Consider the following 115,343-nt stretch of genomic DNA (forward strand, 5'->3'; position numbering starts at 1 on the left):
CCCCATTGCTTTTGATACTTCCACCACCATAAACCATTAAAATTTTAGCATCTGCTGGTATTTCTTTGCTTAGGTTAGCAATTTGTCCTTTACCAAAAAGTATTTTGGTAGGATTTTTAAACTCAAAATTTAACATCTCTTATCAATTTATTACGCTCTTCTCTAACAAAAGTAGTTCCTCATAAGTTCTATTTTATCTTTAAAATGTAATGTTCCCTAATTTAAAGCATTATCAATCTCTTTAAGTATTTTTGCGCACTATGGTAGATATCATTCTAAAAAAGGCAAAAGAAAAAGCTGTTTTACAAAGACATCCTTGGGTGTTTTCTGGCGCATTGGCACAGGTTAAAGGTAAACCACAAAATGGCGATGTGGTTAAGGTTTTAGATGCTGATGCTGATTTTTTAGCTTATGGATATTATAACGACCAGTCTAGAGTAGCTGTAAGATTATTAGATTGGGATGAAAACGCTATCATAAATGAGCAGTGGTGGAAAGCCAAAATTGAAGCCGCAATAAAAGCTCGTGAACATCTACAAAATAATGATACCACCACATGTAGGTTAATTTTTAGTGAAGCTGATTATTTGCCTGGTTTAATTGTAGATAGGTTTGGAGATTATCTGGCTTTACAAATTCTTACCAGTGGCATAGAGAAAGTAAAAGAAACCATCGTCCATACTTTATCAACTTTATTAAATATTAAAGGTATTATTGATAAAAGTGACGCTTCTGCCCGGGCGCATGATGGCTTACAAACCCAACATGGTACTTTACTTTGGGGCCAGCTGCCACCAGAATTTGTAGAAGTTAAGGAGAATGGCGTTAAATACCTGATCAATATTTTAGAGGGACAAAAATCTGGTTTTTACTGTGATCAAAGAGATAATAGAAAAATAGTAGCTTCTTATGCCGCAGGTAAAAATGTTTTAGATTGTTTTAGCTATAGCGGAGGTTTTACTTTAAATGCTTTGCTAAATCAGGCTGCTGCTGTTACTGCTGTAGATAGCTCTGCTTTGGCTGTAGAAACTTTAAAAAAGAATATCCAACTTAACCAGTTTGATGAAGGTAAAGTTATTGCTGTACAGTCTGATGTAAATAAATACTTAAGGATATTGAAAGAGAAGGGACAAACTTTTGATGTTGTTGTACTAGACCCGCCCAAATACGCACCTTCTCGTTCTTCTTTAGACAGGGCCGCTAGGGCATACAAAGATCTTAACCGTTTAGGCATGCAAGTTCTTAAAAAAGGCGGTTTACTGGCTACTTTTAGTTGTTCTGGAGCTATGGATATAGAAACTTTTAAGCAAGTAATTGCTTGGGCCGCACTAGATGCCGGTAAAGAAGTTCAAATTATCTATCAGTTTTGCCAACCAGAAGATCATCCCGTAAGGATTTCTTTTAGCGAAGGCGAATATCTAAAAGGCTTATTTTGCAGAATTTATTAAAACTTTTCTGCTCCAGATAAGTTAATGCTAGCAAGTATTAGATAAAATGGAGCAGGATAACACTTCACAAAGCAAGGAAAAATCTCTTTATTATACGGGTGAAGCCAAATTTTCTCCGGTACCTTTAACGGTTAGCTCTCCGGTAATTAAACCTATTGATAAAAATAAGTTAAGGGCAAATGCGGTAGAGTCTATGCATATGCAGGCCAATCAGCAAATTACTATGTTGCGTAAGCAGGCAGAATTGATTATGGAGCAGGTTAAGGATATTGAGGAACGCCTAAAAATATCAGAATTGATTTACACTGCCGAGATGAAGTTCAAGCCCGTTATTGGGCAATTATATCATCTTTATCAAAAAGAGGATCATACCTTTTTGGTGAGTATGATAGCGCCAGCGGAGTGGGGCAGATCTAAAACCTTCAAAAAGTTTGTTTCTACAGTTAAGCTTTTAGCAGACCATACTTGGGAAGTTTTGGATAAATCATCTCTTAATTTTGATGACTTTGAAGAAGCCATGCCATTAAATCAGGATGTTTAAACTGATAGTTTAAATCTTTCACCAATTTATCTGGGTTAATGATTTTAAACTTCCCTTTCTCTTCTATAAAATCAGCTTCGGTGTTGTTATAGATAGCTGATGCTAAGCTGTAAAACTCTTTTTTGTTGGATGACTTGGAGCTGCAGCATGGATAGTTTTCCCCCAATAATCTTGCTTGATAACTTCTTCAATAATACCAATACAATCATCTAAATGGATAAGGTTAACAGGTATTAAACCATCTGGTATTTGAGTTTTACCACCAAAAAATCTTCCTGGATGACGGTTTGGTCCAATTAAACCAGACATTCTTATTACCGTAGTTTGGATATTTGGGTTATTTCTGAATACTTCTTCTGCTAGAAATAAGCGTTGTGCCGATGCATTTGCGCTGATGAAACTGTCCTCAAATACGACATCATTATTTTCTTCATAAACAGAAGTAGAGGAAACAAAAATTAATTTTTGGATCTTACTTTTGTTGATGTAGCTATTCAATCGAGCTAATTTATGTGGATAATCATCCGCATTGATATGATTTCTACCCGGCGGAACGTTAATGATTAATATCTCATTATCTAAAAATTCCATCAACTCAGCTTCATTAGACAAGTCGTCTAATTGTATCAAAAATGATACAATTGATTGTCTGCTAATTTCTTCAAGTTTATCTTGCTTAGTAGTAGAACCTTTTACCAATTTACCTGAACCGACAAGGGCTTTACCCAAAGGCATTCCCAGCCATCCGCAACCTAAAATACTTATCATCAAATTAATTTTTTATTTTTGGCATTCGCTTTGACAAACATCATTGTAAATATCAATATAAATAATATGAAAACTTCAAGATTAAAAATATCTGTTTTAGGATTAGCTTTTGCCATTGGCGCAACTACTATTTTACCTGGATGTGATTCTTTAACTAGCACACAAAAAGGGGCTGGTATTGGTGCTGCTGCTGGTGGTACTATTGGCGCTTTAATTGGCAACAAAGCTGGAAATACAGCTGTTGGAGCTATTATTGGTGGTGCTTTAGGTGGTACTGCGGGTGCTTTTATTGGTAGAAAAATGGATAGACAAGCAAAAGAATTAGAGCAATCTATACCAGGTGCTGAGGTTATCCCAGCAGGTGAAGGTATCATTGTTAAATTTGATTCTGGTTTATTGTTTGAATTTGGAAAATCAACCTTATCTACAGCTGCTAGACAAAACATAGATAACTTAGCGGCTTCTTTAAACAAATATCCTGATACTGATATCATGATTATTGGTCATACAGACGGTATTGGTTCTGATGCGGTTAATGATAGACTATCTTTAGAAAGAGCAAACGCAGTTAGATCTTATGCAGTTTCTAAAGGTGTAGATACTGGCCGTTTAAAATCTAGCGGTAAAGGTAAAAATGAGCCTATTGCTTCTAATGAAACTGAAGAAGGAAGAACACAAAACAGACGTGTTGAAATTGTAATTGTTGCTAACGAAGCCATGAAAGCAGAAGCTAAAGCAACTACCAACAACTAATAAATTTTAAGTGATGATACAGAAAGCATCTGCCTAAAAGCAGGTGCTTTTTTTATGCCATTACAGTAAGCATTTTTAATACCGGAAGCGCTAAATGACGCTCGCCATGGATTTGATAAAATTGGCCTGCCTCTTCTGCGTGAATGCCTTTGGAGAATAAAAGCCATGCAATTTGTTGGTCTATATAAATAAGTGCATCCGCTTGTTTATGCGCTTCATCAAAAACCCAAAATCTTTTATCTTTTTTAATGGTCCAGCGTTTGCCCGCAGGCCCTACAATTTCTACTGCTACACTTTTACCAATTTCTGCGTTAATTTTTTGATAGGTATAAGGCAGGGCTTCCATAATAATTTCTAAGTAGGGGCTATAAAATTTTGGTTCTAGAAGCTCCTGATTATTAAAAGCAAAACGTATTTGTTGTTGGTGAAGCCATCTTTCAGAATATTCTCTGGCAATATCAAACCAATTTTCTGAATGTGATTTTCCGGCCCATGTAACCGGAAAAAGAGCCATATCAAAAGGGTCTAAAGTCTCAAAATAAGCTATTAAATCATCTTGATATTTGCTTATCAGCTCTATTAAAATATTTGGGCTCAATCTTTTTGATGCAGCCACCCATTCCTTATTGATGTTATTAATATGGGCTAATAACTCTTCGTAAGTAGAAAATTCTTGTTGTAAATGTTGGTATTCATCTCTCCCTAAAGACAGCCTTCTTATGCTAGTATCTAACAAATGTGCTGCGATGTCTTTTACCGTCCAATCCTTACATACTGTAGCTCTTTGCCAATCTTTTTCATTCAATTGTTTAAGAAAATCTATTAAAGCTTGGTTTAAAGGCTGAAATAAGGGCAAGAAATCAATCATACCCCGAAAGATAATAAATACTGTAATTATGCCATAAAAAATGGCTGCCTTTTTTAAAAAAAGACAGCCATTTTATAAAATTATAAGGTATTTATCTACTCGGTCTTCCAGATCTTGAACTGTTTTCTGAGCTACCTCTACTACTACTTCCTCTCTCACTACTTCCGCCTGATGGTCTTTTACCAGAAGAGCTTGGCGCAGATGGCCTTTCTACTCTTTGAGGAGCAGACGGAGCTCTTTCTGAGCCAGAAGATCTTCTGCTATTATCTCCTGAAGGGTAACTTCTGCTCTCTGTTGGTGTAGAAGATGGTCTTTCTCTTTCTACGCGTTCTGGCCTGTTGTTATCATCAGGTCTAGATGGTGCTGAGTTTCCTGTTTCTGGTCTATCAGAAGAGCTAGGTCTTTCTACACGCTCTGGTCTGCTATTATCATTAGGTCTAGACGGCATATTATTTATATCCGGTCTTTCAGGAGCATTGTTTCTTTCTACACGCTCTGGTCTGCTGTTGTTAGAACTAGACCCCCTACCTTCTGCATTTCTGTTTATCTCTTCTCTACCAGTAGCTCCACTGCTACGTTCTGGTCTAGCATTGTTCTCAGTTCTATCCAAAACCCGGTTATCATTAGAAGAAGATGGTCTTGTACCAGTTTCTGTTCTTGATGGTCTAGAAGAGTTATTAGCTATTGCTCTTGGCGCTGCATCTCCTCTTGCTTCTACCTGCGGACGGTAAACATTCACCGTACCTCTTTCTATCCTAGCAGAACTTGGTCTGTTTGTATCGTTAACTTTATATACCGTAACATTTTGTCTGGTAGCTCTTCTCACATCTTCAACCCTAGGGCCGCTGTTATACCTAACGTTTCTGTTCACTACATAAACATTATTGATAACGGTTGTATTTCTAATAATTACTACATTTCTTCTTGGCTCCCAATACCTTTGATATGATGGGTAATAGATACATCTTTGAGGGATAAAAACCCAATAGTGATCTGGATAATACCTTCTTCCTATATTGATATTAACAGATATTCTTGGTCCTAAAGGTGCCCATCCATAATAACCGCCACCGGTTCTCCATTCTACCCATGCTGGTCCCCATTCTGTATCGGGTAACCAAATCCATCCATCATAGCTATCGTAAAACCAACGTCCATAATGGAAAGGAGCCCAGCCCCATTCAAAATCTGAAACCCAGGTATTGCCATATTCTGTCATTACCCATCGTCCATTGGTATAATAAGGTCTAAAATCTCTTCCAACATTTGGTCGCCAAACGTAGCCGTATTCTTGGTTATTTACCCAATCTCCATGATAAGAAAGCTCATCATAAAAGGTTTGTAAACTAACACTTCTACCTTGCGCTTGGCTAGTGTTAGCACTTAGGATTAGGAATAAGATACTTATCCCCAAAACTGATAAAGATTTTTTTAATCTGTTCATGGTACATTTTCCTTTCCATTTTTTAAGGAATTATTTATAAAACGTTATCAAGAAAGCTTTTCATACAAGCATTGCTATAATTTGACAAGCTTCAGATATTTACAAATAATTGGTTGTTTTAACGGTTACTAAACAACCGTTTATAATAGTAAGACGCATAAGAAATAAAAAGGTGTCAATAAAAATTAGATTTTTTTATTTGCGTATTTCCTTTGTTAAAATCACGTACTTTGCGGTATGACAAAAGGCACATTATATCTTATCCCGGTTGTTATGGCAGAAAATGCTGTTGCAAAGTCTTTAACTCCTTTTTTGGTTGATACCATAAATACTATAGATGAATACATTGTAGAAAACGAGAAAACAGCCAGAAGGTGTTTAAAAGAAGCGGGCTTGAAAACGCCACAGAGTGATTTAATTATTCATGATTACGGAAAACATAGTCGTGGGGGCAGCTTAAAACCTTATTTCAAGGGTTTAGAGCAGGGTAAAAATGTAGGTTTAATGAGTGAAGCTGGTTGCCCGGGTATTGCAGACCCCGGTGCAGAAATTATAGCCGAAGCGCATAAAAGGAATATAAATGTTGTACCCTTGGTAGGGCCAAGCTCTTTATTATTAGCCTTAATGGCATCGGGCTTTAACGGACAAAGCTTTGCTTTCCAAGGATATTTACCTATTGATAAAATGGCCAGAGCTAAAAAGATTAAGGATTTGGAAGGCTTTGCAGAGCGTTTTAAACAAACACAGCTTTTTATTGAAACGCCTTTTAGAAATAACCCCATGTTAGAAGAGATTTTGAGAACATGTAGGCCAGATACTTTGTTATGCATAGCAAGTAATTTAACTGCTGAGGATGAGTTTGTAAAGACTAAATCTGTTGGCGATTGGCGGAAAGAGGCACCTGATTTGCATAAAAAGCCTACCATATTCTTATTATACAGAACAAAATAATGTTTAAACCCGATACAGATGTAAGCATTTACGGCATCAATATACCTGCTTTGTTTTTGGCTGTTGCCTTGAGCTATAATGGCGTATCGGTTTTTATCTGGGCAGAGCAAGAAAAGCCAGATGATTTTCCGGAGGAGTTAATTTTTGACCATTATATGGGTCATTTTTTAAAGCAATTTGGTTATCAGGTAAAAGATAATGCTGATATGATTACTGTTTCTGGCTTTTTAGAACAGAGCTTAAAGTTATTGGCAGGTAGGGTTTGTCCAGTAGTTTGGAAATCATCAGAGAAGAAAATAGGAGAGGATTTTACATCAACATTAACCCTTCAAAAAATATCCAAAATTAATCCTTTAGTGTATAAAGCAGAGGCTTTACTTTTAAATAATAACCTTGATTTAAGCTTTAGAAATATCTTATTGTTAGGCTGGCGAATGAGTGGTTTGATAAATGGTACCCTAAATCAAAAGGTACTTTTAACAGCTGAATTAGAAAAAACATTATTGCAAGAACAATGGGAGCAAAAGGTATTTAAACAATCGGCTTTTAAAAGGTTGTTGGCTAAAATTCATCAGCCTAAGGCAAAAGTTTATCAATTAATTGATGCTAAAATAAACCTCCATTTAAGTCAGGACAGAAGTTTAGAAGCTGGGGAGCTTTTGCCTGATTTTAACTTTTATGATGAAAAAGCTCAGGTAGATATCCAATTACATCAATGGACAAATTACAAGCATTTTTCGGTTATCCTTTTTGGTTATTTATCTCAGCCAAATTTATTTACCGTTTCTCGGTGGGTGCAGTTAAACTATCCGGTAAAACTTTATTATTTACCACCTAGTGAGAGAAACGAGCCCCTATTTGAATTTATGGGCGTAAAACCTGATACAAAACGGACCTTTATTGTAAGACCAGATTTGTATTTGGGCCTTATTCATGATACCATTGATGTTGAGGTGATAGATAATTACCTTAAAAACGTTTTAGAGATGAAAGTTAACCATGAAAAAAGAGATGCTTCTGATGCTTCAATTTTATAATAAAAAGGACAGTATCCTACACATTATGTAAGTCTGTTCTTACGTTTATCCTACGTTCATCTTACGTTAAGCTTATAATATTTGATGAATGATGGTAAACAGGTTATTAGTTCTTACGCTCCATTTATGTTTTTCCAACATTTCTCTTTATCACTAGCAAACATAGCCTCTATAACCTTCATATTGTTTACAGCATCTTCTAAAGGTGTAGGTACATTTGTATTGTCTAAAATAGCTTTAGAAAAAGCATCAAACTGTAAAGTATATTGGTTGGTGATATCAAAGAAAACGTCTTTTTGCTCATCGGCCTTAAAAAGGCTTATTTTAGCTGGTTCTAAAGGTTTGGCATTAAAAGGTATTTCTATTTCTATACGACCTAAATCTCCAATAATATTTACCCTTTGGTAAGGTACCAATTGGGTAGAACAGGTGAAGCTTGATACGCCATTGGCAAACTGCATCATTCCTGATGATATGATGTCGGTTTTCATTACCGGGTCATAATCAATATTAGAAGCCACGTTTAAAGGCTCTGCATCAAATAAAAATCGCGAAAGCGAAATGCAATAGCAACCAATATCCATCAAACCGCCACCCCCAATTTCTGCTTGATTGCGAATGTTCTGCGGGTCTACATTATAATAAGAGAAAAAAGATTGGATAACTTTCAAATCGCCTATCCACTTTTGGTTTACCAGCTCTTTTGCATGTATCCATTGCGGGTGAAACCTATACATAAAGCCTTCCATGACTTTTAGATGAGGATATTTTTTAGCAGCTTCTAAAAGAATTTGGGCTTCTTTACTCGATAATCCGATGGGTTTTTCACACAAAACATGTTTGCCTGCTTCTAAGCATTTTATGCTCCATTCTACATGCAAATGGTTGGGTAATGGGATGTAAATGGCATCTATATCAGCATCATTTAACAGTTCTTCATAAGTGCCATAAGCTTTTTCAATACCTAAAAGTGTGGCTGCTTTTTGTGCCTGAACTAAATTTCTAGAACAAATAGCATCAACCTGAGTGAAGTTACAGTCTTTAAGAGCAGGTAAAACCCTATCGGTAGTAATTTTTGCAGTGCTTAAAATGCCCCATCTAACTTTTTGTGTCATTTTGTTTTTCTTTAGGTTTATCCATGTATAGTTTCGCTTTTTCCGTAGCTTTTGATGATGACGCCCTCATAATCTAACCATTCTTGCCAACGTTTTTCTACATCAATACCCTTACCGTATTTTCTGGCTAAGCCGATGAAAAGCGTATAATGTGTAGCCTCAGAAATCATCAATTCATGGTAAAAAGCAGCTAGTTCATTATCTGCAACATGTTCTGATAGTACTTTGAAACGCTCGCAACTTCTGGCTTCTATCATCGCGGCAAGCAAAAGACGGTCAACCATATTTTCTGTTCTTTGGTTTTCGCCTCCGCCCTTTTTCAAGAATTTCAAGAGCTCGTTAACGTAATTGTCTTTACGCTCTTTGCCAAAAGTATAACCTCTTTTAATGATGATTTCATGCACACGCTTAAAATGGTCCATTTCTTCTTTCACCAATTCCGCCATTTCTTGTACCAATTCTGGCACATTGGGGTTTTGGATAATGAGGGTAATGGCATTGGTAGCTGCCTTTTGTTCGCAGTAGGCGTGGTCTGTTAAAATTTCTTCGATATTACTTTCTACCACATTTTTTACCCAAAATGGGTCTGTTGGTAATTGTAATTTAAACATGGTTTTATCGCTCATAACAGAAAATTAAGCTATTTATACAAACTTTTACTCTCTATAAACTCTAATACTTCTTCTGGTAAGAAATACTGTACATTTTTATTTTCTTTAATGGCTTTTCTGATAAAAGTAGAGGAGATTTCCATCAGCGGAGTTTGGGTAGTGGTTACTGATGGATGATGGCTAAGTTCTTCATCAACATAACCCGGTCTTGGATAAACATAAATATGATAATCTCTTAAAATAAGCTCATAATTTTTCCATTTCTTGAGGCTTTTCAGATTATCTGCACCCATAATCAACACAAAATCATGTTCTGGGTAAATATCTTTTAAGTGCGTGAGCGTATCTATGGTATAAGATGGCTGCGGTAGTTTAAGTTCTATATCGCTTACGCTGATATTCTCGCTCTTCTCGGTAGCTATTTTAGCCATTTCTAGCCTATCATAAACCTGAATAAGGTCTTTTTTATCCTTTAAAGGATTATGAGGAGAAACTACTAGCCAAACTTTATCTAAAGGGGTATGGTTGGCCATATAATTGGCAATAACCAAATGCCCGGTATGGATAGGGTTATAAGAGCCAAAAAATAAACCAATTTTCATTGTTTTAATTTAACTGTTTAAAAAGTTAGCAATTAACTCTTCTGCTTCTTTACAAGCAGTCTCTAAGTCGTTATTTTTTAGAATAACATCAAATTTAGAAGCGTAGTCAAGCTCTTTTTCTGCTTTTTTTATACGTTCTGCAAGTTTTTCTTCAGAGTCTGTACCTCTTCCAGTTAACCTTTCTATTAAAACATCTAAAGATGGTGGCTGCACAAAAATAGCCAAAGCATCTTGCTCAAATTTCTTTTTTAACCTTAAGCCGCCTTCAACATCAATATCAAAAATAACATGTTTATCCTCATCCCAAATTCTTTGTATTTCACTTTTTAAAGTGCCATAAAAAGTTCCGGTATATACCTCCTCAAACTCTACAAACTCATGCTTAGCCACACGGTGTAAAATTCTTCATTACTGATGAAATAATAATCTCTGTTATTTACCTCATCGCCTCTTAATTGTCTGGTAGTTGCCGATATAGAAAAGGAAATTTTATCGGGAAATTTATTCAGTAAATGATGAACGATAGTGGTTTTACCTGCTCCAGACGGTGCCGAAAATATAATGAGTTTGCCTTGTTTCATTCTTTAAAGTTGAAAGTTGAAAGTCGAAAGTTGAAGGTCTAAACTTTAAACCTTGAACTTTTTACCTTAAACTTTATAATACGTTTAACAGTTGTTCTTTAATTTTCTCTAATTCTTCTTTCATGCTCACCACGTTTCTTTGGATATTAGCATCATTAGCTTTAGAGCCCATGGTATTAATTTCTCTGCCTATTTCTTGCGAGATAAAACCTAACTTTTTACCATTAGCATCTTTATCTTTTAAAGTTTTGATAAAATAATCGCAGTGGCTTCTTAGTCTTACTTTTTCTTCTGTGATGTCAAACTTATCTATATAATAGATAATTTCTTGCTCTAACCTGTTGTTATCAATGTTTTCTTTGCCAACAGCATCTGCTAAATAAGTGTTTAATCTTTCTTTAAAAACGGGTACGCGGTTAGGTTCATCTACCTCAACTTTTTGTAAAAGCGTTAAAATATTTTCGATACGTAAAATCAAATCTTTTTCTAAAACTTCACCTTCGTCTGCTCTAAATTTTTTAAAATTCTCTAAAGCAGTCTGAAAAGTGGCTAAAACCTGGTTCCATTCTTCTTCAGAAACAGCATTCTCATCATATTTTACCACTTCGGGTAAGTTGATAGCCAAGCTTAACAAGTTGTTGGTATTTTCACCTAGTTCTAAAGCGGTATTTTTAAGCTCTTGATAATAATATTTCAATAAATCTTGGTTGATGGTGGCTGCTTTAGCACCAGCATTATTACTTTCTATATTGATAGAAAGCATTACTTTACCTCTTTCTATTTGCTTATTGCACTCGTTTCTTAGGAAAAATTCTTTTTCAGAATAGGCTTTTGGTAATTTCAGGTTAAGCTCTAAAAACTTACTATTAAGAGACTTAATTTCTACGGTGTATTTTCCGCTGTCCAGATCTTTGGTTGCCGATCCGTAACCAGTCATTGATTTTAACATTTGCAAAGATAAAAATTAATCTATTAAATGGATGGTGCTTTTCTATATCCTACAAATGTTAAAAAAGCTAAAACATAGGGCGCTTAAGGAAGTTAATCTTAAATTTAAGGTCTATGAGGTATCTGCTGTTTTTCTACTTATGCTTTGCGTTGCTGCCTTGGTCTTACGGGCAAGAGCAGTTTATCCTTAAAGGTGTTGTTTTTAGCGATTTAAACAAGCAAAGATTACCTTATGTGAATATCATCAATCAAAGGACACAAGCGAGTTTAAAAAGTGATGAATGGGGCGTTTTCTCTATTCCAGCACAAATAGGCGATACGATTTTGATTCAGAAAGAAGGTTTTCAGGAGTTTAGTAAAAACATCAGCGCTAAGCAAAATTTGGTAGTGTATTTAAAAGGCGTTATCAAGTTAGAAGAAGTGGTGGTAACGCAGCCTTCAAAAAAAGCCGACCAAAAAGAGGTTTTAGACGATTTTAGAAGTAAAGGTGTTTATTTTAATGGTAGTCCGCCTTTGTTGTTTTCTATTTTTCATCCTTTAACAGCTATACACGAGCTTTTAAGTAAAGATGCTAATAATGCACAAAGGTTTGTACAATACATCAGCAGAGAAAATGCCGAAAGTGCTGTAGATAGGAAGTTTAATAAATGGCTGATTATGAAACATATTCCTATAAAGGATGAGGATGTAGCAGAGTTTATGTTCTTATACAGACCTAAACCCAGCCAAGTAACCTATTGGAATGATTATGATGTGATTAAGTATATTAAGGATTCTTACGAGAAGTTTAAGAAAAGAGAATCTAGATGAAGAGCTTATTATTCTATTTATAGGATTGTACTTGATTAATGTTTCTTAATAGTTGTTTAAATTTTATATTAAAATCATTTCATTGTAGCAGTTAACCCATAAGATTCGTAATTAATTTAGTTAGGAACTTACTATCAATGAAAATTTTTGCCCAATGCTTTTATTTAAGAAAAAGCTGTTTATAAGTTGATGCTACTAAAATTTTTACTTTATGAAAAACTCAAGACTCCTTTTATTTTCTTTAATTGTAGCTACTTTAACTTTTTCTGGATGTGATAAACAAGAGACAGATTGTGGCTTTCTTAGTTTTGAAACTGTCGATTTCAGAAATTATCCTTCTTTAGGAATTGTTAATGGTGATGAGGAGGATAAGTATCTAGTTATTAACTCTAAAGCTGAATTTGATGAAAAAGTGTTTATTTCAGAAGAAGATAAAGAGCGATTTCATTTAGATTATAATAAGTACACGCTTCTTCTTGGAAAAAAAAGAATTGGAGGGATACCAGGAGGTTTAATCAGCCAGACATGGCAAAAAGAATGCGGAAGTACTAACTACATTTATAAAGTTGATATAAAGAATGGAGGTTATACTGCATTAGGTAATTTTTATTTTGGTATTATCGTAGATAAGGTTAGCGCCGATGAGGTTATGTTTGATGTTAATTTAAGCGAATAATATCTAATTAGATTTAATGCTAAATTATTTTAAATACTATAAGCATTAACTTGATTCCGAAACTATTATTAACTGTATTTTTTTTCTGATAATCAACGTATTATCTTTAAAACATAATTTTGACTAAATTCAACTAATATCTAACTAATAATATCCTACAATATGAAAAATTACATTATAATCTTACTATCTATAATATTAATAAGCTGTAAAGAAACAAATAGCTCTTTTATAGAAAGTGATAATTTTAACGCATGTGGAGTTTCTTCATTTAGTCAACTTAATTGGGCTCAGGATCTTGTAGCAGGTAAAGGGGCATGTAGTCAAATTTATTCAGGGGCTAAACTTACGATGTATGATTACATGGGGGTGAAAGTTTTTTATTTTGAAAATTTAGCATCATCCACAGGTAGTTGTAATAGGATCTTGTATAATTGTTCGGGTATGATTTTAATATCAGCTAATTCTGAGCAAAGCATTTGGACGGATTTTGAAAACAACAAAACTAACGGTAAATTAATATGGAGTATATAAGAATCTGAATAATTATCAAATCAATCAAACATCATGAACTTAAAATTTAAAATTATTATAATTATGGTAGCCATAAACATAATTGGAGCTAAATGTAAAAAGGAAGATTATAATGAACGATGTACTAGTTGTGAAAAACCATTATTTGTGCAAACATTTAAAAATATAAATGGTGAAATTAGAAAAGTTGTTAATCTTGAATATAGATACAATAATAATCAGTTTTATATTCTGGTTGATGCTGAAATATCGCTTCCTCAAATTTATACTAATATTAATCAAAAGTATGTGAAACTATTTTCTTGCTCTGCCTCAAATTATACTGATGTAGATATAGGAAAGACAGTTCAAATTTCAGGAAATCTCTTTAATTGTACCACTGCCAATCATGGTGCGCCTACTAACAATCTACATACTTTTTTAATTTATAATAATTGAGATTATGAAAAAAATTCTCTTTATAGCTGTAATTTTAATCTCAATAAAACTGAACTCTAAAGCTCAAACAACTAATATTGTAGGAGGAACTATTATAGATATTAGTAATGTTCCTTGGCAAGTATCTTTAAAAAATATTTCAGCTGGAAATCAACATTTTTGCGGAGGTTCAATTTTAAGTAATACTTGGATACTCACGGCTGCTCATTGTGTGGTAGGTATTAATGCCAATAATTTAAAAGTTCATGCAGGCTCTTCTAATCAGACTAACTTATTGGAAGGTCAATATATTCAAGCAAGTGAAATAAAGATACATCCTAACTATAATCCACTTACCAATGATAATGATATTGCGCTTATTAGATTATCCTCACCTCTTTCTTTCAACGAAAATGTCAATTTAATTGAATATGCAAATGATTGTAATTTACCGGATAATTATCTTGACCCCGGTAATATAGCTTCTTTAAGTGGATGGGGGCTACAACAGGTAATCCGCCTTATGTTGTAACGTCTATGCTGAAAAGTGTTCAAATGCCTATAATATCTAATATTGATGCTAATAATTTGAATGGAAGTAGTATTAATGTTACCTCTAATATGTTAGCATTTTATCAGTCTGGTTCTGGTGCTGCTCCTGGGGATAGTGGCGGTCCTGCAATTATAAATGTTAATAATAAGCCTATTTTAATAGGTGCTTCTAGCTGGGGTTTATTACCTAAAGATCAGAAACCTACTATATATACAAGAATTAAAAATTATGCAAATTGGATTAATCTTAATACAGGTGTTAACTTTTCTCATTATTCAGTTTCAGGCCCTTCCCAATTCTGCACCACTACCACCTACCAAATCCCAAACTTACCTAGTGGTGCAACCGTAACATGGAATGCTACAGGTAGCATTAGCATTTCTGGTTCTAACACAGCAAACCCTGTAAATATGAGCAAATCTATAGACGGCACAGGAGCATTAACAGCAACGGTAAATACGGCATGTGGAAGTTTTAATTTGTCTAAAATGATTAACGTAGGAGCACCCACTTTAGGAATGCCTAGTTTTACAAATTTAGATAATCAAAACCCTTATTGGTGTTCAAATAATTCGGGTAATTCTTTTACTATAGAATCTAATGATCTTAGTTCTACATATGAAGCAAGGTTATTAGCATATCCATCTTTAAATGTATATGCTACCAATAGTAATGCTTATCCTGGATTTGATGTTTTTGGTTATGTTCCACCTGGTTATTATGTTTTTCAATTAAGAGCCACAAATGCTTGTGGTACATCAGCTTGGGTAGAAACAGAGGTAGAATCTGTTTATTGTACAAGCGATTGGGAAAGCAATAATTTAAATGTTTATCCAAACCCTGCTAAAGAAACCCTTACCATAACTTATGAAAATACAGAAGGAATGCAAGCTTTTGAACTATCAAAAACAGCATCAGAAGAAAAACACCTACTTCTTTTTGATGATAAGGGTAAGGAAGTTAAAAAGGATATGATGAAGGCAGGAGATACTAAATTGGAATGGGATATTAAAAACCTTCCAAGCGGTCGTTATTTTCTACATATAAAAGAAGACAAGGAAGTTATCAAAAAGCAAATCATCATCAAACATTAAGAGATTGTTATATCCAAACAGGAGGCTGCCTCAAATCACCACTTTGTGTCAGGCTGAGCGGATTCGAAGCCTTTTCTTATCCTTCGACTCCGCTCAGGATGACATTTCCTTCGACTCACTGTCTACCGGACAGACAAGCGCTTAATGTGACAAATATGATTTTTGAGATAGTTTGCTGTTTTACTTAAATGTTTTATAAATACCTTCTTAACTATTCACTTTAATATCACCCAAATGTTCTACATCTTTTAAATCATAAGGTGTTTCTTGGTACACAAAATAGTTTAACCAATTATTGAAAAGCAAATTGGCATGGCTGGTCCAGCATACTAAAGGTGGGTTTTTAGGGTTGTTAGCCACATAATAATTTTCTGGCATGGCTATATCCAAACCTTTTTTAGCATCTCTTTTATATTCTTCATGCAAGGTTAAAGGCGCATATTCAGAATGTCCGGTAAGGTAAAACTCGCGTCCACCTCTGGAAGAAATAATGGCAACACCAGCATCTGCAGATTCTGATAAAATAGAAACCCCTTCTTTATTGGCAATATCCTCTTTTCGCATGGTGGTATGGCGACTGTGAGGGATAAAAAACTCATCGTCAAAACCTCTAAACAAAGGGTTGGTTTTTTCTGTTGCGCTATGTTTATAAACGCCAAATAGCTTTTTATCTAATGCAATTTTCTCTACACCATAAAAATGGTAAAGTGCTGCTTGCGATGCCCAACAGATATATAAAGTTGAGGTTACATGTTTTCTGGCCCAATCAAATATGGTGGTAATTTCTTTCCAATAGGTTACTTCTTCAAATTTAAGCATCTCTACTGGCGCACCTGTAATGATCATCCCATCATAAAAGTTTTCCTTGATATCGGTAAAAACTTTATAAAACAGTTCAAGATGTTGTTCTGATGTATTTTTAGATTTATGCGAATCTAGCCTTAAGAAAGTTACTTCTACTTGTAAGGCATTGTTAGAAAGTAACCTAACAAAATCTGTCTCAGCAGTAATTTTTATAGGCATTAAGTTAAGAATGAGTACACGCATAGGACGGATATCCTGTGTATTGGCTCTTAAATCATTAATCACAAATATATTTTCCTTTTTTAGGATTTCTATTGCTGGCAGATTATTTGGAATCTTTACGGGCATATACTATTTAGCTTTTCTGCTTATTGAGCGGCAAAAATAACAAGATTAAACAGGAACTTAAAAATTAAAACAGTTTATGACATCAAAGAGAGATGAAATTACAACAAGCTTAGATAGCTAGTAGCTCGCAAGTTTTTTCAGCAGCTAATTTTTCGGCACTTTTCTTATTAAAATCTATACCAGTAGCCATAGGTTCATTATCAATAAGCACCTGTATAGAGAAAAGCTTTGCATTGTCTCCCTCCTGGTTGGGGACAAGTTCAAACACAATATCCTTAGAGTGTCTTTGGCACCACTCTATTAATTTACTTTTAAAATTAGTTTCGGTTTGTTCTAAGGTGTGTATGTCAATATGAGGCTTGATAATCCTTTGGATAAGGAAATCTTTGGTGAAATTATAACCTTTATCTAAATAAACAGCTCCAATTAAAGCTTCAAAAGCATCGCCCAATAAAGAACTTTGTTTTGAGGTAATGTTTACGGTAGTAGGGTCAAATTCTATCAGCTCGTTAAAGCCTAATTTTTTACCCAATTGGTTTAAATTTACTCTGCTTACAATTTTAGAGCGCATTTCTGTAAGAAAGCCTTCTTCTTTGTAAGGGTACATTTTAAAAAGCACTTCGGCAACTACAGCCCCTAAAATGGCATCGCCTAAAAATTCTAACCTTTCATTACTGTTTTTTCCACCACGTTTGATACCTAAAGCAATAGATCTGTGCCTGAAAGCCATCTTGTATAAAGAAAGGTTTCCGGGCACAAATCCTAATAAATTCTTTAGCGCCTTAACGTATTTACGGTCAGGAGAAAGATGTAATTTATAGATTCTTGATAAGGGCATTTATTTAAGCGCTGTACGTATTCATGAATTTATAGATTTACAGAAACGCAACAGTTTTAAATAATTAATCCTCGTACTTTTTAAAGATTACCGATGCGTTATGTCCACCAAAGCCAAAAGTATTACTTAATGCAGCTCTTACTTCTCTTTTCTGAGCTTTATTAAAGGTAAAGTTTAACTTAGGATCAAAAGCAGGATCATCTGTAAAATGGTTGATTGTTGGAGGTATTATGCCATGCTTAATAGCTAAAATAGAAGCTATAGACTCCACCGCCCCGGCAGCACCTAATAAGTGGCCAGTCATAGATTTTGTTGAACTAATATTCAGCTTATAAGCATCTTCACCAAAAAGACTTCCAATAGCTTTTGTTTCGCTAATATCACCTAGTGGGGTTGATGTTCCGTGAACATTAATATAATCAATATCTGCGGTGGTTAAGCCAGCATCGTCTAATGCACCTTGCATTACCAATTTTGCGCCAAGCCCTTCAGGGTGTGGTGCAGTAATGTGGTTTGCATCGGCACTCATGCCGCCGCCAACTATTTCAGCATAAATTTTGGCACCTCTTGCTTTTGCATGTTCTAAACTTTCTAAAATGATAGTTCCAGAACCTTCACCAGCAACAAAACCTTCTCTGTCTAAGTCAAACGGACGAGAGGCAGTTTGTGGATCGTCATTTCTGGTAGAAAGTGCATGCATGGCATTAAATCCGCCTATACCAGCTTCATTAATGATAGCTTCTGAACCTCCAGAAACAATAATATCTGCTTTATTTAACCTGATGTAGTTAAAAGCATCTATTAATGCATTGGTAGAAGAAGCACATGCAGAAACGCATGCAAAATTAGGACCTCTTAAGCCGTATTTGATAGAGATATGCCCTGCGGCGATATCAATAATCATTTTAGGGATAAAAAAGGATTTAATCTTGGTGTTCCGTCGCCTTTTGCAAAATCAGTAATTTCATCTAAAAAAGTTTTTAAACCGCCAATACCAGCACCCCAGATTACTCCGATTCTATTGGTATTTAGGTTTTCAAAATCTAATCCAGCGTCTTTTACAGCTTCTTCAGTAGAAACTAATGCATACTGCACAAACGGATCTAATTTGCGGGCTTCCTTCTTGTCGAGATAATTTTCAGCGACAAAATTCTTCAGCTCACAAGCAAATTTTGTCTTGAACTTCTCTGTGTCAAAACGAGTAATAGGAGCGGCACCGCTTACTCCGTTGATTAAACCGTTCCAATATTCTTCAACGGTATTACCAATCGGGGTAAGCGCACCTAGTCCTGTTACAACAACTCTCTTTAGCTCCATCTATTAGGTTAAGAGTTAAATTACTTTACATTTTTTTCCAAGTAAGCGATAGCCTGACCAACTGTACTGATGGTTTCAGCCTGATCGTCTGGGATAGCCACGTTGAACTCTTTTTCAAACTCCATGATTAATTCAACAGTGTCTAACGAGTCAGCACCAAGATCGTTTGTGAAAGATGCCTCCGGTGTTACCTCATTCTCGTCAACACCTAATTTTTCAACGATGATTGCTTTTACTCTTGAAGCGATATCAGACATAATACTCTATTTTAATGGTTAATTAATTCTGTGCAAAGAAAAATAAATTCTATTAAATATCAAACCTTTTTGTTTTTCCTCTAATTTTGACAAAAAGCAAGCCGATTTATTTAAGGTTTCCTCGGCTAAATTAAACTTTATTATATTGAATAAGAAATTTTTAAAGCTAGAACTTGATTTTGATTTTATCTTAATCTCAATAACGTCTCCGCTTAAGGACTATAGACTATGCTATCACATCAATAAAAACTTACAATTTGAGTTCGAGAAAATAGAAGATTTAGAGATAACTTATGCCGGGGCTGATACAAAGTATTATTCTCGTTACCTGTATCATGTGGATGAGTTTGCACCAGCATATTACCTTATTGCTAATAAAGGTTTAGGGGGATATTTGGTGCCAGAACTTAAAGAAACCGATTATTTTGTATTGATTAAAGAGTTTATTGATGAGGAAGATTTGAGTTTTTTTCTTGAAGGATTAAAGAAAATAGAAGATATTCAGGTGGCGGTAGAAGTGAATCCTAGGAAGCTAAAATCTAAGGAAAATCTTATTTTTTAACAGATGGATTTGAGTTCGTGTAAAAAATACACTACTTTTGAATTAGAATCTTTTTGTAGATTCATAAAATAATTAGACCAAAGACTCAGAATAAAATATATGAAACTATCATGATTTTGCCGATTATTTCTAGGGATATCATCTAAATCATGAGCGCTTCATCACTAATAAAAATTAAAAAAAGCAAATGAAAATTGTTCAAAAAAGGACCAAAATCGTAGCCACTTTAGGCCCGGCTACTTCAAATAAAGACGTTTTATTATCCTTAATAAAAGCCGGAGTTGATGTTTGTAGATTAAACTTCTCTCATGGTAAAGCAGAAGATCACCAAAAAGTGATTGATATCATCAGAGAAATCAATCAAAAATACAAAACCAATGTTGGTATCTTGGCAGATTTACAAGGTCCAAAAATTAGAATTGGCTTAGTAAAAGATGGCGGTATCAACCTGATTAACGGTACACAAATAAAAATTACTACTAACGAGTGTATTGGTGATGATAATCAAATTTACATCACTTATGAAACCTTCCCTCAGGATGTAAAAGCAGGAGAAATTATCTTATTAGATGATGGTAAACTGCAAATGCGTGTGGTAGAAACTAATAGAAAAGATACTGTTATTTGTGAAGTATTACACGGTGGTATATTAACCAGCAGAAAAGGTGTAAACCTTCCAAACACTAAAGTTTCTATCCCTTCTTTAACAGAAGAGGATTTGGTAAACCTTGATTTTGCTTTAGCAAATGATGTAGAGTGGATAGGTTTATCTTTCGTAAGAAAAGCAGAAGATATTATAGATTTAAAGCGTATCATTAGCAGAAGTGGTAAAACTTCTAGGGTTATTGCTAAAATAGAAAAGCCAGAAGCTATTGATAACATAGACGCTATTATTGAGGTTACAGATGGTGTAATGGTTGCCCGTGGAGATTTGGGTGTTGAAATGCCAATGGAGGAAGTTCCGGTTTTACAGAAAATGATTGCTCAGAAATGTAATAAAGCATCAAAACCTGTAATTGTAGCTACGCAGATGTTAGAGAGTATGATTACTACTCCGCGTCCTACCAGAGCTGAAGTGAATGATGTTGCAAACTCTGTGTTAGACGGTGCAGATGCAGTGATGTTGAGCGGTGAGACTTCTGTAGGTGAGTTTCCATTAATCGTTATTGAGACGATGAGCAAAATCATCAACCATGTTGAAAATACTTCTTATCCGTATTACAAAAACAAAGAATTAGACGAGAGCTGTCCAACTTATATGGCTGATGCGGTTTGTAGTTCTGCCGTATTTTTAGCAGATAAAACCAATGCAGAAGGTATTGTTGCGATGACATCTTCTGGATATACAGCTTTCCAAATCTGTAGTCACAGACCAAAAGCAGGTACTTATATTTTTACATCAAACCGTAATTTGTTAAATACCCTAAGTTTACTTTGGGGAGTAAGAGGTTTTTACTACGATAAGTTTGATAGTACAGACACCACCATTAGCGAGGTTAACAAAATCTTAAAAGCAGAGAAGTTAATTGAGTCTGGCGATATCATCATCAACACAGCGTCTATCCCGATTGAGAAAAAAGGAAAAACGAATATGATTAAAGTGAATGTTATTGATTAATAAATTAGCGTTTATATAAAGAGAAACCCAGCCGAAAAGCTGGGTTTTTTGTTTAAAATATTATGATTATTTTTAAACAGAAGCTAAAATAAGCTTCTAAAAGTGTATCTGATTTTAGAAATTGGAGTTATTTTTTTAATGAAAAAAAATAATTTTATAATTGTTTACTTTAAAAAGAAAAACATCATACTGCTGCTACTATTGTTAAACTAGATCCTTTTTAATAAAAATCTATCGTTTTATTAAGATAAAGATGATGAACTGTTATTTTCCAAAACTTAAAAAGCATATACTTTATGAAAAATCTAATTGCCTATTTCGCTGTGTTTTACACAATAATTTTGTCTAGTTGTGAGAAGTCTGATAACCTTAAAGACAATTGCTACCAAGCAAAAGTACTTAATAAATCTACTGGTTGCGGTGGGGTTATCCAAGTTATGAAAGGGAGTCCCAGTTTACCAAATTCTAAATGGATTGGGGACGAAGGTATAAAATATCAAAATTCTTATGCAGTCAGGAGTTTACCAAGTGATTATACTGTAGGCAAAATAATCTATTTGAAGGTTAACGATGTAATAAAAACACCTGACGACCAAATTTTACCAACAATTTGTGGTCCTTTGCCTGAATATTCACTAGATATAGATCTAGTTGATGCTAACTGCGTAATTATAGAAGATTCTGAGGCGCTTTGAAATAAATTATACTACTTTATCATCAACACAGCGTCTATCCCGATTGAGAAAAAAGGAAAAACGAATATGATTAAAGTGAATGTTATTGATTAATAACCGATAAAATAGAAAGAGGCTATTTCAAAAATTATATTTGAGATAGCCTCTTTTTTTATGTTAGTACGTTGTGATAGTTTTATCAAAATTTAAGCTAAAATCTTTTTTTTCTTCTGACTTAAGTTTAGACTAAGAAATTGCACTTGGTCTGATTTGAAATTCTTTGAAAAAGGCTCTTGAAAAGGATTGCGGGGTGTTATACCCATATTTCAAAGCGGCTTCAGTTATACTTATTCTATTTTCTTTGATATCATTAAATGCTCTTTGTAAAACTTGTTTACGATAAAATTTTATGATAGATACGTTAAATAGACTTTGAAAACCTGATGTAAGTTTAAATCTATTTATCCCATACTTTTTGCATAAGTTTTCTACAGAAATATCTTCTAAATCATAAGTGCTTAAATCGCTTTTAATTCCTTGAAGCTTCTTTATATCATCTGCAGAGAAGTATATTTCAGAATTATTTATACAAGAGATAGACTGGAAATAGTAAGCCATTAATTCGTAGGCTTTACACTCCAAATAAACTCTTCTAAAATTTTTAATAAGCCTACAATTTAAAATTTGTTTGATAATAAGGTTTACTTCATTGGTAATATCAAACAATTCGCCAGGTTGTTTACCAGAAAAGAATGCTTTTAAACAAGCTTCTTTTTCTTTTTTTTGAGTTTTATCAAAGAATTTATCTAAACATATATTAAAGGCTTCTTGATCGAATATTAGCGAAGCTACTTCAAAACGCTTTGATTTTTTATACTCTACTACGGATAGTTTACCATCTTCTTGAATAGCATAAATAAAAGATTGATTTTTTTTAAGGTTTACTTCTAAATTACCCTGTAGATGATGAGTTGAGTCTCCAGAAAGCATTAAACTGATTAAAATTTTATCCTGAAAATACTGACTGTATCTCATTTGATAAGTTTCTTCAGGTTTTCCAGCATAATAGGCTAATAAAACTCCAGAAGTTAATGGAATTAATGCAGTATGACTTTCGCCTAAAACAGGAGCCTTAAATTTGAGCATATCATCCTCACAATTTAATCTGGTTACCTCATCAAAAGGGTAATCTTTTAATTCTTCTATGAGTATTGGCGTTTCCATATTTAATTAAAATTTCCGGAAGGTTTTTGTTTTAAATATATAGGAAAATTTCAAAAAAATGCGTTTTGGATAAATCAAAATGCGTTTTGGGTAAACATTTCGACTGTGTGCGCTATAATTTTGAGCAAATCAAATTCAACTAAATATGAAAAAAATATTTACGCTATTTATCGTTTGCCTATCTTTTACCAAAATATCTGCACAAACCATTAGGTATGTAAAATCCGTTGCTTCTGGTACTGCCGATGGTAGCAGCTGGGTAAACGCCTCTTCAGATTTGCAAGCCATGATAGACCTCTCTATTGAAAATGATGAGATTTGGGTTGCTTCTGGTACATACCTACCAAGTAGTCTTATAGCGATAAGAGATGCTTCTGACTTTTCAAATCCAGCATCTAATGATAGAGATAAGACTTTTTTGATTAAAAAAAATATCAAACTTTATGGGGGATTTGCTGGTACAGAAACCGCCCTTTCTCAAAGAAATATTAGTAATAACGAAACCATACTGAGTGGAAATTTGGGTGATAACACAAGTGCTACAGATAATTCTTATCATGTGTTGTCTATAGTTACCCCAGTTGGGCAGAGTTTAAATAATTCTTTAGTTGTTGATGGATTTACCATCACAGGAGGTAATGCAAATTCAGGACTTGTTTATAATAATATTTATCCTAGATATTGGGGAGGCGCTTTATTTATTGCGGCTGATGATTTAAACCTTAATAATACACCTACCATAAACAATTGTAAATTTATAGATAATTTTTCAACAGCAGGAGGAGGAGCAATTGCAGTATTGGCCTTTAATCTCGGATCAGAATCAATAGAAATACAAAATTGTAGTTTTATAAATAATAGGTGTAATTACCAAGGCGGAGCACTTTTTTTCTATTATGATGGGGTAAATACTGGTGAATATAAGGCGAATATTTATAATAGCTATTTCGAAGGAAATTCAGTAAATAATTTTTTTCAAGGAGGTACAAATGGGGCAACTGGCGGAGCAATTTGTGGGTATAAATTGGGCGAATTAATTATTAACCGATGTATATTCAAAGATAATAGTACAACTGCTGGCTTTGCATCTACTGGTAATGGAAGTGCTGTAGGGTTATTGTTAGGAGCTAAATCTACCATCATTAATTCTTTGTTTTACGATAATGATAGAGCCGCTGTTTACAATAAAGAATCAGATTTGAACATTATTAACTCAACCTTATATAACACTAACGGGACATTAATTGAGGTTAACTCTGCTAAAAGTATCGCCCTAAATAATAGTATTATTTGGACAGATAATCCTATTCAAAATGCGATTACTAATGTGAATACAGCTCCTTTATCCTCAACTTTGAATAATAGTATTTTAAACAGTACCCATCAGCTGGCTTTTACAACAGCTCCTGTTAATTTAATCAATACAGCTCCACAATTTTTAAATATCAATACCAAAGATTTTAAGGTTGAACCAAACAGTAGCGCAGTTAATGCTGGTAATAATAGCTTGTATAATTTGGTGGCATTTGGTAATATAGATTTATTAGGAAATAACCGGGTTGATAATCAAATTGATATTGGGGCTTATGAGTCACAAGGGACATTGCCTGTTACCTTAGTAAATTTTACACTCAAAAAAGAGTTGAATAGTGTTTTATTGGCTTGGCAAACAGTATCTGAGATTGATGCTAAAACGTATATAATTTCACGTTCTAATGACGGGATAGCGTTTAAGGAATTAGTTAAAATCAATGCTAAAAATTTTCAACAAAATAATTACGTGTATGAAGATGATAAACCAAGTAACGGGATAAATTATTATCGATTAGAGCAGATAGATTTAAATGGCGAAATAAACCTTTTAGGGATAAAGTCTATAAGTTTTGAGTTGTTAACAACTGAAGTAAAAGTTTATCCAAACCCAACTACTAACGAGGTAATATTAAATTTTAATCAAGGAGATTATCAGGTTTTAAGACTTATTAGTAAAAGCGGGCAAATATTAGAAACCATAGCTGTATCGCCTATACAAAATGAAATGCGAGTTTCTTTGACCAAGTACGCTAGTGGAATATATTACCTAAGTTTACAAGGAAAGGGAGAGAATTTTTTTAGTAAAGTGCTAAAAGAGTAGCTTTTATAAGTGAACGTTATTGATTAATAAATTAGCGTTTATATAAAGAAAAACCCAGCCGAAAAGCTGGGTTTTTTTGTTTAAATATGACGTGAATCATGTATAAAGTACACTAAACGTTTTTCGTAATCATTTTTTGCGAATTTGCTAGAAAAAAAGAAAAATTTTAGTTTTCCACACTTGTAAACCTCTTGTTATCAGTGTTTTTCTTAGAAAAATATATCACAGGCAAAATTTATAAATCTGGCTGTGGAAAACTCAGAACTGATTATTTATAAGTAGAAATTAAATTTGATAAAAAACTCCTGTAGTTTTTTTAGCAAATAATCAGAATTAGAAAAATTAAAATATCAGTTATGGGAAAATCATCATCAAACAAGGCGGCTACGCCTACCGGAAAAGGGTTGAAATTTGATCGTTACTTTACAGTCGAAGGAAAAGATGTATATGATCTTTTTACGTATGATAAAAGGTCATCGGTAATCAGAAATCCTTCTGGAGACGCAGTTTTTGAAATGAATGATGTTGAAGTACCAAATACTTGGTCTCAAGTAGCAACTGATATCTTAGCTCAAAAATATTTTAGAAAAGCAGGTGTACCACAAGCAGATGGTTCTTTAGGATCAGAAAAAAGCATTAAGCAAGTGGCACATCGTATGGCAAATTGCTGGAAAGTTTGGGGAGAGCGTTATGGTTATTTCGCTTCTGCTAAAGATGCGCAAATATTTTATGATGAAATTGTTTACACCATTGTTGGGCAATTAGCTGCACCAAACTCGCCACAATGGTTTAATACCGGTTTACACAGTTCTTATGGTATTACAGGTGGTCCTCAAGGTCACTATTATGTAGATCCAAAAACAGAAAAATTAGAAAAATCAACCTCAGCTTATGAGCGCCCACAACCACATGCTTGTTTTATCTTATCTGTAGAAGATGATTTGGTAAACGAAGGTGGTATTATGGATTTATGGGTTCGTGAGGCTCGTATTTTCAAATACGGTTCTGGGGTAGGCACAAACTTTTCCAGAATTAGAGGCGAGAACGAAAAATTATCTGGTGGAGGTTACTCTTCTGGTTTAATGTCTTTCTTAAAAATAGGTGACAGAGCAGCTGGTGCTATAAAATCTGGTGGTACTACCAGAAGAGCGGCTAAAATGGTTTGTTTAGACCTAGACCATCCGGAAATTGAAGGCTTTGTTAACTGGAAAGTAGAAGAAGAGAAAAAAGTTGCTGCTTTAATAGCTGCGGGTTATTCTTCAGATTACGAAGGAGAGGCCTACAGAACCGTAGCAGGACAAAACTCTAACAACTCGGTACGTATTCCTAACGAGTTCTTTAGGACGCTTGAAAACGGCACTGGTTGGAATTTAACTGCTCGTTCTGATGGCAGGGTTATGAAAACCATTGATGCTAAGAAGTTATGGGATGATATCGCTTTTGCAGCTTGGGCTTGTGCAGACCCTGGTGTACAGTATGATACAACCATTAACGAATGGCATACTTGCCCTGCTGGTGGTCGTATCAATGCTTCTAACCCATGTTCAGAATACATGTTCTTAGATAATACTGCTTGTAACTTAGCATCTATCAACTTACGTCATTTCTTTGATTTAAAAACGTTAGTTTTTGATGTAAAAGGTTTTGAACATGCTTGCCGTATTTGGACAACAGTATTAGAAATTTCTGTATTGATGGCTCAGTTCCCTTCTAAAGAGGTAGCTCAATTATCATACGATTACAGAACTTTAGGATTGGGATATGCCAATTTAGGTTCTATGTTAATGGTTGCTGGTATCCCTTACGATAGCGATAAAGCAAGAGCATTGGGTGGTGCTATCACAGCAATTATGACGGGTACTGCTTATGCAACATCTGCAGAGATGGCCAAAGAGTTAGGTACTTTTAGCAGATATAAAGAAAATAAAGATAGCATGTTAAGAGTAATGCGTAACCACCGTTATGCAGCTTATAATGCTACAGATGCTTACGAAGGCTTAGAAATTGCGCCTCCAGGAATTGATCAAAAAGTATGTCCTGATTATTTATTATCAGCAGCTTGCAATGCTTGGGATAAAGCAGTAGAAATGGGCGAAAAATACGGTTACCGTAACGCACAAACTACGGTAATTGCACCAACCGGAACTATTGGTTTGGTTATGGATTGCGATACTACTGGTATTGAGCCTGATTTTGCATTAGTGAAATTCAAGAAATTATCTGGTGGTGGTTATTTCAAAATCATCAATCAGGCTGTTCCTGCGGCTTTAAGAAACTTAAAATATAGCGAAGCAGAAATTGAAGCTATTGTAAATTATGCTAAAGGTGCCGCTAGTATTAAAGGTGCGCCACATGTTAACCCTGATTCTTTAAAAGCAAAAGGATTTACAGAGAACGATTTAGAGAAATTAGATAAAGCTATCATCTCTGCTTTTGAAATTAGCTTTGCATTTAACGTTTGGACTTTAGGTGAGGATTGTTTACAACGCCTTGGCTTTAAAGCTGAGCAATATAATGCTCCTGATTTTAATGTGTTAAGATCTTTAGGCTTTAGCCGTCAACAAATTGCAGAGGCTAACGAATACATTTGCGGAACCATGACTATTGAAGGTGCGCCTTTCTTAAAAGAAGAGCATTACCCAGTGTTTGATTGCGCAAATAAAAATGGTGCTAAAGGCGTAAGATATATCCATGCACATGGTCATATTAAAATGATGGCTGCTGCACAACCTTTCTTATCTGGAGCAATTTCTAAGACAATCAATTTACCAAACGAAGCACAGGTAGACGAGATTAAAGATTGCTATGAGTTATCATGGGCATTAGGCTTAAAAGCAAATGCGCTTTACCGTGATGGTTGTAAACTATCTCAGCCGCTATCTACAAAATCTGATGCAAAAGATGATGATAAATTAGAGACTGTAGAAGAAGTTCTAGGCAAAGCCGCAGAATTAAAATTAAGCGATTTAACTCCAGAACAAGTATTAGAAGCAGCAAATGCCATCTTACAACGTTCTGAGGATACGAGCTTTATGAGACAATTGTCTAGAGTTGTACAGAAGAAAGTAATGCCTTCTAAGAGAAGAGGTTTTACCCAAAAAGCTAGTATAGATGGCCAAACCGTTTTCGTACGTACAGGCGAATATACTGATGGTACTTTAGGAGAAATCTTTGTGGATATGCACAAAGAGGGTGCAACTTTCCGTTCTTTGATGAACTGTTTTGCTATAGCCGTGTCAGTAGGTTTACAATACGGAGTACCTTTAGAAGAGTATGTAGAGAAATTCACTTTCACAAGATTTGAGCCTGCAGGTATGGTGAGTGGTCATGAGAACATTAAATCTGCAACATCAATTATTGATTACATGTTCAGAATGTTAGGTTATGAATATTTAAACCGTACAGATTTAGTTCATGTGATAACAGAGCAAAAAGCTGTAACAGGAAACCCACAATTAGAAGATACAGATGTAAATACTGATGCTACAAATGTTTATACGCCAGCACCAGTTCAAGAAACTTTTGCTTCAACAGCTAAGAAAGGTTTATCATTAGATATTTCTATGGGTGCACAATCTGATGCTCCTGCTTGCAGCAGCTGCGGACATACTACCATTAGATCTGGTACTTGCTACAAATGCTTAAATTGCGGAACTTCTATGGGATGTTCTTAGTTTAGAAATAAAATAAAATTTAAAAGCCCTGCAAATCATCATTTGTAGGGCTTTTTTATGTTTTAATAGGCTATTTAAGTTTTTAACTTGCACCAAAGGCCTAAAACCACCAGGCCTAAGAAAATCATAGCCAGTAGGATTCCGGTAAAACTCCCTTTTCTTTCTACTTCTTTTTCTAATGTTTTAGTTGTGCTTTTCTTTAACAATTCTTGTTCTTGCTGTTGGGCTTTAACCGTACTGCTTTGCTGTTGATGGCTTTGTTTTACTAAACTGTCTTTGCTGCTGCTTTTATAAACTTTTACTTTGATATAGCCCGGTTGCTGCTGCAAGCCACTATCTGGATGCCAATAAAAGAGTTCGTCCATTTCTAAGACCATACCTTCTTTCACTTGCTGGAGTGTGGCGTTTATCGTACTGCTTTTACTTTGCAGGCTATCTTTTAAAAATGTAGCCTGTTTGGTTTTTTCCAATGCGGTGATGAGCTGCTGATACCTGGACTTTTGACTCGAACAGGCTGTTAACAACAGTACCATCATAAAGGTGCTTAGCTGCTTCATCTTGTTTCCCTCCTTGCTGTCACCCAATCTGCCACTGCATATAAAGTACGTTTAAGCCTGCGCTTACGGTACACCCCATCACCTTCTCTGCTTCCGGCTTCATTGGTATTCCCTTCAACGGTGATGATGATACTCTCGCCCCAAGCATCTATAAAACCGCAATGGGCAATGCGTTTTTTGGAGGCGTACCAAATGCCAAAAACATCTCCTGCCTGTGGCTGTATCTCTTCTTGCTGCCAGCTATTTTTCCAGATGATACGCTCTTGAGGTAATAAAGCAGGGCTCCATGCGCTACGTGGATTGCTGATACCTGCTTTGCCCAAACACCAGCTTACAAAGGCGGCACACCAAGGATCACCTTTTTTATTACCGGTATAATGCAGATAGGTTTCTACCCGGTGGCCATCATTCCTATTACGCTGTTCACGTACTCCTACTTCCTGGTTATAAAGTGATTGGAGTAAGATCCGCCTCTCTTTTTCTGAATCCTTTTTTGGTAGTGACCCCTTTGCCGAAAGCTCAGTTAATGGGCTTTGCAGACCTAAAATATTGCTAGCAGGCAGCCGATAGCTGCTAATAATAGCAAGGCAAAAGATGCCCAGTACAATACGAATTGTTGCCATAAGCTTAATTGTTTAAAGTGTGGAACCATGTGTTGAAACGGAGGCAAGCCCAGTCTGTTCCAACTGCTATTGAGTAGTCGCCAGTTGAGCAGAAGGAGCAAGATAAATACTAAAAGTGCTATCAGGTGGAGATTCCGATGAAGTTGACCACCCTATTCCGATTTAACTTGACCAGTCATTCCGTTAGAAACTGACCAGTGTATTCCGCTGGAAACTGACCAGGTAAGGACGTTGAAAGATGCTGTAAGATCAAGCCTATTTTTGGGGGATTAACATCTCAGAAATGGCAAATACGACAATCAGCATGAATAAGATAAGACAAATCCTCAGGATGTCCCATCAGGGGCGCAGCATCATGTCCATTACGGTACAGAGCGGTTGTTCCCGTAATACGGTAAGGAAATACATTTCTGCCTTCAATCAGGGAGGCTTTAGCTTTGATGAGGTAAACGCCCTTAATGACAAAGAACTGGAAGACCTTTTTGGAAAGAGCAGGGAGCAGCCCCCTAGTTCTCGTATGCAAGCCCTTCAACGATGTTTCCCTGCTATGGACAAAGAACTCAAGCGTACAGGGGTAAACCGGCAAATGTTATGGGAGGCTTACCTGAAAGAATTCCCCCAAGGCTACCGTTACAGCCAGTTCTGTCTCTATTATAAGCAATGGAAGTCTCGTGTGAACCCGGTAATGCATATGGACCATAAGGCAGGCGATATGCTGTATGTTGATTTTGCCGGCCAGAAGCTGAGTTATGTAAATGAGGAAACCGGCGAAGTGATCCTAGTAGAGGTATTCGTCGCTATCCTTGGCGCCAGCCAGCTCACTTATGTAGAGGCGGTAGCAACCCAGCAGAAAGAGGACTTCATCATGGCCTGTGACCATGCCTTCCATTATATCGGAGGGGTGCCGGGAGCTATTGTGCCGGACAACCTGAAAGCGGCAGTGACCAAGAGCAGCCGTTATGAACCTCTGCTGAACGAGGCCTTTTCAGATTTTGCCGACCATTATGGCACCACAATATTGCCTGCCAGAGCCTATAAACCCCGCGATAAGGCTTTGGTAGAAGGAGCCGTCAAGATCATCTATTCCCGTGTCTATGCTCCTTTGAGGAAGATGGTTTTCCACTCCATCGAATCCTTGAATGCCGCAATAAAGATAAGCCTGGAAGAACATAACAACCAATTATTGAAAGGTCGTAACTACAGCCGGCGCCTACAGTTTGAAGAGATAGAACGGGGAGCCCTTTCTACCCTCCCTCTGATTCCCTACGAACTCAAAAAACAATGTTACGCTACGGTAATGAAGAACGGCCACGTCTGCCTAGGCATAGACAAACATTATTATAGTGTGCCATACCGCTTTATCGGGAAGAAGATAAAGCTGTTATATTCCAGATCCACAGTAGAGGCTTTCTTCCATTACGAGCGTATAGCGATACATAAACGTATCAAAAGCCCGTACAATTATAGCACCGACAAGGACCACATGGCCACCTCGCACAGGTTTGTGGCAGAATGGACACCGGAGAAGTTTCTGGGCTGGGCCTCCTCCATCCATGAGGATGTAAGGCTATATATCCTAAAAATACTGGAACGTAAACAACATCCCGAACAAGCTTATAAATCCTGTGTAGGAATACTCAGCTTTTCCAGAAAAGTAGGGAACGAGCGGCTTCAGATGGCCTGCAGAAGGGCGTTGGGCTATGGAATATACAACTATAAGACCATACAATCTATACTAGAAAACAAGATGGACAGCTATCAGGATAATCTTTTTGCGGATGAACTGCCCATGCCCAGCCATGAAAATATTAGGGGAGAAGATTATTATCAATAAACAAATAATATATGAACACCAACACTTTAGAAAAAATGAGGTCGATGAAATTCTTCGGCATGTTCCACGCTTTCAAAAGCAGCCTGGAGAGCGGGCAGACTGATGGTTATACTGGCGATGAGTTATTGGCCCACCTATTGGAAGCCGAATGGGATTACCGGCAGAACAGACGTATAGAACGACAGTTATTGTATGCCCGCTTCCGCTATAAAGCAACCATAGAGGAGATAAAGCACTATATAGAGCGAAATATCGACAGGAACCAGCTGATGCGCCTTGCCGAATGTAGCTTTATCGACCGCAATGAAAACCTGCTGATTACCGGAAGCACCGGTATCGGAAAGAGCTATGTGGCCTCAGCCATTGGACACCAGGCCTGCTTTTCAGGCTATAGAGTACTTTATGCAAGCACTCCTAAATTATTCGCTAAATTGAAGATGGCCAAGGCTGATGGATCCTATAGTAAGGAAATCCTTAAAATAGAAAGGCAACAGTTACTGATACTCGATGACTTTGGTATCCAGCCCTTTGATGCCCAAAACCGGGCAGCACTGATGGAAATCATTGAGGACAGGCATGGGAAATCCTCTATGATCATCACTTCCCAGCTTCCTGTCGGCAAATGGCATGAACTTATCGGTGAGAAAACCATTGCCGATGCAATCCTGGATCGTATCGTACATGATGCGCATAGAATGGAGCTACAGGGGGAATCGATGAGAAAAAAAGAAATCAGGAACCACTAAAAAATCACTCATAAATCTTTAAAATAATTATTACTTTTATCGAAGATCATAAGGCATCTTTCAACCCTCTTCGCCAGCTTAATCACTGGTCAGTTTGCCACGGAATTACATGGTCATTTTCATCGGAATATACAATGATCAGGTTATTCTAAGATGAGAATAGTTAGCATAGCTAAAACCACTTAAGAGTTTGATTTATTAAAAAGTGACCAAATTTTTCGTAGAGGACGTGGGGACAGTCTTGAACCCACGATACGCCAGAGAGGGAAGTATTTTTACGGAAAAGCAGATTTTCTTTGTTTTTATGTAACAAAAAGCTTTATTTCGCGTTTAAATAATTAAGAGTATACTTCGTTCTACCTCATCGGGTACGGACGATACAAATTTCAGAGGGCTAAGTGTTGGACGCACTTAGCTCTTTATTTTATATCGTTACCTCTTATTTTTGTTATCTTTTCATTCTATTTTTTTATTAATTAAACAAATTTACTAAAATTATTAGCTTTAATAAAAGCTAGTTTTCAACATCCTAACTTTTATGTAACTCTTTTAATTCTTCAAAATAATTGTACAATGCATTTATTGTAAAGTGGGGGTTTCGCTTGTAAGCAGGAAATCCCTCATGCTGCTGTTTATTTAAAATTGTCGCCCTTTCCAAGGCTAATTCTAACCTATTTTTTAATTCTTTAAAAGCATTAGTTTTGGTCTTATGATAATTGGGCATGAACTTTTTTAGATACTTTAGCGCCTCTTCTGCATTTATGAAAGCTTTCCCACAGTTTTCGAAATGCAGGATAAACCAGTGTTCGATACACATTGCGCTATAAGCGTAATGGAAACCTTGCTTTTCTATCATTTCAAAAGCTTCTTTTAACTGAGGTTTATTGTCGTGATCAAAAAAAGCCATACATCGTCATATGAATTTCGGTCTTTCTTTGCAGCAGCAGACTTTTTGATAGCTTCTAAAACAAGACTTTTGGGATCTTGTTGTTTAGCCTGACTTACATTAATTGATACAGAACGTTGCAATGCTCTTGGCAATTCCATTTGCATAGAACGGGCATAGAGATATTCGGTTATCCCTTCGCATAATATCAATATCTGCTTATTAGCCTTCAACTTCCTCCTCCTGCTGCATAGCGATTAAGAAATCAACATCATTAATAATTGGAGTAGCACCAAATCTGCCTGAAACATACCATTTATCCAATGGTGTGTTTAAACGAACACCCTCTAAATCTGAACATCTGAATAAAATACTTTCCCCTCTTTCATTTTTTTCGGTAAACCAAACCTGGTCACGTCTAAAAATATCATTGCTTAACTGTGTAATATCATGTGTGGCGAAAATAAGTTGTGCATTGTTTTTATTTAATTCCGGATGATGAAAAAGCTGGATTAAAAAGCGGGTAATGTTTGGATGCAGGTTTTTTTCTAATTCATCTACCACGAGCACACGTCCATACTCTAATGAATCTATAATTAACCCGGCCAAGGCAAAGAGATTTTTTGTACCTGTAGATTCCTGCTTAACTTCAAAAGTGTATTCGCCTACATGCTCTCCATTTTCAAATAATGGATGGGAAGTTTTAATATCATATTTGAAACGCTCCTGTATTCTTCCTTTTACCTCATCGGGAATAGCATTAGGAAATCTGAATTTATTCCAATCTGTTTCCTCTATCGTTACACCCTGAATACCCGTATCCAAAGCACAAATTAAAGCATTGAATCGTTTTGTGAATAATCCATTTTTATCTTCGGCCAGACGCTTTGCGTAGAAATTTTTCAAGTCGTCTTCCATTTCAATATCAAACACCGGATAAGCGTCTAACTGTTCTGCAAAAAATAAATAAGCCTGCATCAAAGCTTCCACATTATTTTCTGCTGCTTTAGATAAAAACAATTGGTTAGGCAACAATAGTTTTTCTATAGTCTTTTTTGCACCCTTATAATAATCCCCGAATTTTATTTCCTTATTTTGTTCTCTATAAAATAACAATGCTTTGGAATTACCTTTATAGAAATATAGCTCTTCCTGTACTATATTTAAGGTATCGTATACAACTTTATAATCATACTTTACTTTTTCCATTAAAAATGAAACCTCTAAAACAACCGGGGCATTTTGACAAGACCTATCTAATAGAAAAGGATCATATAAAAAAATTGATTTCCCTGGTTTAAAGTCAGCAGAATTTAGCACTAAAAACTCCAAAGCTCTTATAGCATTTAAAAAGCCAGACTTACCAGAAGCATTTGCGCCGTATAAAACTGCAGAATTTAAAAGCTTAAATTTAGCATGGTAGTTATTTACAAGGCCTTTAGCAGCTGTTTTGGCTAAATCTATAACTGCTCTTTCCTTGATAGACCTAAAATTAGTAACAGCAAAACTTATAAGCATATATTAAATATTTATAAGGCAAATATAAAAATAAAACAGATATAAGTTAATTTTTTGAATAAAATTTACAAAAAAAATGTTTTTATCATTTTTGTATTATGGCTATGCAGGTTAATAAATGTCTTATTATGGCATAAAAACAATGATCAATCCAAGCAGGCAAAGGCTTCTTGTGTCTAATAAAGCAGAAACTTTGATATTTAGCATGAAATGAAAGAATTTACAAGGCACAAGTATCCACATAGGCTTAGGCTACGTACTTGCGCCATTTTGGCAACTTTTTTTTTCAAGAAAAAAGTGCCTAGGGCTGGCCGCCTATGAGGCCGGAAAGCTTTGAGCGCCATAGCCTATTAGTTCATAACATCTTTGATGATTATAATTATCCGCCTCATGAGCCGGCGGGGCTCGTTCCTTTTGCGGAACCAAAATGAAGCTTTAGCGAATTCATGAATACCTTTAAAAATCAATAAAAACTAATGAATAAAGTCCTGGTCAATCCCGCAGGAGCCTTTACCGCAAAGGCTTTCCCGCAATTCAAAAACAATGATCGCTTTATTGAAGTCAAAAGTAGAAAGTAAAAAGTAAAAAGAACCTAAAATTGGATAGTTTACACTTATTGTATATTCCGATGAAAATGACCATGTAATTCCGTGGCAAACTGACCAGTGATTAAGCTGGCGAAGAGGGTTGAAAGATGCCTTATGATCTTCGATAAAAGTAATAATTATTTTAAAGATTTATGAGTGATTTTTTAGTGGTTCCTGATTTCTTTTTTTTCTCATCGATTCCCCCTGTAGCTCCATTCTATGCGCATCATGTACGATACGATCCAGGATTGCATCGGCAATGGTTTTCTCACCGATAAGTTCATGCCATTTGCCGACAGGAAGCTGGGAAGTGATGATCATAGAGGATTTCCCATGCCTGTCCTCAATGATTTCCATCAGTGCTGCCCGGTTTTGGGCATCAAAGGGCTGGATACCAAAGTCATCGAGTATCAGTAACTGTTGCCTTTCTATTTTAAGGATTTCCTTACTATAGGATCCATCAGCCTTGGCCATCTTCAATTTAGCGAATAATTTAGGAGTGCTTGCATAAAGTACTCTATAGCCTGAAAAGCAGGCCTGGTGTCCAATGGCTGAGGCCACATAGCTCTTTCCGATACCGGTGCTTCCGGTAATCAGCAGGTTTTCATTGCGGTCGATAAAGCTACATTCGGCAAGGCGCATCAGCTGGTTCCTGTCGATATTTCGCTCTATATAGTGCTTTATCTCCTCTATGGTTGCTTTATAGCGGAAGCGGGCATACAATAACTGTCGTTCTATACGTCTGTTCTGCCGGTAATCCCATTCGGCTTCCAATAGGTGGGCCAATAACTCATCGCCAGTATAACCATCAGTCTGCCCGCTCTCCAGGCTGCTTTTGAAAGCGTGGAACATGCCGAAGAATTTCATCGACCTCATTTTTTCTAAAGTGTTGGTGTTCATATATTATTTGTTTATTGATAATAATCTTCTCCCCTAATATTTTCATGGCTGGGCATGGGCAGTTCATCCGCAAAAAGATTATCCTGATAGCTGTCCATCTTGTTTTCTAGTATAGATTGTATGGTCTTATAGTTGTATATTCCATAGCCCAACGCCCTTCTGCAGGCCATCTGAAGCCGCTCGTTCCCTACTTTTCTGGAAAAGCTGAGTATTCCTACACAGGATTTATAAGCTTGTTCGGGATGTTGTTTACGTTCCAGTATTTTTAGGATATATAGCCTTACATCCTCATGGATGGAGGAGGCCCAGCCCAGAAACTTCTCCGGTGTCCATTCTGCCACAAACCTGTGCGAGGTGGCCATGTGGTCCTTGTCGGTGCTATAATTGTACGGGCTTTTGATACGTTTATGTATCGCTATACGCTCGTAATGGAAGAAAGCCTCTACTGTGGATCTGGAATATAACAGCTTTATCTTCTTCCCGATAAAGCGGTATGGCACACTATAATAATGTTTGTCTATGCCTAGGCAGACGTGGCCGTTCTTCATTACCGTAGCGTAACATTGTTTTTTGAGTTCGTAGGGAATCAGAGGGAGGGTAGAAAGGGCTCCCCGTTCTATCTCTTCAAACTGTAGGCGCCGGCTGTAGTTACGACCTTTCAATAATTGGTTGTTATGTTCTTCCAGGCTTATCTTTATTGCGGCATTCAAGGATTCGATGGAGTGGAAAACCATCTTCCTCAAAGGAGCATAGACACGGGAATAGATGATCTTGACGGCTCCTTCTACCAAAGCCTTATCGCGGGGTTTATAGGCTCTGGCAGGCAATATTGTGGTGCCATAATGGTCGGCAAAATCTGAAAAGGCCTCGTTCAGCAGAGGTTCATAACGGCTGCTCTTGGTCACTGCCGCTTTCAGGTTGTCCGGCACAATAGCTCCCGGCACCCCTCCGATATAATGGAAGGCATGGTCACAGGCCATGATGAAGTCCTCTTTCTGCTGGGTTGCTACCGCCTCTACATAAGTGAGCTGGCTGGCGCCAAGGATAGCGACGAATACCTCTACTAGGATCACTTCGCCGGTTTCCTCATTTACATAACTCAGCTTCTGGCCGGCAAAATCAACATACAGCATATCGCCTGCCTTATGGTCCATATGCATTACCGGGTTCACACGAGACTTCCATTGCTTATAATAGAGACAGAACTGGCTGTAACGGTAGCCTTGGGGGAATTCTTTCAGGTAAGCCTCCCATAACATTTGCCGGTTTACCCCTGTACGCTTGAGTTCTTTGTCCATAGCAGGGAAACATCGTTGAAGGGCTTGCATACGAGAACTAGGGGGCTGCTCCCTGCTCTTTCCAAAAAGGTCTTCCAGTTCTTTGTCATTAAGGGCGTTTACCTCATCAAAGCTAAAGCCTCCCTGATTGAAGGCAGAAATGTATTTCCTTACCGTATTACGGGAACAACCGCTCTGTACCGTAATGGACATGATGCTGCGCCCCTGATGGGACATCCTGAGGATTTGTCTTATCTTATTCATGCTGATTGTCGTATTTGCCATTTCTGAGATGTTAATCCCCCAAAAATAGGCTTGATCTTACAGCATCTTTCAACGTCCTTACCTGGTCAGTTTCCAGCGGAATACACTGGTCAGTTTCTAACGGAATGACTGGTCAAGTTAAATCGGAATAGGGTGGTCAACTTCATCGGAATCTCCAGCTGGTATGACTATGGCGATTATGTGTTGAATATCAGTCCGCTTTCCAGTGGCGGGGGTAGTATGTCAGGAGCTAGTTTATCGAATGCGATAGATTTAGGTAGCTACGGAATGGGCGGAGGCTATAATTCAAATGCACAGGATAATAGCCTATCTTGTTTTGGAGATGATTACGGTCAGCCGAATAATGATATTTATTATAAGTTTACTTTGAGTGGGACCTCTAGAGTAAGACTAGACCATTGCGGCAGCTATTTTGATACCTATATGTATTTATTAAATAGCAGTGGACAGGCGATCAGCAGTAGCGATGATGGAGGACTTTGTAATTTCATGGAGGCAAATATAGAGATCACCTTAGGAGCGGGGACTTACTATATAGTTTCCGAAGGCTCGGGTTATCATACAGGTTATATTACGACGAATATAGAGGTAGATCCGCTATCGATAGTTTATCCTAGCGGCCCGCATGTCATACAGGCAGGAGTATCGATGAGTCCTATAGTCCCTACGATAACAGGAGGTCTTCCGGTGTTTAATACCCAAAGTACGAGTACGTATGCAGGAACAGGGTATTATGGTAATTACAATGGACAATCAAACGTATCCAGTTTCTATTATCCCTGCTATACGACATTCGATGCATCCGGTAATATGTACGTAGCAGACTTTTATAACCACAAAGTTAGGAAGATAAGCGCATCAGGAGTAGTAAGTACGCTAGCAGGAAGTGGAATAGCAGGTTATCAGGATGGAGCAGGGTCAACAGCGAGATTTGTATACCCTAGTGGAGTAGCCGTAGATGCCTCGGGGAATGTATATGTTACCGACCGAGACAACCACCGGATTCGTAAGATCACACCATCAGGAGTAGTAAGTACCTTGGCGGGTAGCGGCTCGATAGGGTCAGCCAATGGAACAGGAACAGCAGCGAGCTTTAATACCCCAACAGGATTAACCATAGACCAATCAGGAAACCTATACGTATCCGATTATAGTAATCATAGAATCCGTAAGATCACACCATCAGGCGTTGTAAGTACCTATGCAGGAACGGGGAGCATGGGCTTTAGTAACGGATCAGCCTTAAGTGCAACATTCAGACGACCACATGGCTTGACGATGGATAGCCAAGGCAACCTGTATGTAGCCGACCGAGATAACTATGCGATAAGGAAGATCAGCAATACAGGAGTAGTAAGTACAATAGCAGGAGATGGAACAAGTGGCTATGCTAATGGTATAGGTACAGCTGCCCGCTTTGGCTGGCCTAATGCCGTAGCAATAGACGGTAGTGGTAATTTGTATGTAGCTGATCAGAGCAACCATATGATAAGGAAGATTACTCCGGCAGGTGAGGTAAGTACTTATGGAGGTAGCCAAACCCCGGGTTATTTGAATGGAACTAACCCAGATGTAAGGTTTAATAATCCTTACGGGGTAAGTACAGATAGTAAGGGAAATGTATATGTAGCAGACTACTTCAACCATGTGATACGAAAGATGTCATCAAGTCCATTTACAGTAACGCCAGAATTACCAGCAGGCTTAAGTATCAATGCATCAACAGGAGCTATCAGTGGGACACCGACAGCTATTTCAGCAGCGACGCAGTATACGATTAGTGGTTATGGCACAGCACCCTCCACTTTTACTTTATCAGTTGGAGCAGGCGGAGGTATTTCCCCAAGTCAAGATCAGAACTATATCTTAACGTTGACACCAAGAATAGCAGGTTATACCACAGCAGCAGCAACATATGCCGGAACGTCTGATGCAAACCAAGTGATGGCAGAAGTACAATACTTTGATGGTTTAGGTAGACCGATGCAGACCGTACAGGTTAAGGGCAGTGCCAATGCAGACAAAGACATCGTGGTACCAATAGCTTATGACCAATATGGTAGAGAGAATAAGAAATACCTTCCTTATGCCAGTACAAGCAATAATGGAAGTTATAAAACCAATCCACTTACTAGCCAGCAGAGCTATTACCAGAGCCCACCGGCCGGGGTAGTACAAACCCCAAACCCTTATGCAGAAACGATATTTGAAGCCTCGCCACTGAATAGGGTGCTGGAACAAGGAGCACCGGGAGCAGCTTGGCAGCCTGTAGCAAATAGCCAAGCAGGCCATACCCAGAAGATGGTATATAGCAGCAATGCAGCAAATGAGGTAAGACTATACAACGCAGAAGCCGTAACTACAGTAGGAGAGACGTATAAAAGAACCCTAACAGGCACAGGCTATTATGGCGCCAACCAGTTGTATAAGACGATAAGCAAGGATGAGAACTGGAGTCCAAGCCAAAGCTTTCCACAGGCAGGAACGGTAGAAGAGTATAAGGATAAGGAAGGCAGGGTAGTGTTGAAAAGAACATTCAATGAGAAGAACAATAGTCTGGAAACATTAAGCACTTACTATGTATATGACGATTTAGGTAACTTAAGTTTCGTATTACCTCCGGGAGCAGAACCAGATGCAACGAGTGTACCTAGCCAGACGACGCTGGATAATTACTGTTACCAGTACAGGTATGATGGTAGAAGGAGATTGGTAGAGAAAAGAATCCCGGGAAAAGGCTGGGAGTATATGGTGTATAATAAACTAGATCAGCTGGTGGCAAGGCAGGATGCTAATTTATTAAATGGATATTTAGTAATTTATAATATGAATAGCTCTGCCGCAAACGGATGGATATTTTATAAGTATGATGGTTTAGGAAGAGAAATTTTAACTGGCTTTTACATACCTATAAGCAATATAAATAGAGCTACACTTCAAGTTCAGGTAGATGGACAAAGTGTTTTATGGGAGACTAAAAATAGTAGTATAGCACAAACAGGTTATAGTAATAATGCTTTTCCTCAAAATAGTATTTCTTCATATTTAACTATGAGTTATTATGATGATTACAATCTGCCAGGTGGAAACCCGAGGCCATATGGAGGAGGAAGTACTATGACCAAGGGTTTACTAACAGCTACTAAAGCCAGTTGTGAATCAGGAATGTTATGGACGGTACAATACTATGATGATAAAGGACAAGTGATTAAGACCTATCGTGATTATTTGTATGGAACTTTAGGAGGAAGTAATTATGTAGAGACAGATTATACGTATAGTTTTACGGGAGAGCAAACCTCAAAAACAGAGAAATATCATAAGGTAAATGAAAGTCAAGAGCTAGTCACAATAGCAACAGCCTATACTTATGATCATGTAGGTAGGAGTAAAGAAATTAAGAAGAAAATAAGTAGCCCTAAAGATAGTTATACGGGCAGCCAAATAGTACTTTCAAAAAATAATTATAATGAGCTTGGCCAGCTAAGAACTAAAGGAATGCATTCAGAAGATCAAGGGCAAAACTTTATCCACAATACCCAGTACAGTTATAACGAAAGAGGCTGGCTAAAGCAAATCAGTTCACCCACTTTTACAGAGACCTTGGCCTATCAAGATGATATACAGAGTGTAGCAACGGCTAATTATAACGGAAACATCTCTGAGATCAGGATGAGTAGCGAAAAGACAGGAGCCAATACCAACTATTTTGCCTATGATAAGTTGAATAGACTGAATAATTCTTGGAATACGTTACTACCCACAATGAATGAGACGAATATCTCTTATGATAAAGGAGGGAATATTCTTCATTTGGAAAGAGGAAACAATACCAATATGAATTATGACTACACAGGTAATTTTTTAAATAGGATAACAGGAACACAAAAAGGCATTTCCATAGATAAATATTATTACGAAGATTATAATGGTAATACTCATTATTTTGAAGATAATTACGGTGCTGATCCTAAATCTGTCTATTATGACCATAACAATCTTCCTGTTTATATGACGGGTTCATCGGAAGCGTATCACCTTTATGACGCAAATGGAGTAAAACTATATAGTTATATATTTGGGTTATATTCAGAAGACTATACCGTATATGCAGGCTCTATAGTCTTTAAAAATTATGAGAATAATATCAGCTTTTTAAGTACGGAAGAGGGAAGGGCTGTAAGGAATCTAGATGGAAGTTACCGTTATGAATACTTTATAAAGGATCATTTAGGTAACACGCGTCAATCTATTGATAAATATAACAATACTGCCAGAGTAATACAGGAGGATAATTATTGTGCTTTCGGTTTATCAGTAAATAAATATAATTTTTCATCGGATAATAAATACCTTTATAATGGTAAAGAGAAAGTCTTTATGGAGGATTTGCAGGATAATTCTTATAATAATTTGGAATGGTATGATTACGGGGCAAGGTTCTATGATCCGGTGATTGGGAGGTGGAATGTGGTAGATCCTTTGTCGGAACAAGCTCCGAATTGGACACCATATCGATACGGGTTTAATAACCCAATCAGATATACTGATCCGACGGGAATGTTTGAACGAGAAGATATTGAAGTTGAAAAGCAAAAAAATGGAACATACAAAGTTGTTGGAGGAGAGGCTAATAATGATAGGAATATTTATGTAACAGAAAATGGCAAACGTACCGGAGAAGTCATTGGCGAAATGCTTACGGAATATTCTTTCCACCACGAAGATGGTAGTGCCGTAATTGGTGCAAATATTAATCTCAATGATAAATCCGGACAAAACTTTATGGATAATGAAATCAAGAATATAGGATTGGTTGATTATATATCAAATGCCCAAGGCAAAGAGCCTCTTGATTTTAAACATCGAGGAATGCCAAAAGGTGCGACTCCAGAAGAGCAGGGACATCATCATTATCGAGGGATGTCTTTTAACGGTAAAGTAGCATCAGCAAGGGATATAGGAAACTATGCAGCAGGTTATGTTTCAGGTAAACACGGTTTTGACTGGGGATCTTCCCGATTTACATTTGATGCTTTGCAAACCAAACAAGAAAAAGGAACTTGGAATACGATTCTTTATTATCCGTTTAATAGAGTTAGAGAAGGACAGCCAACTCAACAAGCAGAACGATCTGGTCATAACACAGGTTATTCTATTTTTAAACAACGACAATTTGAAAGACAATGGCAAAAAGCAACAACGCCATTACCAATAGGACTAAAATGGTAAAGAAATAAAGAAATGTTAGCAACAATCGTATTAGTGCTTATTGTTTTATTAATTATAAGTACCTTTCTATTCAGGGAAAAACATGTTACTTATAAGTATAAAACAGTGGGTAAGACGAAAAAAATATTATTAATAACAGCATTATGTGTTTTTATTTTTGTGATTATAAGTACATTGATGTCAGATGGGATAAGATCTTTTTACTGTCTTTCAGATGATAAATGTGTAACTGTTTGGAAAAGGGAGAATGGAGAGGTTCTGCTAATGTCAGGTAAATATAAAAGCAAAGAAATCCCTTTGGATAATTATATTAAAATAACCAATATGAATTATAGTTCTATAGTAGTTTTGTTTGTAGGTGATAAGTTGCTTGTTGATGTTGAAAATAATGCAATGGCATTACAAAAGTCTTCTAATGGTCTAATAGCATTATACAGAAATAACAAAGCTTTAAACGATAGTCTGTACACTAACTTTGATGGTAAGTATAAACGGTATAAGGAAAAGATTAATTATATTAATATAAATATTGAAGAAAATTACGCTACTGATAAAAATGACAAGAAACTCAACTAACAAAAATAGTGTTTAATAACAAAAATCCTCCTAATATGGTGCAATGAGGGTGAAGGAAAGAGGGTAAATGCTTCTTGTACTTAATAGCCCCTATCGAAGAATACGTATAATGAAATAGGTCAGTTAAAAGATAAAGAAGTACACAGTACAAATGGCAGCGCCCCACTGGTTTAAGTCTTAGCGTTTTGGGCAAAAGGTGTGGAATGACTTAAATCTTATAAACAGAAACAAAACTAAAGTACCAATATAGTGCAATTAGGGTTTAAAAACGGTTAAAAGCTTCTTATACCTAATAGCATATCAAAGAATACCCTCACTGGCGCAAGTCTTAGCGAGTAGGTAAAGCGAGAGAGCCTGACTTGTACCTCATGATTAAAGCACTAAATTTTGTAATGAGTTCAAAATATAAGTTTAACAATCCAGAGGGGATATATTTTGTTTCTTTTGCCGTTATAGGGTGGATAGATGTGTTTAGTAGACAGATTTATAGGGATTTATTTTTAGAGAGTTTAGTTTATTGCAGGAAAGAAAAGAATTTAAATATACACGCATGGGTAATCATGAGTAATCATGTTCATTTAATAATCAGTTGTAAGGCTGGATTTATTCTCTCGGATATAATGAGAGATTTAAAGAAATATACAGCATATAAAATACTGAAGGAAATTAAGGAAAGTACAACAGAAAGCAGAAAAGAGTGGATGCTGTTTTTATTTGCAAAAGCTGGCAAAGAGAATAGTAACCATACAAATTATCAGTTTTGGCGGCAAGATAATCATCCCATAGCATTAGATTTTCATAGCAATATGTTTGAACAAAGATTGGATTATATACATAACAATCCAGTAGAGGCAGGCATAGTAGAGCATGCAGCGGATTATGTTTACAGTAGTGCAAAGGATTATCAAGAAGGTAAAGGTTTAATAGAAATAGATGTATTACAGTGATGAAAGCACAAGTCAGGCTTTTGCTCTGTCTAGCCCGCTAAGACTTGCGCTAGGGCGGTATGATAATTTGGCAAGCCAGGCACAAGTATCTGATGCATATAGCTTGGGCTGTAAACTTGCGCCAAACTGGGTCGAAATGTTCTCTGAATACTCAAAAAAGGCTTCGACTCCGCTCAGCCTGACACAAAGTGATGATTTGTGACAGCCTATTTTTTGTTGGATGATTATAGCAATTTTATTCTACAACTTTAATCAGCATTCCTTTTTCAACTTTATCAGTTAATTCCATACCGTTTAAAATAGCATGTTCTTCCAGCCTGTTTGCAGCTACTTTAAAAGCTTTAAGAGCTTGTTGTAAATTAACGTTTTGTGATACCGTTTTGATACGAATGCGTTCTGCTTGCTTGTTCAATTTATCGGGATGTGATAAAGGTTTAAAACCTGTCATCGTATGTATAAAAGCACTTTTATAATTGTTAAAATTGGCAGCAGACGCAATACCGGTGATCACATAAATTTGGTTTTGATACTGGAAAAAATAGCTCAGTATCTGAATTTCTTCCTGGTTTTCTTGCTGTTGTTTGCCAGATACAGTTATAGCGGGTAAACTATTTATAGTGGTTTCAGAAGTTGTTACCACATTCAGTTGATTTTTATCAATAAAATTATCTGCAGCAGTTTGCAATACTTTCTCTTCTGCCAGTTGCATGCTTAATAAAGCACCACCATCTTCTGGAGCCATTTGTACCATTTGAGGCGTATTTTGTACATTCCACTTTGCAGGTGTTGGAAATTGAAACTTTAAAACAGGGTGGTAAAAAATATTACCCTCTTGAAAACCTTGTCGTGGATCTGGTCCATAAATTAGACCATCAATTTTTTTGAGGTAACTGTTACGGTTAATTTTAAATTGATTGGTGGCCAATTTTTCTTTCCATGCTTCGGCTAGTTCACCTACCACTACATATCTATCTCCCGGATTTGGGTGAGTAGATAAAAAATCGGGTAACATTTGATTTTCTTTGGACGATTTTCTTTCTAAAGTCTTAAAAAAAGAGGCCATTTCTTTGGCATCATAGCCAATTTTTGAGGCGTATTCTACACCTAACTCGTCTGATTCACGTTCAGCATCTCTTCCAAATTTTAAAAAAAGTAAATCTAAACCTTGTGATGCTTCATGACCAAATTTGGCTAAATCTGGAGCTATAATCATCCCGGCTAATAAGCCAAGCTGACCCAATATAGCGTTACGTTGTTGTTCTACCGAGTGGCGGGCGGCAATATGTCCTATCTCATGACCTAAAACTCCGGCAAATTCGGCTTCATTGTTAAAATGAGCCATGATACCTCTGGTAAAATAAACATAGCCACCAGGTACAGCAAAAGCATTAATGATATCAGAATCAACAATTTTAAACTCATATTTTAACTCTGGCCGATGAGAGATAGCAGCCATTTCATTGCCTTTTGTAGTGATAAATTCTTGCAGATTTTTATCCTCATATAAACCATACTGAGCAATAATTTGAGGGTCAGTCTCTTGACCTAAAGCAATTTCTTGCTCTGTAGACATTAATACGAGCTGTTTTCTGCCTGTTACAGGGTTTTCTGAACAGGCGTTGATTAGAAGTAAAATAGTAAAGCTGATTAAATAGAGAAATTTCTTAAAGGTATTAATCATAAGTGTTTTTTATAAAAGCTTTTTTGCAAAATTAATACCATTAGATTATTTTTAAACCTTGATTCTCATCAATTAAGATTAAACTTTTCTCTCTTTAATAATACCTGCTTATCTGTAAGGATAAGTATCATGATGATTAAGCCTAGAATTATGGCAATAAAGAGTTGTAATTTGGTGATGAAAGAGGAACTGGCTTGGCTTTTTCTAGACTCGGCCATGAGCTCTTTACCTACCTGTGTTTGTACCTGTGTAAGCTGCATTAAGTCTTTGTTGAGTTCATCATAAACAAAAATAGTGCGGTTTAAGTAGATGCTTTTTGCTTTTTCTTTATCTGTTAAAGAAGTAATAATTAAAGCTTGCTCTTCTTTTCTAAAGTCTTGTAAGTTTTTTTTTAAGTGAGCCAGGTAATTGGTTTCTGTTTTTACCAAAAAGGTGTTTTCATACTTGTTAATTAAGGTATCTAATTTAGCATCTGTTGCTTTCAAATATTTCGTTACAGCTTGTTGGCTAACATTATCTCTAAATAAGAAACTAAATAATTGTTGTCTTTTGTTTTGTATGTGGTTGGCTATCGTGTATAAATCAACAGCTGGTATTAACCTGTCTTCGTAAATAGAATTAAATGATTTGGCTATTTTATTGATGTTGTAAGATTCTACTAAACTTAGGATGATACTAAAAAACATCATGATGGCTAACGCTATAGCCAAACGTATCTTCCTTTGTATTGCAAAAGCTAGTTTCATAATTTTTGGGTTTCATTTTCAAGATACTGAATTTTAATAAAAGAAACCTTTATAAAGCAAAAAAGGGTTATCTGAAAAACAGATAACCCTTTTTTATACATTTTAGAAGATTATTGATTCACAAACTTCTTAGCATTTATTTTACGCTCATTCTCTGTTAAGTAGATTTTACGTAAACGTATATTTTGTGGTGTAACTTCGATATACTCATCTGCTTGGATATACTCCATACACTCTTCTAAAGAGAATTTAATAGCAGGAGCAATTCTTACGTTATCATCACTTCCAGAGGCTCTCATGTTGGTTAACTGTTTACCTTTGGTTACGTTGATAACTAAATCGTTGTCACGGATGTGCTCACCTAAGATTTGACCTTCATAAATATCAACACCTGGATCAACAAAGAAACGTCCTCTATCTTGTAATTTATCAATAGCATAAGCAGTTGTTAAACCTTTATCCATAGAGATTAATACACCATTAGAACGTCCAGGGATTGTACCTTTCCATGCCTCGTAAGCTTTGAAACGGTGTGCCATAATAGCTTCACCAGCCGTTGCAGTTAAAACGTTATTACGTAAACCAATGATACCTCTTGAAGGGATTTCAAACTCTAAGTGTTGTAAATCGCCTTTAGGCTCCATAATTAATAACTCACCTTTACGTTGTGTAACCAGCTCGATAACTTTACCAGCAACATCACCCGGTACATCAACAATTAGAATTTCAATAGGCTCGCATTTAACACCATCAATTTCTTTAACGATAACTTGTGGCTGGCCTACTTGTAATTCGTAACCTTCACGACGCATAGTTTCTATCAAAACTGATAAATGGAGAATACCACGACCATAAACTAAATAAGCATCTGGTAAATCAGTTTCTACTACACGTAGCGCTAAGTTTTTCTCTAATTCTTTGTGTAAACGCTCTCTTAAACGTTGTGAAGTAACAAATTTACCTTCTTTACCAAAGAAAGGCGAGTTATTGATGGTAAACAACATGTTCATTGTTGGCTCATCAATGCTGATTACTTCTAATTGCTCCGGATTTTCGAAATCGGCAATGGTATCACCAATATCAAAACCATCTATACCTACAACAGCGCAAATATCACCAGAAGAAACAGAAGAAACTTTAACTTTTCCTAATCCTTCAAAAGTGTATAATTCTTTAATTCTTGATTTTACAACTTTGCCATCGCGTTTAACTAAAGACACAGGCATGTTTTCTTTAATGGTACCGCGGGCTACTCTACCAATGGCAATACGACCTACGAAAGAAGAATAATCTAAAGAGGTAATTTGCATTTGTAAAGTACCTTCTTGTACGGGTGCCGGAGGAATATTTGCTAAAATAGCATCCATTAAAGGGAAAATATTGTCCGTTTGTTCTTTCCAGTCTGTATTCATCCAACCTTGTTTAGAAGAACCATAGATAACAGGGAAGTCTAATTGCTCTTCTGTAGCTTCAAGGTTAAAGAATAACTCGAAAATTTGCTCATAAACCTCTTCAGGTCGGCAATTTTCTTTATCAACTTTGTTTACCACAACAATAGGTTTTAAACCTAATGCTAAAGCCTTTTGGGTTACGAAACGAGTTTGAGGCATTGCACCTTCAAAAGCATCGCAAAGTAATAATACACCATCGGCCATTTTAAGAACACGCTCTACTTCACCGCCAAAATCAGCGTGACCAGGAGTGTCAATGATATTAATTTTAACGTCTTTATACTGAACAGAAACGTTTTTTGAAACGATGGTAATACCACGCTCACGCTCTAAATCGTTGTTATCTAAAATTAATTCTCCAGTTGATTCGTTATCTCTAAAGATAGAACAAGAATGTAAAATTTTGTCAACCAAGGTAGTTTTTCCGTGGTCAACGTGAGCGATAATCGCTATATTTCTAATGTTTTGCATGCAAAAAATGCTTAAAAAAATTTTTGCAAAGGTATGATTTTAAATCGGTAATTTAAGCACATGGCTATCGTGAAAATTAGATGACGATTAAAACTTAACAAAACCTTAACTTTGAGCTTGTTATGGATACACAAACGATATTGGTTTTTGCACTGTTTTTAATAGCAGTTATTTATGTTGTAAGGCTTGTTTATAGAAGTTTTAATACCAAAACAAGTTGTGGTAGTAGCTGTAAATGTGGGGTTGATTTTTCTAAGATAGATGTGGAAAAATAAAAGCCAATGATTTATCATTATCGGCTTTCAAAAAAAGAATTTTTAAGGTTTAATCCTCTATAATTACTGCTGTACCACTAGCAGAAACCATAAGCATACTGCCAGAAGCACCCATAGTTTCATAATCTAAATCTACACCCAGTATAGCATTTGCACCAAGTTTAGCTGCGTAATCTTGCATTTCTGCTAAGGCTATGTTTTTAGCTTCTCTCAAGCCTTCTTCATAAGAGCCAGATCTTCCGCCAACGATATCTCTTATACCTGCAAAAAAGTCTTTTACAATGTTGGCGCCTATAATAGCCTCGCCACTAACTATACCTATATACTTAACTACTTTTTTTCCGTCTATGTGTGATGTTGTTGTTACGATCATATTTTCCAAGTTTTATATAGATGAGACTCTTATCAGGTCTTTTTGTTACAAAAAGCCGATTATTTTTTCTCTATTAAACAAACCGCATAAGCTACAACACCTTCTTCTCTTCCAATAAAGCCCATGGTTTCGTTGGTGGTAGCTTTTATAGAAATGTCTTCTTCATCGCAACCCATGGCTTGTGCAATGTTTTTTTTCATCTCAGGCACATGAGGGTTTATTTTTGGAGCTTCTAAGCATAGCATAGCATCTACATTACCAAGGGTAAAGCCTTTTTCGCCTATTAACCTTACACATTCTGTTAATAAAATTAAACTGCTGATACCTCTCCATCTTTCATCAGTATTTTTGAAATGATGGCCAATATCACGAAGGCTGGCTGCGCCTAAAAGGGCATCGCAAATGGCGTGGACTAAGACATCAGCATCAGAATGGCCGAAGGCACCTTTATGGTGTTCTAATTTTACGCCGCCTAAAATAAAAGGATGTTGATCTTTTAATTGGTGAACATCAAAACCAAAACCTACTTTTATTTTCATTACTTAGCCGCTCCTGATTCTCCAAAGTTTAATGATAATGAAAACCTAAGGGTATTTGCCATAGGAGATCTTTGTTGATTTGCTAACACATAAGAAAAATCAATATTCACAATATTATATTTTAAGCCAGCTCCTAAAGTTAAGTAGCTTCTATTTCCTTTGTTAGGGTTTTCATAAAAATAACCAGCTCTAAGTGCAAACTGCTTATTATACCAGTATTCTAAACCTGTTGAATAGATAATTTCTTGTAATTCTTCTGAAAAACCACCCTGAGCATCGTTAAAAGAACCAAAAATACCAGCAGGTACAGATTTGGTGCTATTAGGTTCTGAGGGTACTAAAAGTTTATTGATGTCTAAAGAAACAGTAAAATCGCTATACTCATCTAAATGTATGGTTGATGCACCACCTAAACGTAAATTGGTAGGCATAAATATTCCAGGAGCATTATCAGAATAGCTCATTTTTGTACCGATGTTAGAAATATTAAGTCCGGCTGCTAGTGTAGCTTCCTTACCAAACATAGGTCTTCTATCGCTTTTGTAATAAGCAGAAATATCTGCCGCTAAACCGGTTGCTGCTCTATTTTGGCTACCGTCAACAATACCGTTATTAGAGATGTTTGAGAATACAAATCTTAAAGCTGTACCTAAAGAGAAGTTTTCGCCAAAAGAACGGGCCAAACTGGCGTCTATAGCTAATTCATTTGGGTTGTAAAGGCCAATTTGTGTTCCAGTACCATCTGTAAGTTGTATGTCTCCGTAAGAAAAATATCTTAAAGAACCACCTATCACATTTCTTTCATCTAAACGGAAAAAGCCATTTAAATAGGCCATGTTTATGTCTGGTACTAGCCTTTGTAACCATGGGCTGTAAGAAGCAGAGAAACCATATTTATCTGTTAAAAATGCTAGTTTTGATGGGTTCCAGTGTGTAGCATTTACATCTGGAAGTGTAGCTACACCGGTTTCTCCCATTGCTCCGGCTCTAGCATCAGGAGAAATTAATAGGAATGGTACTGCTGTTGTGATAATATTGCCAATTCTACCATCAATTGCTTCATTAGGAGGCGGAGTTGTACCACCAGACTGAGCATATCCAAACTTTGTAACTAGGGTACTTAATATCAGGATGAGATATTTATTAATTTTCATTTTTTAAAGCTAAAATTTCTTGTTAAAGTTAATTAAAGGATGACTATTTTTTCTGTTTTTTTCGCTGTTTCTCCAGTAAAATTAGAGCGCACTTTTAATTCGTATATGTAAACGCCCCTGCCAATTTTATCTCCAAAATTATCTTTGGCATCCCAAAATATGTCGTTAACGCGGTTTCCAGTGCTTATTACAGTTTGATTTATTGTTTTAATCAGCTTGCCTGCAATAGTATAAATATTTACTTGTACATCCAAATCCTCATTAGGGTGGTTATGTTCAAATTGAAAATTGGTTTTGGTTGTAAAAGGATTAGGATAATTTAATACATGTGCTAGCTCTAATTTATCAGAATTTTTGACTTCAAAATCTATTATTTGTTCCGATGAATTGTTAAATGTATCCCAAGCTTTTAATTTTAAGCTATAAATCCCAGGCTTTAGATTTTCTAATGGATATTTGATACTGCCAGATTGATAGGAATCTGTTTTTGCTTGGTACCAATCATTTAAAATGATGCTGGTACTTTCATTATTATAAGTTAAAGTGGCAACAATATCATGCCCTATGCCAATACCAGTGGTATTGATACCGCTTTCATCATTTAAATTGACTAATAAAAATGGGGAGCTATTGGTGATGCCGCCCGAAACAAACTTTTCATCGTTTAAGAAAAGGGCTATTTTAGGGCCTGTATCATCGTCATTTTGGGTATCAGCCAAACCACCAATTATTATATTATTGAGATTTCCGGTAGCATCTATTTGCTGATTTTCTGCATAATAGCTTATTTTTCCTTCGCCATATTGAAGGTTTATATCTTTTGGCACAATAAACTCGAAACTAAATTGCCCATTTCTTACACTGGCTTTCCCTTTGTAAATGATGTTGGTTTGGGTTTTAAATGCTTGTGCTGTACTTCCAAATAGGCCGGGGTCTTGTCCTAATGTAGTTACAGAGGTTGCTTTATCATAAATTACCGGATAAATGGTACCGTTGAAAGCGTTTAATACAGCTTGATTTGGAGCAACAACTTGCCCGGTTATTTTAACTTTTTGCAAGGCTTTTAAGGTGTCTAGGTTGCTTATTGATTTTTCGTTAACGCTTAAAGTATTCACTTTATTGTAAGGGATAGGAAATAAAGTTGAAGGATCTCCTAAAAGGGTAAAATTTCTGGAGTTGATATTTAAACCTCCAATATTATTATTCTTGGCCAATCTAAAAACTTCGCCAAAGCTTATTTTTCTGTTTTGCGCTGCTGCCTGACTTAAAGCTATCAAAAAGCTTTGGTTTAAATCAAAATTATAAGAGGCAAAAACAATTCTGGTAGTGGTAAATAGCGCTATAGCGCCATGCTTTTCTTTTTTTAATAATAATTCTCCGGCAGAACGCACCAATGGGTCATCCCATCGGCTAAAAGAACAAGTTGCAGTAAAAATGATGGGTAAATGGGTATTATCCCAATTATTAATATCATCAACAGTTAAAATTCTTTCTGCAGCTAAACCTCCCTCGCCACCATGCCCAGTATAATTCATAAGCATAACGCCATTATTTAATATGTTATCAATAGCTTTTTTAACATCCGGATAACGGCTTCCTGAAGCGGTGCTTTCTTGTTTATAAGCATCAAAATATATTTTATGAATATTAAAATCTGGTTTTTGTTGGATAAGGATATTGGCATTTGCTTCAGCCTGATTGAGATGGATATTAGCATCTTCGTCATCTGCCAAAATAGCTATTTGATTGCGCCAGCTTCCTAATTGGGTATTTTGTGTGTAATAAATAAGTTTATCTACCACATCTTTAGCTTCTTTTAAAGATGCAACTGGTAGTCGGCCTACATTAATATCTAGTAAACCAGCAGCATCAACAAAATTCTCTGGAAAATTACCTTCATCATCATCTAATAGAGCAAAATAATCATCAGAAGTATAGCTTTGCGTTGGCGATAAGGAATTTCTTGATTGGTAAGTGACAATGAAATTATGGTTGTTAAACTTGATGTTTCTATTGTCAAAACTACCGCTTCCAAAAAGCAATAAATGTTTGGGTAAATTGTTGGCACTAGCTTTTTTATAAAGCATCCTCATGAAATCTCTTATGGCGGTAGCATCTCTCGCCCCTGATGAAAATTCGTTATAAATTTGTTCTGGCGTAACAATATGACTTCTAATATTTTGTTCTGCTAGCCTAAAATCTGCCAGTCTTTTAGCTTCTGATAAAAATTCTGGTGGCGATACAATGATCATATCATTTGGGGCCAAGGCATGTAAATTTTGGTTTGCTACCTTTTTTATGAATTTTGGTTCTTGAGCACTTTGCACATCAAACAACAAAAATTCTTTTAAGTTAGGTGTAGGGTAAATGAAAGAATTGGGGCTATTATCAATAGCAATTGGGGCCAAGGGATTAGTGATATCCCAAATTTCTTTTCCTGTTAAATTTCCAGAAAAGTTAAATTGTGTAATTCTGTTGAGCCCGGTTGATGAAATATCTCTAAACCTAAGCCAATTACCTGCTTTTAAATCTTTTGTACAGCTAAATCTGATATAGTTTAGCCAAGCATTGGCCAAAGAATTGGGTTTATTATAGCTTATACTTACCGATAAATTATTGCTATTGGGTAAAAAAGAGAAAGATTGATGTGCGGGAGCAGCATAATCAGTATCAAAATTTAAAGGAACAGCATTTGCATTTAAAGTAGCCCTTGTTTGGTTATTAATTCTTAATTCTGCTGCCGAGTTTTGACTGGCTCTTATGGCCATATCGGCCTCGATATAAACAGAATCGGTAATTTTTATTCCATCCAGATTAAAACTGAAATTTTGGTTATTGTTAAATTCAAAATCTTCTCCGTACCACTCTCTGCCCGATTTTAAATTTTCCATGATAGCCGTATAATTTTCTCGCTCATGAAGCTGTACATCGGTATAAGAAGAAGTATTATAATTTGGGTTTTGATTAAGGTAAGATTGCTTAATGATACGTTTTCCATTATTCCCTTCTATATTGATGAAGTAAAAAGAAGAATCAGAATAATGATTTCTATGATGGATAAATTTTTGAGTTTGTGCGTTAAATTCCCAATGAACATTCCCCTCGGCATAAAATAAAACATAATCCTGAGGGTCAAATTTGCCATCTTCTTCACCTATAACTTTTATGGCATTTTCAAATAAATCATCTTGTCGGGCAGCATTATTTTCTTGCGCTAAAGCCCTACCTCCGTTACCAAATATTTTAATAAAACGAGGGTTTAGCTGGTCTACAGCTATGCCTATATTTCTTAAAAAGTTATAATCTAGTTTGTAAAGTCCTTCATTTTTGAGTCCAATTTTATACCAATTACCGGTAGCTAAAACCGAATTGCTGGCTAGACTTAGCTTTAAATTATTGGTTTTTTGAGCTTGAAAATTAACTGCTTTACTGCCTAAAATGATTTCATATTCTAGCAGCTGATAAACATCATTAGCGCTTTTAAAAAGTGGCAATATATTTACCATGAGCCAAAGCTTTTTTGTTCTTCAACTACTTGATAATCAAACCAAATATTTTGCTCAATTTTGGCTATTTGCAGGCTGTTAAATTGCTTTGACAGTTGAGTTTGCAGAGGTTTTACATGAACCGAAATTTGAGCAGATTGTACCGGAATTTTTAAGTGAACAAGTGGTAAATCGGCAAATTGTTCTGGTAAATATCTCGGAAACTCTAAGTTTATAGAAGATTTTACGGTATTACTCTTGGGTTGGAAGTAGCTCCAATCAACCATTTTTTTTATACTATTATTTTGCGCCTTAAGCTGATAAGGAATAAGAAGCAAAAGGATAATAAACTTAAGTAGTTGATTAATAGCGATTTTCAATCTTAAATAAATATTTATAAATTATGTAACTTTAAAACTTTAAACTTCGTTTTAATAGCTAAAAATAGGGAAACTACAGCTTAATCTTTATAGTAAGTAAAATTAATCATCTTGATTAAGATAATTTATTATTTTTAAGCTTTGAAAATTTAATAATCGCATGAGAAAAAATACCATTACTTTTCTTTCGGCCTGCATATGTTTGATGATGATATTAAGCTCTTGCCAAAAGAATGCTGGTCCGTCAAAAATATCTGGTAAAACCGGAGCCTTATACAATCAAAAACGACCTGGTTCTCTTCAAGTAATGCCTAAAACTAAGCCGACACCGGGTCCTGGTTTGGTTCATATTGAAGGAGGTACTTTTGTTTTAGGAGGTTCTACCATAGATGATATTGGTTATGATTACGCTTCTCCAAAAAGAAGAGTTTCTGTGGCTACATTTTACATGGATGAAACCGAAGTAGCTAACCTAGACTGGTTAGAGTATTTAAATTGGATAAAAGAAGTAGCTGCTGATACCAGATGGTATTATGAAGCTTTACCAGATACTTTAGTTTGGAGAAGTCCGCTTGCTTATAATGAGCCTTATGTAAATAATTATTTAAGACATCCGGCTTATCAAGATTATCCTGTTGTGGGTGTTACTTGGGAGCAAGCTAATGCTTATTGCGATTGGAGAACTAATGTTGTTAACGAGAATATCTTGCGTAACAAGGGCATCATGAACAATTGGGGTGCTTATTCTGCGGCTAAAATGGGAACAGCAAAAGGTGGTAAAGGTGGCGCAGCAGCTGCAACCGGAAACAAAGTAAATACAGAACCTTTTGATTTAGACCTTTATTTAAATGGGCAGTATAACGATTTGGGTAAAGGAGCACCAAGACCCAATGTTGTAACTGCACAAGCACAGCCACAAGCTGGAGGTAAAAAAGGAGCAGCAAATACCGGAAGAATTGCAAAAATTGAAGATGGTGTTTTCACCCCTGGTAGATATAGATTACCAACCGAGGCAGAGTGGGAATATGCGGCTTTAGCTTTAAGAAGCGATGGAAGCAATAGTATTGTTAAAAGCGGTAAAGTTTACCCTTGGTATGGGATAGGTGTACGTTCTCCTAATAAAGATACTAGAGGTTTAATATACGCCAACTTTAAAAGAGGTGGTGGAGATAATATGGGTGTTGCAGGTTATTTAAATGATGGTGCCGATATTACAGCTCCTGTTAAAGCATACATTCCAAACGATTTTGGATTGTTCAATATGGCTGGTAATGTAAGCGAGTGGACAAGCGATACTTACCGCCAATTATCTTTTGATGAAGTAGAAGATTTTAACCCTTACCGTGGTAACGTATTTGAAAATAATGCTTATGATGATAAAGGTCAAATACAAACTATAGGTAAAACTAATGTACCTAAAAAGGTTAAAGCTACAGCTGGTAAAAAAGATGCTTACGAGATACAAAAAAGCAAATACGGTAACGCTACTGAGCCTAGTCCAAGCACACCAGAACCTAAGGATGATAAAATGGCTTCTGCTGTACCAACTTTTAATGCAGACCAAAGGGGCTATATAGATACTGAAAACCTAGACCTTTATGGTAAAATCACTTTAATAAGTGACCGTTCTAAAGTATTTAAAGGTGGCTCTTGGAATGATAGAGCTTACTGGTTAAACCCAGGAACCAGAAGATATTTAGACCAAGGTGAAGCTAGTTCTGAGATTGGTTTCAGATGTGCGATGAGTAGTGTAGGAGATCCTCAGATTAATCCTAAATCAACACCACAGTTTAGGCAACCAAAATCTAGAGTAGGATTTAAGAAGTAATAGGAATTAAAAAAGCCTCTCCAGATGATTTTTGGAGAGGCTTTTTTTATGCCCGTGATTTTTCTTTTTGTAGATACTGAAATAGATAGCCCCAAGCAATTACCAATACACAGCCGAAAAGATTAAGCCATAAATAAGCCATTATATCAAAATAATAGGCAGTAAAAACAAATACCTCTGTAACTAGGGCCGCTGTAAATACAGCTTTACCCCCAATTTTTTTGAAGTAAAAGGCAACTAAGAAAATCCCTAAAATGGTTCCATAAAATAAAGAACCTAGAATATTAACAGCTTCTAATAAATTACCCAATTTACCTGCAAACAAAGCCATTGCTAGGCTTAAAATACCCCAAAAGAGGGTTATGGCTTTACTTACGTTGAGGTATTTTAAATCGCTACCTGTTTTATTGATTAATCTTTTATAAATATCAACACTTGTGGTTGACGCTAATGAGTTTAAGGCGCTGGCTGTTGAACCCATAGAAGCTAAACAAACAATGGCTACCAATAAACCAATTAGCCCTTGCGGTAAGTACTGTGTAACAAAGCTCAGGAAAACGTAATTAGTATCGTCTGTATCTGCATTAGGGTCGTTTTTTTTCATCACCATTAATGCATCTTCTCTTTTTTCTTGTAAGTTTTTATTTGCTAGTACTACATCTGCTTTTAAAGAAGTTATATCATTTTGTTGATGATTGATAGCGTTTTCCAGAGCTATTACTTTTTGTTTTTTAGCTTCAAAGGCAGCATCAAAAGCTTGTTCTTTTTGTTTAAATTCATCGGCGTAAGCGCTTTTTTCTACTTTATTAATTTCATACGTATTAAAAAACACAGGAGGCTTTTGGTATTGATAAAAGCAGAAAACCAATATCCCTATCAATAATATTAAAAATTGCATGGGTACTTTTAGCAAGCCATTCATCAATAAGCCCATTCTGCTTTGCCCTACAGAGCTTCCGGTTAAATAGCGACCAACCTGAGATTGATCTGTGCCAAAGTAAGATAGCTGTAGGAAAAAGCCCCCTATTAATCCCGTCCAAACGGTATATCTATTATTTAAATCAAACTCCCAATCTATCACATTCATTTTACCCATTTTGCCTGCAATGTCTAAAGCATCGGTAAAACCTACAGAAGCGGGTAAAAGTGCTACCACTACAAAGCCAGCTAAAAATAAGCCCGAAAAGATGATGCTCATTTGTAAAAGCTGGGTATAAGAAACAGCTTTTGTGCCTCCGTAAAAGGTGTACAATATCACTACAGAACCTATGATTAAAGTAGTATAAGTTGGGTCTACATTTAATATGGTTGATAAGATGATTGACGGAGCATAAATGGTTATCCCGGTAGATAAGCCTCTTTGTATCAGAAATAAAAAAGCAGTTAAAACTCTGGTTTTTAAATCAAACCTTTGTTCTAAAAACTCATATGCGGTATAAACCTTTAGTTTATGAAATATAGGGATGAAAGTTATACAAAGCACAATCATGGCTAAGGGTAAGCCAAAATAAAATTGTACGAAGCGCATTCCATCGGTATAAGCTAAACCCGGGGCTGATAAAAAAGTAATAGCGCTGGCTTGTGTAGCCATTACCGATAAACCAACGTGGTACCAAGGCAAAGAACGGTCGCCAAGTAAGTAACCGTCTATATGTTTACTTGCTTTACTTTTCCATATTCCATAAACCACAATAAAAATAATGGTAAAGGCAAGTACAAACCAATCTATTAAACTCATGAGAAGCGAATAGTAATCAAGTAAAAAATTATAACCAGGATGATAAGCCAGTAAACCAGCAAACGGTAAAATTGGCCCCACGATTTTATGAAAGGAGGAAGCTCAGTATCTTTAATTTTTTTATCCATTATTTACTTATCAGGTTTACAAATAAACGGTAAGCGCCTGCAACGCCTGCAGGTAACTCTCTAAAGAATGATAAACCGGTATAAACAAATTTCCCTTTACCATAAGCTGTTACCAAAAGTGCACCTGATTTTTGTTTCTCTCCAGTGTCGTTCATGCCTAAGGGTTGTTCGTATCGGTTATCGGCATCATCTGCGAAATATAAACCTCTTTCTTGTATCCAACCATCAAAATCTTTAGCAGTTAATTTATTAGGGTAATTTAACACTTTACTTTCTGGCTTTAAGAAAAATATTTTGGCATTTTCCTCGGTAACCCTATCTCTGGCGATGTTAAACGGATAAGGACCAATTTCTGTACTTAGTAACGGTCTGTTTACATTATACTGCACCAATAAAGTACCACCGTTTTCTATATACTTTAACAGATTCTGTCTTGCAAAAGGTAATTTCTCATTGGTATTAAAAGCTCTTACTCCGGTGATAATGGCATCATAAGCAGATAAATCTCCTGTTAACATTTCTTTTTCTGTAAGGATATTTACTTGATAACCTATTTGCTTCAGCGATTCTGGAATTAAATCTCCTGCTCCGTTGATGTAGCCGATGCGTTTATTCCCAGTTGTTTTTATATCTAGCTTGGTAAGTTTTAGTTCGGCTTCAGAGAAATAACTTATGGTAGGGATATGCTCATATTTAATTTCATGATAAGCTTTTTGATAAGTCTCATTAGCAATTTGAGCTGTGAATTTTAAAACAACACTTTCATCTACCGCTGCTGGCGTAACTTTAAATATGAGGTTTAGCTCTTCTCCCATGTTTTTGAAGTTAAAGCTTTGCTTTGCCGGACTAATTTTCCAGTTTTTAGGTAATTCTGGAATTAATTCGCCACTGAGGTTTTCTTTAAATGATTTTAACCTTACACGTATTTCTTTCTCATCTTGATTGGAGAAAAGTAACACCTTATCTTCTGGGTTGATTGTGATAGGTGAAGCTATAACCAAAGGTTGATAAACTTCACCTCTTACTTGGTCTGTATATTTATAAATGACAGGAATTTCATAATCCAAACTGTAGTTATTAAAGCTAAGTGTAACTTGTATAGCGTGTGCTGTTGGTCCATCGGGCTGTAATATGTCAGCTTGTTTATTTAAAACATATTGCCCTATAGGATGCTGGTTTACCAACCAATAAGGCTGGGTAATTTTATTTATTTGTGTTTGATTTTTGGCGCTATAAAGCTGGTTGATATTTAAATCGGTTGTTTTTTGGTTAAAAGCAGTAATTTTTACGTTTGGATATTGCGTAACGGCACTTAGATTAAATTCGATAGGAGTATTTTGTGCGACAAAAGCTTGTTTAGCTTGCGCTTCTAACCAAGTTCCACTGCAATTAAGAATCAGTTTTTTAACTTCTTCTAGCTTAACATTTTTATAAAAACTATCGGGTAAAGCAGCTATTTTTTGATGAAGTTTGATTAAATCCTCAACAATAAGACCTGGCTTTTCTATATTAAATTTCTCTTGAATGCTTGTAATATCTTTAGCTATATCGGTTTTAATTTGAAGTCTGCCCCAGCTTAAATCTATTCCTTCAAATAAATCTTTTTGCGGAAGTTCACCTTGCCAACTGCTAAAATATTCTATACTTGAGCCTCTTTGTCTGGCAGAGCCAAAACCTTGGCTTTTATGCATAGATCTACTTTCGGCAGCAATTTCGCCATAACCTTTTCCTAGTAAGTTGTTAAATAAGCCAACATCTATTTTCAATTGGTCGTTGGCAGTGGTATTGGCCGAACCAAAATTATAGGTATTCCAAAGAATTCTTTTAGGTTGCCATATACTTACTTCTTTCAGCTGCTCTGTAAATTGCTTTGAGTCTGCAGCAGCTTTAAAAGCCTCTTGAGCTAAAATAGATGATGCTTGATGGTGGCCATGGCCCGCTCTTGCATCATTTGGAAACCGGGTTATGATAACATCGGGTTTAAATTTTCTGATGATGTATACCACATCACCTAATATTTCTTTCTTATTCCAGATGTTAAAAGTTTCATCGGCAGTTTTAGAGAAACCAAAATCATTAGCTCTAGTAAAAAATTGGATAGCGCCATCAGTTCTACGGGCTGCTAAAAGTTCTTGAGTTCTTATCAAACCTAATTCTTCAGATTGCTCATTACCGATAAGATTTTGCCCGCCATCTCCTCTGGTTAAAGATAAATAGGCAGTTCTTACCAGCTTTTCTTTAGCTAAATAGCTTAATAAACGTGTATTCTCATCATCAGGATGAGCCGCAATGTAAAGCACACTTCCTAGAACATCTAACTTTTTTAAATCTAGTTTAAGCTCTGCCGCATTGGGTAAAGCATTGTTTTGGGCAAAAGAAAAATAAGGTAGTACTAAAAAATATAAGAACAGATTTCTAAGTTTCATGGGTTTGGTTTCTTTTAAACTTCGGCTAAGTAAAATAATAAATTTTTGCTTATACGCTTCTAGAACAAAAAAATTACAAAACTCGCTATCAAAAGGTTAATAAAATTTCACGCTGTTAAAGATAATTAGATTTAATTTTTTTAGATTAGGAGTTGCTAACCAATTTATCAGTTCAACATGAAATTTAAAACAGGCATTGTATTGTTATTAACATTTGCTGCTTTTGGGCAAACGATTGCCCAAGACAAATGGGAGTCTTTATTTAATGGAAAAGACTTTAAAGGCTGGAAACAGTTAAACGGAAAAGCTAAGTATGAAGTTAGAAACGGAGAGATTGTAGGAACTACAGTTTCTAATGAACCTAACTCTTTTATGGCTACCGAAAAAAACTACGGCGACTTTATTCTAGAATTAGAACTTCTGGTTGACAACAGCATGAATTCTGGCGTACAGTTTAGAAGTTTAAGTAAAGCAGACTATCGTGATGGTAGAGTTCATGGCTATCAGATGGAAATAGACCCTTCTAGCAGAGCTTGGAGTGGCGGCGTTTACGATGAAGGTAGAAGAGGCTGGTTATATAATATGGAGATTAATCCAGAAGGTAAAAAAGCTTTTAAACCTGGTCAATGGAATAAATACCGTATTGAAGCCATAGGTAATACTTTAAGAACTTGGGTAAATGGTATTCCTACAGCACATGTTGTAGATGCAGAAACAGCATCAGGTTTTATTGCCTTACAGGTACATTCTATCAGAAAAGATGAAACTCCTGGTAAAGAAATCAGATGGAGAAATATCAGAATACAAACGAGCAATTTACAACCTTCTAAGCCAGATGGTATTTTCATCGCTAATTATATCCCAAATCATTTGTCTCCGCAAGAGAAAGCTAAAGGTTATAGTTTGTTATTTGATGGAAAAAACACTTCGCAATGGAGAGGAGCTTATAAAACCACTTTCCCTACACAGGGTTGGGAAGTTGTTGAAAACGAGTTAAGAGTTAAAGATGCTGATGGAAGCGAGTCTACTAACGGTGGTGATATTGTTACTTTAAAAGAATATAGCGCTTTTGAGTTTCAGTTTGATTTTAAACTTTCTAAAGGCGCTAATAGCGGCGTAAAATACTTTGTCACTGAAAGCGAGGGGAATAAAGGTTCTGCTATTGGCCCAGAGTATCAAATTTTAGATGATGCCACACATCCCGATGCAAAATTGGGTAGAGATGGCAATCGTACGCTTGGTTCTTTATATGATTTAATGACTTCTAAGAAAATACCTGCTGCACAAAAGGCTGTAGGCGAGTGGAATAAAGGCATCATCAGGGTTTACCCAGATAATAGGGTTGAGTATTGGTTAAACGGCCACAATATCCTTAATTATACCAGAGGATCGGCAGAGTTCTTGAAATTGGTGTCAGAAAGTAAGTATAAAGACTGGAAAAACTTTGGTATGGCTCCTAAAGGAAGACTTTTACTACAAGACCATGGAAATGCCGTGGCATTTAGAAGTTTAAAAATTAAACAACTGTAAACCTAAATTCAAAATAAAATGAACTCACGTAGAAAATTTATAAAACAGTCTGCTATTGCAGCAGCAGGAACATATTTTGGAGCTATGGGCTTCAGTGCAAAAAGTTATGGTAGAATTTTAGGCGCAAATGATAGGGTGCGTGTAGGCGCAGTTGGTTTTTCAGATCGTTTTAAAGATACTTTATTACCATGTTTTCTAAACCATCATCAAGAATTAAATTTTGATATGGTAGCCGTTTCTGATTTATGGAGCTATAGAAGAAACTTAGGTGTAGAGCTTTTAAAATCTAAATTTAATCATGATATAAAAGGATGTAGAAATAATGATGAATTGTATGCGATGAAAGATTTAGATGCTGTAATTGTGAGTACAGCAGATTTTCAGCATGCTTTACATGCCATAGAAGCTGTTAACGCTAAATGCGATGTTTACTGCGAAAAGCCTTTTGCAGAAACCATGGAAGATAATAGAGCAGCATTAAAAGCCATAAAAGCTTCTAAACAAATTATACAAATTGGTTCTCAAAGAAGAAGTGGCGCTAATTATAAAGCTGCGGCAGATTTTATCCAACAGGGTAAATTTGGCGATATCACGATGGTAGAGCTTACCTGGAATGTAAACCAACCTGGCAGATGGCGCCGACCAGATTTAGTAGCTAAACTAAAACAAGAAGATACAGATTGGAAACGCTTTTTAATGAACCGCCCGTTTGAAGAATGGGACCCAAGAAAATACTTAGAATACCGTTTATTCTGGCCTTATTCTTCGGGTATGCCTGGGCAATGGATGTCGCACCAGATTGATACCGTACATTGGTTTACTGGCTTAATGCATCCAAGAAGTGTGGTTGCTAATGGTGGAATTTACCAATGGAAAGATGGAAGAAGAAACTGGGATACCACAACTGCTGTTTTTGATTATGGTGATAAAGACATGAAAAAAGGTTTCCAAGTGGTATTTGGCTCTAGAATGCATAACGGAGACGAGCGCCCTGCCGAAATTTATTATGCTAATGGAGGTGAGTTAAACTTAAATACCAATAAAATTTCTCCTAAAGGTGGTTTGCAAGAGAAACAAGCTGCTGCTATGGGCTTAAAAGCTAATTTACTTCCAGAAATGAGCTTAACTAGCCAAGAGGAAAAAGTAGTTGCATCTGCCAATACTGGTGCAGATAGGTTAACTTCTAACCATATGCGTAATTGGATGGAATGTATCCGTAGTAGAAAAGAAACTAATGCACCAGTAGAAGCTGGTTATTACCATTCTGTTGCTACTATCATGACCAATGCTGCTGTAAGAACAGGTTCTAAAGCAACATTTGATGAAAAAACACAAGAAGTTATGGTAAATGGTAAAGTGTTTAAATATTAATACTACTTGTTCATAGCTATCGTTAATCATACTTAGAAATGCTAAGAAGAAATTTTATCAAGAAGACAAGTATTGTAACCGGAGGATTACTTTTGCAGCAAGAGCTATTACATGCTTTTGCTGCAAATACTCCTTTAAAGGTTGCTGTGATAGGTTGTGGAGATAGAGGTAATGGCCTCATTCAAGTGATGCAGGAACTAAAAGAGCAATTTAAGGTAACTGCTATTTGCGATACCTTAGATTTTAGACTAGCAGCTACACAAAAGTTATTAGGCAGAGAAAAAATAGCTTCTTACAAAGATTATAAAAAGCTTTTGGCTGAAGCCGATGTACAAGCTGTACTTATTGCTACTTCTCTTAATGCACATTATGATATTGCTTTAGCCGCTTTAAAAGCAGGAAAGCATGTGTATCTTGAAAAAGCAATGACTTACAATATCTCACAAGCTTTAGCTTTGGTAAAGGCTAAGGCTTTGCATCCAAATTTAACGTTGCAGGTTGGGCATCAATACCGTTACACGCCGCTTTACTTTAAAGTAAAGGAAATGATTGATAAAGGTTATCTAGGTAAAGTAACACAAATAGACTGTAGGTGGGATAGAAACTGGAATTGGCGTAGACCTGTACCTGAGCCATCTTTAGAAAGAAAAATCAATTGGCGTATGTACAAGGAGTATTCAGGTGGTTTAGCTGCCGAATTACTCTCTCACCAAATAGATTTTATCAATTGGGCTTTTGACACGCATCCAACGGAAGTTTATGCTACTGGAGGTGTAGATTATTATAAAGACGGACGAGAAACTTTTGATAATGTGCAAGCAACTTTTAGGTATGATAAAGACGGGATGATTGGTAATTACGGTGCCACCTGCGCTAATGCCAAGGATGGCTATCTATTTAAATTAAAAGGTACTAAAGGCAGCGTTTCTTTATTGATGAATCAAGGTGTTTTTTATCCCGAAAAGGAAACAAAAGCAGAGTTAGAAACCGTTGATGGCGTAACCGGTGCTACAAAAATTGTTTGGAATAAAGACGGGGGAATCCCTATTGAAGCTGATAAAAGTAAAGATGGAACATGGTATGCTCTAAAAGACTTTTTTGATTGTGTAGCCACGCATAAGAACCCACCATCTAACGTTTTAACAGGTGCCACTACAGCAATTTGTGTGCATATGGCCAATGAAGCTATGTATAACAGAAAAATACAATATTGGCAAAAAGAATATGATGTATTTACATAAAAAAATCCTGCTTTTAACGAGCAGGATTTTTTTTAGCAGGATATTTTTCCCACTCTATTGGCATGTCTGCCGCCTTCAAACTCTGTAGCTAAAAAAGCATCAATAATTTGTTTAGCTAAATCAATAGAAATAAAGCGCTCTGGAATACAAACAATATTAGCGTTGTTGTGCGCTCTTGCAAGTTTTGCCAGTTCAACTTCCCAACAAATGGCGGCTCTTATTCCTTGGTGTTTATTAGCTGTTATGGCTACACCATTAGCGCTTCCACAAATTAAAATACCTAAATCATAAGCGCCACTTTCTACTGCATTTGCTGTAGGGTGTGCAAAATCTGGATAATCTGTAGAATCTGATGAATAAGTGCCAAAATCTTTAACTTCTGTAATTTGAGGTAAGGAGTTTAGATAAGGAATAATTTGTCCTTTATAATTAAAACCAGCGTGGTCTGCCCCTATTGCAATTTTCATATGCTATTAATTTGCGTAAAACTCTTGTTCTTCTTTTAATCTCTTTTTATTAACCCTGCCAGATACGCCAATACTTATTTCATATAATAAGAATAATGGGAAACTAACAGTTAACATAGTTAATATATCTGGTGTAGGCGTTACAATAGCTGCAATAAGTAAAATTAAAACTACAGCATATCTTCTTTTCTCACGCATAAATTGCGGAGTCATGATACCTAATTTTGATAAAATATAAATCACTATAGGTAACTCAAAGACTACGCCACTACCTAAAGTTAATGTTGCCACAGATGATAAGTATGAATCTATGGTGATGGTATTTTCTATAATATCAGAAACAGTATAGTTGGTTAAGAAATTAACAGAAAGTGGTGCTATAATATAGTAACCAAATAAAATACCTATCAAGAAAAGCATACTAGCGTAGAAAACAAAACCATTGGCAGATTTACGCTCATTTTCATGCAATGCAGGCTTTACAAAACGCCATATTTCCCACAATAAGTACGGAAAGCCTAATGTTATACCCATTAATAAAGATGAGTTAATTTGCAGCGTAAATTGCCCTGCCATTTCTGTATTGATAATTTTTCCAGGGATTTCGGTGATGCAAAAATCAGGACCTAAGTTAAAACGTTCGCCAATTTTACACATCATTTGGTAAGTCCAGAAATCTGGGCGTTTGGGCCCCATGATGATGATATCAAAAAGAAAATCGTAGTAAGCAAAAGCAAGTACAGTGAAAACCACTATCGCTATAGCAGAGCGTATTAAATGCCATCTTAAAACCTCAATATGATCAAAGAAAGACATTTCTGCCTCTATAGTTTTACCTTTCTGCTTGATAGCTTCAACTAAATCTTTTTTCGCTCTTTTGCCATATGAAAACAAAAATACCATTCTGTTTTATAATCAGAATGGTATTTGTATAAATAATATTATTAAAGTTTACTCAGCAAAATCAAAAGACTCCATAAACTTTGTAGTGAAGTTACCAGCTCTAAAATTAGGGTCTTTCAATAGCTTTAAGTGGAAAGGAATGGTTGTTTTAATACCTTCAATCACAAATTCACTTAAGGCTCTTTCCATGGTGTTTAAAGCTTCTTCACGTGTTTGTGCAACGCAAATAACCTTTGCAATCATAGAATCGTAATTAGGTGGAATAGTATAACCCGCATAAACGTGAGTATCTATTCTAACTCCGTGTCCGCCTGGCGAGTGGAAATGTGTGATTTTACCAGGTGATGGTCTGAAATTATTGAATGGATCTTCCGCATTGATACGGCATTCTATAGCATGCATAGTTGGCTCGTAAGATTTTCCTGAGATAGGAATACCCGCAGCAACTTTTATCTGCTCTTTAATTAAGTCAAAATTGATAACTTCTTCCGTTACCGGATGCTCTACTTGGATACGCGTATTCATTTCCATGAAGTAGAAATTACGGTGTTTATCAACCAAAAATTCTACAGTACCCGCACCTTCATATTTTACAGCTTGTGCACCAGCGATAGCTGCTTTACCCATTCTCTCACGTAACTCTGGTGTCATGAAAGGAGAAGGAGCTTCTTCAACTAATTTTTGGTGACGTCTTTGAATAGAGCAATCTCTTTCAGAAAGGTGGCAAACTTTTCCGTATTGGTCTCCAATAACTTGGATTTCAATATGACGTGGGTCTTCTATATATTTTTCAAGATATAAACCATCGTTACCAAAAGCAGCACCTGATTCCTGACGAGCAGAATCATAAGCTGGTTCAAATTCTTCATCGTTCCAAACAACACGCATACCACGGCCACCACCGCCAGCAGTTGCTTTTAAGATAACCGGATAACCAATTTCATTAGCAGTAACAATTCCTGATTTTAAATCAGCAACCAAACCTTCTGAACCTGGTATAGTAGGTACACCAGCAATTTTCATGGTTTCTTTTGCTGATGCTTTATCGCCCATGCTATTGATTTGTTCTGCCGTTGCACCAATAAATTTGATACCATACTCTGCACAAATAGCAGAAAACTTAGCGTTTTCTGATAAAAATCCGTAACCAGGATGTATGGCATCTGCGTTGGTAACTTCAGCAGCAGAAATAATATTTGGGATATTTAAATAGGAATCTTTACTTGGAGGTGGACCAATACAAACAGCTTCATCAGCAAATCTTACATGAAGACTGTCTCTATCTGCTGTAGAGTAAACGGCAACAGTTTTAATGCCCATTTCTTTACACGTACGTATGATACGTAATGCTATTTCTCCACGATTGGCAATTAGTATTTTTTTAAACATGAGTATTCAATTTGTCGATATTGATAAGTTAATTTTCTTCCAATGGCAAATTCTTCCTTGCTTATTTGGACAAATTGATTAAATAGGTTCTACTAAGAATAAAGGTTGGTCGTACTCAACAGGTTGTGCATTTTCAACCAAAACTTTAACGATACGGCCAGAAACTTCAGATTCTATTTCATTAAATAGTTTCATGGCTTCTATAATACAAACTACCTGACCTGCTGAAATCTCATCTCCTACATTTACAAAAGATGGTTTTTCTGGGTTTGCTGAGCGGTAGAAAGTACCAATCATTGGAGATTTTACAGTGATGTATTTTGAAGCATCATCAATAGCTACCGCTGGAGCTGCTGCTGCAGGAGCCGCCGCCGCTGGAGCTGCTGCTGGAACCTGAGCTACCATTTGTTGCTGTGGTTGTGCAGTCACATAAGTAGGCTCTTGATTGGTTTTTATTGTAATTTTAAAGTCTTGCTCTTCTATTGACACTTCATTCACACCTGATTTTGATACGAACTTGATCAGATCTTGAATTTGTTTAATATCCATTCCCATTGATATAGGTTTTTATTAGTGTTAAAGTTTATTTTAAAAAAAATCTAATATAGTAATCTCTTAGCTAAATTAAGCATTATATGCCCATTTCAAATATACAGAGCCCCAAGTGAAACCGCCACCAAAGGCTGCCAATATCACATTATCGCCTTTTTTTAGTTTGCTTTCCCATTCCCACAAACATAAAGCTATGGTTCCATTGGTGGTGTTTCCGTACTTTTCTATGTTAATCATTACTTTTTCTGGACCAACACCCATACGGTTTGCTGTAGCATCTATAATTCTTTTATTTGCTTGGTGAGGCACTAACCAGGCAATGTCATCAGAAGTAAGGTTGTTTTTCTCCATAATTTCTGCTGCCACATTGGCCATATTGGTCACTGCAAATTTAAAAACAGTTTGTCCTTCTTGGTAAGCGTAATGTTCTTTATTGTCTATGGTTTCATAGCTGGCAGGTTTTAAAGAACCTCCTGCTTTTAGGTTTAAGAAATTTTTTCCAGCACCATCACTTTTAAGGATAGAATCTATAATTCCTAATCCTTCATCATTAGGTTCTAAAAGTGCGCATCCACAACCATCACCAAAAATGATACAGGTTGTACGGTCTTCGTAATTGATGATAGAAGACATTTTATCACCACCTACTACTAAAACTTTTTTATGTTTACCAGACTCAATAAACTGAGCTCCGGTAGATAAACCAAATATAAAACCAGAGCAAGCAGCTTGTAAATCATATCCCCAAGCGTTAACGGCACCAATTTTATCAGCTAAAATATTTGCTGTAGCTGGGAAAGGCATATCGGGTGTAGAAGTACAGAATATAATTAAATCAATTTCTTCTGCAGATATTCCTCTCTTTTTTAAAAGACCTTCTACGGCAGGTACTGCCATATCTGAAGTTGCAAGGCCTTCTCCTTTTTGTATTCTTCTCTCTTTGATACCAGTACGGGAGGTAATCCACTCGTCGTTGGTATCAACCATGGTTTCCAGTTCCTGGTTTGTTAAAATATAATCAGGTACGTAACCATTAACTGCTGTTATAGCAGCATGAATTTTACTCATATTTTGGTGTTATTAGATTAATTGAAGGCAATTTTAAACTTATCAATGATTTTAGTTTCAATCATATCTCTTGAAAGTAAAGCCATATTTTTAATTGCTTCTGGGCTTGATATACCATGCCCTATAATTACCGGAGCGTTAACGCCTAAAATAGGGCTGCCTCCATATTGTTCGTAGTTAAACCTATCAAAAAACTCATCTTTCATGCCCTTTTTAAGGGTTAATACATAAAAAGATTCAGCAAGTTTTAAGACAACATTACCAGTAAAACCGTCACAAACAATAACATCAGCTTTATCATTAAAAAGGTCTCTGCCTTCTATGTTGCCAATGAAATTAATCAATTCGGTTTCTTTCATGAGGGTATAACTAGCCTGTGTTAACAGGTTACCTTTTTCTTCTTCCTCGCCTATGTTCATTAAACCCACTTTGGCATTGGCAATATTGTAAATATGCTCTGCGTAAATACTGCCCAATATACCAAACTGTAATAAGGTATCGGGTTTGCAATCTGCATTGGCACCAACATCTAACAAAATTCCGCAGCCACCTTTGGCTTTAGGGACAATAGAAGCAATTGCAGGTCTGATAACTCCAGGAACTGTTTTTACGCTAAACATAGCGCCAACCAGCATGGCTCCGGTATTGCCAGCAGAAGCAAAAGAATCTATCTCACCATCTTTTAAAAGGGTAAAACCTAAAGAAATGCTAGAGTTTGGTTTTTGTACTATTGCTTTGGTAGGGTGTTCTCCCATACCAATTACCTCTGTGGTATGAATAATTTGAAAGAGGTCTGGATTAAAGTTGTTATCCTTAAGAATAGGGTCTATGAGAGTTCTATCTCCGATAAGAACTAACTTTTGGTCTTCTTTGAGTTGTTTATAAGCCTCAATGGCACCCAATACTGTTGCTTTGGGCGCATAATCGCCACCCATTATATCTAAGCCAATTTTCATAAGAATAATCTGCTTTTAAATGGAAATAAAAAACTTTTATACAATTTTAAGGTGAAAAAGCCATTTTGCATTGTATAAAAGTTTTTCATGCTTGAAAATACTTAAGCTATTGTAGTATTCTCGATAAGAAGTTTACCCTTGTAGTAAAGATTACCGTCTACATTGTAGGCTCTGTGTGGCAAATGAACTGCACCAGTTTCTTTACAAGTCCATAATGATGGAGCTTCTGCTTTATAGTGCGTTCTTCTTTTATCTCTTCTAGATTTTGATATTTTACGCTTTGGATGTGCCATTTTTTCCTATTTTATAATTATTTTTTGATATTCTTTAAAGCTGCCCAACGGGGATCTAAATCACCATTATCTTCACTGTCTTCTGTTGATAGTTCTTGTAACTTAGCAATCATGTCTTTGTCACAAGCATCAGTATTTCCTGGATTATCACACATGTTAATGTATGGTGCTGCCAAGGTAATCATTTCATATATAAACGTAGAGGTATCAACCTCAACATCATTTTTTGTTAAAACAATAACTTCGTCTGTTTCCTCTAAATCATCTTCTTGAGAGAATTTAGCAATTAACCTATCACGGGTATCAAGCGCTTGAGGATATTCTGCCAAACAACGGTCACAATCTAGGTAAATAAACCCAGTGATGTGAAAATCTAATACTAACATGGTTTCTTGTCTATCTAAAACAAGATCTACTTTTAGTAAGCCGTTTTTAACTAGCGAATATTCAAACTCATTGAAAAAGCTACCATCAACATCAAAATTGAATTGATGAAGACCCAGCTTTAACCCCGTAAACGGAACCGAATATTGTTTAAGTAATTTCAAAGTCCGACAATTAAGCCTGCAAATTTAGGAAAAATAATTAAGCTGTAAAGGTTTTTTTCAAAATGTATGTTTCTGCCTTCAAGCTTTTTATAATCTCTTGGTGTAAAATGCCGTTATTTTTAGTCTCTATCTCTGCTCATTTTAGAGAAAGCAAGGGTATTTGCAGTTAGTTCTGCCTGCTCTCTTCTGCTTTTTACTATATGAATAGCTGCAAATAAAGCTTCTCTGAAAGATGCTGGTACAGCTAAATTTTTACCTGCTATATCGTATCCGGTGCCGTGGTCTGGTGATGTTCTTACTACCGGCAAGCCTGCTGTAAAGTTAACGCCACTATTAAAACTCATAGATTTGAAAGGAATCAAACCTTGATCATGGTACATAGCTAAAACAGCATCAAATTTTGCGAAGGCTTGGTTGCCAAAAAAACCATCGGCAGGGAAAGGGCCAAAAGCAAATACACCTGCTTCTGCGGCAGCTTCAATAGCCGGAATAATAATTTCTTGTTCTTCTTTCCCTAGTAGACCATTATCACCAGCATGCGGGTTTAATCCTAAAACAGCAATTTTTGGTTTTTCTACCCAAAAATCATTTTTTAAAGATTGGTTCATCAGCTTTAGCTTAGAAACTATATTTTCTACAGTGATATGGCTAGCAATATCTTTAACAGGGATATGCCCAGTTACTACACCTACTTTAAAGTTCTCGCTAATCATAAACATTAAAGCATCTTGCCCACCAGCTTTTTCCTGTATAAATTCTGTATGACCAGGGAATTTAAATTCCTCACTTTGGATGTTGTGTTTGTTAATTGGAGCGGTAACTAAAGCATCAATTTTACCAGAAACTAAATCATCAGTAGCTTTTTTTAGCGATAACAAAGCGTATTTTCCGCCTATTTCATTGGCCACACCCAACTCAATTTTTACATCTTCTTCCCAACAATTAATCATATTGGGTTTGCCAGAGTGTGCTTGACTAGCATCAGGAACTACCTGAAAAATAAATTCATGAATATCAGCTGCTTTTCTATGAAAAGAAGCAACTTTGGTATGCCCGTAAACTATGGGGGTACAATATTTATAAACCTCGGCCTCCATTAAAGTTTTAATGATAACTTCTAAACCTATACCATTAACATCGCCTATAGAAATACCAATTTTTAATTGCTCGCTCATAAAAATGAATCTAAATTTTGTGCAAAATAAATATTTTGAGTTTAATCTTCGGGTATTAACGTTAATCTTTACGTAATTTGTAAAGTATTTTAATAATTATGAGTAAGGTAAAAGCCAAGAAACATTTAGGACAGCATTTTCTAACCGATAAAAATATTGCCGAAAAAATTGTCAATTCCCTTATTCATACGCATAAATACAATAAGGTTTTAGAGGTTGGTCCGGGAATGGGCGTTTTGTCTGATTTCTTATTAAAAAAAGAAGCTTTTGAAACTTATTTAATAGATATTGATACCGAGTCTTTTGAATATCTACATAGGCAATACCCCAATTTGGGCGATAAATTAATTAATGCAGATTTTCTAGCGCTTCAATTCAAAGATATTTTCTTAGAGCCTTTTGCTATCATTGGTAATTTTCCTTACAATATAAGTTCGCAAATATTATTTAAAGTTTTAGAGAACAGGCAACAGGTGTCAGAAGTGGTTGGGATGTTTCAAAAGGAAGTTGCAGAGCGCTGTGTAGCAAAACCAGGCAGTAAAGAGTATGGTATTTTAAGTGTTTTTTTACAGGCATATTATAAGTGCGAATATCTTTTTACGGTAAAAGCAGGTGTTTTTAATCCGCCACCTAAAGTGCTTTCGGCAGTCATCAGACTAAGCAGAAATGAAGTTGCTGATTTAGATTGTGATGAAAAACTGTTTTGGCAAGTGGTAAAGGCCGGTTTTAACCAAAGAAGAAAAACTTTAAGTAATGCTTTAGCAGGGATTATACCAAAAGATAAACAAGATGATACAGAAGTTTGGACATTAAGAGCAGAGCGTTTAAGTGTTGGTGATTTTGTAAAATTGACTAATTTGATCACTATAAGTATTAAAGAGAATTAGCTTATGCTCATATAAGATGCTTTTAGTTTAGTATGATTAACGCTTAAAAATATGGAACAAGATATCAGATGGGAGCAAAGGTTTTCAAATTATGTGAAAGCATTACAGAAGCTCACCCAATCAATAGAATACATCAAAAACAATCATGCTAATAGGAAAGAGTTGGTTGACAGGGATTTTGTTCTAAATGAAATGTTAAGAGAAGGGTTGATTCAAAGGTTTGAATATACTCATGAATTAGCCTGGAATGTAATGAAAGATTATGCTATTTACCAAGGCAACTCAAGCGTTGGAGGCAGCAGAGATGCATCTAGAGAAGCTTTTCAGCTTCAATTAATTGCTGACGGAAATGTGTGGATGGATATGATTAGCAGCAGGAATAAGACCTCACACACCTATAATGAAGAAACAGCAGAAGAAATTTTTTCTAAAATAATACAGCAATACTATCCAGCTTTTATAGCATTTAAAAATAAAATGGAAGAGAAAAAAAGTGAATGACATGGATAGTTTGAATGATAATATTGGTTTAGTGCCAGATGATATCATAAAAATTAAAACTGTTTTTATGGGATATCCGCAACTTGACAGCGTTTTAATTTATGGATCAAGGGCAAAAGGTAATTATCGCCCAGCCTCTGATATAGATTTGACGCTTATAGGTAAAGATTTAACATCATCATTATTAAATGAAATAGAGTTTAAACTTGATGATTTATTACTTCCTTATAAATTTGATATTTCTATTTATGATAAAATTACGGATGCTCAATTTCTCGATCATATCAATAGAATAGGAAAAGAATTTTACAGAAAACAAAATTAAAAAGTAATTCTTCCCTCTAAAGGGAGGATTTAGCATAAGCGAATGAAGAAAATATTAATTGTAGACGATTTACATCCTGCGTTTAAAATAGCAGCACAAGATTTAGGTTATGAGGTGGATGATTTACCACTGATTAAGAAAAGCGAAGTACTAGAAATTCTTCACCAATACGAAGGTTTAGCTATCCGTACAAAATTTAGGGTTGATAAAGAGGTGATAGATGCAGCGCCAAACCTGAAATTTGTTGCCAGAGCCGGAGCCGGAATGGACAATATAGAAGTTGCTTACGCCGATGAAAAAAATATTCAATTGATAAACGCACCCGAAGGAAATTCTGATGCTGTTGGGGAGCATGCAATAGGTATGCTTTTATCTTTAATGAATAACTTACGCAAAGCGGATATTGAAATAAGAAACGGAAAATGGGACCGTGAAGGCAACCGTGGGTACGAGCTAAAAGGCAAAACAGTTGGCATCATTGGCTATGGCCACATGGGGCAAAGTTTTGCTCGTAAGCTTAAAGGTTTTGAAATAAAAGTTTTGGCTTACGATAAATACAAAACCCGTTTTACTGATGATTTTGCTACCGAGGCTAGCATGGAAGAAATTGTGAAATATGCTGATGTTTTAAGTCTTCATATTCCTTTAACTAAAGAAACCCGCCAGATGGTTGATGAAGAATATCTAAGACATTTCCGCAGGCCTATTTTCTTTATTAACCTAGCTAGAGGCGAAATTGTAAATACCCAAGCCGTTTTACATGCCATAAAGGAAGGTAAAATTCTAGGTGCCGGATTAGATGTTTTAGAGACAGAAAAATTCCCCGCACTAGGAGAGCAAAATTGGTACACCGCTTTAAGCGAGAACCCTAAGGTATTATTAAGTCCACATGTTGGTGGGTGGACGTTTGATTCTTACCGAAAAATATCAGAAGTGTTAGCCGATAAATTAAAAAATTTGGAATTGTAAACCCAAAAATATTATCTTCGTGATCATTGATGCAAGACTATGTCGGTTAAGACCAGATATAGTCTTGTTTGTTTTTTAAGAGCTTGGTAACAGTCCGGGCTTTTTTTTCAATAACCAAATTAAAAGAGATTATGACAGAGGTTGCGTATTTTACCAAAGAAGGTTTAGAGAATTTAAAACAAGAGCTGCAGTACCTAAAAACAGAAGGAAGGGCAAAAATTGCTGCTGCTATTGCTGAAGCAAGAGATAAAGGAGACTTATCTGAAAACGCAGAATATGATGCAGCAAAAGAAGCACAAGGGCATCATGAATCAAAAATTGCGAAGCTTGAAAATACTTTAGCAAACGCAAGATTGATTGATGAATCTAAAATAGATACCTCAAAGGTTTTGGCTTTATCTATTGTTAAAATCAAAAACTTAAAAAATAATGCTACCATGACCTATCAATTGGTAGCAGAAAATGAAGCCGATTTAAAATCTGGTAAGATTTCTGTTAAATCACCCATAGCGCAGGGTTTATTAGGAAAATCTGTTGGAGATAAAACGGAGATTACAGTTCCGGCTGGTAAAATCGAGTTTGAGATTATGGAAATTAGTAGGTAATATCAATACATAAAAAACATGTCTAGCATATTTAAAAAAATTATAGATAAAGATATTCCAGCACATATTGTTGCAGAGTCTGTAGATTTTATTGCTTTTCTGGATATCAGTCCGTTAAGAGAAGGGCATGTTTTAGTAATACCTAAGCAAGAGGTAGATTATATTTTTGACGTAGAGGATACTTTATATGTAGAGATGATGCTATTTGCAAAAATTGTAGCCCGAGGCTTGAAAAAAGCAATTCCTTGTAAAAAAATTGGGGTAGCTGTTATTGGTTTAGAAGTACCACATGCTCATATCCATCTTATTCCCATGAATAGCGTTTCTGATATGGATTTTAGTAAACCAAAGTTATCGCCAACGCAAGAAGAATTAAGTAATACTGCTTTAAAAATATTAGAAGCTTTAAGAGAAGATTAATTTTCACCGCCAAGAAGTAAAAAGCCTCGAAATGCAATTTTGAGGCTTTTTTTATGATTTACGTTATACCTTCTCTCATGCTTATTCAGTATTATCTGAACGAAGCAAATACCCTTAGCTATTGTTCGGGCTTAGTAAGAAAATAACTTGTTTTATTTATATTGCAAAGATATAAGTTAGTGGGTTATAGTGTGATAAGCTTAGCCGTAAATTCACTTATGAAGTAGCGATTTTTTACCCTACAAACGGTATAGTTTTAATTGAATAACAATGTAATTGATCAGGTTTAATGAACATTAAAACACTAGTACTCATTATCATTAAATAGTTTGATCGTATTAGTGATTGGTTTATTATCATTTTCTTTTTATGAGCAGTTTTCAAGTGTTTTGAATGATCGTATTCTAATGCAATTGAATTCAATCGAAACTCTCGAAAGTATACAAATAGAAAATCTAATAAAGTCAGAATGGCAAAGCTTTGAATCATCTGAAAAGTATTACAAAAATGTTGATAGTAGTAGTTTAGTGCTTTCAGACAGCATCAAGAGGATAAATGGTATTCATGATTTTACGCCTTATCATAAAAATAAAAAGGCAACAATAGGTTTTGTTTTAAATTCTAACAAAGGCAGAAAAATCAAGGTCATAGATTATAGCAACATACAAAATATTCTTCTGGAAAGAACTGGTATGGGCGAGAGTGGGGAGACCTATTTGGTGGGCGAAGATTTTAGAATGCGTTCTGAATCTAGGTTTCTACCTGATAAAAAACCTTATGATATAGCTGTAAAAACCCCAGGTGTCATAAGCGCTTTAAAAGGGATTAACGGAAGAGGTATTTTTAAGGACTACAGAGGTGTGCCGGTTTATAGTGTTTATAGCCTTATTCAAATTTCAAATCTGAAATTGGTTATCCTTTCTGAAATTGATATAAGCGAGGTTACGAAGCCTTTAGAAAAATTAAAAATGAGGCTTATGACCTTAACGCTCATCATTTTTTTAGTAGCTGTTACCCTTTCTCTTTTCCTAACAAGAATTATTGTTAATCCAATAAAGAACATGCAAAATAGCCTAAGAGTTATGGCTAAGGGCGACTATAATCAAACCATCGAATATAAAAGAAGTTCGAATGAAATTAAAGAAATGTTTGAAGCGCTATTAAATCTGAAAGCTTCTTTACAAGGTGCTGTAAAATTTTCTGACGCAATAGGTAATATGAATTTGGAAACAAACTATGAACCCAGTAGCGCCAATGATGTCCTTGGAAAAAGTCTTTTAACGATGAGAAATAAACTCATTGATTATAAAAATAAAGAAGATAATAGCAGAATAATGGCTAAGCGCTTTTTGGTAAACGGATTGGAAAATGAAAGACGTAGACTTTCAAGAGAACTTCATGATGGCTTGGGGCCTTATTTAACTTCTTTGAAGTTTTATATAGAAAATAACGTTAAAGATGAGTTGAAGAAAACGGAGATGAAGAAAATAGTGGATGAGGCTATTTCCGAGATCAGATTGATGTCTAATGCACTAATGCCCGCTTCTATTGATGATTTTGGGATTGGAGTAACACTAACCAACTATATAGAAAACTTAAATAGATCAACTACGATAAACATTGAATACGAAGATTTAACCAAACAAGAAAATTCTAATATTTCTAATCATCAAGGCATTAATCTTTTTAGAATAAGCCAAGAGCTCATAAATAACTCTTTAAAACATTCTAAAGCAAAAAATATCCGAATTACGCTTTCAGAATTTGATGACTTTATTTCTCTTTTTTATTTTGATGATGGCCTTGGTTTTGAAATGAACTCGGTTAAACTAGGATCTGGAATTATTAATATCAAAGAGCGTGTAGAAATTTGTAATGGCAGTATTTTAATCAGTGCTTTACCCGGAAATACAACTTTCGAAATTGAATTACCTGTTGAATTATGAATGAAATTAAATTAATAATAGCTGATGATCATGAACTTTTCCGGATTGGGCTGGCAGAATTGCTTAAAAAGCATAACGACATTAAAATTGTTAAAAGTGTTGCTGATGGAGTAGAGTTGATGGATGCACTTAACAGCGAGCTTAATGCTGATATAGTTTTACTAGACCTTACCATGCCGAATATGGATGGTTTTCAAGTTTTAAAAGGAATAAAAAACTTAAATTCTAATATAAAACCTATTGTAATTTCTATGCATAGTGTGGGTAACTATATTGCTAAATGTGCCAAAATGGGCGCATATGGTTACTTATTAAAAAATACTGATGAATCTGAATTGGTATTTGCAATAAGAAATGTTTACAAAGGAAAGAAATATTTTAGCTCAGAAATTTCTGAAAAGATGATAAATTTTATGTCTACCCAAAGCGTTAGCGAAAATGTCTTATCAAATAAAGAAATTGAGGTTTTGGTATTAATTTCTAAAGGTTTAACCACAAAAGAAATTGCCGCTAAACTATTTGTAAGTACACGTACTATAGAAACACACCGCACTAGCATTCTTAAAAAATTTGAGGTAAAAAATACTGCCGAGCTTATTAAAAAAGCTACAGAAATAAATCTGATATAATTTAAGGCAGTAACTCTATCCGTATAAATACGGATATAAATAGCGTAAATTCTTACAATACTAAATTCTTACTACTGACTGTACATTTAATAAGAATAATAAAAAATGACGGTCATGAAAAAAGTAGCATTGGTTTTAGGGTTATTTACCTTATCGTTTGGGGCACTGGCACAAGATAAAAGTGAAGTGAAACAAAGTGATTTAAAAGGTCCAGCATATAAAAATTATAAGTTTTGGATGCATAAATCGGTTCCAACAAAAATACAGTCAGCTTCAACTGTTAATACACTACAGGGGCCAGCATATAAAAACCAAAATTTTAGTGCAAATACATCAAATACGGAAATGGTCTTGGTAAGCACTGTTGGCAATGAGCAGCAAAATTTGAAAGGGCCAGCTTACAAAAACTACAATCACTTTAGTAGAAAATCAAATTAATACAAGGTTTTAAACATAGTTTAAAGTTATACATACACCTTAAGTTTTAGTAAGTTGCTAAACCTGAAACAGAGGTAAATCTTAAACAAATGGGGAAGTCATAAGAAAGACTTCCCCATTTGTTTTGTTAAGCCCTTGTGCGTTTAGGATATATTAATTTTAGTTTGTTTGTAATCTGTTGAATATAAATCAATTGAAGTATTGTGAATATGGTTGTTTTCACTCGTACGACTTGCCTCAGTTACAGAACTACTCGTGGTTATTTCACTCTCTTAGCATTATCCTTAACAAAACTCTCCCAGCCGCTATAAGTTTTGCCTTTACCGCCAGTTGAAATTTTCTGAAAAGAATGACAAACTGCAACAGCCAAACCATCTGTAGCATCTAAAAACTCCGGAGTTTCTTTAAAGCCTAATAATTGTTGTAGCATAGCTGCTACTTGCTCTTTACCTGCATTTCCGTTTCCGGTGATAGATTGCTTGATTTTTTTTGGCGAATATTCAAATATGGGAAGTCCTTTTGCCAAGCCTGCAGCCATAGCAACACCTTGGGCCCTGCCTAATTTTAACATCACTTGTATGTTTTTACCGTAAAAGGGCGCCTCAAGTGCCATACAATCTGGCTGATATTGCTCTATTAAGCTGGTGGTGCGTTCAAAAATGCGTTGCAGCTTAAGCGGATGATCGTCTAAATGATCTAATTTAACAATGCCTAAATTAACTAAAGAAAGTTTACTACCAGTTTCTTTTACTAAACCATAACCCATAACGGCAGTACCGGGGTCTATCCCTAAGATGATTCTTTCTTTTGATTTTTCTCTTAGCATAAGGGCAATATTAAGCTAATTTCTTAACATTGTAAAAAATGGCGGTTTTGACAAAGCAGCACAAAAAAATTATCAGCTACCTTATAAAATTTAGTATCCTGCTTTTGGCGGCTATTTTTATTTATAAGCGATTGTCTGATAATACCAATCTACAAAATTTCAATCAGTTAATTTCTACACTAGATAAAAACCGGGTAACGCTTATTTTGTCTTTTATACTTTTGTTGATGCTTTTTAATTGGTTGTTAGAGAGCTTAAAATGGAAGTTTTTAATTGCTAAGGTAGAGACTATTAAACTTCAAAAAGCTATAGCATCTGTTTTTTGCGGTTTAACTTGGGCAGTTTTTACACCAAACAGAATTGGAGAATACGGCGGACGTATCTTTTTTTTATCGCCAAGGAAAAGAATACAAGGTGCCATAGCCATGAGTGTTGGGCACATAGCCCAAATGGTTATCACCAATGTTGCAGGCGCTATAGCTTTGTTATGGTTTTTGTTTCATTTTGTGATAACAAACCAAAGTTTATTTTTCGCTATCTCCTTTCTGGTAATTGTATTTTGCAGCTTTTTTATTCTTTTCTATTTCAATATTCATTGGCTTAATCATCTTCTTAATAGTATTAAACCTTTTAGGCGTTTTAATGCTTTTTTTGGAGTTTTAAACAGCTATAATATTAAAGAATTAAGCAAAGTATTGTTGTTTAGCATAGCTAGATTTGCAGTCTTTACCACACAATATATTTTAATTATTCATTTACTTGTACCCGAGATACCTTTTTATCAAATAAGTTTATTGGTATTTATTTTGTTCTTTGTTCAATCTGCATTACCATCATTAGATTTACTTGATATTGGCGTTAGAAGTATGACAGCTACTTATTTTTTCAGTTTCATCACTCATCAAGAAATTGCAATTATGGCTTCTGCGGCATTAATTTGGTTGGTTAATTTAATTATTCCTGCTATTTTGGGTTCTTTCTTTGTTTTTAAACTCAATTTCTTTGGTAACAATTCTTAGTATATTTTCTATCCTGCTTAGCATTATTTATGCATTATTATTGCTTTTTTTAAATAAGGGTTGGTTAAATCTGCCTAATTTTGCTTTTAAAAAGATACAGCCTCTAACAAAAGTTTCTATCATTATAGCCGCCAGAAATGAAGAAGATAAAATTGCTTTAACTATTGATGATATCCTAAAACAAGAGTATCCAAAATCGCTTTTTGAATTAATTGTAGTTGATGACCATTCTACAGATGCAACAGCAGAAATTATAAGCCGTTATGCCAACCAAGGCGTTAAGCTCATCAAATTAAATGAAAGCGAGCCTTTAAATTCATACAAGAAAAAGGCTATAGCAGAAGCTATAAAAATAGCTTCCGGAGAGCTTATCATCACTACAGATGCCGACTGCCGCATGGAGAATTTATGGTTACCAACCATTATCAATTATTATAACCAGCATGATTACAAATTAATAAGTTCGCCAGTAGCCTATTTTGAGGAACAAAGCTTTTTTGAAAAGCTGCAAACTTTAGAGTTCTCTTTTTTGATAGGTTTAGGAGCAGCAGGTATAGGTAATAAAATGGCTTCTACTTGCAATGGCGCTAATTTAGCTTATCGTAAAGATGTTTTTGTAGAGCTAGGTGGTTTTAAAGGGATAGATGATTTAGCCTCTGGAGATGATGAGCTTTTATTACATAAAGTAGCATTTGCATACCCCGGAAGTATTGGTTTTTGTAAATCTTATGATGCTATAGTTTTTACGCATGCTAAAGAAAACTTAAAAGCTTTTATTCAGCAGCGTAAACGTTGGGCTAGTAAAAGTGTAAAATATAAAGATAAACGTATTGTTGCTTTGGCAGTTTCTGTATGGTTATCAAACCTAAGTTTGATTGTAAATGGTTTGCTAGCCATGTTTTTACCTGTTTTATTATACGTCTTTATTATCCAATACTTACTTAAATTATGGGTAGAATTATGGTTTTTATATCCCGTTTTGACATTTAACCGGAGAAAAAACCTGCTATTTTTATTGCCTCTACTTACACTTATTCATCCTTTATATTTCATTTATATTGGTATTGCAGGAAATTCTGGAAAATATAATTGGAAAGGTAGAATGGTTAGATAGTTTTAAAATTGAGTTTTAATAGATAAATAATTAATTTAGAAACATAGAACAACATTTTGAAAAACGAACAGAACCATTCCAATGATGAAGAGCAAATAGACCTGATTGAGCTTTTGCTGAAAAGGCAAGCCGAGCTAAATGCGCTTCTGGAAATTACACAGGCTATTAATAGTAATGTGCCAGGTTCTGTCTTGATAGAAATGCTGGAACTTATTTTAAAAACCAATTTAAAAGTTGGTAGGTTTAGATTGCTCTTTGTTAATGAAGATGACTTTATCTGTGTTTCTCAGTTTGGTGGAGATTTAGATATTTACGAGGATTACAATGCCATAAGTAAAGAGTTGATTGAGCTTAAAAATCCTACGCAGCTTTCAGACCATCCCGACCCGATTTTTAAAGGATACGACTTTTTTATTCCTGTTTATCATAAAGACCAAGCTTTAGCATATGTTTTGGTCGGAGATTTTCCTCAAAAAGAAAAGCTTTTAGGCAATCAGATAGATTATATCCAAACCTTAATTAACGTTATTATTGTTGCTTTTGAAAATAAGAAACTTTTTAAAGAGCGTATTCAAAAAGAACGTTTGCAAAGAGATTTAGAATTGGCCAGTCAGGTGCAAAACATGTTAATTCCGCAGGTTTTACCTAAAAATGCAGAGTTAGATGTGGAAGCCATTTACCGTCAGCACCAAACCATAGGTGGCGATTTTTACGATTTCATAGAGCTTAACGAATCAGAAATTCTTTGGTGCGTTGCCGATGTTTCTGGAAAAGGTATTTCAGCCGCTTTAATTATGGCCAACTTTCAGGCTAGTTTAAGGGCGCTTGTTTCTGTTGATATTTCTTTATCAGAATTGATTACTCGCTTAAATAAAGTGGTGTATCAAAACACTAAAGGAGATAGGTTTATTACCTTGTTTTTAGGTAAATACAATAAGCAAACCAGGGTACTTAATTTTCTTAATGCAGGGCATAATGCTTCTTTATTGATACAAGGAAACGGCGTAGTGCCTCTTTTAAAAGGAACTACCATGATTGGCGTTTTTGATGAATTGCCTTTTGTAAATGAAGGCTTCATAGCGATAGAACCAGAAGCCCTCATTTTTAATTATACCGATGGTATTTTAGAATTTGATGGAGAAGAAGAAAGAAGCCTTTCTGAGGTAGATTTAATGGACTTCCTCATCGCTAACAAGCAGCTAGATTTAAATGTTATTCACCACTTACTCATCAAAAAGATAGAAGGTATTAGAAGAAGCCTCACAGCAACAGATGATATTACCATTTTATCTTTAAGGTTTCATTAGATTGGTTCATAGCGAATGGTTAAAAGTGTAAATTAAACACCTGTATTACAGAAAGACTAAACCACCTAACAAACTAACGACCTAAACCATATCACCCCTAATGAATAAAAATACCCGAGGTAGCACCCTGCCAACTAGCATCATAAGTTTTACCGTGATGAGTACCATTTGTCTTTTCGTAATTACTAGCTTCTAAAACATAAAAACCTTTCCATACTGGTTTAAAAGTAATATAACCATTTTCATCTGCAATGCATTCTTTGCTCCAACCCTCGGGTGAGAAAATCATTACTTTTCCTTTTGCAAATGCATTGTTGTTTAACAAAACTTGAAATTCTACTTCCTGATTTATTTGATGTACTTTATGCGATTTAAAAACTGTTTTTAGCAGGTTAGGCACATCAGCCTGAGCTTTAATGTTACCTACATTCACAATAGCGTAAGAAGAAAATTCATATTTGGTAGTACCACCTAATTCTTTGGCTTCATGCACTACGGATAAAGCATATTGCCCTTGTACAGTAGGTGTAAAAGATGTTGTAAAACCATTTTCAGTTTCTTTTACTTGTAATTTAATTTTCTCTTTTCCGGGTTTTATTAGCCATAAGCTAAACTGGTTAACATCAGAATACCATTTAGCTGGTGCTTCTTTTTCTTGCGTTGCATATTCACCATAAAAAATATTTACTTGCTGTACTTGGCCTATTTTACCGTTTAGCGGAGTTTCTATCCATAAAGCATGGGCTAATAAATTTTTAAATGGAAGCGCTAATAAGGCTAAAAAGAGTATTGATTTTAGAGTTTTCATAATTGTATTTTATTAAGCTGTAATTAATTTTTCTGAGTGTATGATTTTTGTTTTTTTATTTTTTCTTCCCCACCATATCATGAAACCGGTAATGGGTAAGCTAGACGATATAAGGCTAGCTATAAATGCCAATATTTTACCGGGTAAGCCTAAGATGGCCCCCACATGGATGTCATAATTCATGGCGATAATTTTTTCTCCGTTATTGGCATCAGTAAAATTTTTACGATGTAAGCGTTTACCGCTATACTGGTCAAACTGTAACTGGTCTTGGTTGTAGTAAACCTCTTTTCCACGATAGCCTGTAATTCTAATGGTAGCTTCTGCTGTTGCAGGTTTGAGTATAGCTAATCTATCTGCTTCTGCTAATTCTCTTTTAGCAGTTTGGTATGCTAAATCAATAGGGTTTTGAGTGGTTTTTAAAGTTGAATCTGCCAAGTTTGAGCTAAGTTTTATTTGTTCTGGTGCTGTAGTACTTTGTGCAGCTACAAGATAAACCGTAGCCTGAAACCATTTAAAGGCCCAAACCATCCCCGTAAGGGCTAAAAGTAATAACACAAATGAAGCATAAAAGCCAGCTACATTATGTAAGTCGTAATTGAGGCGCTTAAATTTTGCCGACCATTTAACTTTGAAACTCTTGTTAACATTAGATTTTTTAAGGTTTTTTGGCCACCATAAAATGATACCACTGATAAGCATCACTACAAAAATTAGCGTGGCATAGCCAACAATAGGCTGCCCATAGGTAGTGCTTAACAATAAACTCCAATGCATGTATTTAACCAGACTAAAGAAATTGTATTTGTAATCTATCTTACCAGTAACAGCTCCAGTGTAAGGGTTTAAGTAAATGGCATCGTAATATTCAATAGCCTCAAAATAGGTAATGGCATCTTCTGGGCCAGCTTTAAAAAACATAAATTCCCATGCTTTATCAGTCTGTTTAAAACTTGTTGCCGTACGTATGGGTATTTGTTTGCCATACTCCAGTTCTGCTTTTTTAATAAGCTCGGATATGGGTAAAGTTGATGCGTTTTTAGGTACATCAACATACAAGACATCATGATAATAAAGGCTTGATATTTCTTTTTGAAAAACATACAAGCAACCGGTGATGCTTACTATAAACACCACTAGCCCGGATGATAATCCGAGCCAGAGGTGAATTTTTCTGATACTTCTTTTAAAGCTCATCTTAAATTTTATACTTAAAACTTGTAACTAAAGCTAGCATTTACAGTTCTTGGTCTTTGGGCTTCTATGGTAGACCAACCTTTGTAATATTCTTTATTAGTTAGGTTATCTAACTTTAAGATTAGGCCTATTCGGTTAGTTTGGTAAGATGCTGAGGCATTTAATACAGTATAAGCTGGAAGTGCAAAAGCACCAGGCGTTAACCTGTTCATAATAAAATTTTCACTAGCATAATTACCACCAAAACCTAAACCAAAGCCATTTAAATAGCCCTCTAAGAATTTATAGCTTAGCCATAAGTTTATCATATCTTGTGGGCCAGCACTTTCTGGTCTTCTACCAACAAATTGTAAATCGCTGCTTTCAACAACTTTACTATCATTATGGCTATAGCCGGCAATAATATTTAAACCTTTAAAAGGGTTAGCTATAACTTCTGCTTCAAAACCTTTACTGTAGTTTTCACCATCTTGCGAGTATTGGAAAACGCCAGAACCTGGTGCAGTTTCGCCACCTTGTCTTACCACATCAGAAACTCTAATATCATAATAGCTTAATGTACCTGTTAGAAGATTATTGAATAAGCTTAATTTAACACCACCCTCTAATTGGTTGGCTTGCTCTGGTCTGAAGGTATTCACAACGCTTCCTTGGGTAATAGGAGCAATGTTTCTAAAACCATTCATGTAATTACCAAAAATGGAAATCTTGTCTTTTATAGGTTGGTACACGACACCCAATTTTGGTGAAAATGCAGTTTGGTCATAATCATCATTAGGATTGGTTTCTACACCTTTATTATTGAAAAAATCAAACCTACCGCTCAGCATGGCAGAAAGTTGTGGCGTAAAGTTGAATACGTTAGAAATATAAGCGCTATAAACTTCTTGCGATGCTTTAGTTTTTGGAGCAGCCAATGTCCTTAGTCTATCATCAACAGCAGGTCTGGTTAAAATACCCGTATCTTCACCATTCATTTTAACATCACCAACCACAGCATAACCGCTGCTGTTATTGATGTTAACTCTGTTATAATAATCTAAACCTGCAACTAAGCGGTTTCTAAATTTCCCAATTTTAAAATCACCTATAAAGTTTTGTTGAATATCTGAAGTATAAGTATTACCATTTTGCTTGCTTATGTATCTTCTAAATACGCCGTCAATATTTGGGTAATTAGGAATAAATCTCGATACTTCGTACAAATAAGAGTAGTAACCATCAGATTTAGCAGCACTTCTAGAATATACAGTTTGGGAGGTCCAACTATCAGAAAGTTTGTAGTTGATTTGACCTTGGAAACTACTAATCGGGTTTTTTAAAGTTAGCTCGTTATTGGTGAAAGAAAGTTTAGGATTATAACCTAACTCATCCATGTTTTTAGCTAGCAATGGGGCTCCACGGTCTAAAAATATCATCGCTGGGTTGGTTCTTTCATCGTTTAAAAACTCAGCATTTAAATCAATACTTAATCTATCGCTGGCTTTGTAGCTTAAAGAAGGCGCAAAAGACAAAGCTTTTCTGAAGCCAGCATCTTGGAAGCTACCCTCTGTATGGTAAGCGGTATTAATTCTTAAAAATAAGTTTTCTTTAACCGGAGTATTAATGTCTGCGCTAAATCTGTTTAAGCCATAAGTGCCTGATGTATAATTAATTTCTCCACCAAATTGCTCATATGGTTTTTTGGTAACCACGTTAATTAAACCACCATAAGAAACCAAACTACTTCCAAATAAGGTGCCTGAGGGGCCTTTAATAACCTCCAAACGCTCTACATTAGAAACATCTAAACCACCATTGGTTAAGCCTGGTAAGCCGTTTAATAAATTAGGTTGTACGGCAAAACCTCTTAAAGAGTAGTAGGCCGCTCCGTCTCCAGATCTTCCAGTAGAAGTCCAAAGTTTATCAATACCAGGGGCATTTTTAACAATATCATCAAAACTTGTAATGACTTGTTCTTTTATCAGCTCGCTAGAAATGGTGCTATAAACCTGAGGGTTTTCCATATTTAGTAGCGGTAACCTAGCTACATACGGAGATTCTTTTTTAGCAAACTTATTAGCTTTAATCTCCTTAATCGTAACTTCTTTTAATTGCTGTCCGCTCTCAGAAAGGATAAAATCTAGTTCTGCTATTTGGTTAGTTATAACCACAGCTTGTTTGCTTTGTGATGCTAAACCTACATAGCTGGCTGTAACTTCATAAACACCAGGTTTTAAGCCTTTGAGTAGATATTGGCCTTTATCGTCTACCAAGGTACTTTTAACGCCTTTAATGGTTATAGAAACTAAAGGGGCTGCTTGTCCGTCTGAACTTGTTACTTTTCCTTTTATAGCTCCGGATTGAGCATTAGCTAACTGATAGCTAAATATGATAGATAGGAATAAAATGAAAGATTTTAGATAATTATTATTCATTGTTTTTATTTAGATTAATTATAAACAGAGGCAAATATAAATCATGAATTCTTAAATCCAAAAGTTATTTATAATTAATCTAAATAAATTTAATGTTTTTATGCTGATGGTAAATAGCCCCCGTCATACCTAACAAGGCCCAAAATACAAGAGCGGCTTTATCTTGGTCTAGAAAATTATTAAGAAAGCCATGTATCAAATAGGTTGATAAACTTAATAAAACAGCTAAGGCGTATAGTTGAAGTTGCTTATCCGGAGATTGATAAATAACGTTTAAAAGTAATTTAATGACCGTAAAAACGAGCATTAAAAAAGTGAGTAAGCCTACAACACCACTTTCTATTAAAGGCCTCAAATATTCGCTATGTATACCGCCCATATCTCCGGTGGTAGTGCTAATAGAAGTCATTTCATGGGCTCTTTGATAGCCCGAGTATTGAAACTGATAGGTACCTGGTCCGTATCCCCAAAAGGGTTTTTCTTGAAACATCCTCCAGGCAGATTTCCATCTGTTTAGCCTTTCTACGTTAGAATCATCAGTGCTGATGTTAGAAATAGATTTTAAATCTCCCTCTAGGGTTTTGCCCGATGCTGATTTATTAAACCTGATGGTTTGGTAAATCTGATTTTGAAAAATTAACGCTATACATGCCGCTATCACCAAACCTATGATGATGGTTTTAAATCTTAGCCGCAGTTTAATTAGTAAAGCGAAGCCCAAGGTAATGATAATGCTTAACCAAGCCGCTCTGGAATAAGAAAGTAGTATCCCAACTGTGGTTGATGCGGCAATTATCAATAAAAAAATAAAATTTACGTTTGATAAATACGCCCTGCCTTTAATGATTAAAACCATAGCAAAAACAAATATCATGGCGCAAACAGCACTGTAAACGGTATGGTCATCAAAGAAAGGAGTCATAACAAAGGTTCCGCTTTTTTGTGAAAAACCACGTTGCCAATGTCTTATGCTGGTGTAATAAATAATCAGGCATAAGCCTAAACCGTAAGAAATGATAAAGTTTTTGATGTTATGCTTTTGTTGGAAAATGAAAAATCCCCATAAAAATCCCGTAGCAATAAACCAAAAATGAGTAAGTAAAAATTTTAAGGAAACTAAAGGAATACTACTGCTTAAACTGGTGATGATGAGCCAGCAATAAAACATTAGTACACAAATGGTTAAAGGGCTTTTAAATACAGTTTTAAAATCTGATGGTTCTTGCCAAAGCTTTAAAAAAAACACCAAGCTAAAGGCAAACATCATAGGTTCATCAGGCAGGTTTATACCTGCCGTTCCTAGCATAATCTTTACCGACAGCGGCGTACAAAAAGCTATCAATAACAAAATCTTATCTAAAGAAAATATAAAAAGAGCTGTGAAAATTAATGCAGCAGGAATAAGCAATCCATAATAAACAGGAAACTTAAATACCACAAAAGCTATCAGCATTAAGAAGCCAATACTTAAGGCGTAAATCTGTTTAATAGATGTTATCAATTTAATTAGAATTTTCCTTGGCCAAAAAGCCTAAACAAGCTAACAAAAATGCACTTAAACCAATGCTCAACATCACTAATAATTTATTGGGGTAAGTGCTTTTTTCTGGTACGCTTGCTTTATCAACAATAAATTTTTGGGCAGCAGATTTCTTTAAATCTACCTCGGCATTTTCATAACGTAGTTGTAAATTGGTTAAAGCTTCTTTTTCCTTTTCGTAAACAGCTTCATAATCTAAATATTTACCACTTAGCTTGCTAAAAGTACTTACCGTTGGTTGTAAAGATTTTAAAGTAGCCCTAGCAGCCTCCAAACGTCCTTTTGCTTTAATATAGGTGGTATCTGGTAAATCTTTTCGGTAGGCATCATAAACTTTTAAACGAGCTTCTTCTGCTTTTAATTGTGTTTCTGCTTTAATAATGGCTTCGCTTAAAACTTCAGATTGTGCTTCATAATCAAATACACCTTGTGCTCTTATGCTACTTAGTTGTGCTAAAATAGAATCAACCTGTTTTTGCTTTTTTTGGTATTGAAAATCTAAAATATCAAAAGCTTGTTTTGCTCTTGCTTGCTGCATCAATGTACGCATGCTATCTAGCGCAAAAGATATATAGTTGGCAATAGCTGCTGCCATTTTTGGGTCTTCATCTTTAACAGCAATTTTTATAGCTAAATAATCTGTACGGTTAATTTTAGTATTTGATGCTAGTTGCTCTCTTACTTTGGTTTGCGGGTATTTCTCATCAGCTTTTATATCGTAATGAGCTCTTAAATTAAATTTTTGAATCACCTTGTCTTTCAACTCATCAGCCTGAAGCATTTCTAAAACTTGGTCGGTTTGCTCTTCGCTTCCAAACTCCATAAAGTCTTCTAGATTACTTTCTCCTAGTACAGATTTTGATATAGAATTATTTGCTGGAGTATAAAAAACCGTGTATGCCTCGTATTTAGGTGTAATTAAAAAGCTGATGATTAAGCCTATAACCAAACCAATAAGGCTTATCATAGCAATATGCTTCCGGTTTTTGATAATGATATTGCTGATAGAGAGAAGGTTAAGCTGTGGTATTACTTTTTCCAATTTCTTGATTTTAAGCTGTTAAATTAAAAATAATATCTGTTTATACCATTTTTAACATATCCTTAATTTTTTCTAGGGATAAAAGTTTAATGATAAAGCTGGTGATGATACTGCCGCTTATAAAGATGAATAAGGAGAGTAACCAATGTATGTTACTATATTTTAGAAGGTAGCCACCTAAAACTAATATTGCTACAAAGCCAAATAATTTTAAAATGATGCGAAGCGGAAAATGAGCTTCAAAATAAATATGGTAAAAAACCTGATAAGATAAACCCGCAACCACTAAAGCTATTAAAGTGCTTAAAGCTGCGCCATAAGCTAAATATTGCGGTATGAGGTAGCAGTTTAACACGATATTGATGAGTAAACCCATTCCGGAAATTATATTTAATGCTTTTAATTTATTGGCGGCTGTTAAAATGCTGCTGAAAATATAATAAAGCACAATAAATGGGCTGTTAAACATTAGCAAACCAAAAACATCGGCCAAATGGTTACTACTTTTATCTCCATATAAAAGATGCATCATTTCTACTTTAAAAAACCAGCAACTTAAAGAAATGATGATGGCCAAAACCATCAACAATTCAAAACTCTCTTTTACTACACCTTGGATATTTTTCCCCTCGGCAATAAATCTACTTACGGTAGGAAAAAACAAAGATGCAAACAAGACATAAATGATATTTGAGGCATCTAACAAGCGGTAAGCCGCAGCATAAATACCGGCTTCTAATTGTCCGTTTGGGAGCATTTTTTCTAGCATGATGCTATCAATTTTATTGTAGGCTAGCACTAAAAAGGTAAAAAGTGTAAAAGGCATTAAGCTTTTTAGGATACTGAAATCTGGTTTTAATTTGCTTAAATGAATAACATGAATTCGGTTTTTATGTAAAACTAAAGCGCAACAAACAATACTCATGGCTACTGCAATTACTTGGCTCAGGGCAAAGAATAAGAGATTGCTACTTAAAGCTATTTCATAAACCAAAAGTGGGATAAATAATAAAATCAGCAAGAGCTTATCTAAAACAGAAAAAACGGTTTCTGCCTTGTACAGCTCGGCACCTTTTAAATAAGACCTTAAAAAGTTTAAGAAAGACCATAGTACATGGTACAAACTCAGCCAAAATAAAAGCACAAAATAACTGCTATCATAACCGCTAGATAGGGCACTTAAAAAGGTAATGATGATGTAAATGGCAGATAGTATCAGCTTTAAGCTAAAAAGTTTTACGTTTTCTTTTGCGGCAACTTTTTGTGCTACAGAGCGTAACAGGTAGTTATTAATGCCAGGATCTGTAACAATGCTTAAAACAAAACTGAAATTAAAAAGACTATAATACAAGCCATAAGCTTCAAAACCGGCAGCTAATTGTACACCACGTTCTACTCCAAAAATCCAGACTAATTTTATGGAAACATTTACAAGAATTAATATAATTACCCAGCCAGCTAACTTTTTATGCATAACAGTTGAAAGATGAAAATAAACTAATAAATGCAAAGCCGCAATTTTATTATGAAGCAGGTTTATTTATCTTAGCCCTTAACCTTAATTTATATTTTGCGAATAGCCGTTAACACCCGTTTTTTACAAAAAGATAATCTGGAAGGTATAGGAAGATTTTCTTTTGAAACTTTAAAAAGGATGGTCCTCAAGCATCCAGAGGTAGAGTTTATCTTTTTGTTTGATAGAAAATTTGATGCTTCATTTATTTTTGCGCCAAATGTAAAGGCATATGTAGTTTATCCACAAGCAAGGCATCCTTTTTTGTATTATATCTGGTTTCAGTACAGTTTAAAAAGAAAATTAAAAGCGCTTAAAGCGGATGTTTTCCTATCTCCTGATGGCTTTTTAACTTTAAATATTGATGTTAAAAAAATAGCGGTTATACATGATTTGGCTTTTGAGCATTATCCTGAAGCTATAGATTGGCTTTCTTCTGTTTATTACCGATACTTTTTTCCAAAATTTGCCCACCAGGCTGATGCCATTGTTACCGTATCGCATTTTAGCAAGGCAGATATCGTCCAAAAATATCAAATACCAGAAAGTAAAATAGCTGTTGTTTACAATGGTGTATCTGATGTTTTTAAACCTTTAGCTCAGCAAGAAAAGCAGCAGCAAAAATTTGATAAACCTTATTTTATTCATACCGGAGCCATACATCCACGTAAAAATATACTTTGCTTATTACAAGCTTTTGAAGCTTTTAAAACAAAAAATCAATTACCACATATATTGGTGCTTACCGGAAGGAAGGCTTGGAAAAATCAAGAGCTGGAAAATTATTACCAGCAAATGCAGCATAAAGCCGATGTTATTTTTACCGGTAAATTACCTGATGAAGAATTGGCAAGTTTAGTAGCACAGGCAACTGCTGCTGTCTACCCTTCTTATTTTGAGGGTTTTGGCTTGCCTGTAATAGAAGCTTTTGCATGCGGTACGTCAGTTATCACCAGTAAAGACACAGCTATGGAAGAAATTTCTGGCGGCTTGGCACATTTAATTAATCCGTTTAACGTTTTTGACTTAGAAAATGCTTTGCTTAAATTAGCAAATATGCAAGCAGATAAAGAGCAGCAACTTAAAAGAATAGCTTTTTCGCAAAGGTACACTTGGGACATTGCTGCTGATAAATTGTGGGATATTATACAAAAATAAGCTAATGCTACTACCATTTTACCAACAAGAGCTTTTAGAAGCCGGCTGTGATGAAGCTGGTAGAGGTTGTTTGGCAGGACCAGTTTTTGCAGCGGCTGTTATATTACCTCCCGATTTTCATCATCCTTTACTTAATGATTCTAAACAGCTTGCAGAGAAAGAGCGTAATAAACTGCGTAAAGAGATTGAAGAAATGGCCATTGCTTTTGCTGTGGCAGCCGTAGACCATCAAGAAATTGATAAAATAAATATCCTAAATGCTTCTTTTTTGGCTATGCACAGGGCTTTAGACCAGTTAAAGCAACAGCCAGATTTTATCATTATAGATGGTAATAGGTTTAAGCCTTATCAAAATACCAAACACCAATGCATCGTAAAAGGCGATGGTAAATATTTCTCTATAGCTGCGGCTTCTATTTTAGCTAAAACTTATAGAGATGAATATATGGAAAATCTGCACCAGCAGTTTCCACATTACGATTGGAAACAGAATAAAGGTTACCCAACAGTAAAACACCGCGAGGCTGTATTTAGTTATGGTTTAAGCCCCTATCATAGGAAGACTTTTAGAATAACCAATCCGCAACTTTCTATCTTCAATAGCCTACCTTATGAAAGTACTACTACTCACCAATAGAGTCCCATTTCCGCCTAATGGTGGTTATCCTATTGTGATTTACAATACGATTAGGGAGCTTACTGAGCTAGGTTGCGAGGTCACACTTTTCTCTTTAAATACTACCAAACATTTTGTAAAAACTAAGGAAATTAAAGACCCTGTTTTTAAGAAGATAAAATTTATACAGTATAAAATTGATAATAGGGTTAAGGTAAAAGATGCATTTCTAAACTTATTTACAGGACAGTCTTATAATCTCAGTAGGTTTTATGATAAAAACTGTGCTAGTAAACTTGCACATCTGCTAAGAACGCAAGAGTTTGACATTATACAATTTGAAGGCTTGCAAGTAGTACCTTATTTAGACATCATAAAAGAGGTAAGTAAAGGAAAGCTTATTTACAGGGCACATAATATCGAACATCAAATATGGAAGCGCTTAACCTTACAAGAAAATTTCTTCTTGCGTAAGATGTATTTTGGACTGTTAAGTAAGCGTTTACAAAAATTCGAGTTTAAGATTTTAAATAGTTTCGATACTATTTTAGCTATCAGTTCTGTTGATGAACATTTTTTCAAAAGTGTAGGCTGCCAAAGGCCGGTTTATACTTTCCCGGTAGCTCTAAATTTAGAAAATTATGAGGTTCAGCAGCAGCTGTCTCCACATAAAAGCATAGGCTATATTGGTTCTATGGATTGGAGACCAAATCTCGAAGGTATAGATTGGTTTTTAGAAAAAGTATGGCCTTCTATTAAACAGCTTGATGCGGGTATTACTTTCCATTTGGCAGGTAAAAATATGCCTAAATATTTAGAGGTTTTAAATAGCCAATCTTTCATTTTAGAAGGCGAGGTAGAAGATGCTACAGCTTTTATGGCAAGGCAGCATGTGCTTATTGTTCCCTTACTTTCTGGTAGTGGTATGCGGGTAAAAATTATAGAAGCCATGGCCTTAGGAAAATGTGTTATTGCTACTTCTATTGCCGCAGAAGGTATCAACTATCAGCATGATTTGAATATTTTAATCGCCGATAAGGCCGATGATTTTTACAAACAAATTCTTCGTTGTTTTACTGATAAAACTTTAATCAGCCGGATAGGAAAGGAAGCTAAAAAGCTGGTAGCCAAGCATCACGACAATAAAACGATGAGTAAAGATTTACTAAATGTTTATCAAACAATTTGTGACAAAAAGCCTTGATGTTTTTTGTTAATTTCGCATCAATATAACCCATAAAATTCATGAAAAATACAGCTTTAACCGATAAGCATATTGCTCTAGGCGCCAAAATGGTTCCTTTTGCAGGATATAACATGCCAGTACAATACGCTGGAATTAATGTAGAGCATGAAACGGTACGAAATGCTGTTGGTGTTTTTGATGTTAGCCATATGGGCGAGTTTATCCTAAAAGGCGATGGCGCTTTAGCTTTAATACAACAAGTGAGCGCTAACGATGCCACTAAACTTTTTGATGGCAAAGTACAATACTCGTACTTGCCTAATAAAGAAGGCGGTATCGTTGATGATTTACTGGTTTACCGTATAAATGAAAAAACATATATGTTGGTGGTAAATGCTTCTAACATAGAGAAAGATTGGGATTGGATACAAAGCTTCAATACCCAAGGTGTTGATATGAAAAACATATCAGACCGTACTTCATTACTAGCGGTACAGGGCCCTTTAGCTGCCCAAGCGCTACAAAGTTTAACTAGCGTAGATTTAGCAGCCATGGAGTACTACACTTTTACAAAAGGTGTTTTTGCTGGGGTAGAAAATGTTTTGATTTCTGCTACCGGATATACTGGTGCTGGTGGTTTTGAAATTTATTTTGATCATCAACATTCTGAAAAAATTTGGGATGCTGTTTTTGAAGCAGGTGCTGCTTATGGTATCAAACCTATTGGTTTAGGCGCTAGAGATACTTTAAGACTAGAAATGGGTTTCTGTTTATATGGTAATGATATCAACGACCAAACATCGCCATTAGAAGCTGGCTTAGGTTGGGTTACCAGTTTTAATAAATCTTTTACCAATTCAGAAGCCTTAGCTTTACAAAAACAAAATGGTGTGGCTAATAAATTAGTTAGCTTTGAAATGGTAGAGCGTGGTATTCCTCGTCATGATTATGAAATCTGCGATGCTAATGGAAACACCATAGGAAAAGTAACATCAGGTACACAATCTCCTTCTTTACAAAAAGCTATAGGTTTAGGCTATGTAGATAAAGCTTTTAGTAAAATAGATACCGATATTTTTATCAAAATAAGAGATAACAAGATTAAGGCTAAAGTTGTAAAACTTCCTTTCTTCAAGAAATAAACCATTCTAATAAAAGATTATACGCAACATATGCAGCAGCAAAGAAAGATAGAAGTTTGTCTTACTCCGGCCTTACTTCCACTTTATAATATTGAGAATTCTATCGTTATTGTTATTGATATTTTAGAGCAACATCTTCCATTTGTTATGGGATAGATAATGGTGCCGAAGCTATTATACCTGTAGCTACCGTAGAAGAATGTATTGCCTTAAAGGATGATATTTGCCTTCTGGCAGCAGAACGTGATGGCAAAGTGGTAGAAGGTTTTGATTTTGGTAATTCGCCTTTTGCTTACACCACAGAAAAAGTTAAAGGTAAAACCATTGTCTTAACCACCACCAATGGTACACATGCCATAGATGAGTCTAAAAGAACAGCTTATCAGGTTATTATAGGTTCTTTTTTAAATGTTGATGCTGTTTGCGATTATCTGAAAACACAAGATAAAGACGTTTTTTTACTTTGTGCCGGATGGAAAAATAAGTTCAACTTAGAAGATACGCTATTTGCTGGAGCAGTGGTGAGCAGATTAAAAGATGAAAATTATTTTCAGGATGATTCTAGTACTGCGGCAGAAGACTTGTACCAATTAGCCAAGCATGATTTAGGAGCTTATACCGCTAAAACTTCTCATAGCGAAAGATTGAAGCTTTTGGGTATAGAAGAAGATATTAAGTTTTGCCTTCAAGAAAATATTACCCAGACTATTCCGGTTTTAAAAGGTAATAAGTTAGTGAAGATGGTTTTTTAATTTAAAAGTAGAAAGTTAAAAGTATTAAAGTACAGAGTACAAAGTATAAAGATGCCTAAAAAGCGATGATTAGGAACTTCCAATAATATTAAATCAAACTTTTCCGAAGGACTAAAGACAATCTATGAAGATTTGGAGGTGAAGTCTAATAAATCTTTTGCAAAAAACTTTTCTTAAGCAGTATCGGGAAACAATCTTACGGGTATTGTAGAAACCTTCATAAGCCATAACCATAACCATTCACATCACTTAGGGTCGTGTATAAAGATTTATTTAGACGAAACGACAAATATTCATCAGCCTTGCCTGCCTGCCGGTAGGCAGGATTTATTCATTTTTTATTTATGGTTTTTCTTAGGCATTCATGAACTCGTTCCTCGTTTTTTGTTTACTTTTTTATCAAGAAAAAAGTAAATAGGGTTGGCCGCCTATGAGGCAGGAAAGACTTGTGTGATACGGTCAATTCGTCAAGCTATTTTTAAAAATAATATTCATCCGCCTCTATCGCCGGCGGGGCTCGTTCCTTTTGAGGGACCAAAAGGAACCAAAATGAAGCTTTAGCGAATTCATGAATACCTTTAAAAATCAATAAAAAATAATGAATAAAGTCCTGAACAATCCCCGCTGGAGCCTTTGCCGCACAAAGCTCTCCCACACTCAAAAACAGTGAGTGCTTATTTTTGCTCGGATGTGGTTTTTCAATGTTAGTATAAACTCGAACGCAAAACCGCATTCGCTATAGGCTTGGTTGTGCAAGATTTTTTAATTTCTGCTGCTGTTTTTTCGTCTTCCCAGCTCTGGGGGATTGCTCATGCACTTCGGTTTAGGCTGTTTTCTTATGAATGGTTGTTCCTTTCTATCGGTAGAAAGTACAGAGTATAAAGACTCCAAAGAGCAAATATTTAGGTGCTACCTCTAAAAACCAAACAATACTTTTCCGAAGAACGAAAGATGGCCTATGAATATTTGGAAGTGTAGGCAAATAAATCTTTTGCAAAAACTTTCATGAAGCAGTATCGGGAAACAATCCGACGGGTGTTGTAGAAGCTATCATTTAGCAAAACCATTCACACCACTCAGGATTGTGGATGAAGATTTATTTAGGCGAAACGACAAATATTCATGAGCCTTGCCTGCCTGCCGGTAGGTAGGAATTTTTGGGCACTTTTTTTTCAAGAAAAAAGTGCCTAGGGCAGGCCGCCTATGAGGCCGGAAAGCCTTGTGCTATACAACCAATTAGTTTATAATATCTTTAATCATAATAATCATTCTCCTCTATCGCTGGAAAGGTTCGTTCCTTTTGCGAAACCAAAAGGAACCAAAATGAAGCTTTAGCGAATTCTAGAAAGTAAAAAGACCTAAAAAAGAGGCTATTTAGGAAGTTCCTTTGAAAATTATATATGCCTTACCAAAGAACGGTCTATGAAGATTTGGAAGTGTAGATAAATAAATCTTTTGCAAAAACTTTCATAGAGCACTATCGGAAAACAATCCGATGGGTGTTGTAGAAACTTTCATAAAGCACAATCCTTCACACCACTCAGGATTGTGGCTAAAGATTTATTTAGACGGAACGACAAATATTCATCAGCCTTGCCTGCCTGCCGGTAGGCAGGATTTATTCATTTTTTGGTTATGGTTTTTCTTAGGCATTCATGAACTCGTTCCTCGTTTTTGGGGACTTTTTTTTCAAGAAAAATTGCCTAGGGCTGGCCGCCTATGAGGCCGGAAAGCCTTGTGTGTAAAGGCCAATACTGAAAAAAATCAATACCCAGCTAAGGTTTTAACCCCTTTTCCACAATGTCTATTTAATATTTCTTAGTCAGTAAGAAATATACTCAAAAACCTTTGAACAGCTTTACTTCAGCGTAATCTGCCTTTTAATACTTTCCTCTAAAGAGATAAAAGTCTCCGTACGTTGAATGCCTGGTACAGCCTGTACTTGGTCATTTAAAACATGGCGAAGATGCGTAGTATCTCTACAAATAATTTTGGCAAACATAGAATAAGCTCCAGTACAGTAGTGTAACTCTACAATTTCTTTTACTTGTTTTAGTTTTTCAACAGCATCGTGGTAAATAGAACCTTTCTCTAGGTAAATACCTAAGAAGGCACAAATATCATAACCAACTTTCTGTGCATCTACTATTAAGTTAGAACCTTTGATGATACCCATATCTTGCATCTTCTTCATTCTCACGTGGATAGTACCACCAGAAACGATTAATTCTTTGGCTATTTCAGTATATGCAGTAGTTGCATCATTCATCAGGATAGACAAAATTTCAATATCCAGATTATCAATTTCTAAATTTTGGCGGGATTTATCAATCATGTTTTTGCTATTTTTTAATCGTAAACAATATTAAATAAAAAATTGCTAAAAATTAAAATATATTGTTGAAATATTTGTAAAATATAAGTTTTGCTATTACATTTGTATTGTTCAATCAACAGAAAGAAGGCGATCTTCTTCAGAAATTGAAAAATAAATATACTGTAGGGTGGTGAAATTGGCAGACACACCTCCTTGTCTCGGTGGCGAAGGTTTGGGAAATAGCAGCAATGTGAAATAACTACTTCGTGTAGGTTCGACTCCTACCCCTACAGCCCTTTCGTTTAATTTAGGTTTATAATTGGTTAGTTTAAGCTCAGTTCTCCCCGTTCTGAGCTTAACTGTTTTATAGGGGTTTGGTTACGTATTAAAACAAGCTTTTTTTATATTCCTAAATACTTCTAAATTCATAAAGATAATAGGCTTTTAAAGCTGTTTTAAAGCACATCATACTCCTAATCATACTACCAAATTTTTAGTAATTCTACTGCAAAAACTTCATAAACCTTCTAAAAACAAACGAAAATGAATACACATATATATTCTTTAAACCCAACTTGTACCCAACCCAGAGGTGTAGGCAAATCTGTAAAAGATAAATGGTATGTCTATTTCTATTATACTAATAGCAATGGAATAAGAAAATCCTTTAAAAGTTATAAAGACCTAAACAATAAAAATCAAGATTTAAATCAGCGTAGAAAGTTATTAGCAGAAACCGTAGCAAAATTTGATGAATTGCTGAAAACCAAAAAATTTGATATTGAAACTGGAATATTTATAAAAACAGTATCAGAACAAGTATTAATAAATAATCTAATTGAAGATTACCTAAAATTCAAAAAAGCCATTATAAGCCACTACACCTATTTAAATTATAACTCCTTATTTGAAAGATTCAAACTATCTGCTAAAGGATTAACCCTCTCCCAGATAGACCAACAGTTTATTAAAGACTTTCTGAAGAAAACTCCTGCTAAACCACAATCAAAAAGAAGTTATAGAACCTATGTATCAGGTTTTTTTAATTGGTTAAAAGATGAAAAGGATATTAATATCATTAATCCTACACATGGTTTAAGGTTAGACAGGAATGAACCTGTAGAAAGGCATAAAATCTATTCTAAAGAAGAAATTAAAGCCATTATAGACTACTGTGATGCCAATGGTCATGTTATCCTCAAAACAATTATTTATTTAGTATACGGAGCTCAAATGAGGATTTCAGAGATACTAAGAATTCAGGTAGAAGATATAAATCTGGACTATAATAAAATTGTGCTTCCTAAAGGTAAAGGCAAGATTAAAAATAGGGAAAAGATTGTTCTGCTGGATGAGCCATTAAAAGTTTACCTCTTAAATATGGGACTTGATTTTAAGGATAAGGATAACCAGAAATTATATTTTATTGGTCAAAAGAGAGCTTATGATAAAGCCAAATTTTTTGGAAGATATCCTATTTCTAAAAACACCATTGATACCAGATTTAAACTGCTTAAAAAAGATCTTAATATTAGCCTGCATAAGACGCTTTACAGCTTTAAACATACTGGTAATGTTAATCTTTTGCTAAGTGGAGCAGACCTTATAGAATTGATGTATAAGAACGGACATAAGAAGATATCACAGACAGAAACTTATGCTAGACAGTTGATAGAACAAGTGCCAGAGACTAAATATATTAGGAAAAGTAGGGATGATCTAGATTTTAAGTAATTTAGGACCTAATTTCATTTATGATAAGTAAAATTAAACACCTACTTATATTTTTTTTAGCAGTATTTATTAGCTCTTGTAATCAAAAAAGTAAATCTGAAGAAATAGAGGAACTTGTAATTTTTGGAAATTCTGGCTTCTGTCTAAAAGATAATAACGGGAACTCTTATTCTTCTACTTACTGGATTGATTGTGATTCATGTGATACTAAAGACCTGAAATACGATTCAACTAAACTGGATATAAGGTTATATTTTGAATACAAAAAGGATGATCATACCAAAACTTCTATTAGAAAGCCTGAAAGTACAACTGAATATTACATATTATCAGAACAAGAGACTCAAGGGTTTAAGAGTTTAATTAATTCTACTCTTCTTAGTAATAACCTGAGTTCGATTAATCAAAAAGCTAAGATTTGATTAGAATTAGCATTTTGATATTTAATTGAAGGTTTTTTAGGAAAAAAAGAATAGGCAATTAATGCGGCAATCATGTTGGATATAAAATTTGTAAAAGACCTATGTCTTGAATGCTCAATTTGGCAAATGTTTTTTAGTTCATCGTTTACCGTTTCTATTACTGATCTTTTTCTAAGAGTAATCTTATCATTCATAGTCATTAAGCTGTTTTTCATATTGTTACGAATGCTCGTAATTAGATGTATATCATTGACAAACAATATATTGGCTAGTTTCTCAGAAATATATCCCTTATCTGCGAATAGTTTTCCAAATACTGATTTCAGGAAGTTTTCATTTTTGAGCGGATCTCTGTCATCAACATTTGCCTGTGTAATTGCAAAGTTTAAAATTTCTCCTTTATCGTTGATTACAATGTGGAGCTTAAATCCATAAAACCAGCCCATTGTAGATTTACCTACCTCTGCAATGCCCTTAAATACCTTATTCCGTTTTATTCGCTTATTGTTACATACCCTAACTGGGGTTGAATCTACAAATGAAATACCGCTACAAATACCTAAACAGCAGGTCTTCAAAAATATGGTCATCGGCATAAGTATGCTTTGGCTAAGCTCAACAAAGCGATTATAAGAAACCGTTTTTGGAAATTCGGACTGCATGTGTCGTTGAATATAAAACAGATAAAAGTGCTTAAAGCACCTGAAACCACTAAGATGAAAGAATAGGCAAATCGATATAACCTCACTCTTGGACATCACTGGTGGTCGCTTAGAAGCTTTTCCCAGTAGAAAGGAATGTGTATTGTTATCGAAATCTTTGCAAAATTCATCCACAAGACAAAAAATATCGCTAATTTTAGAGTAGTCAATCATATATAATTATAGTTAAGTATTTGATTTTAAGACACTTAAATATAACTATTTTTATTATGATTGACTAATTTATTTTAAAATATTAATCGAACTCAGGTTAATAAGTACAAAAATAAATATGCTCCCATAAAACCTATAGTTTATGATGGATGGACATATACTTTGTATTTTAAAACTTCTAAGGGAACGGAAAAGGTTATAAACTACATTCCTAACTATTTACCTGATTCCTTAAAAACTTTGCATGACACATTAAGAGAAATAACACTTAAGCAATCTAAGGTAACCTCTGATAGTTTTAAATATCATGAAATTGTTAATGATGAGTCTATAAAACAATATGTTAGTAATCCACCTCCTGTCTTACCTATAAAAGAACAAATTAAGTTCCCACTAGACAAATAGATAGATAAACGTTACAAATTTTAAATTACAATTAGAAATTACCTGGATTTTAAATAATTCAGGTATTTCTATTTACAGGTTATGCTGTATTATGCTTTACTACTTTGATTTGAGATGGTTTAACCTGTTTAAAAGAAAAACCCATGAAATGTAGAGTAGATTTTAATCTCTAATACTTATTATCATTATATATGTAACCATTATCAATACATATTTCCAGAGCTTTTTTGAATACGTGAAATGGATTCGGATTAATATAAACTTCTGATTCAGAAATCTTACCAATAATTATCCCAGTATTATTGACTGCCTTTTTGAAATAGAAAGATAAACTATCAGTTTCCCAATCCTCTTTAACATCATAAACCAGAAAAATCCTCTCTCCAAATTCATTATCCACGCCTATTATTAAATCCTCAGTTATCTTAATATTCTTTCTTATATCTCTTATTTCAATAAAAAAGGGGATAGAGTAGGAAATTAAAAAATAATCATGATTCCAAATTACTTCTCTACTAGTTCCATAGTTAGAACTATAGTTATCACTTAAATCACCAATGATTCTGACAAAATCTTCAATTCTAGGAAAAAACTGACACATTATATTGGTCATGATTAATAGAGGAAAATTGCTAACATGATAGCTTCTTCCCTTTACCTTTATTTCACAATCAGGAATAGAAAAATCAGTAAGCTTTTTCAAGTTCCTAATCCGAAGAATATCTTTATCTATGAATTTATAAGTTAATCTTAAAATATCACTAAAAAAATTGCTATCCTTATTTATCTTTCTATGCTTTGTGTTGCTATTTTCTATGAAAGAACTATCCAGATAATCGGAAATTTTTTCTTTTAAATACTGCTTGTGATTAAAAAAATATGGCTTATAAGAATAAAACTTATCTATATATCCTTCAAAATTTGATTTAGCTCCAAATTTATGATGGAACATATGTTCTATGTTTGGAATATCGCATACAAAAATAACTTTATCAAATCCAAACTTATTGGTATCACTTTTACTGTCATGATGAGCAGTAAAAATATTAAATAACCTAAAGGTGTGATCCGGATCTAACCTATCTAAATCGTCAATTACTAACACAAATTCTTTATTCTCTCTTTTAACCTTTATTCTTTTTAAAAAGTCTTGGATAAGGACAGTAAACTCATCTCGCTCTTTATATGAACCCTTTTTATATTCTATTGAGGTCATAAATTTTAATAACTGTTCTACCTCACCTTCTTCAACATCTTTTTTAAAGCGTTTGAAATCATTAATCAATTCCTTTGTGTCCTTAATAATATCTACTAAACCCTCTATTTTAGGAAAGAACTTACTAAGTGAACTTAGAAATGGAAACAAGTTTAGTTTACTACTCACAAAGCTTTGAGCCAGTAATAAGTTTGAAAAATCATCCTTTTTCAGATCTAGTTCTTCAAAATAATGGTCAATTAAGTAATCAAAAATATCGAACTTTATTAGTTCAAATATATCCTCGTTAGAGGCCACAGAATAATCCACTGGAAATAAAGTTATTTTAAGATATTCTTGACTATTCTCGAAAAATTCGTTTAGGAAATATGATTTTCCACTTCCAAATGGCGCAGTAAATAATACTCTTTTATTATCTTTTAGCTTCAAATGAATATTAAACAGCTCAAGTACTGAAGAATTGTCAACAATTATTTCTTCCATATTAACTTATATCTCTTAACTATTTACTAAAATAAACTTTATAACTTCTACTTCCCCCCTTAACTGAACATTTTACTATTTTACAGTCATTAATTACTAAAAACTAATATTAATGAATTTAGATATAAAAGAAGAAGCCAAACATTTACTAATAACAGAAGAAAAAAAGGGAGTTTTAGAATTAACAATAAAGGATAACTCTAAAAAATTAGGAGAAATACTAAATTTCCTACCTCATGGAATTATTGATAAAACAGTAACTGGAATTGGAGCCACAACTTTAGAAATCTATTCTAAAAGGAATTCCATAATCGTAGTCCCACTAAAAATAATAGCTGCTTCTAAAGTTGAACAACATCCAGAGAACTGTTATTATGTTGGTAGTGCTATAAATAATTTTCAAACATTTGGTGAAGAGGCTTTTGACCTCTTTCTAACAAATGATAAGATTCCCTATAAGAACGTCATAGTAGTTGCAGAAAGCTTACCTAAAGTTATTAAAACCATTGGAGAAGATGTTTACAAGAATTATTTTCTACTAATAGATGAAATTAATACTATTCAGGAAGATTCTAAATTCAGAGAGACTATTGAAAATTGCCTAGATATATATTTAAAATTTCCACCACAATCAAGAGCAATGGTTACTGCCACTATGATTAATTTTTCTCATCCAGAAATTGCTAAAGAACAAAAAACAACTATAAACTATGAGGAACAAAAGCCTAATCTTATAGATGAATTTATAATGTCTTACAACACCCTGGGTGTTTGTATAGATTTAATTGAAAAATTATTAAAAGAACATCAGGATGCTAAAATAGTAATAGCTTACAACTCTGTAATAGGTTCAAAAATACTTGCGGAGGAATTGGTTCTTTCAAATCCAGAAAATGCCAAAAATGTAAGCATTCTTTGTTCTAAATCAAATAAAAAAAAAGCAGGCGTATTTTATGCCGAGCTTACTGGATTAAAATATCCAAGTAAAATAAATTTTATTACCGCAGCTTATTTCTCTGGGTATGATATTGAAGAACAGTACTACTTAATTAACTTAATTGACGAGAATGAAATATTTAGTAAAATATCAATAAATGCAGTTAGACAAATTGCAGGTAGAGCAAGAGAAGGTCTTCATAAACATTATATTGTATATCCATATTCTGAAAATGAAGAAGAATTAATAGAATATGTGGATGAAAAACAACTTTTAGATTTAGCAAAAGTAGAACTTAAATCAATAGAGTGTATCGAGAATAATTTTAAAGAATATCCATTTTTTAAAACTACAATGTTGGACATTCATAGTGCTGTTATTGATAACGGAGGCTATAAAGGTTTTAAGCTTATCAGAAGGAACATTGAAAATGAAATAAACATATCATATTTTAATATTGATTCATATTTAGAACATCAAAAAACACAATATGAAGAACATGCTAGCTATAATTCATTTCTTAAATCGTTATCAAATAGCTTTTCAGTTCTACACGTACTTAATCTACAATCTCACCATGAATTCAGTAAAGTAAAAGAAAGTAATTTGGACGTTGATCAGAGTATTAAAACTGCAATTGAAAATTTACAAAATATTACAACCGATAATGAAGCATATTATTTGTCTGTAAAAGCTGAGGATAATATTCAAAAAAAGGTTTACTTCATTTATGATAAGCTGTCAAAGTTCTACTATGAAAAAGAGACATTATTAGATAAAATAGCGGAAGTAGCGAAGAAAAATTCTAAAGCCTTCAATATATTGAAATCAGAGGTTACACATAAAAGCTTACCCCCTTATCATCCACTTAAAAAATTTATTTTTGAATATTTTAAAGAAGGTGTAATATATAAATCCAGTGAAATTTTAGAGCTTTTAAATAAAGTACATGCTTTAGCCTCTACTAACCATAAGAAAATTGATAGTGAATTAAAGGCTGTAGAAATTTTTAACTGTTATTTTGAAACTGTTAGAAAGAAGTACAATAATGGGTATTTATTGAAAAATTATATTAAACAAGAAGATTATTTAGATACAGTAATAAATAGAGATGAGAATAACATCTTTAGTTACTAAAATATAATATAATAATAAATCTTATGGCATCTACTTTCTATTATAATTTAAAATATAGATGGTAGGTGTCATTTTTATTTTTAGTTTGTGTCTTTCTTTTTGAGCTTGCCTGTACAACTCTCCCCTCCATAACTTCACAGCTTGATATACCCGTCATCTTGCTACAAAAAACTCATTTTATTCACTTTAAAAATTAAATCCAAAAATTATGGTAACAGTAACTAATTATCTGCAAAAAGAAAATGCAGAGGGGAAAGCCTTTTTTATGCTAGAATTAACCGGAGAATTAGAAATTGTAGTTTCTCAAACAACAGGAAAGCCTTATGCTACAGTAAGGAAGGTAAGTATACCAACAACTCTTGATGAAAACATGTGCAAGTTGATGTTGGGAAAACAAATGCCTGGTCAAATAGCAAAAGTTGAAGTAGAAGAAGCATATGACTACACTAATAAAGAAACAGGGGAAGTACTCAGCCTAAATTATAGGTATGAATATTCTGCTACAGAAAAAGCACAGACTATGGAACAAGCTGTTTTTCAAGTATCTTGAAGGTTTAGTATAAGTCAGAACTTAAGATTATAAGGTGATATGTTATAAAAGCGTATCACCTTTTTTATTTAATAATTTTTAGAATTATGGAAATTAGAAAAGCAGAAAGAAAAAGAGCCAAAATTAAAATGGCTTTACAAGGGAGTGCTGGTTCTGGTAAAACATTTAGCGCTTTATTAATAGCTCATGGTATCTCTACTGATTGGTCTAAAATTGTTGTTATTGATTTAGAAAATAATAGTGCTGATCTGTATTCACACTTTGGACACTATAATGTATTACCATTAGAACAACCTTATTCGCCAGAGAAATGTATTCAAGCATTAGAACTATGTGAGCAGGCAGGTATGGAAGTAATCATCATTGATGGTTTAACACCATGTTGGGAATATCTTTTGGATTTACATGCCAATATGAGTGGTAATTCATTTACAAATTGGTCTAAAATTACTCCCAGACAAAATGCTTTGGTAAATAAGATATTATCTATTCAATCTCATGTGATTAGCACCATCAGGGTAAAACAAGACTACGTACTAAATAATAAGGATGGTAAAATAGTTCCTGAAAAAGTAGGGCTTAAAGCCATTCAAAGAGATGGATTAGATTATGAATTCACTATAGTGCTAGACATTGATAATAAACATCATGCAGTAGCTTCTAAAGACAGAACAACCCTATTTATGGGTAAACCTGAATTTACAATTAGCAGAAAAACTGGAGAAGATATTTTAAAATGGTGTAATGAAGGTATTGATGATACTAGCAATATTTTAGAACTCATTAAAAACGCCAATTCCATTGAAGTATTAAAGGATATATATTTCTCCTATCCTGATTATCAAAATAGCCTATCAAAAGCATTTGCTAGTAGAAAAGAAGCACTTAATAAACTTGAACCCTTTAACCAAAAAACTTAATTATGGAACTATTAACAATTAATCCTCCTCCAATATTAAAACAATCTTCACAGAAATCTTTCATTGTTGCAAATACCCTTGCATCTTCTTATCAGGAAATAAGAAATAATCATATTATCCCTGTATTCATTAAAGATAATGAGCCTGTTATATCACATGCAGATTTTATTGATGTTAGTAATGAGATTGTACATCATGTATTCCAAAATGAAACCATTTTAAGCCCTTCTATAAGGTTAAGTCATCCAATTAAAGGCAGAGTTCCAGAAGCTAAAAATAAGCCTGCTAATCAATTATTAGAAGAGGAAAAAACCATTTATTATGAAAGAATGGCTTTTGTTATTGAAGTACCTACCATAAGAGATACAGTTTCAGGAAATCAATTAAACCTGACTATAGGAGGTGTAAAATCTTATAATTTGGATAACCTCTACAGCAAAAAAGGGACAGATGAACATTTCAAAATCTTCATTGGGTTTGAAAATAAAGTATGTACCAATATGTGTGTATGGTCTGATGGCTTTATAGCAGATTTAAAGGTAAGGAGTATACATGAACTTACAGATGCTATTTTAAATCTGATTACCAACTATAATGCAAAACAGCATTTAGATAATCTGAATAAGTTTACCAATTACACTTTAACAGAAAATCAGTTTGCAGAACTAATTGGAAAATGTAGAATGTACAACTATCTACCACAAAATGCTAAACAGGAAATTCAACAGTTACTGTTTGGAGATACCCAAATTAATTCTGTAGCTAAAGACTATTATAATGATAAAAGTTTCTGCAGATCTGCTAATGGAGATATTGATTTATGGAGGTTTTATAACCTTTTAACAGGAGCTAATAAGAGCAGTTATATTGATACTTTTTTAGATAGAGGACTGAATGCTTATGAGTTTACCAATTCTATTGTAAACGCTTTAGAATCGCCCAAAAGTAACTGGTTTTTAAATTAACCCTGTTAAAATGTGAAAGACATTATTTATACCCACAGTCTTTTAGTAGTAGATTCTAAAGGTCAAATTTTCAGAATATTTACTCCATTTTTAGTAATTGAAAAATTAACACAGCAGAAATACTGGGTGTCTAAAATAGTTTGGGATGCTTTTGGACTTCCTTATTTTGAAATAGAGGGAAATCTGGCAATTTATAGCAAATTTAAAATCTAGTGAGCCTTAGTAAATCTACCAATAAACTTGATAAAGTATTTTCTTTATTTTATAACTTATTAGCATTAATATAGCCATTGTTAAAAATTCAGAGATAGAATACAAATGGATTTTATAAATTAGCTGAATAAATAAGGAAGATTATTAAGAGATATTAAATACATATTCGATTAAAATATAAGCGTTAACTAAAAGTTCTTGTAAGAAGAAACCTGAGAAATTTCAAAGTACAAACAAGAGCAGTTAGAATAACGTCTCATGCTAATAAGCGTGGGGCGTAATCTATCTGTTTGTACGGGCTTCTCAGGGCCTCTTCTACAGATCAGGTTATTGTCCTGCGCTTATTGTATTATAAACCGCCGTTGTTGGGACTTCTTTGGCAATAAAAAATCAATTTATTTTTATGAAAAAAGTTTTATTGTTAATGCTTACTGCATCAGCATTACTCGGTGCTTGTAAAAAAGACAAGGATGATTCAAATCCTGCAAATGGCTGTAAAATTGTAAAATTTACACCTTCTGGAGGGCATGATTATGTTAATTCAGAATATTTAATAACTTATAACTCAGATGGTAAAATATCCACGATTACAAATGCTGATGAAACTAGAAGATTTTCCTATGAGTCTAGTAAAATGCTGGTTAGTGTCGATAATCTATTGATTACCTACAATTATAATAGTCCAAACCAGATAAATAGTATTATAACCAATAGTCAGTGGCCAGAGAATGTATCTGTTACTTATGCAGATAACAAAGTTTCTAAAATACTTACATCTGTAGACGACATCTCTTCAACATTTACTTATTCAAGTAATGAAGTAGTTAAAATATTAGAAAAATGGGGAGATACAGATACAGAAGAGGCTTTAATAACCTACAAAGAGGAAAAATATTCAAACCCTTTAATCTTTGAATTGATATTTCCTTCAATGATTGACGGAGATATCAGGAATTTTATTAGATATAATTTATCCAATTCTTTTGGAGCTTCAGAGAAAAGACTAATTGATAAAATAGAATATATAGGCAAAGGAGACCGTAGTTATAATACTCGTACAGATACTTATTCTTATTTAAAAGATGATAAAGGGAATATAATCCAAATCATTATTACTAGCACAAGTTATACCACAAGATCTTTTACCCTTGAATATAGCTGTAATTAAAATCTAATAAATAATGAGAAAAGTAAAAACCCTAATTATAAGAGCGGCTATATTATATGGTATAGCCGCTCTATTTAGTTTGTCATTATCAGTATATAATTGGAATACATTTTCTATATACTTCTTTATTATCCTACTTGGTATGATAGCCACTGACATATTATTTAATTCAAAACATGATTAACAGTTTAGTTATTAACTTAATAATACTGGCTATATGTCTTATTATTAATATAGCCTATTTAAATAGTAAAGTTAACCGAATTCCTAACCACTATATTTTTAAATTAATTGGAAATATTAATACAATAGGAATTTTAATAATTATTATCCTAATTGGTATTAAAGTATCTGTATGGTACGCTATTTTAACATTTGTAATTGCTTTAATAATATCTAGAATAGCACATGTGATTTTTAATGATTCTTTAACTAATTTAAAGCGTCAAATCAATGCAGTTGATCCAAACAGTTCTGAAAAATATAGTTTTATGAGTATTGCTATAATACCAATAAATCTATTTGCTACTTATATTATAATACAAGCTCTTATAAATTTATTTAGAATGTAATGGGAATTATTTATTCATTTACTTGTGGTAAGTGTTCCTACCATAATGAAGAAGTCAAAATCGGAAATTCTAGATTAGGTTGCCATAATGGAGAAGATGATTATGAACTTGGAACATGTTCTGATTGCAAGATAATATTTGGTTATAATTGGCCATATTGTCCTCAATGTGGAGAATGGAAAACTTCTATGAAGTCAAATATTAAATTAGTTTTAAAACTGAAGAGGCCTAAGTATACAGTGAAATTTCATAAAAGCAATGACGTGAAAATAATTCCCTGTCCAAAATGTAACCACGAATATTTAACCCCACATTTAAAATTGTTTTATGATTAATATTAAACCCTATACCACCATAAAAACCATTTTAATAGCTTTATTACTCCTTTGTTTATTAAACCTCCCTTATGGTTTATATCAGCTTTTTAGAGTAATATTTACTATTGGCTTTGTATTATTAGCAATTAAAGCAAATGAGGATAAAAAGCAAACGGAGTTAACAATTTTTATAGTACTGGCAGTATTGTTTCAACCTTTATTAAAGATTCCTTTAGGTAGAGAGATATGGAATATTTTAGATGTTGTTGTTGCTTTAGGATTGATTGTAAACTTATTTAAAACTTCCAAGAATGAAACCAGTTCAAATATTTAAATATTGTGAGCAGGAAGATTATAAACTTCCAGATACAGCAGATATAGATGTAATACCTCTAGAGTGCATTAATTGTATTTTAGATGATATACTTTCTACTTCTGAGAATATTAGAAAAGATTGGATTAAGCTATATAAGGATGGAAATATGCAATTACAATGTAGGTTAACAGGTAAAAAGCACCTTATTACTAAAGAGTTTTTTGATAAAGTAAAATGGGATTAGTACTATGTCCAACTACCAACCATACTACCAAACCCCCTTTATTTTTATTGGTTTATTAGCATTAAATAGCTTAAAAATTTAAAAAATGATTTAGGTTTATAATTGGTTAGTTTAAGCTCAGTTCTCCCCGTTCTGAGCTTAACTGTTTTATAGGGGTTTCTATAACGCAAAAATCAACGCTATTGCCTTTATACTGGATCAAGCGTAAAAGTTGGGGAGGATTACAGATTTGATTATTTTTGTAGAAAATCAATGTTTTGGATTCTACCTTACTATCATTAATCTTACCCGAAGGTCTTAGCGAATACTTTGAACTGGACAAAGTAGAGACTGTATCGGATTCTTATTACATCTATCTTAAAGAAAGGAATATACAACCCAAAGAGTTCACCGCTCAAAAGTTAATTTCTAAGGGTTTTTTCGAAGAGATTTCTGTCAGAGACTTTCCCTTACGCGGAAAACCTTGTTTTTTAAAGCTTAAAAGGCGGAAATGGATGATCGTAGAGACAGGAGAAATCGTATTTAGAGATTGGAATTTGGTAGCAGAAGGGACAAAAATGACTCAGGAGTTTGCCTTTTTTTTTGAGAGACTATTTGGATTCAAGCCCAATAAGCTGTAAAACACTTGGAAGATTCTTTGGAGTTGAGGGTAAACGACTGCAAGAACAGTATGTAAGCCATTTGAGTGACTTTATGAGTTGGGATCAAGCTGAACATGCTCAGGACTGGTTGCTTTTTCCAGACAACCTTGGTGAATATCTATCTATTGATGAGACCAGCCTTTCACAAGGGGAACTATATACCATTGTTACCAATAAAGCAGCAAAAGGCAAAAAAGGTGCTTTGGTTGCTATTGTAAAAGGCACAGAAAGTGAAACGGTTATAAAAGTTCTGTGCCGTATAAAAGAATGGGCGAGAAAAAAGGTAAAAGAGGTCACTCTTGATCTAGCTCCCACCATGGCTAAGATCGTACGAAGGAGCTTTCCAAAAGCAAAGCTTGTCTCCGATAGATTCCATGTGCAACAGCTAGCCAGCGAAGCTGTTCAGGAAATCAGGATAAAACATAGATGGGATGCTATTGAACAGGAAAACAAGGAAATGGATCTTGCTAAAGAAATAAAGAAGCCTTGGATTCCAGAATTATTAGAAAATGGAGATACCTTAAAGCAATTATTGGCAAGGAGCAGGTATTTACTGTTTAAGAAAAGAGGTGAATTGGACATCGTCCCAAAATCATAGAGCAGAACTGTTGTTTAAACGATATCCAGATTTACAGAAAGCCTATGAAATCTCCCAGGAGTTGTCCTCTATATTTAGCCGTTCAAAAGACAGAAGAATAGCTTTCAAAAAGTTGGCAATATGGTATAATAAGATAGAAAAACTAGGTTATAAACCCTTCAATACCATAGCTAGAACCATTCAGAACAATTATGAAACCATATTGAACTATTTTGATAACAGAAGCACAAATGCATCCGCAGAATCTTTCAATGCCAAGATAAAAGCTTTCAGATCGCAGTTCAGAGGCGTAAGAAATGTGAAGTTCTTCCTCTTTAGACTAGCTAAAATATACGCTTAATGTCTCCTCCCCAACTTTTACGCTTGATCCTTTATACTGGTGTTTGTTGTTTTGGAAATATTAGGTTTAAATATCAGCATCATACCATTAATCATACCACCAACATTCCTTCAACATCATTAATTAACCTTCTAAAGAACAAACGAAATGAGTATACAAACATACTCACTCAATCCTTTTTGTACCCATCCAAAAGGAGTTGGTAAATCTGTAAAAGATAAATGGTATGTATATTTTTATTATTCCAAGATTCAAGGAGTAAGAAAACTTTACAGATCTTATACAGATTTAAATAACATGCATCAGCATGCTTACCCAAGTTTATAAAAGAAAAGCATTTCAATAGTAGAAACCGGGTTACATTTGATTTAAATATTAGGATGCTGGTTAATTATTTAATATCTTTAGAGGGTATAGCGATTGTAATGAAACAGCGATCAAAGCCTGTTTTAAATAGTGGTTTATAAAAGAGGCTGTCTCAAATTACCGTTTTGTGTCAGGCTGAGCGGAGTCGAAGCCTTTTCTAAGCATATCAGAGAACATTTCGACTCCGCTCAATGTGACAGATACTATTTTTGAGACAGCCTCTTTTTTGTTTTTACAGCTTTTTTAGCTCAGCTAGTATAATCTCCCGACATTCAGTCAGGAATATAATAAATGGTTTAAACTTTAATAATAAAATTAAAAATAAGTTAAAATAAATTAGATAAATGAAGAAACTTCTACTATTTGGGTTGCTCATAGCCTGCTCATTTAATTTAAAAGCTCAAACGCTTTATGACTTCAATACTACTGGAGATTTGGAAAAATATTTTCAAAAAAGTGGGACAACTACCGGGGTTACGCAAACAACAGGTACAGGTTTAAATGCATCAGGATCAATAAATGTAACTCAAGGAATTAACGAGATTTTTACCACCAAACAGGGTTATAGTAATGGTGGCATTGGTGCTATTTATACCTTCTCTACTTATTTTAAAAGTGAAGGTGTTAATGGATATGGTGGAGTTGGATTTACCAATGCCCCAGGTAGAACAAGAGGAATTTACGCAAACTTAGATATTGGACTTGGTATTTCAGTACATGGCGGTGGCTTTGTTTGGCATAATAATACCACTTCTATTGATGGAATTTGGACTGCAGGCGGTGTAGTAAACTCTACAATTGCAGATTTATTAGGTGCTGGTTCTCCTGATAAATGGTTTAAAGTAATATTGATGATTACCGCTAAAGCAAATAGTGTATTTGATTTAAGAGTAGAGGTTTATCCAGCTTATGC

Annotated in this window: 108 protein-coding genes, 1 tRNA gene and 2 pseudogenes (2 of these 111 cut by a window edge); 61 read left to right on the forward strand and 50 right to left on the reverse strand. The window is 34.9% G+C overall.

What is annotated here, in order from left to right:
- Nucleotides 1-136, reverse strand: the 5' end (the start) of a protein-coding gene (locus FYC62_RS14465) for an iron-containing alcohol dehydrogenase (RefSeq protein ID WP_149075445.1). The gene continues 1,025 nt to the left of window position 1, outside the view; 136 of the gene's 1,161 nt are visible here — the first part of the coding sequence; the start codon lies at nucleotides 134-136; its stop codon lies off the left edge, out of view.
- Nucleotides 137-260: 124 nt separating this feature from the next.
- On the opposite strand from FYC62_RS14465, the gene FYC62_RS14470 reads away from it, so the two are divergent.
- Nucleotides 261-1,448, forward strand: a complete 1,188-nt coding sequence (locus tag FYC62_RS14470) for a class I SAM-dependent rRNA methyltransferase (protein ID WP_149075446.1) — start codon at nucleotides 261-263, stop codon at nucleotides 1,446-1,448.
- A gap of 46 nt (nucleotides 1,449-1,494) precedes the next feature.
- Entirely contained in the window at nucleotides 1,495-1,989 is a 495-nt protein-coding gene (locus FYC62_RS14475; RefSeq protein WP_149075447.1) for a DUF2452 domain-containing protein, read from the forward strand.
- Between the two features lie 102 nt (nucleotides 1,990-2,091).
- Here the strand turns inward: FYC62_RS14475 and FYC62_RS14480 are convergent, their stop codons facing one another.
- The gene (locus FYC62_RS14480; RefSeq protein ID WP_149075448.1) at nucleotides 2,092-2,757 is read right to left on the reverse strand and encodes a Rossmann-fold NAD(P)-binding domain-containing protein; all 666 of its coding nucleotides are present in this window, start codon (nucleotides 2,755-2,757) and stop codon (nucleotides 2,092-2,094) included.
- 66 nt (nucleotides 2,758-2,823) lie between these two features.
- Between FYC62_RS14480 and FYC62_RS14485 the strand changes: the two genes are divergently transcribed.
- Nucleotides 2,824-3,510, forward strand: coding sequence for an OmpA family protein (locus FYC62_RS14485; protein WP_039451914.1), 687 nt, complete (start codon nucleotides 2,824-2,826; stop codon nucleotides 3,508-3,510).
- 52 nt (nucleotides 3,511-3,562) lie between these two features.
- Here the strand turns inward: FYC62_RS14485 and FYC62_RS14490 are convergent, their stop codons facing one another.
- Nucleotides 3,563-4,378: a maleylpyruvate isomerase N-terminal domain-containing protein gene (locus tag FYC62_RS14490; protein WP_149075449.1), complete on the reverse strand. Its 816-nt coding sequence runs from the start codon at nucleotides 4,376-4,378 to the stop codon at nucleotides 3,563-3,565.
- 91 nt (nucleotides 4,379-4,469) lie between these two features.
- The gene (locus FYC62_RS14495) at nucleotides 4,470-5,822 is read right to left on the reverse strand and encodes a DUF6600 domain-containing protein (protein WP_149075450.1); all 1,353 of its coding nucleotides are present in this window, start codon (nucleotides 5,820-5,822) and stop codon (nucleotides 4,470-4,472) included.
- Nucleotides 5,823-6,059: 237 nt separating this feature from the next.
- On the opposite strand from FYC62_RS14495, the gene FYC62_RS14500 reads away from it, so the two are divergent.
- Together FYC62_RS14500 and FYC62_RS14505 are read left to right on the forward strand one after the other, a co-directional pair.
- Nucleotides 6,060-6,773, forward strand: a complete 714-nt coding sequence (locus tag FYC62_RS14500) for an SAM-dependent methyltransferase (protein ID WP_149075451.1) — start codon at nucleotides 6,060-6,062, stop codon at nucleotides 6,771-6,773.
- A complete protein-coding gene (locus FYC62_RS14505; protein ID WP_149075452.1) occupies nucleotides 6,773-7,810 on the forward strand; it encodes a hypothetical protein in 1,038 nt (345 codons plus the stop codon). Before FYC62_RS14500 ends, FYC62_RS14505 begins: the two co-directional genes overlap by 1 nt.
- Before the next feature lie 113 nt (nucleotides 7,811-7,923).
- Here FYC62_RS14505 and FYC62_RS14510 read toward each other — a convergent pair whose 3' ends face one another.
- The 5 genes and pseudogenes from FYC62_RS14510 to FYC62_RS14530 all read right to left on the reverse strand — a co-directional run bounded on the left by FYC62_RS14510 (nucleotide 7,924) and on the right by FYC62_RS14530 (nucleotide 11,668).
- On the reverse strand, nucleotides 7,924-8,925 hold the full coding sequence (locus tag FYC62_RS14510) for a Gfo/Idh/MocA family protein (RefSeq protein WP_149075453.1): 1,002 nt from the start codon (nucleotides 8,923-8,925) through the stop codon (nucleotides 7,924-7,926).
- Between the two features lie 17 nt (nucleotides 8,926-8,942).
- On the reverse strand, nucleotides 8,943-9,551 hold the full coding sequence (gene miaE, locus FYC62_RS14515) for a tRNA-(ms[2]io[6]A)-hydroxylase (protein ID WP_202594452.1): 609 nt from the start codon (nucleotides 9,549-9,551) through the stop codon (nucleotides 8,943-8,945).
- 14 nt (nucleotides 9,552-9,565) lie between these two features.
- Nucleotides 9,566-10,138 carry a nicotinate (nicotinamide) nucleotide adenylyltransferase gene (nadD, locus tag FYC62_RS14520; RefSeq protein ID WP_149075454.1) on the reverse strand — a complete coding sequence of 191 codons (573 nt, stop codon included), beginning with the start codon at nucleotides 10,136-10,138 and terminating at the stop codon, nucleotides 9,566-9,568.
- Between the two features lie 9 nt (nucleotides 10,139-10,147).
- A pseudogene (gene gmk, locus FYC62_RS14525) lies at nucleotides 10,148-10,719 on the reverse strand (guanylate kinase).
- A gap of 73 nt (nucleotides 10,720-10,792) precedes the next feature.
- The gene (locus FYC62_RS14530) at nucleotides 10,793-11,668 is read right to left on the reverse strand and encodes a YicC/YloC family endoribonuclease (RefSeq protein ID WP_240534752.1); all 876 of its coding nucleotides are present in this window, start codon (nucleotides 11,666-11,668) and stop codon (nucleotides 10,793-10,795) included.
- A gap of 113 nt (nucleotides 11,669-11,781) precedes the next feature.
- Between FYC62_RS14530 and FYC62_RS14535 the strand changes: the two genes are divergently transcribed.
- From FYC62_RS14535 to FYC62_RS14560, 6 genes are all read left to right on the forward strand, one after another.
- Nucleotides 11,782-12,477, forward strand: a complete 696-nt coding sequence (locus tag FYC62_RS14535; RefSeq protein WP_149075456.1) for a hypothetical protein — start codon at nucleotides 11,782-11,784, stop codon at nucleotides 12,475-12,477.
- A 211-nt stretch (nucleotides 12,478-12,688) separates the two neighbouring features.
- Nucleotides 12,689-13,153, forward strand: coding sequence for a hypothetical protein (locus FYC62_RS14540; RefSeq protein ID WP_149075457.1), 465 nt, complete (start codon nucleotides 12,689-12,691; stop codon nucleotides 13,151-13,153).
- 162 nt (nucleotides 13,154-13,315) lie between these two features.
- Nucleotides 13,316-13,687: a hypothetical protein gene (locus tag FYC62_RS14545; protein WP_149075458.1), complete on the forward strand. Its 372-nt coding sequence runs from the start codon at nucleotides 13,316-13,318 to the stop codon at nucleotides 13,685-13,687.
- A gap of 63 nt (nucleotides 13,688-13,750) precedes the next feature.
- Nucleotides 13,751-14,125 (forward strand): hypothetical protein, encoded by a 375-nt coding sequence (locus FYC62_RS14550; protein WP_168199457.1) that lies wholly within the window; start codon nucleotides 13,751-13,753, stop codon nucleotides 14,123-14,125.
- A gap of 4 nt (nucleotides 14,126-14,129) precedes the next feature.
- Nucleotides 14,130-14,636 (forward strand): serine protease, encoded by a 507-nt coding sequence (locus FYC62_RS14555; protein WP_149075460.1) that lies wholly within the window; start codon nucleotides 14,130-14,132, stop codon nucleotides 14,634-14,636.
- Nucleotides 14,600-15,751 carry a T9SS type A sorting domain-containing protein gene (locus FYC62_RS14560; RefSeq protein ID WP_149075461.1) on the forward strand — a complete coding sequence of 384 codons (1,152 nt, stop codon included), beginning with the start codon at nucleotides 14,600-14,602 and terminating at the stop codon, nucleotides 15,749-15,751. Before FYC62_RS14555 ends, FYC62_RS14560 begins: the two co-directional genes overlap by 37 nt.
- A 207-nt stretch (nucleotides 15,752-15,958) precedes the next feature.
- Here FYC62_RS14560 and metA read toward each other — a convergent pair whose 3' ends face one another.
- The 4 genes and pseudogenes from metA to FYC62_RS14580 form a co-directional block, all read right to left on the reverse strand.
- A complete protein-coding gene (gene metA, locus FYC62_RS14565) occupies nucleotides 15,959-16,903 on the reverse strand; it encodes a homoserine O-acetyltransferase MetA (RefSeq protein ID WP_149075462.1) in 945 nt (314 codons plus the stop codon).
- Nucleotides 16,904-17,012: 109 nt separating this feature from the next.
- Entirely contained in the window at nucleotides 17,013-17,741 is a 729-nt protein-coding gene (rnc, locus tag FYC62_RS14570; RefSeq protein WP_052177047.1) for a ribonuclease III, read from the reverse strand.
- A 64-nt stretch (nucleotides 17,742-17,805) separates the two neighbouring features.
- A pseudogene (gene fabF / locus FYC62_RS14575) lies at nucleotides 17,806-19,058 on the reverse strand (beta-ketoacyl-ACP synthase II).
- 20 nt (nucleotides 19,059-19,078) lie between these two features.
- Complete coding sequence (locus FYC62_RS14580; protein WP_026905281.1) at nucleotides 19,079-19,315, reverse strand: acyl carrier protein; 237 nt, start codon at nucleotides 19,313-19,315, stop codon at nucleotides 19,079-19,081.
- A gap of 145 nt (nucleotides 19,316-19,460) precedes the next feature.
- Between FYC62_RS14580 and FYC62_RS14585 the strand changes: the two genes are divergently transcribed.
- The 3 genes from FYC62_RS14585 to FYC62_RS14595 all read left to right on the forward strand — a co-directional run bounded on the left by FYC62_RS14585 (nucleotide 19,461) and on the right by FYC62_RS14595 (nucleotide 22,190).
- On the forward strand, nucleotides 19,461-19,877 hold the full coding sequence (locus FYC62_RS14585; RefSeq protein WP_149075463.1) for an IPExxxVDY family protein: 417 nt from the start codon (nucleotides 19,461-19,463) through the stop codon (nucleotides 19,875-19,877).
- Nucleotides 19,878-20,064: 187 nt separating this feature from the next.
- On the forward strand, nucleotides 20,065-21,495 hold the full coding sequence (gene pyk, locus FYC62_RS14590; protein ID WP_026905279.1) for a pyruvate kinase: 1,431 nt from the start codon (nucleotides 20,065-20,067) through the stop codon (nucleotides 21,493-21,495).
- A 296-nt stretch (nucleotides 21,496-21,791) separates the two neighbouring features.
- Entirely contained in the window at nucleotides 21,792-22,190 is a 399-nt protein-coding gene (locus FYC62_RS14595) for a hypothetical protein (RefSeq protein WP_149075464.1), read from the forward strand.
- A 225-nt stretch (nucleotides 22,191-22,415) separates the two neighbouring features.
- Here FYC62_RS14595 and FYC62_RS14600 read toward each other — a convergent pair whose 3' ends face one another.
- Complete coding sequence (locus tag FYC62_RS14600; protein WP_149075465.1) at nucleotides 22,416-23,393, reverse strand: helix-turn-helix transcriptional regulator; 978 nt, start codon at nucleotides 23,391-23,393, stop codon at nucleotides 22,416-22,418.
- A 145-nt stretch (nucleotides 23,394-23,538) separates the two neighbouring features.
- Here FYC62_RS14600 and FYC62_RS14605 point away from each other — a divergent pair, with 145 nt between their 5' ends.
- On the forward strand, nucleotides 23,539-25,527 hold the full coding sequence (locus FYC62_RS14605; RefSeq protein WP_149075466.1) for a T9SS type A sorting domain-containing protein: 1,989 nt from the start codon (nucleotides 23,539-23,541) through the stop codon (nucleotides 25,525-25,527).
- 356 nt (nucleotides 25,528-25,883) lie between these two features.
- Nucleotides 25,884-29,201, forward strand: a complete 3,318-nt coding sequence (locus FYC62_RS14610) for a vitamin B12-dependent ribonucleotide reductase (protein ID WP_149075467.1) — start codon at nucleotides 25,884-25,886, stop codon at nucleotides 29,199-29,201.
- Nucleotides 29,202-29,275: 74 nt separating this feature from the next.
- Here the strand turns inward: FYC62_RS14610 and FYC62_RS14615 are convergent, their stop codons facing one another.
- Nucleotides 29,276-29,758, reverse strand: a complete 483-nt coding sequence (locus FYC62_RS14615; RefSeq protein ID WP_168199458.1) for a hypothetical protein — start codon at nucleotides 29,756-29,758, stop codon at nucleotides 29,276-29,278.
- Nucleotides 29,755-30,381, reverse strand: a complete 627-nt coding sequence (locus FYC62_RS17880) for a CHAP domain-containing protein (RefSeq protein WP_149075469.1) — start codon at nucleotides 30,379-30,381, stop codon at nucleotides 29,755-29,757. The genes FYC62_RS14615 and FYC62_RS17880 overlap by 4 nt, the downstream gene beginning before the upstream one ends.
- 283 nt (nucleotides 30,382-30,664) lie before the next feature.
- Here FYC62_RS17880 and istA (FYC62_RS14625) point away from each other — a divergent pair, with 283 nt between their 5' ends.
- The gene (istA, locus tag FYC62_RS14625) at nucleotides 30,665-32,215 is read left to right on the forward strand and encodes an IS21 family transposase (RefSeq protein ID WP_039454395.1); all 1,551 of its coding nucleotides are present in this window, start codon (nucleotides 30,665-30,667) and stop codon (nucleotides 32,213-32,215) included.
- An 11-nt stretch (nucleotides 32,216-32,226) separates the two neighbouring features.
- Entirely contained in the window at nucleotides 32,227-32,961 is a 735-nt protein-coding gene (gene istB, locus FYC62_RS14630; protein WP_149075470.1) for an IS21-like element helper ATPase IstB, read from the forward strand.
- A 529-nt stretch (nucleotides 32,962-33,490) separates the two neighbouring features.
- On the opposite strand, the gene FYC62_RS14635 is transcribed toward istB (FYC62_RS14630), so the two are convergent.
- From FYC62_RS14635 to istA (FYC62_RS14655), 4 genes are all read right to left on the reverse strand, one after another.
- Nucleotides 33,491-33,868, reverse strand: a complete 378-nt coding sequence (locus tag FYC62_RS14635; protein WP_149075471.1) for an RloB domain-containing protein — start codon at nucleotides 33,866-33,868, stop codon at nucleotides 33,491-33,493.
- A gap of 201 nt (nucleotides 33,869-34,069) precedes the next feature.
- Nucleotides 34,070-35,365: an AAA family ATPase gene (locus FYC62_RS14645; protein WP_149075473.1), complete on the reverse strand. Its 1,296-nt coding sequence runs from the start codon at nucleotides 35,363-35,365 to the stop codon at nucleotides 34,070-34,072.
- Between the two features lie 737 nt (nucleotides 35,366-36,102).
- Nucleotides 36,103-36,852: an IS21-like element helper ATPase IstB gene (gene istB / locus FYC62_RS14650; RefSeq protein WP_039454396.1), complete on the reverse strand. Its 750-nt coding sequence runs from the start codon at nucleotides 36,850-36,852 to the stop codon at nucleotides 36,103-36,105.
- Nucleotides 36,853-36,863: 11 nt separating this feature from the next.
- A complete protein-coding gene (gene istA / locus FYC62_RS14655) occupies nucleotides 36,864-38,414 on the reverse strand; it encodes an IS21 family transposase (protein ID WP_039454395.1) in 1,551 nt (516 codons plus the stop codon).
- Nucleotides 38,415-38,633: 219 nt separating this feature from the next.
- Between istA (FYC62_RS14655) and FYC62_RS14660 the strand changes: the two genes are divergently transcribed.
- From FYC62_RS14660 to FYC62_RS14670, 3 genes are all read left to right on the forward strand, one after another.
- Nucleotides 38,634-43,646 (forward strand): DUF6443 domain-containing protein, encoded by a 5,013-nt coding sequence (locus tag FYC62_RS14660; RefSeq protein WP_149075474.1) that lies wholly within the window; start codon nucleotides 38,634-38,636, stop codon nucleotides 43,644-43,646.
- A gap of 12 nt (nucleotides 43,647-43,658) precedes the next feature.
- Nucleotides 43,659-44,222: a hypothetical protein gene (locus FYC62_RS14665; RefSeq protein ID WP_149075475.1), complete on the forward strand. Its 564-nt coding sequence runs from the start codon at nucleotides 43,659-43,661 to the stop codon at nucleotides 44,220-44,222.
- Nucleotides 44,223-44,590: 368 nt separating this feature from the next.
- Nucleotides 44,591-45,169, forward strand: coding sequence for an REP-associated tyrosine transposase (locus tag FYC62_RS14670; RefSeq protein WP_240534754.1), 579 nt, complete (start codon nucleotides 44,591-44,593; stop codon nucleotides 45,167-45,169).
- Between the two features lie 235 nt (nucleotides 45,170-45,404).
- Here FYC62_RS14670 and FYC62_RS14675 read toward each other — a convergent pair whose 3' ends face one another.
- The 3 genes from FYC62_RS14675 to typA all read right to left on the reverse strand — a co-directional run bounded on the left by FYC62_RS14675 (nucleotide 45,405) and on the right by typA (nucleotide 49,518).
- On the reverse strand, nucleotides 45,405-46,850 hold the full coding sequence (locus FYC62_RS14675) for a M48 family metalloprotease (protein WP_149075476.1): 1,446 nt from the start codon (nucleotides 46,848-46,850) through the stop codon (nucleotides 45,405-45,407).
- Between the two features lie 68 nt (nucleotides 46,851-46,918).
- Nucleotides 46,919-47,596: an MCP four helix bundle domain-containing protein gene (locus FYC62_RS14680; RefSeq protein ID WP_149075477.1), complete on the reverse strand. Its 678-nt coding sequence runs from the start codon at nucleotides 47,594-47,596 to the stop codon at nucleotides 46,919-46,921.
- A 110-nt stretch (nucleotides 47,597-47,706) separates the two neighbouring features.
- Nucleotides 47,707-49,518 carry a translational GTPase TypA gene (gene typA, locus FYC62_RS14685; protein WP_039453407.1) on the reverse strand — a complete coding sequence of 604 codons (1,812 nt, stop codon included), beginning with the start codon at nucleotides 49,516-49,518 and terminating at the stop codon, nucleotides 47,707-47,709.
- Between the two features lie 122 nt (nucleotides 49,519-49,640).
- Here typA and FYC62_RS17720 point away from each other — a divergent pair, with 122 nt between their 5' ends.
- On the forward strand, nucleotides 49,641-49,793 hold the full coding sequence (locus tag FYC62_RS17720) for a FeoB-associated Cys-rich membrane protein (protein ID WP_149075478.1): 153 nt from the start codon (nucleotides 49,641-49,643) through the stop codon (nucleotides 49,791-49,793).
- 49 nt (nucleotides 49,794-49,842) lie between these two features.
- On the opposite strand, the gene FYC62_RS14695 is transcribed toward FYC62_RS17720, so the two are convergent.
- Genes FYC62_RS14695 through FYC62_RS14715 form a run of 5 tightly spaced genes read right to left on the reverse strand, consistent with a single transcriptional unit; the run spans nucleotide 49,843 to nucleotide 55,631 of the window.
- Nucleotides 49,843-50,166, reverse strand: coding sequence for a heavy metal-binding domain-containing protein (locus FYC62_RS14695; RefSeq protein WP_026905270.1), 324 nt, complete (start codon nucleotides 50,164-50,166; stop codon nucleotides 49,843-49,845).
- Between the two features lie 59 nt (nucleotides 50,167-50,225).
- Entirely contained in the window at nucleotides 50,226-50,705 is a 480-nt protein-coding gene (gene ispF, locus FYC62_RS14700; RefSeq protein WP_149075479.1) for a 2-C-methyl-D-erythritol 2,4-cyclodiphosphate synthase, read from the reverse strand.
- Nucleotides 50,705-51,859, reverse strand: a complete 1,155-nt coding sequence (gene porV / locus FYC62_RS14705; protein ID WP_149075480.1) for a type IX secretion system outer membrane channel protein PorV — start codon at nucleotides 51,857-51,859, stop codon at nucleotides 50,705-50,707. Before porV ends, ispF begins: the two co-directional genes overlap by 1 nt.
- Nucleotides 51,860-51,891: 32 nt before the next feature.
- A complete protein-coding gene (gene porU, locus FYC62_RS14710) occupies nucleotides 51,892-55,365 on the reverse strand; it encodes a type IX secretion system sortase PorU (RefSeq protein WP_149075481.1) in 3,474 nt (1,157 codons plus the stop codon).
- A complete protein-coding gene (locus FYC62_RS14715; protein WP_205943732.1) occupies nucleotides 55,359-55,631 on the reverse strand; it encodes a hypothetical protein in 273 nt (90 codons plus the stop codon). Before FYC62_RS14715 ends, porU begins: the two co-directional genes overlap by 7 nt.
- A 253-nt stretch (nucleotides 55,632-55,884) precedes the next feature.
- Here FYC62_RS14715 and FYC62_RS14720 point away from each other — a divergent pair, with 253 nt between their 5' ends.
- On the forward strand, nucleotides 55,885-57,552 hold the full coding sequence (locus FYC62_RS14720) for an SUMF1/EgtB/PvdO family nonheme iron enzyme (protein WP_039453416.1): 1,668 nt from the start codon (nucleotides 55,885-55,887) through the stop codon (nucleotides 57,550-57,552).
- Between the two features lie 46 nt (nucleotides 57,553-57,598).
- Here the strand turns inward: FYC62_RS14720 and FYC62_RS14725 are convergent, their stop codons facing one another.
- A complete protein-coding gene (locus tag FYC62_RS14725) occupies nucleotides 57,599-59,290 on the reverse strand; it encodes a sodium:solute symporter (protein ID WP_149075938.1) in 1,692 nt (563 codons plus the stop codon).
- Nucleotides 59,291-59,417: 127 nt separating this feature from the next.
- Nucleotides 59,418-61,844, reverse strand: a complete 2,427-nt coding sequence (locus FYC62_RS14730) for a PIG-L family deacetylase (protein WP_149075483.1) — start codon at nucleotides 61,842-61,844, stop codon at nucleotides 59,418-59,420.
- 177 nt (nucleotides 61,845-62,021) lie between these two features.
- Here FYC62_RS14730 and FYC62_RS14735 point away from each other — a divergent pair, with 177 nt between their 5' ends.
- The 3 genes from FYC62_RS14735 to FYC62_RS14745 are packed head-to-tail and all read left to right on the forward strand — an operon-like array spanning nucleotide 62,022 to nucleotide 65,986.
- Nucleotides 62,022-63,374 (forward strand): 3-keto-disaccharide hydrolase, encoded by a 1,353-nt coding sequence (locus tag FYC62_RS14735; RefSeq protein ID WP_039453422.1) that lies wholly within the window; start codon nucleotides 62,022-62,024, stop codon nucleotides 63,372-63,374.
- Between the two features lie 18 nt (nucleotides 63,375-63,392).
- The gene (locus tag FYC62_RS14740; RefSeq protein WP_039453424.1) at nucleotides 63,393-64,745 is read left to right on the forward strand and encodes a Gfo/Idh/MocA family protein; all 1,353 of its coding nucleotides are present in this window, start codon (nucleotides 63,393-63,395) and stop codon (nucleotides 64,743-64,745) included.
- 38 nt (nucleotides 64,746-64,783) lie between these two features.
- Entirely contained in the window at nucleotides 64,784-65,986 is a 1,203-nt protein-coding gene (locus FYC62_RS14745; protein WP_149075484.1) for a Gfo/Idh/MocA family protein, read from the forward strand.
- A 32-nt stretch (nucleotides 65,987-66,018) separates the two neighbouring features.
- Here FYC62_RS14745 and rpiB read toward each other — a convergent pair whose 3' ends face one another.
- From rpiB to pdxA, 9 genes are all read right to left on the reverse strand, one after another.
- A complete protein-coding gene (gene rpiB, locus FYC62_RS14750) occupies nucleotides 66,019-66,453 on the reverse strand; it encodes a ribose 5-phosphate isomerase B (RefSeq protein ID WP_039453429.1) in 435 nt (144 codons plus the stop codon).
- Nucleotides 66,454-66,459: 6 nt separating this feature from the next.
- Nucleotides 66,460-67,356, reverse strand: a complete 897-nt coding sequence (gene tatC, locus FYC62_RS14755) for a twin-arginine translocase subunit TatC (protein ID WP_149075485.1) — start codon at nucleotides 67,354-67,356, stop codon at nucleotides 66,460-66,462.
- Nucleotides 67,357-67,404: 48 nt separating this feature from the next.
- Nucleotides 67,405-68,745 carry an acetyl-CoA carboxylase biotin carboxylase subunit gene (accC, locus tag FYC62_RS14760; RefSeq protein ID WP_039453434.1) on the reverse strand — a complete coding sequence of 447 codons (1,341 nt, stop codon included), beginning with the start codon at nucleotides 68,743-68,745 and terminating at the stop codon, nucleotides 67,405-67,407.
- Between the two features lie 78 nt (nucleotides 68,746-68,823).
- On the reverse strand, nucleotides 68,824-69,300 hold the full coding sequence (accB, locus tag FYC62_RS14765) for an acetyl-CoA carboxylase biotin carboxyl carrier protein (RefSeq protein WP_039453436.1): 477 nt from the start codon (nucleotides 69,298-69,300) through the stop codon (nucleotides 68,824-68,826).
- Nucleotides 69,301-69,369: 69 nt separating this feature from the next.
- On the reverse strand, nucleotides 69,370-70,365 hold the full coding sequence (locus FYC62_RS14770; RefSeq protein ID WP_039453438.1) for a beta-ketoacyl-ACP synthase III: 996 nt from the start codon (nucleotides 70,363-70,365) through the stop codon (nucleotides 69,370-69,372).
- A gap of 17 nt (nucleotides 70,366-70,382) precedes the next feature.
- Entirely contained in the window at nucleotides 70,383-71,321 is a 939-nt protein-coding gene (gene plsX / locus FYC62_RS14775; protein WP_039453441.1) for a phosphate acyltransferase PlsX, read from the reverse strand.
- Nucleotides 71,322-71,422: 101 nt separating this feature from the next.
- Complete coding sequence (gene rpmF, locus FYC62_RS14780; RefSeq protein ID WP_026905222.1) at nucleotides 71,423-71,614, reverse strand: 50S ribosomal protein L32; 192 nt, start codon at nucleotides 71,612-71,614, stop codon at nucleotides 71,423-71,425.
- Between the two features lie 17 nt (nucleotides 71,615-71,631).
- Nucleotides 71,632-72,162 carry a YceD family protein gene (locus FYC62_RS14785; protein ID WP_039453445.1) on the reverse strand — a complete coding sequence of 177 codons (531 nt, stop codon included), beginning with the start codon at nucleotides 72,160-72,162 and terminating at the stop codon, nucleotides 71,632-71,634.
- 119 nt (nucleotides 72,163-72,281) lie between these two features.
- Entirely contained in the window at nucleotides 72,282-73,337 is a 1,056-nt protein-coding gene (gene pdxA, locus FYC62_RS14790) for a 4-hydroxythreonine-4-phosphate dehydrogenase PdxA (protein WP_149075486.1), read from the reverse strand.
- Between the two features lie 98 nt (nucleotides 73,338-73,435).
- Here pdxA and rsmA point away from each other — a divergent pair, with 98 nt between their 5' ends.
- The 9 genes from rsmA to FYC62_RS14835 all read left to right on the forward strand — a co-directional run bounded on the left by rsmA (nucleotide 73,436) and on the right by FYC62_RS14835 (nucleotide 80,057).
- Nucleotides 73,436-74,224 carry a 16S rRNA (adenine(1518)-N(6)/adenine(1519)-N(6))-dimethyltransferase RsmA gene (rsmA, locus tag FYC62_RS14795; protein WP_149075487.1) on the forward strand — a complete coding sequence of 263 codons (789 nt, stop codon included), beginning with the start codon at nucleotides 73,436-73,438 and terminating at the stop codon, nucleotides 74,222-74,224.
- A 51-nt stretch (nucleotides 74,225-74,275) separates the two neighbouring features.
- Nucleotides 74,276-74,725 carry a nucleotidyltransferase substrate binding protein gene (locus FYC62_RS14800; RefSeq protein WP_039453452.1) on the forward strand — a complete coding sequence of 150 codons (450 nt, stop codon included), beginning with the start codon at nucleotides 74,276-74,278 and terminating at the stop codon, nucleotides 74,723-74,725.
- A gap of 1 nt (nucleotide 74,726) precedes the next feature.
- Nucleotides 74,727-75,050 carry a nucleotidyltransferase domain-containing protein gene (locus FYC62_RS14805; protein ID WP_039453454.1) on the forward strand — a complete coding sequence of 108 codons (324 nt, stop codon included), beginning with the start codon at nucleotides 74,727-74,729 and terminating at the stop codon, nucleotides 75,048-75,050.
- 42 nt (nucleotides 75,051-75,092) lie between these two features.
- Nucleotides 75,093-76,019, forward strand: a complete 927-nt coding sequence (locus tag FYC62_RS14810; protein WP_149075488.1) for a 2-hydroxyacid dehydrogenase — start codon at nucleotides 75,093-75,095, stop codon at nucleotides 76,017-76,019.
- A 131-nt stretch (nucleotides 76,020-76,150) separates the two neighbouring features.
- Nucleotides 76,151-76,624 carry a transcription elongation factor GreA gene (greA, locus tag FYC62_RS14815; RefSeq protein WP_039453457.1) on the forward strand — a complete coding sequence of 158 codons (474 nt, stop codon included), beginning with the start codon at nucleotides 76,151-76,153 and terminating at the stop codon, nucleotides 76,622-76,624.
- An 18-nt stretch (nucleotides 76,625-76,642) separates the two neighbouring features.
- Nucleotides 76,643-77,044, forward strand: coding sequence for an HIT family protein (locus FYC62_RS14820; RefSeq protein ID WP_149075489.1), 402 nt, complete (start codon nucleotides 76,643-76,645; stop codon nucleotides 77,042-77,044).
- Nucleotides 77,045-77,385: 341 nt separating this feature from the next.
- On the forward strand, nucleotides 77,386-78,990 hold the full coding sequence (locus FYC62_RS14825; RefSeq protein ID WP_149075490.1) for a sensor histidine kinase: 1,605 nt from the start codon (nucleotides 77,386-77,388) through the stop codon (nucleotides 78,988-78,990).
- Nucleotides 78,987-79,619 carry a response regulator gene (locus tag FYC62_RS14830; protein ID WP_149075491.1) on the forward strand — a complete coding sequence of 211 codons (633 nt, stop codon included), beginning with the start codon at nucleotides 78,987-78,989 and terminating at the stop codon, nucleotides 79,617-79,619. The genes FYC62_RS14825 and FYC62_RS14830 overlap by 4 nt, the downstream gene beginning before the upstream one ends.
- Nucleotides 79,620-79,733: 114 nt before the next feature.
- Nucleotides 79,734-80,057, forward strand: a complete 324-nt coding sequence (locus tag FYC62_RS14835) for a hypothetical protein (protein WP_039453466.1) — start codon at nucleotides 79,734-79,736, stop codon at nucleotides 80,055-80,057.
- A 259-nt stretch (nucleotides 80,058-80,316) separates the two neighbouring features.
- Here the strand turns inward: FYC62_RS14835 and ruvC are convergent, their stop codons facing one another.
- A complete protein-coding gene (ruvC, locus tag FYC62_RS14840) occupies nucleotides 80,317-80,883 on the reverse strand; it encodes a crossover junction endodeoxyribonuclease RuvC (RefSeq protein WP_039453468.1) in 567 nt (188 codons plus the stop codon).
- A gap of 47 nt (nucleotides 80,884-80,930) precedes the next feature.
- On the opposite strand from ruvC, the gene FYC62_RS14845 reads away from it, so the two are divergent.
- From FYC62_RS14845 to FYC62_RS14855, 3 genes are read left to right on the forward strand one after another with little or no spacing between them, the layout of a single operon-like run.
- Nucleotides 80,931-81,902 (forward strand): lysylphosphatidylglycerol synthase domain-containing protein, encoded by a 972-nt coding sequence (locus FYC62_RS14845; protein WP_449406392.1) that lies wholly within the window; start codon nucleotides 80,931-80,933, stop codon nucleotides 81,900-81,902.
- A complete protein-coding gene (locus FYC62_RS14850) occupies nucleotides 81,886-83,016 on the forward strand; it encodes a glycosyltransferase family 2 protein (protein ID WP_149075493.1) in 1,131 nt (376 codons plus the stop codon). Before FYC62_RS14845 ends, FYC62_RS14850 begins: the two co-directional genes overlap by 17 nt.
- A 56-nt stretch (nucleotides 83,017-83,072) precedes the next feature.
- Nucleotides 83,073-84,323, forward strand: coding sequence for a PP2C family protein-serine/threonine phosphatase (locus FYC62_RS14855; protein ID WP_149075494.1), 1,251 nt, complete (start codon nucleotides 83,073-83,075; stop codon nucleotides 84,321-84,323).
- 97 nt (nucleotides 84,324-84,420) lie between these two features.
- Here FYC62_RS14855 and FYC62_RS14860 read toward each other — a convergent pair whose 3' ends face one another.
- The 6 genes from FYC62_RS14860 to FYC62_RS14885 all read right to left on the reverse strand — a co-directional run bounded on the left by FYC62_RS14860 (nucleotide 84,421) and on the right by FYC62_RS14885 (nucleotide 92,801).
- A complete protein-coding gene (locus FYC62_RS14860) occupies nucleotides 84,421-85,131 on the reverse strand; it encodes a DUF4198 domain-containing protein (protein WP_149075495.1) in 711 nt (236 codons plus the stop codon).
- A gap of 12 nt (nucleotides 85,132-85,143) precedes the next feature.
- Entirely contained in the window at nucleotides 85,144-86,328 is a 1,185-nt protein-coding gene (locus FYC62_RS14865) for a PepSY-associated TM helix domain-containing protein (protein WP_149075496.1), read from the reverse strand.
- Nucleotides 86,329-86,342: 14 nt separating this feature from the next.
- Nucleotides 86,343-88,745, reverse strand: a complete 2,403-nt coding sequence (locus FYC62_RS14870; RefSeq protein ID WP_149075497.1) for a TonB-dependent receptor — start codon at nucleotides 88,743-88,745, stop codon at nucleotides 86,343-86,345.
- Nucleotides 88,746-88,824: 79 nt separating this feature from the next.
- The gene (locus FYC62_RS14875) at nucleotides 88,825-90,246 is read right to left on the reverse strand and encodes an O-antigen ligase family protein (RefSeq protein ID WP_149075498.1); all 1,422 of its coding nucleotides are present in this window, start codon (nucleotides 90,244-90,246) and stop codon (nucleotides 88,825-88,827) included.
- Between the two features lies 1 nt (nucleotide 90,247).
- Nucleotides 90,248-91,327 carry a Wzz/FepE/Etk N-terminal domain-containing protein gene (locus FYC62_RS14880; protein WP_168199459.1) on the reverse strand — a complete coding sequence of 360 codons (1,080 nt, stop codon included), beginning with the start codon at nucleotides 91,325-91,327 and terminating at the stop codon, nucleotides 90,248-90,250.
- A 40-nt stretch (nucleotides 91,328-91,367) separates the two neighbouring features.
- Complete coding sequence (locus FYC62_RS14885; RefSeq protein WP_149075500.1) at nucleotides 91,368-92,801, reverse strand: oligosaccharide flippase family protein; 1,434 nt, start codon at nucleotides 92,799-92,801, stop codon at nucleotides 91,368-91,370.
- Between the two features lie 96 nt (nucleotides 92,802-92,897).
- Between FYC62_RS14885 and FYC62_RS14890 the strand changes: the two genes are divergently transcribed.
- From FYC62_RS14890 to FYC62_RS14910, 6 genes are read left to right on the forward strand one after another with little or no spacing between them, the layout of a single operon-like run.
- The gene (locus FYC62_RS14890; protein WP_149075501.1) at nucleotides 92,898-93,998 is read left to right on the forward strand and encodes a glycosyltransferase family 4 protein; all 1,101 of its coding nucleotides are present in this window, start codon (nucleotides 92,898-92,900) and stop codon (nucleotides 93,996-93,998) included.
- A 4-nt stretch (nucleotides 93,999-94,002) separates the two neighbouring features.
- A complete protein-coding gene (locus FYC62_RS14895; protein ID WP_149075502.1) occupies nucleotides 94,003-94,635 on the forward strand; it encodes a ribonuclease HII in 633 nt (210 codons plus the stop codon).
- The gene (locus FYC62_RS14900; protein ID WP_039453483.1) at nucleotides 94,610-95,818 is read left to right on the forward strand and encodes a glycosyltransferase family 4 protein; all 1,209 of its coding nucleotides are present in this window, start codon (nucleotides 94,610-94,612) and stop codon (nucleotides 95,816-95,818) included. Before FYC62_RS14895 ends, FYC62_RS14900 begins: the two co-directional genes overlap by 26 nt.
- Before the next feature lie 41 nt (nucleotides 95,819-95,859).
- A complete protein-coding gene (gcvT, locus tag FYC62_RS14905) occupies nucleotides 95,860-96,942 on the forward strand; it encodes a glycine cleavage system aminomethyltransferase GcvT (protein WP_149075503.1) in 1,083 nt (360 codons plus the stop codon).
- Between the two features lie 30 nt (nucleotides 96,943-96,972).
- Nucleotides 96,973-97,098: a hypothetical protein gene (locus FYC62_RS18070; protein ID WP_317131497.1), complete on the forward strand. Its 126-nt coding sequence runs from the start codon at nucleotides 96,973-96,975 to the stop codon at nucleotides 97,096-97,098.
- Nucleotides 97,099-97,118: 20 nt separating this feature from the next.
- Complete coding sequence (locus FYC62_RS14910; RefSeq protein WP_317131550.1) at nucleotides 97,119-97,694, forward strand: 2-phosphosulfolactate phosphatase; 576 nt, start codon at nucleotides 97,119-97,121, stop codon at nucleotides 97,692-97,694.
- A 478-nt stretch (nucleotides 97,695-98,172) separates the two neighbouring features.
- On the opposite strand, the gene FYC62_RS17345 is transcribed toward FYC62_RS14910, so the two are convergent.
- Together FYC62_RS17345 and FYC62_RS14920 are read right to left on the reverse strand one after the other, a co-directional pair.
- A complete protein-coding gene (locus FYC62_RS17345; RefSeq protein ID WP_149075504.1) occupies nucleotides 98,173-98,355 on the reverse strand; it encodes a hypothetical protein in 183 nt (60 codons plus the stop codon).
- 1,197 nt (nucleotides 98,356-99,552) lie between these two features.
- Entirely contained in the window at nucleotides 99,553-100,029 is a 477-nt protein-coding gene (locus FYC62_RS14920) for an Lrp/AsnC ligand binding domain-containing protein (protein WP_154287450.1), read from the reverse strand.
- A 163-nt stretch (nucleotides 100,030-100,192) separates the two neighbouring features.
- Between FYC62_RS14920 and FYC62_RS14925 the strand changes: the two genes are divergently transcribed.
- The 3 genes from FYC62_RS14925 (at nucleotide 100,193) to FYC62_RS14935 (ending at nucleotide 102,167) form a co-directional block, all read left to right on the forward strand.
- Nucleotides 100,193-100,304, forward strand: a tRNA-Asp gene (locus tag FYC62_RS14925).
- 250 nt (nucleotides 100,305-100,554) lie between these two features.
- The gene (locus tag FYC62_RS14930; protein WP_149075505.1) at nucleotides 100,555-101,745 is read left to right on the forward strand and encodes a tyrosine-type recombinase/integrase; all 1,191 of its coding nucleotides are present in this window, start codon (nucleotides 100,555-100,557) and stop codon (nucleotides 101,743-101,745) included.
- Nucleotides 101,746-101,765: 20 nt separating this feature from the next.
- On the forward strand, nucleotides 101,766-102,167 hold the full coding sequence (locus tag FYC62_RS14935) for a hypothetical protein (RefSeq protein WP_149075506.1): 402 nt from the start codon (nucleotides 101,766-101,768) through the stop codon (nucleotides 102,165-102,167).
- Here FYC62_RS14935 and FYC62_RS14940 read toward each other — a convergent pair.
- Nucleotides 102,149-103,042 carry an IS982 family transposase gene (locus FYC62_RS14940; RefSeq protein WP_149074804.1) on the reverse strand — a complete coding sequence of 298 codons (894 nt, stop codon included), beginning with the start codon at nucleotides 103,040-103,042 and terminating at the stop codon, nucleotides 102,149-102,151. The genes FYC62_RS14935 and FYC62_RS14940 overlap by 19 nt on opposite strands.
- 574 nt (nucleotides 103,043-103,616) lie before the next feature.
- Nucleotides 103,617-105,146: a P-loop NTPase fold protein gene (locus tag FYC62_RS14945; protein ID WP_149075507.1), complete on the reverse strand. Its 1,530-nt coding sequence runs from the start codon at nucleotides 105,144-105,146 to the stop codon at nucleotides 103,617-103,619.
- Nucleotides 105,147-105,258: 112 nt separating this feature from the next.
- Here FYC62_RS14945 and FYC62_RS14950 point away from each other — a divergent pair, with 112 nt between their 5' ends.
- The 14 genes from FYC62_RS14950 to FYC62_RS15010 form a co-directional block, all read left to right on the forward strand.
- Nucleotides 105,259-107,220: a hypothetical protein gene (locus FYC62_RS14950; RefSeq protein WP_149075508.1), complete on the forward strand. Its 1,962-nt coding sequence runs from the start codon at nucleotides 105,259-105,261 to the stop codon at nucleotides 107,218-107,220.
- 208 nt (nucleotides 107,221-107,428) lie between these two features.
- A complete protein-coding gene (locus tag FYC62_RS14955) occupies nucleotides 107,429-107,770 on the forward strand; it encodes a hypothetical protein (RefSeq protein WP_149075509.1) in 342 nt (113 codons plus the stop codon).
- An 86-nt stretch (nucleotides 107,771-107,856) separates the two neighbouring features.
- Nucleotides 107,857-108,690, forward strand: a complete 834-nt coding sequence (locus FYC62_RS14960) for an AAA family ATPase (RefSeq protein ID WP_149075510.1) — start codon at nucleotides 107,857-107,859, stop codon at nucleotides 108,688-108,690.
- Between the two features lie 2 nt (nucleotides 108,691-108,692).
- Nucleotides 108,693-109,655 carry a DUF3871 family protein gene (locus FYC62_RS14965; RefSeq protein ID WP_149075511.1) on the forward strand — a complete coding sequence of 321 codons (963 nt, stop codon included), beginning with the start codon at nucleotides 108,693-108,695 and terminating at the stop codon, nucleotides 109,653-109,655.
- A gap of 12 nt (nucleotides 109,656-109,667) precedes the next feature.
- Nucleotides 109,668-109,868, forward strand: a complete 201-nt coding sequence (locus tag FYC62_RS14970; RefSeq protein ID WP_149075512.1) for a hypothetical protein — start codon at nucleotides 109,668-109,670, stop codon at nucleotides 109,866-109,868.
- A gap of 403 nt (nucleotides 109,869-110,271) precedes the next feature.
- Entirely contained in the window at nucleotides 110,272-111,036 is a 765-nt protein-coding gene (locus tag FYC62_RS14975) for a hypothetical protein (protein ID WP_149075513.1), read from the forward strand.
- A gap of 176 nt (nucleotides 111,037-111,212) precedes the next feature.
- Complete coding sequence (locus FYC62_RS14980) at nucleotides 111,213-111,608, forward strand: hypothetical protein (protein WP_149075514.1); 396 nt, start codon at nucleotides 111,213-111,215, stop codon at nucleotides 111,606-111,608.
- A gap of 327 nt (nucleotides 111,609-111,935) precedes the next feature.
- Nucleotides 111,936-112,259, forward strand: coding sequence for a DUF6804 family protein (locus FYC62_RS14985; RefSeq protein ID WP_149075515.1), 324 nt, complete (start codon nucleotides 111,936-111,938; stop codon nucleotides 112,257-112,259).
- Nucleotides 112,237-112,485, forward strand: coding sequence for a hypothetical protein (locus FYC62_RS14990; protein WP_149075516.1), 249 nt, complete (start codon nucleotides 112,237-112,239; stop codon nucleotides 112,483-112,485). Before FYC62_RS14985 ends, FYC62_RS14990 begins: the two co-directional genes overlap by 23 nt.
- 257 nt (nucleotides 112,486-112,742) lie before the next feature.
- Nucleotides 112,743-113,105, forward strand: coding sequence for an ISAon1 family transposase N-terminal region protein (locus tag FYC62_RS14995; protein ID WP_039455242.1), 363 nt, complete (start codon nucleotides 112,743-112,745; stop codon nucleotides 113,103-113,105).
- Nucleotides 113,080-113,724, forward strand: coding sequence for an ISAon1 family transposase (locus tag FYC62_RS17885; protein WP_449406383.1), 645 nt, complete (start codon nucleotides 113,080-113,082; stop codon nucleotides 113,722-113,724). Before FYC62_RS14995 ends, FYC62_RS17885 begins: the two co-directional genes overlap by 26 nt.
- 10 nt (nucleotides 113,725-113,734) lie before the next feature.
- Complete coding sequence (locus tag FYC62_RS17890) at nucleotides 113,735-114,064, forward strand: transposase (RefSeq protein ID WP_262713572.1); 330 nt, start codon at nucleotides 113,735-113,737, stop codon at nucleotides 114,062-114,064.
- Nucleotides 114,065-114,211: 147 nt separating this feature from the next.
- The gene (locus tag FYC62_RS15005; protein WP_149075517.1) at nucleotides 114,212-114,391 is read left to right on the forward strand and encodes a hypothetical protein; all 180 of its coding nucleotides are present in this window, start codon (nucleotides 114,212-114,214) and stop codon (nucleotides 114,389-114,391) included.
- Nucleotides 114,392-114,774: 383 nt separating this feature from the next.
- Nucleotides 114,775-115,343, forward strand: partial view of a hypothetical protein gene (locus FYC62_RS15010; protein WP_149075518.1) — the 5' end (the start) only. The gene runs 808 nt beyond the window's last position; only the first 569 of its 1,377 coding nucleotides appear in the window; the start codon lies at nucleotides 114,775-114,777; its stop codon lies beyond the right edge, outside the window.

Source organism: Pedobacter aquae (assembly GCF_008195825.1).
Classification (GTDB): domain Bacteria; phylum Bacteroidota; class Bacteroidia; order Sphingobacteriales; family Sphingobacteriaceae; genus Pseudopedobacter; species Pseudopedobacter aquae.

Excerpts from the sequence above, each read along its gene's own strand:
- FYC62_RS14470 (WP_149075446.1), top strand. The coding sequence starts at position 261 with ATGGTAGATATCATTCTAAAAAAGGCAAAAGAAAAAGCTGTTTTACAA.
- FYC62_RS14475 (WP_149075447.1), top strand. The coding sequence starts at position 1,495 with ATGGAGCAGGATAACACTTCACAAAGCAAGGAAAAATCTCTTTATTAT.
- FYC62_RS14480 (WP_149075448.1), bottom strand. The coding sequence starts at position 2,757 with ATGATAAGTATTTTAGGTTGCGGATGGCTGGGAATGCCTTTGGGTAAA.
- FYC62_RS14485 (WP_039451914.1), top strand. The coding sequence starts at position 2,824 with ATGAAAACTTCAAGATTAAAAATATCTGTTTTAGGATTAGCTTTTGCC.
- FYC62_RS14490 (WP_149075449.1), bottom strand. The coding sequence starts at position 4,378 with ATGATTGATTTCTTGCCCTTATTTCAGCCTTTAAACCAAGCTTTAATA.
- FYC62_RS14495 (WP_149075450.1), bottom strand. The coding sequence starts at position 5,822 with ATGAACAGATTAAAAAAATCTTTATCAGTTTTGGGGATAAGTATCTTA.
- FYC62_RS14500 (WP_149075451.1), top strand. The coding sequence starts at position 6,060 with ATGACAAAAGGCACATTATATCTTATCCCGGTTGTTATGGCAGAAAAT.
- FYC62_RS14505 (WP_149075452.1), top strand. The coding sequence starts at position 6,773 with ATGTTTAAACCCGATACAGATGTAAGCATTTACGGCATCAATATACCT.
- FYC62_RS14510 (WP_149075453.1), bottom strand. The coding sequence starts at position 8,925 with ATGACACAAAAAGTTAGATGGGGCATTTTAAGCACTGCAAAAATTACT.
- miaE (WP_202594452.1), bottom strand. The coding sequence starts at position 9,551 with ATGAGCGATAAAACCATGTTTAAATTACAATTACCAACAGACCCATTT.
- nadD (WP_149075454.1), bottom strand. The coding sequence starts at position 10,138 with ATGAAAATTGGTTTATTTTTTGGCTCTTATAACCCTATCCATACCGGG.
- FYC62_RS14530 (WP_240534752.1), bottom strand. The coding sequence starts at position 11,668 with ATGTTAAAATCAATGACTGGTTACGGATCGGCAACCAAAGATCTGGAC.
- FYC62_RS14535 (WP_149075456.1), top strand. The coding sequence starts at position 11,782 with ATGAGGTATCTGCTGTTTTTCTACTTATGCTTTGCGTTGCTGCCTTGG.
- FYC62_RS14540 (WP_149075457.1), top strand. The coding sequence starts at position 12,689 with ATGAAAAACTCAAGACTCCTTTTATTTTCTTTAATTGTAGCTACTTTA.
- FYC62_RS14545 (WP_149075458.1), top strand. The coding sequence starts at position 13,316 with ATGAAAAATTACATTATAATCTTACTATCTATAATATTAATAAGCTGT.
- FYC62_RS14550 (WP_168199457.1), top strand. The coding sequence starts at position 13,751 with ATGGTAGCCATAAACATAATTGGAGCTAAATGTAAAAAGGAAGATTAT.
- FYC62_RS14555 (WP_149075460.1), top strand. The coding sequence starts at position 14,130 with ATGAAAAAAATTCTCTTTATAGCTGTAATTTTAATCTCAATAAAACTG.
- FYC62_RS14560 (WP_149075461.1), top strand. The coding sequence starts at position 14,600 with ATGGGGGCTACAACAGGTAATCCGCCTTATGTTGTAACGTCTATGCTG.
- metA (WP_149075462.1), bottom strand. The coding sequence starts at position 16,903 with ATGCCCGTAAAGATTCCAAATAATCTGCCAGCAATAGAAATCCTAAAA.
- rnc (WP_052177047.1), bottom strand. The coding sequence starts at position 17,741 with ATGCCCTTATCAAGAATCTATAAATTACATCTTTCTCCTGACCGTAAA.
- FYC62_RS14580 (WP_026905281.1), bottom strand. The coding sequence starts at position 19,315 with ATGTCTGATATCGCTTCAAGAGTAAAAGCAATCATCGTTGAAAAATTA.
- pyk (WP_026905279.1), top strand. The coding sequence starts at position 20,065 with ATGAAAATTGTTCAAAAAAGGACCAAAATCGTAGCCACTTTAGGCCCG.
- FYC62_RS14595 (WP_149075464.1), top strand. The coding sequence starts at position 21,792 with ATGAAAAATCTAATTGCCTATTTCGCTGTGTTTTACACAATAATTTTG.
- FYC62_RS14600 (WP_149075465.1), bottom strand. The coding sequence starts at position 23,393 with ATGGAAACGCCAATACTCATAGAAGAATTAAAAGATTACCCTTTTGAT.
- FYC62_RS14605 (WP_149075466.1), top strand. The coding sequence starts at position 23,539 with ATGAAAAAAATATTTACGCTATTTATCGTTTGCCTATCTTTTACCAAA.
- FYC62_RS14610 (WP_149075467.1), top strand. The coding sequence starts at position 25,884 with ATGGGAAAATCATCATCAAACAAGGCGGCTACGCCTACCGGAAAAGGG.
- FYC62_RS14615 (WP_168199458.1), bottom strand. The coding sequence starts at position 29,758 with ATGAAGCAGCTAAGCACCTTTATGATGGTACTGTTGTTAACAGCCTGT.
- FYC62_RS17880 (WP_149075469.1), bottom strand. The coding sequence starts at position 30,381 with ATGGCAACAATTCGTATTGTACTGGGCATCTTTTGCCTTGCTATTATT.
- istA (WP_039454395.1), top strand. The coding sequence starts at position 30,665 with ATGGCAAATACGACAATCAGCATGAATAAGATAAGACAAATCCTCAGG.
- istB (WP_149075470.1), top strand. The coding sequence starts at position 32,227 with ATGAACACCAACACTTTAGAAAAAATGAGGTCGATGAAATTCTTCGGC.
- FYC62_RS14635 (WP_149075471.1), bottom strand. The coding sequence starts at position 33,868 with ATGGCTTTTTTTGATCACGACAATAAACCTCAGTTAAAAGAAGCTTTT.
- FYC62_RS14645 (WP_149075473.1), bottom strand. The coding sequence starts at position 35,365 with ATGCTTATAAGTTTTGCTGTTACTAATTTTAGGTCTATCAAGGAAAGA.
- istB (WP_039454396.1), bottom strand. The coding sequence starts at position 36,852 with ATGAACACCAACACTTTAGAAAAAATGAGGTCGATGAAATTCTTCGGC.
- istA (WP_039454395.1), bottom strand. The coding sequence starts at position 38,414 with ATGGCAAATACGACAATCAGCATGAATAAGATAAGACAAATCCTCAGG.
- FYC62_RS14660 (WP_149075474.1), top strand. The coding sequence starts at position 38,634 with ATGTCAGGAGCTAGTTTATCGAATGCGATAGATTTAGGTAGCTACGGA.
- FYC62_RS14665 (WP_149075475.1), top strand. The coding sequence starts at position 43,659 with ATGTTAGCAACAATCGTATTAGTGCTTATTGTTTTATTAATTATAAGT.
- FYC62_RS14670 (WP_240534754.1), top strand. The coding sequence starts at position 44,591 with ATGATTAAAGCACTAAATTTTGTAATGAGTTCAAAATATAAGTTTAAC.
- FYC62_RS14675 (WP_149075476.1), bottom strand. The coding sequence starts at position 46,850 with ATGATTAATACCTTTAAGAAATTTCTCTATTTAATCAGCTTTACTATT.
- FYC62_RS14680 (WP_149075477.1), bottom strand. The coding sequence starts at position 47,596 with ATGAAACTAGCTTTTGCAATACAAAGGAAGATACGTTTGGCTATAGCG.
- typA (WP_039453407.1), bottom strand. The coding sequence starts at position 49,518 with ATGCAAAACATTAGAAATATAGCGATTATCGCTCACGTTGACCACGGA.
- FYC62_RS17720 (WP_149075478.1), top strand. The coding sequence starts at position 49,641 with ATGGATACACAAACGATATTGGTTTTTGCACTGTTTTTAATAGCAGTT.
- FYC62_RS14695 (WP_026905270.1), bottom strand. The coding sequence starts at position 50,166 with ATGATCGTAACAACAACATCACACATAGACGGAAAAAAAGTAGTTAAG.
- ispF (WP_149075479.1), bottom strand. The coding sequence starts at position 50,705 with ATGAAAATAAAAGTAGGTTTTGGTTTTGATGTTCACCAATTAAAAGAT.
- porV (WP_149075480.1), bottom strand. The coding sequence starts at position 51,859 with ATGAAAATTAATAAATATCTCATCCTGATATTAAGTACCCTAGTTACA.
- porU (WP_149075481.1), bottom strand. The coding sequence starts at position 55,365 with ATGGTAAATATATTGCCACTTTTTAAAAGCGCTAATGATGTTTATCAG.
- FYC62_RS14715 (WP_205943732.1), bottom strand. The coding sequence starts at position 55,631 with ATGGTTGATTGGAGCTACTTCCAACCCAAGAGTAATACCGTAAAATCT.
- FYC62_RS14720 (WP_039453416.1), top strand. The coding sequence starts at position 55,885 with ATGAGAAAAAATACCATTACTTTTCTTTCGGCCTGCATATGTTTGATG.
- FYC62_RS14725 (WP_149075938.1), bottom strand. The coding sequence starts at position 59,290 with ATGAGTTTAATAGATTGGTTTGTACTTGCCTTTACCATTATTTTTATT.
- FYC62_RS14730 (WP_149075483.1), bottom strand. The coding sequence starts at position 61,844 with ATGAAACTTAGAAATCTGTTCTTATATTTTTTAGTACTACCTTATTTT.
- FYC62_RS14735 (WP_039453422.1), top strand. The coding sequence starts at position 62,022 with ATGAAATTTAAAACAGGCATTGTATTGTTATTAACATTTGCTGCTTTT.
- FYC62_RS14740 (WP_039453424.1), top strand. The coding sequence starts at position 63,393 with ATGAACTCACGTAGAAAATTTATAAAACAGTCTGCTATTGCAGCAGCA.
- FYC62_RS14745 (WP_149075484.1), top strand. The coding sequence starts at position 64,784 with ATGCTAAGAAGAAATTTTATCAAGAAGACAAGTATTGTAACCGGAGGA.
- rpiB (WP_039453429.1), bottom strand. The coding sequence starts at position 66,453 with ATGAAAATTGCAATAGGGGCAGACCACGCTGGTTTTAATTATAAAGGA.
- tatC (WP_149075485.1), bottom strand. The coding sequence starts at position 67,356 with ATGGTATTTTTGTTTTCATATGGCAAAAGAGCGAAAAAAGATTTAGTT.
- accC (WP_039453434.1), bottom strand. The coding sequence starts at position 68,745 with ATGTTTAAAAAAATACTAATTGCCAATCGTGGAGAAATAGCATTACGT.
- accB (WP_039453436.1), bottom strand. The coding sequence starts at position 69,300 with ATGGGAATGGATATTAAACAAATTCAAGATCTGATCAAGTTCGTATCA.
- FYC62_RS14770 (WP_039453438.1), bottom strand. The coding sequence starts at position 70,365 with ATGAGTAAAATTCATGCTGCTATAACAGCAGTTAATGGTTACGTACCT.
- plsX (WP_039453441.1), bottom strand. The coding sequence starts at position 71,321 with ATGAAAATTGGCTTAGATATAATGGGTGGCGATTATGCGCCCAAAGCA.
- rpmF (WP_026905222.1), bottom strand. The coding sequence starts at position 71,614 with ATGGCACATCCAAAGCGTAAAATATCAAAATCTAGAAGAGATAAAAGA.
- pdxA (WP_149075486.1), bottom strand. The coding sequence starts at position 73,337 with ATGAGCGAGCAATTAAAAATTGGTATTTCTATAGGCGATGTTAATGGT.
- rsmA (WP_149075487.1), top strand. The coding sequence starts at position 73,436 with ATGAGTAAGGTAAAAGCCAAGAAACATTTAGGACAGCATTTTCTAACC.
- FYC62_RS14800 (WP_039453452.1), top strand. The coding sequence starts at position 74,276 with ATGGAACAAGATATCAGATGGGAGCAAAGGTTTTCAAATTATGTGAAA.
- FYC62_RS14805 (WP_039453454.1), top strand. The coding sequence starts at position 74,727 with ATGGATAGTTTGAATGATAATATTGGTTTAGTGCCAGATGATATCATA.
- FYC62_RS14810 (WP_149075488.1), top strand. The coding sequence starts at position 75,093 with ATGAAGAAAATATTAATTGTAGACGATTTACATCCTGCGTTTAAAATA.
- greA (WP_039453457.1), top strand. The coding sequence starts at position 76,151 with ATGACAGAGGTTGCGTATTTTACCAAAGAAGGTTTAGAGAATTTAAAA.
- FYC62_RS14820 (WP_149075489.1), top strand. The coding sequence starts at position 76,643 with ATGTCTAGCATATTTAAAAAAATTATAGATAAAGATATTCCAGCACAT.
- FYC62_RS14830 (WP_149075491.1), top strand. The coding sequence starts at position 78,987 with ATGAATGAAATTAAATTAATAATAGCTGATGATCATGAACTTTTCCGG.
- FYC62_RS14835 (WP_039453466.1), top strand. The coding sequence starts at position 79,734 with ATGAAAAAAGTAGCATTGGTTTTAGGGTTATTTACCTTATCGTTTGGG.
- ruvC (WP_039453468.1), bottom strand. The coding sequence starts at position 80,883 with ATGCTAAGAGAAAAATCAAAAGAAAGAATCATCTTAGGGATAGACCCC.
- FYC62_RS14860 (WP_149075495.1), bottom strand. The coding sequence starts at position 85,131 with ATGAAAACTCTAAAATCAATACTCTTTTTAGCCTTATTAGCGCTTCCA.
- FYC62_RS14865 (WP_149075496.1), bottom strand. The coding sequence starts at position 86,328 with ATGAGCTTTAAAAGAAGTATCAGAAAAATTCACCTCTGGCTCGGATTA.
- FYC62_RS14870 (WP_149075497.1), bottom strand. The coding sequence starts at position 88,745 with ATGAATAATAATTATCTAAAATCTTTCATTTTATTCCTATCTATCATA.
- FYC62_RS14885 (WP_149075500.1), bottom strand. The coding sequence starts at position 92,801 with ATGCATAAAAAGTTAGCTGGCTGGGTAATTATATTAATTCTTGTAAAT.
- FYC62_RS14895 (WP_149075502.1), top strand. The coding sequence starts at position 94,003 with ATGCTACTACCATTTTACCAACAAGAGCTTTTAGAAGCCGGCTGTGAT.
- FYC62_RS14900 (WP_039453483.1), top strand. The coding sequence starts at position 94,610 with ATGAAAGTACTACTACTCACCAATAGAGTCCCATTTCCGCCTAATGGT.
- gcvT (WP_149075503.1), top strand. The coding sequence starts at position 95,860 with ATGAAAAATACAGCTTTAACCGATAAGCATATTGCTCTAGGCGCCAAA.
- FYC62_RS18070 (WP_317131497.1), top strand. The coding sequence starts at position 96,973 with ATGCAGCAGCAAAGAAAGATAGAAGTTTGTCTTACTCCGGCCTTACTT.
- FYC62_RS14920 (WP_154287450.1), bottom strand. The coding sequence starts at position 100,029 with ATGATTGATAAATCCCGCCAAAATTTAGAAATTGATAATCTGGATATT.
- FYC62_RS14930 (WP_149075505.1), top strand. The coding sequence starts at position 100,555 with ATGAATACACATATATATTCTTTAAACCCAACTTGTACCCAACCCAGA.
- FYC62_RS14935 (WP_149075506.1), top strand. The coding sequence starts at position 101,766 with ATGATAAGTAAAATTAAACACCTACTTATATTTTTTTTAGCAGTATTT.
- FYC62_RS14940 (WP_149074804.1), bottom strand. The coding sequence starts at position 103,042 with ATGATTGACTACTCTAAAATTAGCGATATTTTTTGTCTTGTGGATGAA.
- FYC62_RS14945 (WP_149075507.1), bottom strand. The coding sequence starts at position 105,146 with ATGGAAGAAATAATTGTTGACAATTCTTCAGTACTTGAGCTGTTTAAT.
- FYC62_RS14950 (WP_149075508.1), top strand. The coding sequence starts at position 105,259 with ATGAATTTAGATATAAAAGAAGAAGCCAAACATTTACTAATAACAGAA.
- FYC62_RS14955 (WP_149075509.1), top strand. The coding sequence starts at position 107,429 with ATGGTAACAGTAACTAATTATCTGCAAAAAGAAAATGCAGAGGGGAAA.
- FYC62_RS14960 (WP_149075510.1), top strand. The coding sequence starts at position 107,857 with ATGGAAATTAGAAAAGCAGAAAGAAAAAGAGCCAAAATTAAAATGGCT.
- FYC62_RS14965 (WP_149075511.1), top strand. The coding sequence starts at position 108,693 with ATGGAACTATTAACAATTAATCCTCCTCCAATATTAAAACAATCTTCA.
- FYC62_RS14975 (WP_149075513.1), top strand. The coding sequence starts at position 110,272 with ATGAAAAAAGTTTTATTGTTAATGCTTACTGCATCAGCATTACTCGGT.
- FYC62_RS14980 (WP_149075514.1), top strand. The coding sequence starts at position 111,213 with ATGATTAACAGTTTAGTTATTAACTTAATAATACTGGCTATATGTCTT.
- FYC62_RS14985 (WP_149075515.1), top strand. The coding sequence starts at position 111,936 with ATGATTAATATTAAACCCTATACCACCATAAAAACCATTTTAATAGCT.
- FYC62_RS14990 (WP_149075516.1), top strand. The coding sequence starts at position 112,237 with ATGAAACCAGTTCAAATATTTAAATATTGTGAGCAGGAAGATTATAAA.
- FYC62_RS15005 (WP_149075517.1), top strand. The coding sequence starts at position 114,212 with ATGAGTATACAAACATACTCACTCAATCCTTTTTGTACCCATCCAAAA.